We start from the raw sequence: 90,390 nt of genomic DNA, 5'->3' as shown, positions 1-90,390 counted from the left end.
TCGGGCACAAGGAGAAGATATGAGTGGGAAGCGGTACACAGAGGAATTCAAGATCGCAGCGGTCAAGCAGGTGGCGCAGGGCGGTCACCCGGCGAGCGAAGTTGCGGCTCGGCTCGGGGTAAGCATCCATAGCCTGTACGCCTGGAGGAAGCGCTATGGCGTGCCCGAGGCCGAGCGCAAGGCCGTCGATGCCCAGTCCGACGAGATGCGGCGCCTGAAGGCCGAACTCAAGCGCGTCACGGAGGAGCGTGACATATTGAAAAAGGCCGCGGCCAACTTCTGTTGTTAACCAGGTGGCCAAGGCCAAGGCTGCAGAGATCGAGGAGCAGCAGGGCTACACGCCAGGGAAGAAGGCCATGAAGGAACTGAGGGAGCGGGTGGCGGACGAGCTCCTGCCGCGCGCCTTCAGCATCAACAGCGTCGTCCACACCTGGATCGACCCGGTCAACGGCTGGATGGTGGTGGATGCGGCCAGCCCCACGAAAGCCGACGACGTGATCAAGATGCTCCTGAAGGCCGTGGACCGCATGCCGCTCGAGTCGCTGCGCGTGCAGCGCTCGCCAGTGGCCGTGATGACTGGCTGGCTGGAAGCGGACGAAGCCCCGCATGGCTTCACGATTGACCAGGACACCGAGCTGCGCGCCACCGGCGAGAGCCGCGCGGCCGTGCGCTACGTGAAGCACACGCTGGAGCCGGACGATATCCGCCGCCATATCGCCGCCGGCAAGCAATGCACGCGCCTGGCCATGACCTGGCGCGACAAGATCAGCTTCGTCCTGACCGAGGCCCTGGCCCTGAAGTCGATCAAGCCACTCGACGTAATGAAGGAAGGCGAGAGCGCTGCGCGCGATGGCCTGGAACGCTTCGACAGCGAGATGATGATGATGACCGCCGAGATGGCCCAGCTACTGGCCGATCTGGTAGAGGAGCTGGGCGGCGAAGCGAAAGCCTGATCCCAGGCGTACTGGGTGGTCACGGCGCTGGTTCGACATCGCCGCCCTCACCCGCAGCACCAACGGCGTATTGTTGCCAGAGGGAACTTTTCTTTAGTATCCTGAAGAACAGGACCGAGGGATGCTTGAGATCGTGGCGCGAGCCGAGCAACCTCGCCAGCTCGCCCAGGCCGCAGCACATCGCAGGACCTCCAAGACCTCCCTCGCGCCAGCCGAAGCAATCATATGAGCCAGATCGACACCGCAGTCACCCTCTCCCGCCGCCTCGAATCCCTGCTTGAAACGAAGTACCTGGCCACCGGGAAAGGGCTCCATGAAAAAGTATCCAGCGTCGAGGACAAGCTGCCCCTGCAGCTCGTGAAGAGCCTGCGCTACATCGCCACGATGCGAAACTCGATCGTCCACGAAGAGGGCTTTGTGATCGACGACCTGAAGGGCTTTTCCGAGCAGGGGGACGCCGCGCTGAGACAGCTGGGCGGAAAACCGATCAACAGCGCCGGGCTGCGTCGGCGAATCACTGGATGGTTGACCGACATGGTGAATGCCACGATGCTCTTCGGTGGTACCCTCAGCGGCGCGATTCTAGGCTACAAATGGATGGGAGACACCGACGGGATCGCGATCGGATACTTTATCGGCCTGTTCGCTGTGGGTGCCCTTCACCGCTTCTGGCAAAAGGCCCTGATGTTCCTGGCAGTGTACGCGGCGATCGTCTACCTCCCGAAAATCATCGACAAGCTCGCCATCACCTGACCGAGTGCGCTGGCGACGTGGCCAGGCTCCCGGCCACTTCCGCTTGCCAGTTTCCGCTATGCTGCCTTCGTGGACCAGGCCATCACCGGCGCCACGTCATCATCGTCGTACAGCGGCTCCCACCACTCCATGAATTCGGGGAAGGTATCATGCCCCAGCGCCAGGACACGCTCCGCCCATCCGCGCGGTAGGAGTGCGTGAGGCAGAAACAGGTCGACCACGATGGGCTTTCCGACCTCCATTGGCTGCTCGACCAGGACGCCGTCGCGCGTAATCAGCAGTACAGGATCTTCCTCCTGGTTGATGTAATACGGCGTGATCACCTGCACGCGGGTGGCTTCATCGTAATCGGCGTTATCGTCGATATGCAGATTCAGCCACGCGGACGCAACCAGATCCTGTGGTGAATCCGGTCCGATCCGGCAATCCCCTACCGGAACCATATCGGCGTGCAGCAGGGGCTGCCATCGGCCGTCCAGAAGAACTTCGATCGTTGGTGCTTTGCCACTCGTGCTCATTTACTTTCACTCCTGAGGAAAACATTGGCGGCGTGCCGCCGCCCTACTCTATTGCTAGTCCTGCGCTCGCGAGCGCCTGGCGCTAAGGTACGCCGCCTGGCGGATCCCGACATCAGCGCTAGGCGCCTGCGCCGCAGCAGTCAGGAACCGGCTCACGTGGTCCATGAAAGCCTCAAGGGTATAGCACACGGCCGTGTAGTAGCCAGAGGCCTGCAGCACCTCCAACCAGTCGTCCTGCTGCTCCGTGGTCTTGTTCGAGCCGACCTTGAGCTCTATGGCAAGGCCAGACCACCCGTTGTACGGCAGCGGCAGCAGGATGTCCAGCACACCCGGCTTCACGCCCATAGCCTTGAGCTTGCCGGCGGCGCCACGCGGCCGCTTGCCCCCGTTCGGTACGTGGATGATCCACTCCAGGATCGGATGGGACGGGCGCATCAGCTCGATCCATTCGAAGCAGCTGATCTGCAGGTCGTCCTCGCTGATCTTCGGCGGCCCCGCCGGGCGGGCCTTGGGCGCCTTTGCCGGCCGCGCTGGCGCCGCAGGCGGAGCGTCGACTGCCGCTGGCGCTGGTACCGGTGTTGGTGCGATCATCCGCGCCCCCGCCGGCGCCGGGCCGCCGATGCTCGTGGCCACACCTCGGGTGCGCGCCACTAGCTGCTCGAAGTCGGCCTCACCGAAACGAAGTCCGCCGCGGCTCATACCGCCGCCTTCAGGGCGTAGGCCGCCCGCACCAGTTTCGCGTGGAGCCGGGCCTGATCGTCCGTCATCAGGGACGAGACGACATCATCCGGCAACGCCTCATCGCAGACCAGATAGCCGATGTTGAGCGCGGGCGCGCCGCCGTCGACCACCCAGGTCACGCCGGCCGCGTCGGTGCCACGGCCACTCCTGGCAAACTCGAACCAGCCTTCTGCGAAGAAGAATGGCGTGCTGGGCAGCCGCAGTGGCGTTGAAAACGCGTGCAGCTGCCAGAAGCAGGGGTCGTAGAGGTCATCACCGATGCGGACGGCCCAGTGCATGGGGTACTGCCCCTGGATTGCTCGCTCGTCGCCGCGCCATCCGATATGCGCGAACCGCGTGCCGTGCTCCATATAAGCCAGTAGCTCTACACGGATGGCCTGTACGTCCTCGCCCGGATAAATCGCACGAAGCGCGGCAGCTGCAACCTTCGCCGCTCGGTGACAGGTGCCGCGCCAGGCATTGTCGCGCCCGAAGAGCGACGACATGTGCGCATCGAGCGCGGCGTCGAAGGAAGCTAGGGTTTCAATTTTCATAAAGGATGGGAGATCGCTGCGAGACCTTGTTGCGTATCGTTACCATGTTATAGCACAGCAGTCATTTCTCACAACCAACTGCGCGCGAGAAGGCCAAGGCGCTCAACCTTGAAAAGATCGTCCGAGACGGTCTAAATCAGGCGCCAGAGCAGCGGTGGGATGCGCCTTTACTTTCCACCGCGGAAGTCGTCGCTGCCGATGTAACAGGCAGTTAATGCCACAATTTTGTTGTCCAGCAAAGGGTCGAACACGATCGCGCACACTTACAAGCGCTTATAATTCAATTTTTTCGGGGACATATTTTTGAGCGACAATAATAATTCAGTGCGCCGCGTCGATGTGGCTATCGGGATCTTCTATATTCTGATGTTGGCGCCTATCTACTTTGGCATTCGCGACAGGCTTGATATTACTGATTTAAAGAACTATTTTGCTAACTGCTCTGCTGTCATCGCTGCGCTTTATGGTGGGCGCGGCGTGTTCATGAGCGAAAAGGATAATGACAAACCTGACTCCCCACAACTCTCATTTATTTATTCGTTCTTTTTCCTAGCGGTCTACGTCCTCGTCAACATTTCCCTTCTTTTTGGGAAGAAGTATTCTGATTTTGGAGACGACGTCTTTTTCTGGGCGACGTTTACAATTGGCTTTGCCTTCATTTTCATCTCTTTTCAATGTTTGTTAAACGATGGAAAGTCGGCTATTGCGCGTGCCATTCTTATTCCAGCTGCAAGTGCGTTACTTGTAATTGCGGCCGTTTCTCATTTCTCAGGAAAGCCCTGGCTCTCGGATTTGATTATTCAAGCGTTCTAAGAAGGCCGGAAAATGCATTCAGGTGCCTCGCACGTAGCCGACGGCATCTCACTGCATTTTCTGGAATCACAAAGCGGCGTCTCGCCAGCCCGATCGCGCACCGACGCTATCTGGGAGCGGCGCCCGACTCCCCTTCCTCTCCGAATCCCGCGACGACCTCCGAAAAATAGCTTGTGAGGTCGCCGGCGCTGCGCTTGCCCCAGAGCGCGACTTCCTCAACCAGCAGCTCCTGCTCGTCCTGGGTGCTGGACTCCCACTCGGCATGGTCAATACCGTGGAACTCGAGCAGATCCGCGAGCTGCACGCCTACCGTTTCCTTGCGCCCCGACTCCCGGCTTTCAAGCACGACCACGAAGTCGGGCTCACCAGATGCGCCCGGCACCTGGTCATGCGGGCGCGCCACGCTCTGTCCACGCACGACTACCGACGGGACGTTCGATTCGACCAGCTCCGCGGTGTAGGGCGTCATGTCACCCTTCGTGCGCCGCATCGACAGCGCACGCTCCAGCACAAGGCTTACTCGCTCTTCTGGCGTGGCCTCGCGCCACTGTTGTTCGTCGAGATCGTGGAAGGTGAGCACATGGCGGAGTGTGCTGGTTACTTCCCGCGCCTCGCCACTGGGCGAGACGAGGCGCACGCGAAGCTGCGGAGCTGGATCAGGCTGCGCGGCAAGCGCCTTGGCATAGTCCGCCCAGTCTTCATAACCGTTCTCGGCCGCAAGCTGCTTCAGCGCCGCCGTATGCGTCGCGGCGTGGCCGGTGCGCTTGCGCGTCTTGGCCACGTCCTTGGCCTTCCTGAGAAGCTTCTCACCCATTGTGCTTACCGGGGAGCCGGCGCGCTGTCGGAGTCGTCGGCGTCGTCAGGCTCCTCATGGGCAGCCAGTTCCTGGTCCGGGCTTGCGGCCATGCCTGGCACCGAGTTGGCCGCCATCCGGCGCATAAACGCCAGGTCGACCCGCATGCAATTCGACAGGCTGTTGATGTCAGCCGTATCCTTGTGAAACGCCACCTGTACCTTGCCCAGGGCATCATGGTCTGCCTGCTCAGCGGCATAGACGTCTTCGTTGGTCTGCGCCGAGTCCCAGGCTGCGGCGCGCGCCGCAGCGGTGGAATCGAATTCGATCAGTGCAGCGGCAGTGTGACCAAAGGTGCGCGGTTTAATTTGGGACATCGAGCTCTCCAGATATGTAGTTGCGGCGATTATCTGGAAACCCACGGGGCGTGGTTGCAACCCCAACCTGTTGGCGCCGGCCGGGAACTCGACCTTCATTTAATGCAATTTTTTTGCACCCAGTGCTCGGTAGCTCTACAATGACTGGATGCATGTCCAGTCCCTTGAAGCCTCCCCTGCTCACCTCTCCCGCCAGCCGCGCCGAATCGTGCTGCGCGTCCGAGAAGTCATGGCCAGCCGCTCGATTCGATCAGCCGCGGCACTGCGCCGGCTGCTGCTGGATGCCGGGGTGGAAATATCTGACGCGCAGCTACTGCGCATCATCGACAACAAGAGCTCCAGGGTGAACATGGACGTCGTCAGCGGCATGCTGAACGTCCTGGGCTGCACCGTGCACGAACTCATCGGCGAAGCGCCGGCACCAGACGAAGCAATAGGAGAAACGAATGCGTGACGGTGAACTTGTACTGCTGGAGCCTTCGTCAAGTGCGGTGGCCCTGGCACCTGGCGTGACGATCGACGACCTCAAGGCCATCGTCGCCTGGGTAGCCTCCAAGCGCAATTCCGAGCACACGCGGCGCGCGTTCGGCTTCGAGGCGCGGCGCTGGCTGGCCTGGCTGATGTGGTGCAAGGCAGGGCAGCCATTCACCCGATGGCTGGATAAGGCGAGCTCCCTCGACGCCGCGGCCTACGCCCAGTTCCTGGCCGGGCCAAAGGACCACGCAATTCCGCAAGCCGTGCTCAAGCGCGCGGGCCTGGAGAGGCCACCCTTCAGGGCAACGCCGCTGGCCAGCGCCAGTGTCGACCGGGCGATCAGTGCACTCAAGGCGATGTACGCCGACCTCATCGAGATGACACTGGAGGACGGCTACACGATCGAGCGTAACCCCTTCAATCGCTTCAAGGTCTCCTCGGTGATGAGCAAGGCCTCCCCGCGCAAGAAGGCGCTGACGGCCAAGGAGCGCGGCTATGTCGATGAGGCGCTGGACGAACTCAAGCGCGAGGGGCAGATCCTTGAGTATCACCAGCAAAAATGGGTGTGGACCGCACTGCTTTGGGCCGCCCTGCGCCGGCACGAGCTGGCAGCTGCCGTCGCCGGCGACGTCCACCAGGACAACGACGAGGACGGCGAGCCGACCTGGATGATCGAAATCGTCGGTAAAGGCGGCACCGTCAATACCGTGCCCTTGGCCGATCAATTCATGGATGGGATGCGCGAGTATCGCCTGGCCAGAGGACTGCCCGCACTTCCCACTGGTGACAAGGACCGGACCCCGCTGGTCCTGCCGGTGCGCGGCCCGATGCGCAATGTCCACCCCGAGACCATCAATCGCGCGATCAAGAAGCTGCTCACGCGCGCCGCCCAGATCGCTGAGGCGTCCGATAACCCGGCCGCGGTTAGCCGCCTCAACAGCTTTGCCTCGCACTGCGCCCGACATACCCAAGTCACGATGATCGTCGACGCCACGGGCGACATCACGCTCGGGCAGGAGATCGCGCGCCACGGCTCCATCACCACCACCCGCCGATATAAGGCCAAGTCGGTCTCTCGCCTCAAGCAGGCGCTGGTCGACGTCGGCTCGAAGTAAAACACCCCGACGCCGGGCGCAACCACGCCCGGCGCACTCCGGCACCATGATCGCCTGTCCACCAGTGCGATCGCCATGTACCTCGACCAGTTTCTATCCCCTTCTCCCGTCCACATCGGGCGCCACCACGATCTAGATCTCTACGCCGAAGGCCAAGGCTTTGCCCTGGCGCGGGTGCGCGACATGCTCGCAGGCGACATCGAGCGCTATACCGACTTGTGCGGCCGCACGGTGGGCCAGATCATGCCGCTACTGGACTGGAGAATTCACCAAGCCCCTTACTGCGTGACCGCATGCCGTGGTGACCAGGTCGTCGCAGCTGCCTGGGCCGGTACCGTCCGGAGCAAGCAGACGGGCGGCCTGGGCTGCAACATCTCCTACGGGGTGCGTCCCGAGGCCAGCGGAAAGGGCCTGGCCACGATTCTCAGCGCCCTGGCCTACCAGCAGTGCGTCGCCGGCGCCCCGGATCTGGAATTCGTCAACGTCCAGACCGAGGCGCACAACCTCGGCGCGCGGGCGATCGCATCCCGCCTGGCGCTGCTGCGCGCGCCTGTGTTCGATCGCGAGACCGCGTGCCGCGCGCCACGCCTGTACGTCACCTACCGCGCCCATCGAGAAGCCGTAAAGGCGCGATGCGAGGAGATCCTTGCGGCCGCCGGTGTCGTGGTGCACTGGCCCGAGGGTCGAGGGCCGACGCGCTCTTCCAGGTCGCTGGTGCAACCACGCATCGAGCTCCCGCCTAGTATCACCGCATTGTTTCAACTACCCGAAGGATCGAGAATGACCAACTCCCCTGCTCGCAGCGCAGCGGCGACTACGGCGCCGGCACCCGCGGCCATGCCCCGCACAGACCACCAGGTTCTTCGCGACGCACTGACCGGGCCCCACGGGCTCCTGCCTGGGATCGCGCTGGTTGAGCACCAGCTGGAAATCGCGAAGAAGGCAACGCCAAACGACGCCCCGTTTCCCCTCACGCCGGCCCAGGCCAACATCCATCACCAGGCGTCGTTCGCCGCCTACACGCACAGCCTGGAAATGGTATCGAGCGGGTACATCCGCGACATGCTGAGCGAATTCGGCCCGGCGCCGGCCGCGGGCGCGAGCCGGGATGCGCAGGATCGCGCGATCGCCGATCTCCTGTTCGGTCAGTGCGGTGTCGTCAGCGGCCTGGGCATCATCGAAAAGTACCTTGCGCAGGCCACGCGCGCCGATCACCTCGACTCGCCCTTCGGGATGGATGCGGAAGACGCCGTGATCTGGCATCGCGCACAGGCCAGCGCCTACCAGTACGTACTCGAGATGCTGTGCGCCGACCGGATCCGCCAGCTCGCGCCGCAGTTCACCCATCTGCTGGCGCCGCCGCCGGCCGAGACCTCCCCGTCCGACGATGACCCGGCGCCGGCGCCCGGCATGTAGGCGCTACCAACCTTGTTATCACCACGACCACACACGACAATGACCAACGCAACAAACCCGCCGACCCACTTCATCATCGCCGTCGACGCAGCAGGCCCCGATCTCGACACCTCCACCATGCGCGCCGGCTTCGAGCAAGCAATCGAAATTGGCCGCAACGAGGGCATGCTCACGCCGATTGATGACGAAACGACCCTCATCAAGTCGATTGCCGTCACCCACGCAGCCTCGCCGGCCGACGCCGTATGGCAGCTGCTGTCGCCGTCCCTGGCCGACTCACTTGAGGCACGTCGGGCGGTGGACCTGGCCGTCTCCACTGTGCTGCGCCAGCATGCGCGTGAACGCGTGTCGTTTCTGTCCGAGGACGAGCGCCAGTATCTGATCAATGGCATGGTCGGCGCGCGCCAGTCATGGGAGAAAAGTGGCGACGACACCTGGATCGCCGACGTGGTGCACTACGGTTACGACGGCTACGCTGCTGAGCCGGACGTCGGCCTGATCGAGGCGGCACTCTGCGACAATCCGATCTTCGCTCACCTCGCTGACGCCGCCGAACGCCTCGCTGTTCTCCGAGTACTAGCTACGCCAGACGTGGTCGACATGGTGTGCTCTGACGAACGGGGGAACCCGGTCCGCGACTTCGACGAGTACGATCGCAAGATCTGGGATGCGGTCGCACCCTTCACCGTCCACGGAGCGAAGATCCCGCCAGAGCAAGTGGCCGAGGCGATGCAGCTTTACGACCAGATCCGGAGTCTCTTTGTGGCGCGCCTGCAGATCGCTGATGCTCCGGAAGACGAGGCCGGCGACGACGCACCTCGAGCCTGATCAACGGCGGCGCCGGCGGCCCGGCGCGCAGTGGCGCTGGCCGGCGCCACTGCAACCACGCCATCGCACCAATGCGTACTGCCCTATAATCGCTTCATTCCAAACGCCACAACCGCCAAAGCCATGTTCTCCATCCCCGAAACCCCTCCTAACATCACCTGCGTCGACTTCGCGGTCGTGCGCGCCGGCGCGCAGCGCACCCCTGGTGCAGCTCCGGAGACAAAGCGGTTCCTCTACGACCCGGAGGAGAACATCACTGGCCTCTCGCTGAATGACCCTGGTTCCGACTTCAACCAGTACCTGCACACCCTCACCCAGGACAAGGACGTATCCGCGGCCAGCGTCTCGATCTCGTTCGATCACGGCGTGCGGCCGGTGCTGGTCGTGCCGATCAAAGGCGCTTGCCCTGACCTGAACAACATCGGCGACCTGGTCGGGATGGTGGCCGGCATGATGCATGACAGCGGCGAATTCCCGCATGCGACCGCCGAAAACGATGCGATCTACCACTTGGCGGTGCTCACCGGCCGCGCCGTCGCCCCGGCTGACTCGCCAGCGCCACGACCGTAAAACAGTAGCGGGCGCAGCTCGCGCTCACCAATAGAAAACGGGCCGAAGGAGCAATCCTTGGCCCGTTTTCTATTCGGGGGACGGTAGCAGGTCCGGCCTAAGCAAACCGCGCGCTGAGCACGTGCTCCCGCACGCCGTCGATTCGCGATGGATCAACGTCGACCAGTAGCAGTCCTTCGTGGTGCGTGCGAATGCGCTCCAGGACAGTCACGCTGCACGGGTACTCGTTTGACCCGAGCACTTCGACTGCGCCGTCGGCACCGGTGATCTCGACGGCGCCAGCCGCTGTCACAACGGTGCGCTTGATCGGCAGCCGGCCTTGACGGTGCTCCAGCACGATAAACGGGCTTCTCCCGCCGTTGTTGTACTCGAAATAATCGACCGGGGTTTTGTTCTGATTTGTGGACATGGGGCAATAGTTCCTCTGGACAACCTAATGATATATCATTAGACTCTTGTTCTGCAACTTAGCTATAAAACGAAACAACACCAAAGCACGGCTCTTCATGCAGCGAGACCAACTACACGACATCGTCCGACGCCTCGATCGCATGACCGACGCGCAGATCGCTGCGCTCACGCTGCCGAAAGAGGGGCTGAAGATAAAGACGCCGCTGGTCATCGCCGACCGGTACGAAGGGGCGACGAAGCTCCCACCTGGCCCACCCAACGGGCTTCACGTTCGCGCGGACGGCTCCTACGAAATCACGCGCGTCGCCATTGTCCGGGTTCAGCCGGACGAGTATCGCCTACTGGCCAAGGAAATGCTCAAGCGCGCCACGGTGCGCAGCCTCGCCATTGGTGCTGCATGTGGCTTGGCTGTCGCAGTCGGCGCGATTGTGGCGATGCAGCTGACACGCAACGAGCCCGATACCGCTGCCGTCGCTGTGTCGGCACCATGCCTGGTCTCGAGCACCACCGAGAGTTCGGTGCTCTGCCGCCTCGGGCAGCAAGCAGTGCCAGTCGCTGTCGGCGCCCTTTTCCCGGACGGTCAGTATCGACTCGATGCCGTGGACCCCATGCGCCGTAGCTTTACCGCAACCCGAATTACTGATCGCCAGACCATCTTGTTCCAGGCCGATCTCAATCTGTTCCCACCCAACCAGGAGTAAAACCGCAATGACCACCTCGTCCGACCTGAGCCTCGGCGCCATGCCGTCCCTCGACACGCCGCACCTGCACAAGAACCCGCCGGCGGCGCCAGCCTTCGTCCAACCGAGCGCGGGCCAGCCGAATCTTAGCGAAACGATGAACGAATCGTCCCTGAGCGAATACGTGGCCAACGGCGCCACTGCCGAGGCCCTGTGCGAGACCCTGGATATCAGCATGGCAATCGGCACCGAGGACGTCATCGAAGGCACGATCCGCATCGGCGGCAACAAGAGCCTGGTCATCCGAGGGAAAGTCATGGGCAACGTCGAGTGCGCTGGCCGCGTGCTCGTGATGCAAGGTGGTGTCGTACAGGGCAATATCCATGCCGCCTCGCTCTGGAATGAGGGCGATATCGGCGTGCAGGGCCACCCTACCACCGTCAACGTTGGCGACTTGCACCTGGGCGTCGGCTCCAAGGTCATCGGCGACTGCATCTATGACACGTTCAGCGTCGCTACCCCGAACCGTGGCGTGCGCGGCCAAATGATCCCGCGCTCGGAAGCGGACCATGCGTAACATGCGCGCCATGCCGGCCCCGTCGCGCGCTGCAATCAATATTGCAGCCTTGACCATGTTGGCGTCGTTCTCGGCTTGCTCGCACGGAAGCGAGCCTCGGATGGTGCCCTACGGCGGCGTCTTGAAGTCGCCCCTCACCGCGATCGCTGCCGGCGCCAATACTGCGCAGCTGCCGGTCGTGGTCGCCGATACCCAGGCGCCCGTCCAGCTCGCGATGGCAGTGCCGGCTGCGGCAATGCATGTGGCCAGCACCACGGCACCGGCTCCGGCGCGCATCATGCTCGCGTCGGCCCAGGTACGCCCAGAAGCCGTGGCCGCGCCAGCGCCCGCGCCCGCGCAAATGGTCAATGCACCGGATATCGCTGCTGCTCAACCTGGTGCTCCAGCACAGATTCAGGCGGCCGTTCTCATGCCGGTGGCCACGCAAACCCAACCGCCGCAAGCCACCTTCGTTGCGCCGAACCTGCAGCAGCAGGGTAGTTCAAGTTGGCCCGCCTATTTCGGCGCCGGCGTTGCAGGACTGTCCTTGATCGCACTGGTGCTTCTGCGCCGCCGTGACCGCGTCGCTACCCAGCAGCGCATGGCCCCCGAGAGCTCCAGCAGCCGAGAGGCCGAGCGCGCGCGCGACATTGAGCAGGAACAGGCCGCCGAGCGAGAGCGCGACATCGAGCGCGAAGTGACCGCACGTTTGGATCGCCAGCGCGAGGCGGAGGCTGCGGCTGCGCGCGCCGCCGCGGACGAGATCGCCGCACGGGAAGAGTTCGATCGCACGCTAACCCAAGCTTCTGTCGCGGCGGCCAACGAACAGGCCAGGTCCAACCTGCCGCCACACATCGATGAAGCGCATCGTTTGTTCGACATGCTTCACCAAGCCGAGCGCGACGTTGAGCCTTTCCTGCGGCTGCTCGACGAAGCGGCGCCGCGCGATTCCACAACACTCGCGTCCCGCGCAATCGTTGCAGCGTGGCACAATGCGATGCTCAGCACCAGGAACAGGTTGTCCGAAGTGCTGGTGCAGCATAATGCCGCGGTGGAAATGCGCGTGGTCGAACCTGCGAAGGATCTGCAAAACGCATTGAGCCGTCTGATCGACCATGCTGCGCGAATGAGTGCCCTAATGGTCAACCAGAAGCAGGAGGAGTCTGCAATCCTGCACTACTCACGCCAGTTGCCCGGTGCTCTTGTACAGCTCTTTTGGCGCGCACAGACCAGCTGCTACACGTCCTCGCTCCCGCAGCTCCCGCTAGTTCCGGACGCCCCCGTCCCATTCCTAGCAGCGTCCTCGCCATTGGATGCTTCGCCGCCAGTCGAGGAACAACATTCTGCGCGCAAGCCAACGTACACGCCCCCCCCATCGGCCGCGGCCGCCGCGATTCCAGCTCGCGCAGGCGTGACGCGTGACAAAGCACTCCAAAAAGCCATTCGTGGCGGTAGTAACAATGCCGGCAGTCGCTAAAAAGCCCTCGCCCGGCAGTTCCCCGCCGCTGCCGGGCGGGACTACCGTGGCCGCGGTGGACGAGCTCATCAGCACACCGGCTGCCGCCGCGCTGATGGGCTTGTCCGAGGCCACCCTGCGCAACTATTCCTGGTTGAATTCCCTGTCGGCCGAGGAGCGGGCTGAGCGACACCTGCAGGAGCCGCCAGCCGGCCTGCCAGTGGCCAAGCGCAGGAGCGGGCGCCTTATGTGGCCGCTTTCCGCGGTCACGATGTTCGCAGAACAGAAATCCAAGCTGCCCGAGTAATGGCTCAAGTAGATCTCTACTGGGCTGAAAAAGCGCTGGGCGAGCGCTACGTACCCGAAGACCGTCGCTGGATGCACACCCGCTACCGTGCCGCCCTGTTACTCGGCGGCGTCGCCAGTGCGCTTACGGCCGGCGCCGTGCTGGGCGCGATCGCGTACCGCCAGAGCACGGCCCCGCCACGCGTCGCCCTCGCCTCGTATCAGACCGAAGCACTTTCCCACCGGCCCGTGCCCGCGCCACTGGTCCCAGCAAGCGACGTGCCGGCGCCAGCACCACGCCCAGCGCCAGTGAAGGCGGTGGAACCGCCACCGCCGACCAGCTCGCCCGTGCCGACTGCCCTGGCGGCCGCGGTACCAGCGCCCAAGCAGAAGCTGGCGCCGCGCGCCGCTGAACCTTCCCCGGCACCTCGCGCGCCGGCATCGGCCGTCAAGGTGCAGGAACCGCCCAAGCCCGTAAAGGTCCCGGAGCCGTCGAAGCCTGTAAAGGCGCAGCCAGCTGCAGCTCTGCCGCCGGCGCCGCAAGAGAACACCAGGTCGAAGCCGCAAGAGCCCGTGAGCGCACCGCAGCCTGCGGAGCAGGTGCACGCCCAAGTAGGCCTGAGCAAGGCCGCGGGAAGCAAGCCGACCGACATCGCGAGCGGCGAGAAGCTGGGAATTCGGGAGATCCTCCCGGATGGGATCGTGATGCAGAACGGCCGCAGGATCAAAAACGGCACCTCGTTGCCCAACGGTGAGCTCCTGATGGGTACCGATGCGGCAAAAGGCATGGCAGAGACAGATCGGCGCGTGCTGGTCCTGACACCTTAGACTGCGCTGGCGCTGCCTGTCAGCGCCAGTTGCGCACGTACGGCTTCACCCTCCATACCTGGCCATCAAGGGACGATGCTGTCGCAACCACCACGCGGCCGGCGCTGCGCTTTACCAACATGCTGCCGCTGCTCTGCTCATACCTGAAGCCGATCCGCTTCAACTCGGCGGTTGAGAAGCGCTGCCGTGGCGAAGCGTAGATCTTGTCAGCCCGCGCCACCTGGACGGCTCTCCTGCCCTGCTACAGCCCTCGGATTACGCAGCATGCGCGGGTGCTTGGTCTCGAGCACGTGCTCCACCTCGAGAAGACGCGCCCTGGGCGGGATCGCTGGATGCTCGGCCGAAGGCGCGGTGCTCGTGCGGAAGTCCCCCATAAGACCGCGCAGCACGGAAAAGCTAAGCCCTGTCTCCTCGTGGAGGTTGATCAGGAGCGACGACGATACAGGGATGATCCTCTTGCGTATCTTACAGATCTGGGGAGGCTGTACACCAAGGCGCTCCGCCAGGTGGCTGTCGTGCTGCACGCCCATGATGCGGCGCAGCGTGTCGATCAGGTTGGCGGGATCATAATGTGGGTTGTTATCCATGCTCTCTTGAACGGTTTTTGCTACGGAACTGCGCCGCCACGATCGGACTATCGGAAGGCCTCGAACATGCCGTCCTCTTCTTCGTCGTCTTGTTCCTCTTCAGCGATGAAATTTTCCAGCGCGGCGGGATCATTGCAAAGAAAGATCGGGCCAGTCGCGCTGGCCAAGGCTTGCGTGAGGTGGAGAATGCTCACGCTCCGGGTCTCGACGTGCCCTTCTTGATGGCGGCCGCGATCGGCGAACCAGAAGGACGACTGGGTTACCACAAGCTCGGGACACTCCCCGCGCATGGAATCCTCGACGCCGACCGGCCCCCACATGTCAGGGGCATACGACAAGCGTACTTCGTTGAGTTGCTCCTTCTGGCACAGCGCATGCAAGCGCTTAATCTGCGCCATGAAGATGTCGCCGGCCGTGATTTTCGCGTAGGTTGGCTCGATTTCGAGCGAACCGCTCACTGTCGAATAAGCATCCAGGTACACTGCCTGTTCGGCTTTCTGCTGGTTCATTGTCACTCCCTTAAAACTGTCGACGCCCACCTGGGCAAGGAATGATTCAATCACGCCGGCCGAAACGTGGTTGCTCGGCGCGATGCCAAGTAAGCGCGGGCGTAGTGCCCGCGCCGGCTTAGCGTGTCGACGTTGCGCGCTTGTGCTGCGCCGCCAGCTCGGGCATGAAGTCCTTGTTGAGCGAAGCCTGGTAGACCGCGCCGAGCAACGCGTTTGCCTTCTCGGTGGCCAACAGGTTCTTCGACAGGAGGCTGGCCATTTGCGCCGAGATCAGGAGTTGCTCGCGCTGCAGCGTCACTTCGTCGGCGGCCCCGATCTCTTTCAGCCACTCGGGGTTTTCGTAGCGGCGCGCCGAGTCGATGTATTGCAGGTGGTGAAGCGAAACGCCTTTCGACTCCCACTCGGGCGCCGCTTTTGGCAGGTGCTGGGCCAGGTACCGAGATGCCGCGCCGCCGCCTTCCTTCATGGCTTTGAGGATCGGGATCGTAGCCGCATACGGCGTGCGGTTGCTCGTCCACTCCTCGACTGGCCGCATAGCCAGGTCAACGCGCGCCTGGAAGCTGTCGCGCAGCGCCAGGTAGCGACGACCTTCATCGGTCTGCGCCTCGATCTCGGTCAGGTCACGCAGTTGCACGGGGACCGAGATATTGCGTACATAGGCGGCCGCGGCCGCGAGTTGCTTCTCGTTGAAGGTCAGCGAGACCTTGCCCTGGTTGGCTGCGCTTTGGGCACCGTCGAAGATGGTCGAGGCGCGAATGTCTGCATCGGGCAAGCCGCTAGACACCTTAGGCGTCGAACCAGCCCAGGTACAGGCCTTTGCACGAACCGATCCACTTGCATAGGCTTCGCATGCGCCGCGCTGCGCCATGACTGCCTGCACTTCAGGTGGCGGCGCCGCCACCTCGTTGCGGGCGATGTCGACCGCCTTGTCCAAGGAAGGCGACCCAGTCTTGGGACGGAAGCTGGAACTCATACCGCGCGGCCCGAAAGCAGCGCCGTTTGCCCCACGGAAGCCTGGATTGATCTGATCGAAGTTGGGGTCAGCCAGGCCACGAGACGCATTCGCGCACGGATCAAGTGGCATCCTGGTGCGGCGCTCGAGCTCGACCGTTTGTCTGCTGCGCTCGATATCGACGTTGCGCTCAACCACGTTCTGGCTCGACTCGGCGACCTGGTTGGCAACCTTGGCCGAGTTTGCAGACAGCAGGTTTTCGATGCGCATCAAGGACTGCATGATGGTACCGAAACCGCTCGTCACGGCAGCGGTCGTGCCGTTCACTGCGGCGGTTGTCGCATTGATGAGCGGCGCGAGTACCGCAGAATCGCCCATGGCGAAGGTTGGAGTAGCGCTTACGGCCGCGAGCACCGCTGCGGCCAAGAGAGTTTTCTTAAATCGCATTGCAGACCTTACGGCAAGAGGAAGTTCTTGAGCTTGTCCCACGCATCGGCCACGTATCCGGTGGCGGATTTTGCGACGGAAGGCTCGCTCGACATGCTCGTGGACGGCTGAATCCCTCCTGAGCCTGCCCATGGGCTCGTGTTGAGCCCAGTACCGTCGAGGGCGCTGTTCACGCCGTTGAGCGCCTTCTGGCGGACATCGTTCATTTTCTGGGCCAGCTGCTGGGAGAGCTTCTGGCATGCCTGGTTCGCGAGCTTGGTGATCATGGACGCGGCACCAGGCGTCAATCCGAACGAAGTCATGTCCAGACCGGACAGCTGGTCCAGGCAGCTCGTCTTCACGGTCTGGGACGCCTGCTGGACGGAGTCGAGCACGGACGTCGACCGGTCCATCTCGATCTGGCGTACCTGCTGCTGGATCGCCTGCATGTCAGTGCGGAACTCGTTGCACGTGCCGGCTGCACCTACAGACGTACTATAGGCATAAAACAGAACAACGGTAGGTAAAAAAAAGCGGCGTTTCATTTCAAGCCTTCAAAGGGAATGCATAAGTGTCGCATGGAAACATTTCTCGCGCTACTGCCCATTCCCGGTACCCGGCTGAGGCTCGTCCGTCTCGGTTGGCGCTGCTACGCCATCGAAGCCGGCGACCTGGACGAGATCCGACAGCGTCTCAACAGTGATGCTTCTCGCCTTGAGAAGCACGTCCGGGAGCGTGTTCTTCGCACGCGCAAAACGGCGCTCGAATTCTTCTTGCGAGACGCTCTGCCCGGCGCGGAACCAGTCCATCACTCGTTGGGTGCTCGCCACATACTCGGCGCGGTAGATCTCTGATGCATGACGGACCCACACCTGCATGATGGCAGTGCGCTGGTCGTTCGACAGCGAGGGTGAGAAAGTCGTGTCGACCAGGAATGCATTCATCGCTTCTGCGAAGTCAGATTGCATGGACGCGACAATAGCCGTCTTCTTCTGCCCGTAGGTGAAAGACAGCCCTTTCGGATTCTTCAGCCTGTCGTCCACGACACCTTCGTAGAAGCGCAACGTGGCCTGGTGCATCGCCACCTGCAGGCGGGTCTGCATCGTCTCGGGCGAATCGACCTTCAGGTAGCCAATCTTGCCCATCATGAGACCGGCCGTACGCTCCTGGCTCTTGAGGAACTCGGCGTCGGAATAGACCGAGGCCACCGTGCGGACGAACTCGTCGACGCGCGCCTGCTGGTTGTCAGGATTCGATTTTTCCCAGATGGTGCCGACGATGTGCGACAGCATGGAGTTGAGCTCAACACGATCGTATGCGCGCGCCTCCGGGCTTACGCCGAGGCCGTCCGACATCACCTTGGCCAGGGCGTCGGTCGAGGCAACCATGAAGTTGAGCGCTTCCTTGCGCTCTTCCATACTGGCGTTGGTGCCGGGGCGCTGGATGATCCCCAGCATCAAGGGGCTCATGTGGTTCAGGTACCGGATCGAGACGTTCGCGTCCTTCCAGGCTGCCGAGAATCGGTCCTTGGAGTCGTCGGCCGCAGATCGGAAGTGCTGTTCGAGCACCTGCTTGACGAGGGCTTGAGCCTTGTTGGCGCCGGCCGGCGCCGCGGTTACGCTGTCAGCGGCTGCTGGAGCGGCTGGTACAGTGGCCATTGCTTCAGTTCCTTATCCTCTGCCTGTTTCAGGCTGCTGCGCTCTTCACGGGACATAGCGCGGAAGTAATTGAAAACCGGGGTGATGTCGATGATTCCAGGGATGCCCATGCCCAGGACATCACGCGCAGCTTCGCACAGCGCGGCCAGGCGCAGGCTGTCTTCCAGGATGCCGGTCGCCGGCACGGCGGCCATGAAGCACTCGCCGAACATGCCGGCACGATCAGGGAGGTACGAGAAGCCACAGTTGATCTCGGGCGTGGTCAGCGTGCGCATCAGTTTGCGCTCGGCCATGCGTCCCAGCAAGGGCATGAAGCCCTGGGCCGAGAATACCTCGTCGGCGTAGATGATCCCGCCATCGAGCCAGTACGTGGTGCGCTGGTCTTCGGGGAGGTCGTCTCGCTCGGCGGTTGCGAGCATAGCTTCCATCAGGTTCAAATCAGTTCTCCTTGTAGCCGCCGATATCAGCGAAAAATTCGTGCGGTGAGATGGGTTTCGAGCTTCACGCAGCCCGGTAGTCGGCGCTGTAGGTCACGCCGTCTTCGTCAGCCTCGTCCCAGCTGGCGAGCGACGAGCTGCTCGTCGCTGACTGCATGCCCATCGCCCGCATGAAGCGATCCAGGCTTCCGCCGGTGCGGGCCGCAGAACGCGACAGGTAAGCGCAAGCCGTTTTCAGCTCGCTTGGACGCTCCAGCAGGGCCGTCTGCAGGGCAGGAATAACCGAGGGTGAAGCGTCCACGATCTGCAGCCATGCTTCGATGTTGCGAGGGTCTTTTACCCAGGCGAGCGTTTCGTCGTAATACTCACAGTCCGGCTCGACCAGGTCACTGGCCGCATGGCCGATCATCTCGATGAACAGCAGCCCACGGCCGCGCTCGGAGAAGCCGTCGATCGGACCAGTCTCAACCAGCTCGGCGGGCACATCCTTGTCAAAATCGACCACGATTTTTGGCATGTTGTCCCCTTATTGGCCAGAAGCCTGAAGCGCCGGCCCGGCGACCATCTTGCGCAGCGAGCGCATGATGTCTTCCAGCACCTGGTCGTATCGCTCAGGCGCCATCCCGAGACGCTGGCATGTTGCCTCGCGTGTCTCGTCGGTGAGGTACCGCGCCTTGTAGATGGCGCGCTGCTCATCCGGCAACTGGTCGTAGGCGCGCACGACAACCGACACACCTTGACTCTGGAGACTCATGTGGGGCTCCAGTTACGACGGACGGCCTGGCGCCATCTCGCTCGAATCGTCTTCTTCCTGGGCGTCGGTTTCGCTCTGCTCCATCGCCATGCGCTGCTTGACTTGCGAGCGCAGCTGATTGATCTCGGACAGCGATCCGACCGCGACCTTTTCCGACACTGGCATCTTCTTTTCCAGGACGCTCTTGAGCGCCGCAACCGTCAGCGGCAGCGCTGCGGAGCAGTGTTCGCGGTCGAGCTGCTTGAGCGTGTTGGTGATCACGACCGGGCTACAGCCAATCCCCTGACCGCTCAAACCGATTGCGCGACGGGCGCCATTCAGCGTTCTCATTATTTGCTCCGATCTCATGTGGTTGTCCTTCGAATATGTACGGCTTTACCGCTCTTTAATTTTGACGGACCCGCGCTGGCGTGGTTGCAACTCGACCACTTGCCTTGCGCTTTTTTGCGTCCGCAACCACAGCGGCGACGAACTTACGGATTACGACCAGGAAGTTTTCGGCCGTGACCTCGCCTCGCTCGATGCGCCTGCATAACATTTCCCACTTCGCCGTCAGGCCTACGCTTTTGAGCTCGGCCGGCAAAGCGGCTTCCAGTTTTCTACCGGCTTCGGTCAGCACGACTACCGTCGTCGGGCGGCCGCCCACGGTGCGCGTGTCGCGAGCCAGCGACTTGTTCCGGATGAGGTCGATGATACCCTCACTGCGCGTGCGCGCGGTCCCAATGCCGTTGGTCGCCTCCAGCACGGCCGCGTCTGCCGGGCTCGCCGCGTGGCGCGCGGCCAGCAGCATGTCTTCGAGCAGGCCGGCCTCGGTGTAGCTGGGCGGCGGCTCGCTCTGCGTCACTTCGACGCGTGCGGAGACGGCGCCGACGATGGCGCCAATTCGGACCGCGGAGATATTCAGCTTGCTCATCCAGCCTCCGCCTCGGTGTCTTCGTCCAGCTCGACTTCCACCGGCGGGGCTTGGGGCGCCTCATCGTCCTCGACATCCATCTCCGGCTCCTGGGCATCGGCTTCTGTCCAGCCGTAGCGCACCACCTGCGTCGAATCGGCGGCGAACACATCGTCCCCGAAGGCCACCTCGACCGTCGTGACGTCGTATTCGAAGTCCGGATAGAACTGGGCGGCGAAGCGGTGGGTGATCATCTCGAACACCTCGCGCTCGGTTGCGTTCAGATCCCGGCCGGATGCGGGAAGGGTCCCCAAGGGAACAATCGCATGGTGCTCGTTCTCGCCGATCTTGGAGTCGTCCACCGACCCAGGGCGCGCGCTGGCGTTCGCCCCGCGCATCACCTTACCGAACATGGGCGACAAGCCGGCCATGATCTGGCGCGCTTCGAGCAGCATGGTCTCCGGGATGTAGGGGCAGTCGGTACCGATATAGGAGATCAGGCGGTGCTTCAGGTATAGGTTGTGCATCGCCTCGGTGACATCTTCCATCGGCACGCCCAGGCGCCGGCTCGCCTCCATCTCCAGCGTCGTCTTCGTGAACGGCATCGGGGGCGCCTTGCGCTTGCGGCGCACGGCCGCCTTCTGGTACCGGCCTTGCAAGCCACCATTGACTCGGTCAACGATGGACCGCGCGAGCTCTTCGCTCGTAATCCGCCCACGCTCGTCGAAGCCCTCGGTATTTTCGCAGCCTGGCCGCGCCTTCCACTTGAGCTCGGTTCCGTCCTGGAGGGTGATCACCGGGGTATAGAAGTGTGTCGGAACGAACTGCTCTATTTCACGTTGGCGCTTTGCCACCATCCACAGGATCGGGCCTTTCAAGCGGCCGACAGCGACACTGCGGTCGTGCAGCAGAGACTGGTATGCCCGCGATCCGTTGAAACCCACAAGCCAGTCGCCCTCCTGGCGCGCGCGCGCAGCCTCACCGGAGAACTGCCAGCGCGGCAGGCCGTTGGGGGTGAGCTCAGCGAAAGCCTTCTCCAGGGCCTTGGGATGCATGTCGGTGACCGCGGCGCGCAGAACATTCGATGCGGCCGGGTCGATCCCGAGCTGACGGAACAGCTCGTCCATCACGAGCTGCCCTTCCCTGCCCTTGTCGCCGGCGTTGATGATGACGTCGGCCGCCTTCACTTCGCGCTCGATGACGGCATAAAGTGGATCCGGGACCGCAGCGCCATCGCGCATGACTACCGTTCCATCCTCTTTCCGGGCAGACCGGGGCGAACGCTTGTGTACCGAGGGGATCACCGGCAGGTAGGTGAAAGGATCTTCCCGCGCCAGCTCTGGCGCAAGGTATTGATCGATCGGTGCCATGTCGATCAGGTGGCCGTTGGTGTAGCCGACAAAATCGCCGTTGGGAAGCCGGTACCCGCACTCCTCACGCCTGGACCGGCCGCCTTGCTGCTGCGCCAGATAGGATGCAATCTCCTTCGCTACCGCAGCTTTTTCGGCCAGGATCACGGTCCGAGGCATTCTAGAGGTCCCAATTTTGTTTCATAAGATAGCTATGGTACAAGAATCGATGGGGAATTGAAAGTTGGCAAGATGTCCCAGGCATCATCAGTGGTTGCGCAAAAGAAACATATCCACCACGAATTTTAATTGGCGTCAGGGTCATAGGAGCCTATCACAGGTGATCGATCGATCATATTTTGTGTAGATCGATTCTTTACTGACCGTAAAGTGATAGATCACTCATATTTTTCTATTTCCACCGATGCTGGTGCTAGAATGTGATTGAGCGCTCACATTGAGGTAACCATGGATAGCACTGATTATGAGAAGGTCACGTCGACAGTCGAACTCGGAAAAATCGCGCGTGCAGCGCGCAAAAAACAGGGACTAACCCAGCTCGACGTAGCCGGACTGGCTGGGAAAAGCAACAGATTCCTCATCGACCTCGAACGGGGAAAAGAGACCTTGCAGATGCAGTCGGTGATCGACGTGCTGTCGCTGCTAGGCTTGGAGCTCATCATCAGGGAGAAATCGTGAGTTCATCACAAATATCCGCCAAGCGCATCCCCGAAGCCCTCTGGGTGTATGGCCCAGACGGGCTGGTTGGTACGCTCCACAATACCGACCCGCTGTCGTTCAGCTACAGCCAAACGTGGCTGACCACGCCTGGCGCCAAGCCTATTGTGCCGGGTTTGCCGTTGACGCCCGAGCAGGTCGAGACGCCTGCGGTTGCCGCCTTCTTCGAGAATCTTCTCCCTGAAGGGGACCAGCGCAAGGTCATCAGCATTCGAGAGAAGGTTTCAACGGTTTTCGGCCTGCTCTCCCGCGTCGGGGGGGAGAGCGCCGGCGCGTTCGTCCTGGTTCCGGAAGGCGAAACCCTGCAGTCTCCCATCTACCAGCACCTCACGTGGGACCAGGTCGACCTGCTGGTCCACGCCGACGGAGCCCAGTCGACTGAACGGGAGGAGATCGAGCGCGAGGCCGCAGCTTTACCCACGCCTCGCATGTCCCTGTCTGGCGCGCAGTTCAAGCTACTCCTGTACGTCGACGAAGAGGGCAAGCCCGCACGGCCCATGGGCAACGCGCCCTCGACCCACATCCTCAAGCCGGATATCCAGCGCAGCGACATCAAGGTGTTTGCATCGGCCGTAAACGAGACGATCATCATGCTCGCGGCCGTCAAATGCGGCCTCCGAACCGCGAAGGTGGCGTACCAGCCGAACACTCGCGCGTGTCTCGTCGAGCGATACGACCGGGAACGGCAGCCTGACGGCTCCCTGAAACGCATCTGGCAGGCAGATTTCTGCCAAATGCTCGAGAAGCCTTCAGACGTGAAATACGAGGCCGAAGGCGGCCCGACGTTCAAGGACTGCTATGACCTACTTGAGATCTCGGCCCGCCCGGCGGTGGACCGCTTGCAGCTGCTGCGCTGGCTCTTCTTCAACCTGTGCGCCGGAAATGACGACTCTCACGCGAAGAATTTGTCGATTATCGCTACGCCTGGTGGCCTGCGACTGGCGCCGTTCTACGACCTGATGTGTACGCGGGTCTATCCCGGCCTGGCTGCAAAGTTTGCCTTTGAGATCGGCGGTGAGACGGAGCCCGGCAAGATCACTCAAGCCCATATCCATGATCTCGCCGGCAGCCTCGGCGTGGCGCCGAAGTACATGGTGAACCTTGCGCTCGACATGGCTCGCCAGGTGCCGGCGGCAGCATCGGCCGTCGTCGAGCAGCTGCGCCCTGTGCTGAACCCGCAAGAAAAGGTCATGGCTGAGCGCCTTGTGCAGCGGATCTCGTCGATCTCAACGCGCCTCGGAAAGCGAATTACCGAAGGGCCAGAGCAGAGCGACGAGATCCTGCAAGAGGAGGAGCCTGGCCAGGCCCCTAGTCCGTAAGCGATATCAGGCGGCGCGCTGCTCGCTCGCGTCATCCTCGCCGCCATCGGGCTCGACTTCATCTTCGCCCGCGTCCTGACCATCGACCTCGTCGTCATCGCCTCCATCCAGGTGCATGCGCTGCATCTGGCGACGCATCATCTTGTCCTCGTGCGCGGCCTCGCGCAGGGCGCGCGACTGCTCACGGGTACGTTGGGTGACAGCCATGGCCAGCAGACGCATTTCCGGCGAGGTCGAGTAGAACTGGCGGGTCTCGGTTGCGCTCATCACGTGGCGAGTAAACACTGCCAGCTTTTCGCGGATCTTGTCGTCGCTGTCGCGGTTGCCGTCAGCATCGGTGAAGCGCAAGATCATCCGGACCGTGGCCGCCCCCTGCTTGCCGCGCTCGATCTTGACCATCTCGTAGCCGAGTTCCGTGTTGATGGCCGTAGCCAGGGCTGACTGCTCCTCGCGGTCCAGGCAGGTCTTGCGAATGCGCGCGCCAATACCGGCGAGGAGGTGCTCGCCCTGCTGGCCACGAGCGGTGCGGCGCTGATCCATTTCGTCTTCGCTCAAGCCTTCCTGCAGGTCCTGCTGCCAGGTGGTACGCGTCGGCAGCCAGTAGAGCGACACATCGGCGTTCTTCGAATCGGCGTTCGAATGCAGTGCACGGCTTTCCAGGCTCGAACGCATGAATTCCTGCCAGTAGTGGGCGTTTTTCGCCGGCGGACGATTCAGGCCCGACCAGGTCGAGCAGAAGAGCGTGGTAACGCCCTCAGGTCCCAGCTCCACCGGCACGGTCGAGTAGATCGATTCCTTCGTCATGTACGGACGGATGTTGATCACGCGGCGAGGGGCTTCCGCCGGCATCTGCAGCACCGCGCCGGCGCCGATCCTGTGCTTGGCCGCGATCGAGGCCGCACGGAACAGGTTGCCACACAGGACGTAGCGCTTCGAGACGTGGTCGCGCTCGAGGTAAGCATTGAACTCGTCCGGCACCTCGCGGCTGAGCAGACCGTCGTCGATACGCTCCGCGCCCGGCAACCACAGGTCCGAGCCGGTGAACTGCTTCTTGTACAGGTCGGCCAGGGTAAAGCGCTGCGGGGCCGTCCAGCCGGCCATCTGGACCGTGACCACCCAGCGCGCCAGGTTGGTCTCACGGCCGCGCGGCGGCAGCGTCAGCGAAGTCACGGCGCCCTTCAGCACCTTCTCTTCGCCAATACCGAAGTGGCGCTCGCGCACAATGACGTGCTGACCAGGCATGAAATGCTGCAGGTGCTGCAGCAGCCAATTGCGGCGGCGCTCGATCACCTGTGTCGGGGTGATCAGCTGGTTCCCGTGTTCATCCTGGGCCCGGCCCGGCTCAACGGTTTGATCGGCGCCCTGGCGCGCTGCGTCGGACGAACGCATCATTACCAGCATGGCGTCGAACATCTTCTCGACGCGGGTGCGCAGGCCAGAAGGCACCATGCGGATGGCGCCGGTCATCGGGCCCATCACGTCCTTGCCCGCGGAACGGTAGATCGCCGGGGTTTCCAGGTCAGGCACGAAGTCTGGCGTGCCGCCGGCTGCGCGCGCGCGCTGCGATTCGAAGAACATCCGGTGCGTGTTCTGCTCGATCTCCGCCAGCGTGTCGTCCCACTTGCGGGCCGCCACACGATACTTGGTCGTGACCGTTTGCAGCTCGACGGCCTCGTCGAAGACGGAATCGACGTCGCCCTGCTCGTTCAGGCGCGCCGGCAACAGGTCCTCCGAGCCGGTGATCGCCGCGGCGTCGAAGCTGGCCATGTCGAGCACGTTGGTGCGCAGCGGGTTGATCCCCTGCTCGTTCAGTTCCGCGACCACCTCGTTGAAGTTGTACGTGATCTCCTGGTACACGGTGCGCGATTCCTTGTCCGGCAGCAGATCCAGGCGCGAAACGGTGCGTTTGGCCAGGCCATGCATGGACGCATTGACCTCGGTACCGTCCGGGTGGATAGCCGCCGGCATAAAGGAGCGGAACTCGATACCCAGGCGGGTTGCGATCGCCGGATTGGCCTGCAGGAAGTCACGCACGGATGCGTCGCCCACGCTGTTGAACAGGTCTGGCAGCTCGTGGAGCTCGAAGCGGCTGGAACGGTTACTGGTGGCCGAGGCGTACAGCTTACGCAGGTGGCCATAGTGCACCATCATGATCCGTGCCTCGGACTGCAGGCCCGACGCGAGCATTTCCACTTCTGGCGGAACAACCTGGCCGCGACGATCCGCGCGGCCGATCGCCTGCACGTAGTCGACGATATCGCCGAACACCTGGCAGAACATTTCCGTGCGCTGGCGCTGGTCGGTAAAGTCTTCCGAGGCGTGCAGGCTCATGCCGGTCGACATCGCCTTGTTGCCCACCAGTGCGTCGTAGTCGCCGAAGTTGAAGCCGCGCTCGATGTTGCTAATCTTCGACTCCTGGGCCGTGCGCGAGGCGACGGTCCAATGGTCATGGCTCATTTCGATGACCTTATATTTACGGCCAGTGGCCTCGCCGACAGTGAAGCCGGCATTGCGGATCGCGTTGCAGATCGTGTCGATCGGGGAGCAGTACAGATCGTCGGGCAGCTGGTCGATCATTTCGTCCAGGGTATTCAGGCCTTCCTTGATCGCCTCACGTTCGTCCTCGGACGCCATGAACTGCGAGTCCAGCACGCTGCCTTCAATGCGATTGCCCTCAGCGTCGACGTGGGTCATGCGCACGACCGTGTCGTACATGGCGCGCAAGGTCAGCTTCAGGGTCTGCGGTCGGATCGTGTAGGTGCCGTCCTCGTTCTTCACGGTATCCGGGTCATCCAGCGCTTCCTTGATGCGCTGCTCAAAGGTCTGCTCCAGGAAGATGATCGGCTTCTTGCCTTCGCGGATCTTCTCGACCGCCCGCTCACCGGCAAAGCGGGCTTGCAGCGCCACGTTGAGCGTGCGTTGGGTCGTGAACAGCAGGCTGCCGAAGCTGGTGGTCTGGGTCTTGACTCCGTCGATCATGCGCTTGATGCGGCGCATCTCGGTCTGCAGGCGGCGCAGCGCGTCGCCGTCTTCTCCCAGCATGCCGATGTCGGTCGAGAGCTTGGCAGTCTGCTCGGCCGTCAGGCCCAAGTCTTCGATTCGCAGGTCCAGCAGGTTCGCCAGGCCGCCTTCGGCCGGCATGCCGCCGTCGAGCAGCGCCTGCGCCTCGTCCACGGCGATCGCCTCGGCGTCGATCACGTGCGCCGCATGGCCGGCGGCCAGGAACTCCTCGTTCTCGGACTCCGCCCGGCCTGCGACACCTTCGTCGTTCGCCATCTGACGGGCATACGTGTTGGCGACCAGCTCCGCGGCCTGGCGCGCGGCTTCGTCAATCGCCTCGTCGTTGCCTCCGTCGGCTTCCTCTTCCGGAGCGGTGGCATCCTGCGCAGTGCGCGCGCGCAGCGCCAGGATCGCTTCTCGGGAAGAGTTGTTGGCGCGGTCGAGGGTGGCCTGGATGAAGCGCTGCGCGGTGTCGAGCTTCTGGATTTGGCCACGGGTCAGGCGACGGCCGACCTGGTCGGTGACGCCGCACAGACGCTGCAGGCCCTGCAGGATGATCGCCACCTGGTCGGAGATCTTCTCGTTGTCGGCCAGGCGCGCGTCGTCCACGGTCATCATGATGTCGAGCTGGGAGGCATCGCGCTCGCGACGGATGAACAGGCCGTCCTCGGCCAGCATCGCGGTGAACACTTCCTGGATGCTCTCGCCGCCGGCCTGCATCGCTTCGGAGACCATGGACGTGTCGATCGAGGATGGCAGCATGCGGCTGTAGAAGCTCATTTGGCGCGCGTCCTTGAGCCAGGTTGCCGAGGAATACACGACGGCCTTGGCGGCATTGGCCACCGAGGTGCACACAGATCCCAGCTGCGAAGTGTCGCCCGCGGCAATGTGCGATTCGTCGAAGATCACGATGCAATTCGGCGCGATCGACTTGATCCACTCGGCCTTGTCGGAATCCTCGCCCTTGCTGAACTGCGAGTAGGTGCAGAACACCAGGTTCGGGTTGTCGAACCCTTCCAGGCCGAACTGGAAGTTTTCGGCGAACTTCTTGCGCGTCACGCCGGTTGCGATCTTGTCGAGGTTTTCCGAGAACTGGTCAACCACCTGTGCGCCGTGGTTCAGCACCATGGGGCGCAGCTGCGTGTGCAGGCCGGTCTTCTTCAGGTCACGATAGAAGTCCGAGAACAGGCTGTCCTGTTTCGTCACGAAGATCACGGACAGGCCACGCTGCCAGGCGTAGGAGACGGAAGTGGCAATGGTCGCGCCCTTGCCGGCGCCGGTCTGGTCGCCCAGCACGAAGCCCTTGTCGCGGTCGAGGGCACTCACCATCAGCGCGGCCGCGTCGACCTGCTCCGGGGCCAGGTAGGCAAACTGCTCGTCCGTGAACCCGATCGCATTGCGCACGTACTCGTCGATGTTGCCGCTGCGGTCCTGGAGGTTTTGCAGCGCCTTGTAGCTCGGGCCGGCCAGGTTGCGCGGGATCATGAGCTGGACGTCGCCATTGCGCGAGAAGGATTCGTATGGCAGCTGGTAGCTGTTCTCGGCGTTCTCATTGGCCCGCAGGGCAGCTTCTTCCTCGGCGGTCATCTTGCGGCCGGCAGACTCGTGCACACGGACCAAGACGTCGTTCGTGTAGGTGCGCAGGGCATCCCAGTCGTACATGGTCTCCTGGCGGCGCGGCACCCAGTCCTCGCCGCGCAGCTCGCGCTCCTTCGCGCTGAACTTGCGGCCGACCGTGACCATCATGAGACCGGACTGGAGATTCATCTTCCGGCGCATCACCGGCGACAAGAGGCCAATACCCAGGACATCGTAGTCGGTCTGCAGGCCGCGCAGGAAAGCGTTCACGCGCTCTTTCTCGGCCTGGCGGTCGACATCGACGGCGCTCGAATACTCTGGGAAGGTCAGGATGGTCAAGCCATTCTGGTGCCGGCGCGCCATGGCGCCACGCACGTCTTCGAGCGTCTCGGCCGTCACGTCGTCGCGGCTGATCATGGACAGGCGGTGCGGCGGCACCGATTCAGTGAAGGCGCGCTCGACGACAGTCACCGAGTCCGGGACAAAGCTGCGCAGGCGCCCATCGGCCGATTCTGGCGTCGCCGGGTCAGTCAGGGCGACGTAGTTACGGCCCAGGAGCGACGCGACGGCACCGTCGTTCAGTTGCGGGATGTAGATCGGAACCGAGCCTTCACCGCCGAAGGCGCGCACCAGCTCTTGGGCTGCGATGGCGGCCGGCAGCGGGATAGCACCAGCATCTTTCTGGGGACCGGCATAGGGTGGCGAATTCTCGTATAGCAGCTGGGCTTCGCGGTACGCCGCGTCGCCGGCGAGCTCGTGGCGCTCGAGGACACGCTTTGCCATCTCCGCTTCGATGGTCTGGGCAACCTCCTCCACCTTGCGGCGATCCAGCGAGGCGCCGCGGCCGTACAGGACGTCGACGAAGCGGTTGACGTCGGCGACATCAGCGTGCGAGCCGGCCATGAGGCCCGCGATGAAGCCGCGCACGCAGCTTACCAGGTTGGAATCGTCCGCACGCAGCATGAATGCCGCCGGCAGCGCGCCCTCTTCGACTCGCTGGCCCTCGGCATCGACCACGAAACGCTCCCCTTCAGGGCGCTCGAAGACGCGTTGGCCCATCAGGTTCATACCGATCGGCGCTGCCACACGCAGTGCGGCCGTGATCGCAATTTCTTGCGCCGACAGCGTGGGGCCGCCTTGCAGGCGCAGGCGCACGTCCTGCGCGCTTGGGACCTGGATCTGGCGGGCCAGCGGGAAGACCGTGCGGAAGTCGGACAGCATCGGCGTCTTGGTCGGCGAGAACGGACGGATCAGGAACGGCTTGCCAGTTTTGACCTTCTTGAAGCCCAGGGGCTCGCGCTGGCACGCTTCCCACTCAGGGGAGCCAATCGGCACACCGGCGATGATGAGCAGGCTCTCTTTGAACCCCTCTTCCTTGATGAACCGCAGTGTTACCCCTTCCTTACCGAGATCGAACCAAGTCGGCATATTTACTCCTGTATGTGAATTCTGCAATGTGCAACTGACCGATAGCTCTACGGTAAAGGAACGGTGCAGGCGTGGTTGCGCTTCTTGCCCACAAAACGAAAAAAGCCCCGCACATGGCGTAATGCCAGTCAATTAAGGCATTGACCTGTCGGTGGCTTGAACTAAAACGGATTCACGTACAACGTGAATCCGTTTTTTATTATGGCTCTCCAACTTGATATGGACTATGCGGCTGAGCTGGTACCGCATGAGTTCGAGCGTTTCGCCAGCCTGATAGATCCAGAGTGGATCGACGAAGCTCTGCAGCAAACCGGCACGGCTTCAATTCGACGACGGCGACTACCAGCCGAGCGGATGGTGTGGCTTGTGATTGGATTGGCGCTGTTTCGTGACGAACCGATCTGGCACATCGTCCAGCAACTCGATCTTGCTGAGGGGCCAGCCTCAGGTTCACCGGTCCCCAGTGCTGCCGTTGCAGGGCGTGAGCGTTTGGGCGAAGCGCCATTGGCATGGCTGTTCGATCGACTGGCCAGATCTTGGGCAAACGCATCGTTGCCCATCGAAGCACTTTTTCATGGCTTGCGCAGTTATGCGGTCGATGGCGTGGTGTGGTCCATACCAGACACGCCGGCAAACTGCAGTGAATTCGGACGATCATCCAGTTCGCATGGCGACGGGGTCTGGCCACAGGTCCGGGCAGTGTGCCTGATGGACACATACACACACCTGGTCCGCGGCGCTCGTTTCGGCGACTATCGTACTGGTGAACTCAGCTTTGCCAAGCCACTCATGCACGAAGTGCCTGATGATTCTTTAACGATCTTTGACCGTGCCTATTTTTCAGCAGCGTTTCTCCTTGATTGGCAGCAGTGTGGCCAACAACGGCATTGGCTCATGCGTGCAAAAACTCCGTTACGATACGAAGTTGTACATGAGTTTGCTCCTGGAGACTACCTGGTACGCATGCCCATCTCACCTCAGGCCTGCAAGCAGCGTCCAGACTTGCCGACGCATTGGGAGGCGCGCCTCATCAAGTGCACGATAGGTGGACAACCGCGACAATTTCTAACCTCCCTGTGCGACGCTCATCGCTTTCCGGCCAGGGAAATCGCTGCACATTACATGCAGCGCTGGGAGATCGAACTCGGCTTTAGGGAGATAAAGCAAGGCATGTTGAAGAATACTCATGTCCTGCGAAGCAAGCGGCCTGAACTGGTAAGGCAGGAGGTATGGGGAATGCTCATCGCCTATAACTTGCTCCGGTATGAAATCGCGCAGATGGCCGACGAGTTGCAAGTGCCGCCACAACGGTTGAGCTTCCAATGGCTGGCACTAGCCATCACGACTGCACTCTATCACTGGCCTTTGCAAACGCCAGGTACCTTACCCAGACGCTTGGCTTGGCTACGACTACAGGCCAACTCCTATCTCTTGCCCGAGCGCCGAGCGAGATCCTATCCTCGGGTCGTTAAGCCTACCAGAAAAAAATATCCAACAAAAAATGCCAGTCAGCTTAACTGACTGGCATTACGCACATGGCGAGGCTTTGTACAGACGACCGCTCTCGCGGCCGAGTTCGCTTACGGGTTGTTGCCGAAAGCGTTTGCGTCGGCGGCACCGCCGTCTTCTTCGCCCAGGATGTCGGCCACGTTCAGCGAGGTATCCTCGTCGAGCCTTGCGGCCGGTGCCGGCTGAGCCTGCGGCGCCACCGGTGCCGGCTGGGCGCCGGAAGCAGCCTTCACTTTCGCGTCCACTGCGCGCGCCAGTTCGAGGGTGAACTCGTGTTGCGCGGAGAAGTCGTTGACGGTGCTGATCACTTTACCGGCCGGGTTCGTCACTTCGATCTTCTCGACGCGCGGAATCTGCACTTCGCCTTCGCCGTACTTGTTGGCCAGCTTCTGCTCGCCCTGGTAGCCGACCAGACGCACTTCGTCTTTCTGGCGGATGACTTCGTTGCCCTCCTTGTCTTTGCCCTTGCTACCGGCCGGGAAGACGTAGCTCTTCAGGGTGATCGGCTGGGTCAGGTCAGCGGCGTTGATGGCGCCCAGGACCTGGAGTGCGCTGCTGCCCATGCTGAACTTGACGACGGCGTCCTTGCCGTCCGGGCTGCGCAGCGACACCAGGATCTTGTTCTCAAAGACGCCCTGCTGTTGGTAGACTTCTTCTTCCTTGACGATCACGCGACGCACGAACGCCGAGATCATGTCCGGGTATTCTTCTTTGTAGACCTTACGGCCAGTGGTGGTCAGGTGCTCGCGGTAGCTGCCTTCGGCATTTTGCTCGCGGTGATCGATGGTGAACAGGCCGGTCTTGCCGTTGTAGTTGACCCAGGTGGTGTTGCCGTTGCTGTTGCCGTTGATGCGACCGAACATGATGATTCCCTTTGTAGAAATTGGCCCAGGACTGGTGGGCAGCGTCTGGGCCGATGACGATGCCATATCGCTTAAACTTTTTGCTGCTTAACCGCTTCAGCAAACCGCTGTGCGATCGCTGATGAGCCCATCATAAAAATTTCGGTCAGGCGTGGTTGCAAAAAGTGCTTGCGCTCCCCGGAACCTCTCGGTCAAGCGGCGACGGCGGCTGCCGGATGTGGGACGAGCATCATGCGGCCGTCGGCTACAACACGCACGCGATGGCGCACTGCGCGTGCGGTTTCGGCGCTGAACATGTTCACGTAGCCCAGGCACGGATAAAATCCGACCGCAATGGCCATCAGCACCACCCAAAGGATGCCAGCGGCAGATAGCGTCACGTGCGCAATTGCGCTCGCCATCCCGGTCATCGCTTGCAGGTCGCTCACGGCCGTGCGAATCGCCTCTGGATTGACCACGGCGGCAAGCGCTGCCCAGAAGAGTGCAACCGGCACGACCCAAGCCAGCATCTGCGCCGCCCGGATTGCGGTGCTCAGGAGGTTGAGAGCCTGGCTACGGTAGACATGCCAGTCTTCGAGCACGCCCTTCTCCAGCTCGGCCAGGCCGGCATCGGACAGGGTGCCAACATGGACCCGCTCGATGACCACATCCCACTCGACGAGCGCGGGGTTATCGATCCGGGCCTGTAGCGCGGCGCGCTGGCGCCGGCGCTCCACCGATACGCCCACCCCCAGGACCGCGCCCAGCACCAGGCCCACAGGACCGAGCGCCACCGCGCCTACACAAGCGGCCACGCCACCGAGCAAGGCGCCTACTGCTACATCGCCGCGGCTCACGGGCGTCATCGTCTTTTTCATGCTTCAGTTCTCCGGTAGTGAAAAGCCCATTTCGGAGCGGTGATCCGGGACCTGCCTGTTTTTTGTCATTCCCGATGGAAACCGCATGGGCACTGGCTTTGGACGAAAAAAAGGCCCTAGTTATCCACTTTTTTGTGCATAACATCGGGCTCCTATCAGGCGGCCTGCAGCGCGCGCGCCGATTCGTGGTAGCGCTCGGCAATTTCCCTGGCGATGATCGACGTAATGGTCGTGGACCTGTCGCCCACCCGGTCGGTACCCATGATCCGGCTGCGCTGCTCGATGTACGATGCAGCCGACCCCTTGGGGAATTCACGGGCAAGGCACTGGAGAGCTTCGCGCTCGCCGATCAGCAGCTCGAGCTCATTACGCAGTGGTCCGTCGGTATCGTCGGTGGTGTAGCACCAGGTCTCGATCGGACCGACCTCGTTATCAAAGACCGCCGTCACCATGCCATCGCGCAGACGGAACCACGACCAGATACGGCCCACTCGATCCAGACCGTTTCGCAGAATGTCCAGGTCGGTATTCGACAGGCCCAGTGCATCCTTCGCAAACACGTTCTGCTTTTCCGACTGCTGCCCGGTGACCATAAGGGTCGTCGTGCCGTCGAGGATCGCGCTCGGGAGGTCGGTGACGTACTGGGTCACGAAGTTCAGGTAGACCTTGAACTTACGGGTCTCGCGCGTTTCCTTCTCATTCAGGTTGACCAGGCCCTTCACTGAATTGACGTTGTGCCATTCTTCGTACGTGAGCACCTTCGGCGTCTGCTGGATTTCGCGGACACGGCGCATCTGGTAGTCCTTGTACGCGGGTCGAACCAAGGTTGCCATCTCATCGACGTCCAGGAAGAAGTTGCGCGCACCGAGGTGGCGTGCGTACAGATACATCATCCCTGCGAACTCCCGGCCGCTGGCCGAAGAGCCGCCGAGAACATTTTGCAGGTCGGCCACCATGATGCGGGCGTTGTCGACATTGACGCGCGTGACGCCGGCGAGGACCGCATACTCTGAGGTCGCATTCATCAAGGCGCGAGATGCACGATCGACCATGAGCTCATCGTTAATCTTCGCGGTGCCGTAGACGGAGCGAATACGATCGCTCTGCAGCACCTTGGTCATATCCTCCATGCGGGGCACGGCGAAGCGTTGAGCGATGCGGGCTGCCTCGATGCGGCCAGCTGCAAACAGGGCATCTACGGCCATGTAGACAGTCGGCGGCTTCGCATGGTCGATCTCAAAACCGATCTCCTCGAGCTGGCGACTGATGTCTTCGCTATAGGCCGACTGCCAGATCCTGGCGTCGGTCGAATCAGGCCCGAACATCCGATAAGCCTCTGCGATCATCGCCTTGATGAATGCACTGGCCTCCTCGCCCAAACTCTTGAAGATCACCTCGTAGACCGCGACCTGGAAGTCCAACTCCATGCCCGTCGGCCCCTTGCAGCCCAGCTGCAGATCGTGCGGATTGACGCAGTACTCGGCATCGTTCAGCACCTTGAAATACACCAGCTGGTCGTGCAACGCTGGCGGGAGGACCGTGCGCAGGTGCCGCAGGAAGCCCTTGCCCGAGTAGCCAACGTCGATTAGCAGTGCGTATGGCAACTGCTGGGCGCCGGGCGTGAGCGAGAGGCTGTACATCATCCGGTTGATCAGGAAGGACTTGCCGGAACCCGAGGGTGCGCACCAGCCCGAGACGAAGGACGCGTGCTTCCTCGATCCGATCTGCACCGGGTAGATCACGCCGTCACTGGTCTTGAATTGAAGCTGTCCGAACTCCCATGGCGAGGCCGGGCGCATCAGCGGCGACATGTACACCGCATCGGAAAGCGGCGCTGGCACCACTGGCGCCACGCTTGCGGTGGTGTATTCCGGGATGCTGGAGAGGCGTGCAACGTCTGGCTCACCGGTCTCGGGCGAGGCCTGCATACCGCCCCAGCTCTTGACAGCGAGGTCGAGCTCTTGAAGTGCGCTCTCGGCCTTCTCTTTCGACCGGTCCCAGGTGGCGAACGACACGCGCAGGCCGATGATCGGGTCTGTCGCAGCACTACGTTCGTGATGGTCTCGCAGTTCCTTGTATGCGTCGCGGATCTGCCGGTTGGTCGCATTGAAGGGCGCCAGGAACGCATTGAGCAACTGGTTGAGCTTGTTGTACTCGAGCCCCTTCGGCAAGATCTCGTACGAGATGCTCATCGGGATGCCGACGGCACGAACCTTTTGCATCAGCGCCGCGAAGATGGTTTGGGATGGAAGCTTGCGAGGCGAGACAGGCCCAACCTCCATCACCGCGGTGCCGTACCAGGTGTGCCCGATACTGGCGGTCTCGTAGTTATCGATATGGCCGATCACTTTCCGGGTGAGCACCTGCATTCCCAGCGCCAGTGGCGCCGGCGAGCCGTTGTCTGCCGTCGCGGAGTAGATCGAGCCCTCCTGCCCGAGAAGCCGCGCTGTCCAGCCTGGCTGGAAGGGGATCTCGCGATCGCCGAAGCGGCGCACCCTTTCGAAGGCCTCACGCACGGCCATCAGCTGCATCGACAGGCCAATGGCGCGGCTGTTGAAGTCGCTCAAGAGGTTCTTGACCAGGCCTTCGTGGCGCTGCAGGATCGCAGGACTGCGGCTGAGCAGCACCTGGCCGAACGGCGACGTCATCGCCATAGGCAGGTTCTCTATGCCCTTCCCAGTCTCCATGATCTTCTTGATCATTTCCTGGTACTGCTCCGTCGCGCGCTTGAGCTCATCCCGACGGAGAGCCTTCATGTGCGTGCGCACGGTGAGGAGCGTCATCTCTTCAGCTGCACCACTCGCCAGCCGAGACGCCAGGTCACGCCGATACGACTCGGCGTCGCCACCCAGACGCTTGGCCGTGGCCAACATCGGCGCGATCTTCTGCTCGAATACCTGCGCGGCGGTGTTGGGGTCGTGCAGGAAGTAGAGGCCGAACGAGTACGAGCTCCCGCTTCCGCCGGCCATATACGCTGCGACGTTCGCCGAGACCAGCTCAGCCATGCGCGCCGCGTCAGCCTCGCGGATGTTCGTGCGCGCACCTCGTACCAGCAGGAACGACACGAGCGTTCCGTCTGCCATCTCCAGCGAATACGGCTCAGGGAAAGGGCCTTCGTCGCTGGCGACAGCTCCACCGTGCGTGCTCTGCGGCAGGTGGCTGTCCTGCAGCAGCTCGCTGATGAATGCCCCCTGATCCAGACGCTGGGACGGTACCACGGCGCCACGCCACTGGCAGTGCACCATGGCGCTACCGCCGCCCAGGTTATCGTGCGCCGACTCGGCGAGGGAAAGCAGGATGTTTGTCATATTGCTACTCGTGTAAGGGATGGATGCGCGCCGCCTACGGCGCGCGTGCCGGGCTCTGCTGCTGGGCAACCAGGTCTTGCTCGGCCCGGCGATCGTCTGCAATCTGCTTGAGACCTGGCAGCACATCCGGCTGACGCAGGACCTCGACGATTTTGGGATCACGCTTCGCGGCCGTGGTGATGATCTCCATCAGGCGCTGGATCCGCTGGACCGGGGTCAAATGGAAGATGGCATCCATCTCCGCGGTCAGCTCAAGCGGCAACCGCCAGACAATCTGGCTGATCGCCCGATCGAGGGGATCAATGGGAATGATCGGGGCTAACATAGCCAAACTCCTGTAGAAGCGCATTCCAGCGCGGCATCGTGAAGTCGTTCGCAATCGCGGCCTGCTCCAGCTCGACCAGCTTTTCGCGATCGACGTTGACCATGACCGAGCCGTTTCCGTACCCGGAGACTTGGAACCCGGCCTGCTGCATGCGTAGAGCGGCTTCGAAACAAATTGCTCGGTCGTGCGCGCGTAACCACGTGGCATGTACGTCGTATTCCTGGTCGTTGGTCACACGCGAGTACTTCGCCGCCATCAGCGCTTGGCAGTGGACATAAGACACGAGTCCGGTAGCCGGCAGAGCCTTGATTAGACGATCCTGGGTAAGGCCCGACGGCAGTTGGCAGCCCGAAGGCAGCGGCAGACACGTCAACGACACCAGGTACGACTTCACGTGGACTCGGGCGTAGCGGCTCACCCAGCGATACTCGACGTCCGTCATCCAGCTGCGCTTGGAGCGCTGCCGCGATGCGCCGAAGCCGTAGGCGATCAGACCCGCCAGCTCAGCTGGCACGCCGTCGAGCTCCACGACACACTCGATCAAGGTCGGCGGGAAGGTGCCGGCCATGACCGCATCGTGGTCGAAGCCAACGTCGGACAGCGCATGAGACCATCCCGAATCGGGGACCGGATTACTCAACAGCCATTCAGCGTATGGCATGCGGTTAAAGCGCAGGCGCACGCGAACGCAGTTATCCATGAAGGGCGTGTATTTCGACGACCAGCTCTGGTATGCGGACGAGAGCTTGCGCAGCAGCATATCCTTGGACGGTGATGTCGGAGGCAGGGCCTTGCTGATCGTGGCCACTAGGGTGTCGTCCTGGAGGTTGCGGGTCGGGTCATCCAGCTTGTAGACCTCGACGGCCATTCGCACGGCATGCTGGACATAGACCACCAGGGCTTTGCCGCCTTCGAGCGCATGGTGCCCGTCGATCCGGATGCCGAAGTCGGTGGCGATCTCGGACAGTTTCAGGCCCAAGTAGCCCGTGCGCCGCACATGGTGCATCTGTGCGCCGCCGAGCTTGCGGAAGTCCTGGAAGTCGCCCGATGAGATCCACAGGACGTCATTCGGCAGGTCGTACAGGCCACGCACACGAAACGGCTCGCGGTGCGGGAGGAACGCCCACCCTTCCGCGAGCGTGTTGCGGTTATCGTGAAGGACGATACCAACCATGAGCTTCTCGGCCACCTCGCGAGGTGACGGCTTCGGTTCCGCCTGCGCCGCCTTGCGGTGCGTTACATTCAGCTCAAACATCAGATCCCTGTGCTTCCGTGCTTCATTAATTCTTATCTAGCGGCCGTGCGTCGAGTGAAGATCGACGGCCAAGAGGACATCGGCAGCGACGCGAATTCGTCAGCGAACTTCTTCGCTTGCTTCGCGATCACACCGAGCCCAAAAACAACCCGCAGCCCCTTCATCGGCTCCGCGCGGCCCGCGTACACTGGCTCGCTCACCTCTTTCAGCGCGATTGCAAAGTGCGAGGCCTTGGACGACCCCCACACAGACTCGATGTAGTGGGAGTACTCGAGCAAGCTGGCGTGGAGCATTCGCGCATCGGCCTTCGCCTCTTCGGATGCATCCGAAGAGGCCAGCACGTGGCCGATGGTGCGCATCAAGTGCGAGAGGTCAGACTGCTGCAGGTCCGGCAGGTACGCCAAGTGCGACGCACCCCCGGCGAGCTCGGATTCGTCTGCACGAACCAGACGGCTGGCGAGCTCGCCGATATGGTTGACCGGATGGCAAAACACACATTGCGGCGAGAAGTTCTCATCCGCGTTGTTGGCGTGATTGCAGTCCTTGTGGTGCACCTCCAGGCCGCTCCCCGACTTCACTCCGCATGCTTGGCATGTGTACGACGCGCGCTGCAGCACCGAAGGACGTTTCGCACGGTAGGCGGCGTCCGCCACCTCCGCTTGCGGATCGTGATCCCGGAAAGTGTTTCGGCTGACGCCTGGTACGAGTTCCGACATCTTGCTTACTGCAGGTTGACGGAAGAGTTGGAGGTGGTCGAGGTACCCACGAAGGTCTGCGTCATGGTGTCGGTGGTGCCGGTGAGCGCGACCATGAGGGCGCCGGCGATGAATTTGATGCCGATGCTGCCCCAGCTGGTGTCCTCGCCGGCGCGGCCTTTCGACTTCTTGAGCATTTCCATACCGGCCCAACCGATCGCAACGAGGCCGGCCAGGAAGAAGCCGTAAATTGCCAGATCCTTGATCACTGGCAGGTTGCTGGTGATTGTGCGCAGGCGCTCGAACAGGGTATCGGCACGCGCCGGCGCCGCAACCATCATGCCGATCGCGAAGACCGGGACCGCAACTTTCAGGAAGTGTTTCGAGAGTTTCATTTGGGATTTCCCTTAATTAGAGTGGTTTTTAACTACATATCCGGTGTATAGCCGAATTCTTTCTGCGTGGTTGCAACTAGATCATTGGGCCAACGAAACGCCAGAGGTTCACGCCGAACGCGCCTGCGATGATGAACACCGCTGCGGTCCATCCTGGATCCTCGACCTGGGTCTGCCCACCGTCGCCCAGCTTGACGATGAGGCGCGTGCCTTTGATGATGGCCAGCACACCCAGGGTTGCCATCCACGCCAGGACGCACTGGAGGATCATCTTCGGGACACTGTCCCCACCGCCCGGCATAACCGACATCGAGTTCGTCAGTGGCATCGCCTCGCCGGTCCAGGTCAGGACCTGCATGTTGATGTACGCATTGGCATTGATGAAGAAGGTCCCGACCAGGAACCTGGCCGACACAGACCCCCACCCATACGTGCGGCGAGCGTCGTTCCACCTGGTCATGCGGTGCGCCGCGCTCCCGACCAGAAACCAGCCCAGCGCCAGCGAGCAAACAGCGATCGCCAGCTCCTTGACGACAGCCGCCCCTTCATGAAACGAGGCCAGCAGCGTATTGAGGTCCATGTCGGTTGCTCCTTGCGATTACTGGTAGCGAACGCCGTTGACCTCAACAACCGGATTACCGGCTGCGTCGACCGCAATGTTCTGGACGGTGCCCAGCCCTGGCAGCGATTCACCACGCGACACGCGGTGCTTCATCCCGCCAAAGTCGACGAGTGCGCTGGTCACGCCATGGCGGGTGGACATACCGATCACGCGGACGCTGTCATCGGACAGGATCACGGGTTTCTTCGGTTCCGGCGCCACTTGGGCCACGACCTTCAATTTCTCGTGCTGTACCGGTGCCGGCGTCACCGCGGCCGCGCGTCGCGCAGCTGCCTTCGCCCGCGCACGCTCTTGTGCTTCAGCGCGCTCATAGCGAGCCAGGCGACGTTCGAGCATCGCAACGCGAGCTGCCAGATCCGCCTCAGTACGGGTCGGTGTCGCCGCCTTCGCCGAAGGCTCGGGCTTGGCTTTGGCCAGAACAATCTGTTCGGACGGCGATGCCGGTGTCGAGGCCTTGGTCGGGACCGGGGCCGGCGCAGGAGCGGCAGCAGCTTGCGGCTGTGCCAAAGCCATCTGGACTGGCTGTGCGCCATTTGGGGAAGGCGCTACGGTCGTACCGGCTGCCGCGGCGACGGCAGCCGCAGCGTGAGTGGAGGCGGCCGCAGCCGGCGACGGAGCAGGACCCACGGCAGCTTCAGGTGCCGTGGCTGGTGCCGGTGCACCTGCCGGCGCGCCGCCCATCACCGTCGCCGCTTCATCGGGAGTTGCGCCCATCATCGAACTGCCCGCGGTTGCCATCGCCGCTGTCGGCTGCGGGTACACCTCGACTTTCGGCGCTGTCGCATCGGCGATCACGACGAGACCGAGCAGTGCAGCGAACACGCCACCGATGCCGTATGCCACCTTCCGCTTGGTAGAGAGCTTCTTTTTTTCCTTCTTCACTTTGCCGATTTTCACATTCGCGGCCGCCGGTGCAGGCCCTGGCGCGCTCGGCGCTGCGGCGCCAGCGGTACCGAGCGGGTCCATCTGGTCACCCAGGTTCGGCTCAGCAAGGTTCGGCGGGTAGAGGCGATCGTCAGACATACTAGGGTTCCTTATTTACTTGTTATTACGTGCACGGCCGGCGAGATTGGACTGATAAACCGACTCTTCGAAGACGATGCCGATCTGAGTACCCGATGCGAGGGTGACGTGGCCGTCCTGCGGCCCGGTCGCCAGCGCACGCGAGACCTGGTTCGCGCCCGACGAGTACATGGCGTTGCGGGCCTGCTCTGCCGACGGCGTAGGCGTTTGCTGGCCGCCGGTGACGATGCCAGCGCCACCAGCTCCAGGGATCGGGATCGCGATGACAGTAGTTCCCACCTGTGCTCGCGCGCCGGCGTAGGCTTTCACGCCCTCGGCCAGGACTGGGAAAACATAGCGCTGCATGTAGCGGCCGTCGTATTCACCCTTGACCACGTCCCCGGCGACTTCCCCGTCCATCCCGTAGGCGACGACCTTGAACGTGCGGCCGTTGAAGGATGCGGTGTTGAAGTCAGCCTGGAAGCCCTGGGTACCGATTCGGCGCGCGGCGCCAGTGAGCACTGCGCCGGCCAGTGGCCCGCTCTGGATGCGCGCACGCAACTTGCCTGGCGTATCCGAGTCGGTGGCGCTGATCATCTCCGCGGCGTATGGCTGTTCGTAGGCCTTGATCACCATGACGTCATCGCTGTCGTGCTGGGCGCCGCCATTACCCTGCTCCTGGGCGCCCCGCGCGCCGTTGCCGTTGCCAGAAGTCTTGCTCGGCTCGCGCACATAGGTCGACAGGACACGCTGGCCGCTACCGCCACCGACGCCCCACGCATCCATGATTCGGTTCATCTGCTTTTCGAGTGCTTCGACCTTTGCTTGATCGGTCGACGCCGCCGCCTGCGTAGGCGCCGAATTTGGAGAGACCGGCGGCTGCTGTGGCTGTTGATCCAGTCGCACTTCACCTGGCTGCTGCTGGATCGAAGGGGTTGACACGGTGCTCACCGGAGGTGTGTTACCGATCGCGCTCTGGCCGCCACTGAGCGCCGCGGCGATCCGCGCATTTTCCTGTTTGCGCAACTCCTCACGGTCGGCCTCGCTCAGCATCGTGCCTGGGATGGCCTCCGCCGGCGCTTCGACGACGTTCGAAGGCTTCTTTTCCTCAGCACTCTCACCGCCGGAGAACAGGACGATCAGCAACGAAAACGCGGTAACGACTACCCCGCCGACGATCATCATGTTGCGTTTGCCCTTGGGGTCCCAGCGTGGCTTGCTCGGTTTTGGCTCAGCACCTGCGCCGCCAATCGCATCATTCGAGACCGGTGCGGCGCCCGGTGCCGTGGTGTCGTTCGAATCCATGATTTCCTTCTTCAGTTACGATTTAGTGCGGCTTGCGACTGGCGGGATGTACGGCAGCTCGAGCACAGCGTTGACTTCACGACCATCGACACCCATGCGAACCAGGGACGTGTACGGCATTTTGTAGACGGCAGTACCGTCGACGGCGGCCTGGCGGCTAAACCAGCCAGGGCTGAAAATCGTGTGTGGCGTGCGCATGTAGAGATGGCCACGCCACATCCAGGCCAGAGTCGATGCGACCTGGTTGACTTTTACCTCCACGGCACCTTCCGGCGGGATGCCCATCAGGAAGCCCTGCATTTCGCCAACCTGGGTGCCGCCATCGGCCTCAAGGCGATCACCCGGCAGGACGGTCTTCGCCGCAGTCAGCACGGGAACGACAGCCTGGATGACGCTATCGACCGTCTTGCTGGTGCTGCCAACGCGCACTTGGAGGAGGATGGGATTAGGGACACCAGCCAAGCGGATCATCATGTTGCCCTGGCCGCTGATTGCTTTCGCCGATACTTCAACTGTCGATGAACCACGTTCCTTCACCTCATCGGTCGCGAGCACGCCGATATCGAATGCGTAGGAGAAGCTCTTCACGCCGTCGACAATCAGCGGCGAGCCGGAGCGGTCAACGAAGGTGATCAGCGCTCCGTGGTTGAGCGCAACTTCAACCGTCTGCGGGCGAGAGTTCGGCTCGAAGCTAATCTGCATGATCCTGCTGCCCCGAACCGTGTACGGTCCGCCCGGCGTCTCAGCCATCGCACGCGCAGTCTCCACCATCGACTCGCCGAATTCACGGATCTCCTGCGGGGTCATGGGTGAGACGCGATTGCTCGCTTCGGCTGCATAGTCGGTGGCCGGCAACTTAGGATCTGGCAAAGGGCCTCCGACGACACGGCGACCGCTACCCTGGGCGCCAGCTCGCGGGCCGGCGCCGGATGGACCGATGTCTCCCGACGGGCCACTCGCAACTTGACTGCGCTTGGGAGGGTCGAGCCGCTGCCAGTTCTCCTGTGCTGCTTCTCGGGTAGGAAAATTTTCGACGACGGCTGCGCGCGACGGCGCAGGCTGGGCCGTGGCGGCACCTTGTACGTTTTGTGCGCATACAACAGAACAAGCACAGGCCGACAAAGCCACGACGGATGCTTTTAAGTTCATTGGGGGGACCTTCAGAGAAAACTACGGCCGGCAACGAGATTGATGCTCTGGCGGAAAGCGAAGATGGAGAACAGGTACTGGCGCACGAAGCCGTTAGGCGCTTTACGCAAAGCGTCGATCAGCTCCTGGCGAGGGCAGACGTAGGGGTCGATGTCCTCGATCCAATCGGCGTACTCCGGGTGCTCGAGCAGGACGCGCTCATGCTCGACCTGGCACAGCTCAATAACCTTAACCTCGTCCGCCCCTGCCATGGAATCCAGTTCCGCTTGGCTCAACACCGTGGTTGTAATATTCATCCGTAAAACTTCCTCTTCTGCAAGACTGGTCGGCTTAGGGCTGCCAGGGGACCAGGACGACATTTTGAAGGCGAATCCCTTCGATGTGCGAATCGTATGACACCCTCACGATGTCTGATTGGAATGCGTAAGACACTGGCCGCGACGTCGTGTTTGCCTTCCCGCCACGATACCCGATATCGATGACACCTTGAACATGAAAGACGTTGCGCGCGGAGGCTCCAGTGCCGGCCACACTTCGCGCATTGATGAAGGGCTGGATGACGAAGCTTCCGGCCAGGTTGGCGTTGCTATCCTTCATCTTCTTCAGGAACGGCTCGAGGACCTGGCGGACCGATTCGGTGCCGCCGCCAGTGAAGCACTCACCGATCGAGCGCTCCACAGTGCTTTGAAAGTTGTGGAAGGCGTGATTGAACAGCCCGTTGATGCAGTCGCCAGCCATGCGGGTGATTCGCGCGTCAGGCGGATCGTTCTTCGTAAGCGAAAGCACTGGGTAGAAGCGGCCCGCAGGGTCGAGAGCCACGCGCTCGCGCTCTGGCTTGCTGGTCATTCCCATGATGCCCACAATGAGACCGAGAGTACCGGCGACGAAACCCAGTGCCGCCCCGCCGACGAGCTTGGTATTCAGCTCACGCAGGCGCGTCACCTCTTTATGCAGATCGATTCCGAACAGATCCGCAGCATTTTGCTGGCTCGACATTATTGCTTGGCTCCTGGCGTATTGGTGACCATCTTGGTTACGACCAGAGGGTATTCGCGGCCGTTGGAATCCATGCCAACAAGACCGGGATCTGGGCGACTGAAAACTGCGACACCAACAGCAAGGGCGCCCAGTACAAACCAGACGCCCGCGAACACCACTACTTTGGCCAGAGCAGCGTTCAGGGACCGCTGCTTGAGGTAGGTTTCGTAATCGCTCTCGACCACCTGCTCGACACTGCTCTGCTCTACTGCTGGCACTGCAACTCCCTGATAGAAATCGACGTTTTATTGTCTTCAGGCAAGATCATTTCATAAAGCTTATCTATGGTCAACGTCAGGGCATTAGGTGTCAGGACCTACCTAACGCCTGCAGAATAGGCGTAATCCACGTTTCTATCTTCATGAATGCATTTTTGTGCCATACTAATAGAACGTAACAACACAAAAAAATTTTATGAATGAGAACAGCTTTGTTGCAGTCGGGCGAATCGAGCGCATCACCAGCACTCCGCGCAGCCTCACCTTGCTCATCGGCGGCGCCGGCCCAGTCAAATCTTTGGTCTCCGTTCAACTTCGCGATGCGGGCCTGATCAAACTGGTCTCCACCCCTGGAACTGGCTTCGCCACCGGCGACATCGTCAGCGTGGGAGGCCGCCTGGAGTATGACTGTGAGACTGGCCAGAACGTCGCTGTCGCCGCGCCCGACCGCGTCTCGCGCATCGTGCGCGCTGGCGCTGGCGCTGGACTGGCGTCTGCTGCGCCCGCTAGCAGCGGCGCATCCTTCTTCGGGCACAGGACCAGGCAAGCACCTTCAGGGCATCCGGTCGACCCGGCGAGCATTCCGCCAATGCCGGACAACTTCCCTGAATACCTCACCGGCTCGCCTTTGCAGCTGGAAGACGTTCCGAGCTAAGCGCAGCATGACCGCTACCGATTCATCTCGACCAGACAACATTGAAGGGTGTCTACTCGACCATCAACCCGATTGCGCTCGCAAGACCTCTCCGGCGACTGGCTTCAACAAGCGCGAGTTTGCCAAGCTCGTCGCCGCGCGCTTCGGCGTCACCCTCGAGGAAGGCGTTCTGTTCTTCGACGAGATCGGGCAGCGCATGGGAGAGAGCCTGGCTGGAGGCGAAACCGTGTTCTTGTTCGGACAGGGCACCCTGAAGGTGGTCAAGAGCCGGAGCGCCAATGAGGACGTCCGAATCCGCTTCCGGCCAACTACTCGCACCGAGCGCGCAGCGACCGTCACCATCGAAGGCATGCCAGGAATCGCGACCGGGGTAATCACGGATGCCATCCCGATCAAAAGTGTGTCGGCCGGTGCGCGCGCTATCCAGGTGGGCCGCGCGTGCACGGCTCAGGGTCCTGACGGGCGGCTGGTGCTTTACATCGACGACCGCGGTCGTTTCCGCGGCCTTCTCTTGACTGAGAACGCGGCACCAGTCGAAACCATCATGGACACGAAGAAGGCAGCCAAGGAATGGCTGCGCGATGCCTTCACGATGACCGCCGGGTGCAGCCAGGCCGGGACTGGCCTTTAGTCGCCCGATCGTTCAACGCGGCGCTTCGGGCTCGACGTCGAAATCGTCGAGAGGTGGCGCCGGCACACTTACGGTGATCTGCTCGATCGGCTCGAACCCGGCTCCGACCAAATCCTCGGAATACCCGCATAGTCACCAGCACTCACGACGGCAGCCTGCACGGCCGCGCGCACATCCAGCTCGCTCATCCCGGCCGGCGCGCCCAGCGTTACCATCGAATTCGGATCACCATTATCGAGGTGCACGACAGTCGTTGCATGTACATCGCGCTCGGCCACCCTTTCACCCTGCGCCACCAGGTCAGCGAACGCCTGGCAGAATAGTAGCGGGTGATTCGTCAGCGCTTCGCGCACGGTCGGCGCGCCGCCCAGGGCGGCCGCCTGGGACATCTTCTCCAGCACCTTCTGGAGGTCATACGAGTGAACTTCCTGGCCACCCACGGCCCGCGCCGCCACGCGCTTCCACCTCCACTCTTGCACGCCACCGCCATCGACCGCCGCGCGTAACGCTTCGCCGACCGCGTCCAGTGCGATCTGGCTCACTACCGCGGTGCCGTCACCAGCCGTGCTCGGCCGGGCCGAAGCGCGCAGCGCAGCAAATGCGTCGACGAGGCCCGTGGTGACTGGCAGTGCTGCCGATGCTTCCCGCGGCTTGGCCGGCGCCGCCGCGAGTACCTGCGACTCGGTCAAGACGTTGCTAAGGCCATCGAGCACGGCGTCCAGCGGGTGGCCTTGCTGGCGCAACCGCGCGACATCGTGTGCACGCTTCACGATTTCCTGGATCTGCTCTTGCGAGAGTTCGACGAAGGACGTACGTATCTCGCCCTGACTGCCGAACCGGTTCACTTCGATGCGCATGTGTCGCTCCTGTCAGTTGAATGCGTATTCCGGGGTCTCGAGCTTTTCGGCATGCTCACTGCCGTCATCCTGGCGGTCCTCACGCCGGTTCACGGCGTTGACCAGGTCATCTTCGGATTCAGCCTGGCTGGCCACGAAGCCTTCCTTGTGCGCGCGGACGATCTTGGCGAGGAAGTCGGTAGGCGAGACGCCGCTACCGCGGATCCAGCTGCAGACCGACTTGACGAGCTCCTGGGCCTTCGGGAACACCTTCGACAAGATCCTGCTGGCGCCGGCCTTGGCCTCGACGCTCATTGCTAGGCTCTCGACACGGGACAGCGGCATTTTTCCTTTGCGCCACAGCGCATACGCGTGGGCAGCCGCTTCTTCCCAGTTGCCCATGGCCTGCTTGGCGGCCTTGAACTCGCCATGCGACAGCAACAGGCGCACGGTACGCACCAGCAGCGGTGATCCATACGCGAACTGCCTTTCCACGTCTTCACGCTCTCGCGCACTGAAATGGTGGTTCAGCACCAGGTGGAAGCCTTCATGATCCAAGGCGGCGACCGGGTCTTCTGCGTTGAAGGCAATCCGGGCGGTGTGGCCGACGAGCTCGGCTGCGGGACGATGCTCTTCGTAGGCCGACATCAGCTCGCGAACGACCGAGACACGCATGCGCACGTCTTCGCCCAGGGTCGCGTCCGCACGCAGCTGCAGCGCCTTCTCCAGCTGGGCCGCGCGCACCGGGTCGAAACTGGCTTGCTCGACGACGCGCGCATAGGAATACACCGGCGCGCCCGCGGTGAACTTCTCCCGCATCTCGGCCGTTACCGGCATCACGGCCAGGCGACGTGGCTCGCCCTTGAGGACGAAGTCGGCCAGGTGAAGCTCGGACTTGAACGGCTTGGCCAGCTTCTTGCCCAGGCTCGGCACGATCTTCATGTAGTACTCGTTGAGCCCCTCGGCGCCGAAGCGACCACCGTTGGCCATGTCCTTGCCGTTGATCCAGGTCATCTGCCCGCATTCCTGCTCGACGGCCAGGAGCATTGCCCGGCGCAGCAGGAACGCGGTCCAGTGCTCGGTCTCAGTCACCAGGGGCGCGCGCTTGTAAGCGCCTTTCCATTCGTAGGCTCGGCCCTTCTGCGCCCAGTCACTCTGCAGTTCGTGCACGAAGAGTGTGCGCACGCCTTCCATCATCTTCACTGACCAGCGCATGTGCGCGAAGTCCGCGCGCGCGTCCGGGCACATGCTCTGCAGGTGCGACGAAAAGTGCGTCTGAAGCGTGATGCCCTGCGCCACGTCGTCCTGCTGCCTGATGAGGTCATTGCGCCGCGCGTCGAGTCGGAACACTGCGTCCGGATCTTCGCCTAGCTTGTCAAAGTCGAAATTCAGGGCGGCGATGCGGTCGTCCAGATCGGCGATTCGGTCGGCCAGGTCCTCGTCGACAGTAGGGAAATAGAACAGGCTTTCGTTGTAGTCCTCGCCATCCTCGGCAAAGGAATATCCTCGGTAGTGGACATCTGCACCAGTGAGCCGCGCTTCTTTGATCGACGGCAGCGCATAGGACGCCACCTCCGCCAGCTCCTCACGAGTGACCTGGCGCTTGCCCTGGTCAGCGAGCCATGCGGCAATGCCGGAGTCCTCGATCTCGGACTGCTTGATACCCTTCTGGGAGAAACCGTTGATCACGTGGATCCACTGTGCGGCCTGCAGCTTGGCCTGCTTGTAGGCTGCGATTTCCTGAGGCAGGCGCCAGGAGAACAAGGGATAAGCCCCGCCCGTGAGTTGAAAGACCTTCTTTGCCATGTTGCTGTCACCGAGGTTGTATCTGATGCTCGGCATAGTGTCACAAGCGGCTCAGCACTTCAGTGCAACCACGCCTGTCGGCACCAGCACCGCACCAGGCATCGCACCAGCATCGCAGGCGCGAAGTCGTGCACCCCAGTGGCGTGGTTGCAGAGACAAGCCCGGCCTGCCACCGTAATGTAGAGGCTTGCCGACGCAATCGCGATCGCGCTGACCTCAGCAGAACTGCTGCCGAAGGTCCGAAAATGCCGATATACTGTGTTTTTATACAGTTACGACTAAAAATACACGGGTGCGATGTAAAAAATTGCGCTATTGGCGATTTTCCGGCAAATTCGCCATCGCTAAAATGTGTTTTCTAGAGCGTGCCTTACGGAAATTCCTATGACCCAGCCCTCCCCTTTCCTCAGCAGAACCCAGCTTCTTCGTTCGAAACAGGTCCTCAATAGCGCGAATGTGTCGAAGGCGTTGTCGATTACCGAGCGCTCTGCGGCGAACCTCCTGCAGCGTTGGGCGAACGAAGGCCTGGTGCATCGCACTGCACCAGGGTGCTACATGAGTGCGTCCGCCGAGGGCGATAAGGAAAGGCTGATCCTCGAGAGTCTGGCCAAGAGCGTAGGGAGGAACATCCTGCTGGTCGGCGCCTCGTCGCTGCGGCGGGTGGGCTGGTGCGATACCGAGACCCTCCATGTCGCCGTGCCCCTGCGGCCCTCGCGCACCATGCCGCGGGTGCGCGACACCGTCATCTATCCAGTGGGCGCCAAGGTCTGGCTGCAGCTGTCGAAAAATGCGGTCTCGATGGATCTGGACAAACCTCCTCTCCTGCACCCTTTGAGCCAGATGCTCTGGTGGATGAGCGAGAGCTGCCCGGTCGAGATGCCGGCGCCAACACGAATGAACTGGGGTGCCATTGCCGCGGAAAAGCAGGTGCAAGAGGCAATGTACAGGCACTGGTCAGAGGACCTGGAGCCTGACTTCGACGTCAAGCAGCTGTACGAGATGCTACATATCGATCGGCTGACCGGCAGGACAGCGGGCCGGGCCGAACCACCCGATCATATGGACTTGGGCGAGGACGATCCAGCCCGCTTCACGGCCTGACGAGAAGGCGTGAAAACTCCCTGGTACAGCGCGGCTGATCTCGCTACGGGACATCCGCTTTAGAAAGCATTCAGATAGCAGATCCAGCCCGCGCCAGCTGAGCCAGCTGTGCCGGCCCAAGGCTGGACTTCAACCCGATCTCGACGATCGCGCCCGTCGCTCTTTCCAGCTCGCTGGTGGCCTGGTGGACCGCCAGTACGGCCGCGGGCTCCTGATCGATGAAAATGCGCAGCTTGCCCTCCTCCACCAACAGCATGCCGGGACCGAGTTTATTCGAGTCTAGTATTCTCCGCACCGCTTCTGCATTTAAACTGACCACAGTAGTCACTTTATACTCCTATATTCGGCCGACACGAGGTCGACCCCAGTTATTTCGAACTCTTCTTTATTGCGGCCCCGGTCAAGTAAGGCCTGCAGCCAAAGCGGCGGCTTACCACGACCGGACCATGTTTCGCTCCCGTCTGGGGACCGATACTTCGGTTTTACCTGAGACCGCCTGTCTGCTGCGGTCCGTTCACTTTCCTGGACTGCGCCATGCGCGGCTTGTGCTGTCACAGTCCGCACAAAGCCTAGCTCGGCCGCGCTCAGGCCATAAATCTTGATCTTCTCGCGGACATCGGCGATCGCCTTGGCGCGGTGCTGCGCGCGCAGCTGGTCGACGCGCTGCTTGGCGCGCTCGAGCTCCTCCATCGCGCTCAAAAGCTCCTTGTGTTCCGGTGCTTCGTCTTCGATTCCGTCTGACACAATCCCTCCGGTTATACTTCAGAATACTGAGTATATTAATGCATGAACTAAACTTAACGTCCAACCGGAAATAATATTTATACCGCGTTCTATCGCATGAGCTGCGGACTTTCGACCTCGGTGGACTCATCGTGCTCAGCGGCATACATGGCGCATGCAACGAGCGCCTCAGCCGCGCTGGGAAACGAGGCCTCCGATACCAGGCCATCTTGGCCGGCCCAGCGATACGCGATGAAGCCCGGCTGCCGAACTACTCCATACCCGAGCGCGCCCAGCTCCTGGGCGATCGGCGCCAGCAGCCCATTGGCCTCGCAGCAGTCCAGCCACGCGTCTCGATCCGATGGGAATGTCAGTTCAGACTGCCGCATGCCGGCGCCGGTGCCGGACGCCATCCAGAAGTAGCTGTCAGCCTCATCCCCGTTTTCGACCGCGTCCCAGACATATACGCGAAATCCAGCAGCCTTCGCGAGCTGCCGGAGCACGTCGCTCGGGCCGATGTTGACATCATCCATTGGCGATCGCCGCTACCTGGATGGATGGCGCCGGTGCTGGCGCTGGTTCACGAGGCCCCAGGACGTCAGCAGCGATCTGGGCCACACCCGGCTTCGAACGCGACTGGTAGCGAAGCGTACGGATGCCCGCCGCGCTCATGTATCCGTCGCGGATTGCATCACGGCTCGCCACGTGCGTCCGGTCATCCAGTTCGATCACCAGCACCAACGCCCACTGGGCGTCGAAGATGGCATAGTCGACGACCTTCTGCGAGATCCGGCGGAAGTCGATCAGGCGCAGCTTCGCATCTGGCGAGGTCGGCTCGATCAGTGCATGCATGGCCACCTGGGGACACACGTGCATGCTAGGCAGCGCACGCGCGATGCGGCCGTAGAACTCCATCTCGTTCGGGGTCATGACCGCGCGCCGGCGGTACCGTTGCTGTGCCGCCTGACGTGGCACGAGGACGAACCAGATAGCCGCTGCAGCGGCGGCCACGATAAAAAATGCAGTGAGAAGCTTCATCTGTGTGGTCAAAGAAAGTGCAGTGGAATGCCGTGAGCGCATATCCCAGCACTCCACGGCATGCAGGCGGTATGTCAGTCGAAGAACAGCTCGACCTTGTGATCGCGGGTGAGCTTGTAGCCGGCCGAGAATCCCTTCCCCGTGCGCGTGCTCAGGAAGCCACCACACACAGGCGTCTTCTTCTTCTCGATGAGATAGTCCGCCTCCACGTCGATCATGCTGCGGCCAGAAATCGTCCGGTTGAAATAGAAGTCGCCCTTCTCACACGCGAATTTCGCCTCCAGTGCCCGCATGGTTCCCTTGCATTTTGGGCACACCTGCTTCAGCGCCGGCGCGGCCGCCAGGACTGCAGGATCGGCTTCCTCGCGCGGCGGGAACTCGAACTCGACCTTCCACTCGTTCGTAAGCTTGAGCATTGCCGAGAACGGCTTGTTCGACTTGGTGCTGACGAATCCGTCCAGCTTGTCGGTGAGACGCTTTTCCAGCAGCTGGGCGACCTCGCCCGGCGCCAAGGAGCGTGACAGCAGCTGCCGGCGGACCTCGAGGCCACACTGGCGCTCGCAGGCATAGGACGAAATTCCACCCTTCACAGCGCCGCCACACTTGGGGCACGGGACAGCCAGGGTGACAGCGTCGACGGCAGGCGCCTTACCGCGGATCGCATCGAGCATGTCACGGGTAGCCTGCTCGATCTCGTGCATGAACGCGGTGCGCTCATACTTGCCTTCGCTCATGAGCTGAAGCTTGTATTCCCACTCGCCAGTCATCGCCGGCGACGTGAGCGCGCCGACGCCGATCTGCCGCAGGAACGAGATCAAGTTGATCCCTTTTTCGGTCGGCACCAGGTTGTTCTTGTCGCGGACCAGGTACGGCTCTTTGGTCTTCCCGCCGGCGCCGGCTGTGCTCAGCAGGCCCTCGATCGTCGCCGCACGGGTCGCCGGGGTACCCAGGCCGCGCCCGGCCATGGCTTCGCTCAGCTCGCTATCGTCCACCAGGCGGCCGGCATGCTCCATCGCAGACAGGAGCATCGCCTCGGTCATGCGCTTCGGCGGCTTCGTCTTCAGGCCTTTGAGCTCGACGGTTTTGGTGACCACTCGCTCGCTTGGCGACACCGGTGGCAGTGCAGGCGTCTTGTCGTCGTTGTCGATCAGCGCGCCGTACACAGCCTTCCAGCCTTCGAGCTGCATGACGCGACCGCTGGAGCGGAACTGCTCGCCTGCCACCGTGGTGATGCGTACCGTCTCCAGATACTCGGCCGCCGGGTAGAACGCCGCAATGAACCGGCGGGTGATCATGTCGTAGATCGCTTCCTCGGCCTCGGTCAGGCCTTGCGGCTTCAGCCCAGTCGGGATGATCGCGAAGTGGTCGGAAATCTTGGCATTGTCGAAGATGCGCTTGGTCGGGCGAACCCACTCGCTGCGCAGCGCGCGCTGGGCGTGCGCCTCGTACTTGGTACCGCTCATGTCTGCGAGGATCTGCTTGGCCGGCTCGACGTAGTCTTCAGGTAGGGCGGTGGCGTCGGTACGAGGGTAGGTGGTTACCTTGTGGCGCTCGTACAAGGACTGAGCAATCTTGAGCGTGTCCGCAGCCGACAGCTTGAACTTCTTGTTCGCCTCGCGCTGCAGGGTAGTCAGGTCGAACAGGCGCGGCGCGGCCTCGGTCGACGGCTTGGTCTCATCCCGCACCGACGATGGCGCAGCCCCGCGGCATTTTGCCTGGATCGCTTCGGCGTCCTCGCGCTTGGTGATCCGGTACTTGCTTCCCTCCCCCTCTTCGCCCGCGCCCGCAGTGGGGTTGGCGTTGTACCAGCGGCCGGTATAGTCGCCGGCGGCCGCGCCGAACGTCCCGTGCACTTCGAAGTAGTCCACTGGCTTGAAGTTGCGGATCTTCTCTTCCAGGTCGACCAGGATGGCCAGGGTCGGGGTCTGCACGCGGCCGGTTGGCGTGGACTGATATGCGCCCCGGATGATCTGGTGCAGGATCGAGACGCCGCGCGAGCCATTGATCCCCACGAGCCAGTCGGCCTCGGAGCGGCACCGGGCGGCATCAGCCAGGCGGTCGTACTGAGCAGCTGGCGCCATGTTGGCGAAGGCCTCGCGAATCGCATCGCTGGTCATCGATTTGAGCCACATCCGCTTACAGGCCTTGCGGCAGCCGGCGGCCTCGTAGATCAGGCGGAAGATCAGCTCGCCTTCGCGGCCGGCGTCACAGGCGTTGACCACCGCGGTCACATCCGGGCGGCTCATCAGCCGTTGCAGCATCTTGAAGCGGGCGAGCGCGCGCGGATCGTCGATCGGGCGCACTTCGAACTGCTCGGGGATCACGGGCAGGGTTTCCAGGGACTTGCCGCTCTTGTCTGCGCCTGGCGCGATGACGGTGGCCAGGTGGCCGGCGGCGGCCGAGATAACGACGTCGGCGCGCTCGAAGCCGTCCGCGGTCTTGGTGCAGTTGCCGATGGCGTTCGCGATATCCGCGGCCACGGATGGTTTCTCAGCAATGATAAGGGTCTTGGTCATGGGGTGCCTCTTGAAGAAAGCGCCGCCGGTGGGTGGGATGGTGGCGGCATGACGAGCGTCGGTGAAGACGATTTCATTTGTCAGCCCGCTGTGCAGGTGACAAATGAAATCGGGCTGCAGGATGGGCGCAGGGCGCGCCCATGCTCTATCAGCGCATGCCTGGCTGTTCCTGGTCCTCGTCCGGGTCGCCACCCAGGTCATCGGTAATACCCGGATCGAGACCGACGTCCTGCGGCGTCAGCATGCCCTCGATGCCGAGCAGGTTCATGATGTTGGCGTGAGCAGCCGGGATAGGTTCGGCAGCCGCCACTGGCTCGCCCATTTGCGGCTGGACTTCGCGTACCGGATGGGTGGCCAGCAACAGCTCGCGGGTGCGCAACGCGTCGTACACTTCGAAGGTCACGCTGTTCGAAGCCTTCGGCTCAGATTCGAACTGCATGGTGTCTTGCGGGATGCGGCCCGAACGAACGGCTTCTGGATCGCGAGTCAGGAAGACCACGTTCTCTTCAGTGGTGCGGACCACCTTTTTCTCCACGACCTGGATGCCTGCGGCCTGCAGTTCGTCGGCGATGCGACGCAGATCCGAGCCCGCGGCATCGCCGAGCATGGCCTGCATGACGCCGCGCTGGACGGTACCGTCCGGGCCAGTGGCGCGCTGGCGCGCCACATCCGACACCTGGCGCAGGTACTGCAGGCCCATGATCGCCTTCTCGTGCTCGTGGTCGACCGAGACGCGCTCGATAACGACCGACTCCGACAGTGTCATCGGCCCAATCTCGCGGAACAGCGCCGGAATCCGCGCGTCCGGAACCAGCACGGTGCGGCCGTCCTGGCGATCGATTTTGCCGAACATGCCATCGGCGAGCAGGACGATCGCCGGGCCCAGCGCAGCCGCTTGCGGGTAGCTGGCGCCACGGGCGCTGACGAGACGGACGAAGTCGCCAGGCATGCTGTGCGAGGCGGATACTGGCTGGGAACGATGAATGGTCATGACAATCCTTATCGAGGTGGTTATTGGCGATATGCCATGTCGCTACGATAGGATTTCTGGACAGGCGTGGTTACAAAACGCGAGGCCGACGCGGCTTTTTTTACCGGTCGGCCTTTCGTTCCCTCCGGTCCAGGGCGGGCTTAGCCGGCGGGCGCCATAGCTGGAGAGTCGTCCGTGTCCTCCTCCGGACGTTCGAGCTCGATCAGCGCGATGCCATTACGAGCTGGAACAGGCGAGTACTCACGCAGTCGCTGTCCACCTGCGCCCTCCTCCCACACTTCATCTGGCCACGCGCCCGCGGTCTGGGACAGCCTCTTCTCAGCCTCGAGCAGGCTATTGAAGCGCTCGAGCGCAGCGCCGTACCGGAACACGATGTCAGCAGCATCAGTCCAGCCATGGCGGCCGAGATACACGCCTGCGCGCGCCGGTTTTTGAGAGATCATGGCGTCGTGCTCGCGCCACGGGCGTGCGAGACGGTTCACCTCGTCGACGATCTCTTGAGGCACCCTGCCATCGTTGCAGCACACCAGCCCGACACTGTTGAGAACCTCGCGTCGATAGCTTGCCGGATCTCCGCGCCAGACCTGGCCCGCGTAGTCTGCGTAGTCCTGCTCGTAGAACTCACGCTTCATGTGGCGATAGGTCACTCGCTTACCGGCAAGCGGCCCCGCCAGCACGACGTAGGCGGCCTGGCCCCTTTCGTTCGACTGGAACTTCAGAATTGACGACTCGTTATTACTGGAGTCTCTGGCGTCGGCGTCAGGGAGCGTACGGTCAGCGCCAGCTACCTCGAGGACGCGCTGTTCGGCACGAAGCATCGCCATGGCTCGAACCAGGGCCGCGTGCTCGACTCCGATCGCAAAGTGGATCTGGTCCCGATAGAAGACCTTGTACTCGACCTCCATCGCGGTCTCACCATTACCCGCATGGATGGCGCCGTCGTAGCCGGCCTCGGCAAACCAGTTGACGATCTCATCGTCGTCAAAAACTGGGTATGCGTCGAGATAGAGCTCGGACATAAGCTCTGGGTTTCGAGCGATCAAGTCGGCAACCGAGGTGAACTTTGGCTCGAAATTGTCGACCCAGTTGCATGTGTGCTCGATATGGTCGGCCAGACGCAGCGCGATGGTCTTTGCCTTCGCATCGCCCAGGCGCGCCGCAATAGTGCTGATGTCGATGAACGGATCATCGCGGTCCACAACCACTGGATTCTCGATCGACAAGTAGGCCGCAAGCACGCGCGGTGCTACGGGCTTGTCGTCTGGATTATTTGGTTCTGATGCATACGTACTCGCGGCCGTGGCATTGCTGAACGAGATGGCTCGCGTGCGGCTATGAATCAAGTCATTCGATTCGCCGTGTTCGCCGCGGTAGACGACGATCGGAAGACCGTCCTTGCCCACGGCAACGCTCGTGGAGAGCTGTCGAGCGAGGTTTTGATAGTGCTGACGGGAGGAGATATTCGGCATCGGTCATTGCTCACTGAAGAAAACCGCAGTCTGCCGAGAGACCGATGCCGTGGTTGCAAATGGTGTGGCCGGCGACGCCCGCCAGCAACGGTCAGATGGGAGTGTCGGCGTGCGCTAGGACCTCGCCCTCACTGTCGTTCCACACTTCCTCGCCGGACGCGTCGTAAACCGAGTTGACGTGGACGTCGTCGGCCTTCAAGGCATTGCCCTCATTGATCGTGAAGTAGGCGCCACCTTCATCGCGCGCTACTGCTAAGGCTTGCTCCTGGGCCTGGGTTACGTCCGCAGCCCGCACCTGGATTAAGCGGTGTGCGGTCGTGTCCATGGTGACTAGGACCTCGAACTCATGGTCGCCGTCGCCATACACCTGTTCTTTCGCAGCCACGACCGCCTGCTCCTGGCGTGCGGAAAGGGCCACCGATTCGAGTGCAGCCAAGGCATGCGAGTGCATTTCGTTCAGCGTGAAGGACAACGCTGCCCATTCAGTCGGCCAGGTACCCGACGGAGAACTGCTGTTAGTACCGCAGATGTTGACCGCTTCGCTCAGCGGTTGGTGCAGTTGCAAGACGCCGTTCAGGAAGGCCTGCGCTCGCTGAGCAGTACGGCGCGCGCTATCGGGCTCGATGGCCGGACGCGACTCAACCGCGGCATTGTACAAAGCGCTGATGCTGCGCATGGTGTCGCCGATCACCATGTCGAGTTGGAGGCGTACCGCCTCCCAACGATAGGGCGCTGAGGCCTCACCTGCTGAAGCGGTGGTTACGGCAGCCTCACGCAAAGCCTTACGCAGCAGCTCCTGGTGACTGATCAGACTGGTGGCGCATGCCAAGGCAAGGTCAGCTGGGCGGGTTGATACTGGTGATGGAGTACTGCTCATTGTGAAGTCCTCATTTATGCTGCGCGTGGCGCGGCCTCGGTCTCATGCTCAGGCTCGGCCGGTGCTGGCGCGCGTGCTGGCGCCGCCTTCTCGGCGGCTTTCGGAAAAAGGTGTTGGGTACCAGGCTGCTGCTGGAACCATTCGATCAGTTCGGGAGTTGGCCCCACAGCCTTCATTGCCCTGGTCAACGTGACGTAGGCGAGGTTGGCCTCCTGGGGATCGATACGTTCGGGCGTGAGCCACTTCGTACCGTCGGAACGGTCCTTAAACGAGAAGAAGTCGTTGATCATCCGGACGACGGGCCACTCGAGGCCCTTGGCCTTGTGCGCGGTGGTCAAGACGAAGGGCGCGCCCTCGCTGCTGCGCAGCTGCTCGCGCTTGAGCGTTTCGATGATGTTGGGGATCTCGTCGCGGTACTGCTGCACCAGGCGGAAGACGGAGCCGGCATCTGCGTCGCCGGTAACCTCGACGTAATCCTCGAGCTCGCCCCAGCTCCTCATCAGCTTGAGCACAGGGTCTTGGAAGTTCGAGCTGCTCTCGCCCTTATAAAGGCGATATGCCTCCATGATCGGCGCAACGCGATAATCCTCGAAGCCTTTCACCCAGTGCATCTTGTGCCCCTTCGAATGGAGCTCGAACCCCTTGCCGATCAGCCCGGCCACGGTGCGCGCCAAATAAGCCTGCTGGTCACCCGGCACAATGCGGCCGCCGGCGCCCAGGCCGCGCAGCGGAACCTTCTCGCCCTTCCAGTGCTGCAGGAATGTGGACGCCAGCAGCCCGATGTTTGTAGGGAAGCGGAACGAGGCGGACAAGATATGCGTTTCGTCGACGTTCAGTGTCGACATCGCATCGACCGCGCCGCGGAAGCCATAGATCGACTGGTGAGGATCGCCAATATAGAGGCGCGAGCAATGGTTCTGCTGCTCGACCAGGTACGACATCAGCGGATTCGCATCCTGGCACTCGTCGAACAGGATGAAGTCATAGTTCAGCACCGGGTCGGAATTGATCCACTGCTTAATATAGACGTCTGGTACCGCCTTCGCCTCCTGGTCGTCGAGATCCGTCAGGCGTTTCCAGAACGTGCCGGCGTTGTCCATGATGGTGCCGGCGGCCGCCCGCACGATCGGGAAGTCGCGCTCGTCCGGCAGGTGCTTGTCCGAGATCTGCTTGTCGGCACTGCACATGTACTGCCGGATCGTCTCGTTCACAGCCTTCGCGACCGGCCAGTTCACGCCCAGCAGGTTCGCCGTGATCCCGGTGCGCAGGGAACCGTTGGAAGTGAGTTTGCACGCCGCGTCGAGCTTGGAGCCGAACCCTGCCCATGCGAGGCTGTGCCCGGTACGGGCTTCGGTATTCACGCTGAGGGTGCGCAGCCGGGCACTGGCCTCCAGCTGGGTCGGCTTACCGAATGCCAGGTACAGGCCGCGGGCTTTCGGGCGGGCAGCTGCGTATGCCATGGCCAGCTTCGTCTTGCCAGAGCCGGCGCGGGCGACAACCTTGATGTTCTTCGCTTGAGAGAGAACTACCCCGCCCTGCTCGCGCGTCAGGGTGGAGAACTGGGGGATCTTGCTAATCGAGTGGGTCTGTTTCATAACTGCCTTTCCAGGATGGCTTCATCCGCAATTCTGGAAGGCTTTCACATGCGTGGTTGCAAGCGGTCTATTCGTCGCGGCCGTCGGCGCTGTCCATAGGTCCAACATGTGCCTTGAAGCGCTCGCGCTCCAGCGAGCCCGCGAGCTGCTGCACGACGTCCCGGCGCTGCGCGGTGGTGGGCGGCCCTTGGGGCGCCTGGTGCTCGGGCAGCGGCCCATGCGCTTCTCGGTACCTGCGCAGCTGGCGCTCGGTGTCGATCGTAGATCTCAGCCACGTAACATCGCCGGCCAAGGTGCCCAGCATCTTGACGACACGCTCGTCGATCTCACCACTGGAGAAAGAACCAGGCAGCATGGCCATCGTGGACTCGACAGTAGCCTCGACAATCTGGCGAATGGCTGTCTCGCTCAACGCTGTCGCTGCTGGAGAGGCGCCGTCCCGTTCTGCATGAGCCGCCTTCTCGCTGGCGGCCCGCTCGAAACGCGCGCGCGCGGTAGCTCGGGCCACTGCGACCGCAGTCTGCTTGGAGCCGCGCCCGGCCAAGCTGAGGAGGAGGGTCGATGTCGGTGGCAAGCCGGCCTGATCGAGAACCAGGGCGAACGCCTCGATCTGGTCGGCAGCAGACTGGAGATGCTCGACTTGGTCGAGCTGCGCGGCGACACCTGCGGCTTCGGGCTCGGTCAGCCACGGGAATGATGTGAGGAGAGCGGGTATGTACGTGGACATCAATAAACCATATGGTCGCCAAACGATACCGTATGGTACAGAAGAATGGCAGAGTGCGTGGAACAGCTCTCGGGGCCGTGAAACAATCGCTTTTTCACGGCCTTTTTCCGTCCAAAAACAGATCTATGTTATTGAAAACTAAGGGGTTCGTTCGCTCGGCGATCGGATTCCCATTGTTTCACGCTCAATAGTCCTCTGCCTCGACCTGGTTGTCGTCCGCAGCCAAGGTGGCGAGCAATGCCGGGTTCTGCTCAAACACAGCGGCCTTGGCCAACACATCGTGGCCTGGGACTGCTACTGGGATGCCGGCGCTGCGCACCTTCCGTGGGCCGGCGTAAGAGTTCGCCCGATGCTTCCCGGTGTACCAGTTCTGGCTCACATATGGCGAGTGCCCCATCATGGCCGCGGCAACGAAGGTGCCATAGGCGGCCGCGACGTTCGCACGCGCCTGGTGCCGGAGCGAGTACAGCGTGATCCGGATCGGGTCCTTTCCCTGAACCGGCGCCGGCCACAGCTCGCGGCATGCGCGGCCCATGGCGCGTGAGCACCGGCGCGAGTAATTACGGACGGCCTCGTGCGCGTCGGATTTCGTGGTGATCACCGACTGGATCTCCTCGAAGTGCTGACGGACATGGATCTGGTAGACGCCCGGTTCCACCACGATGGTCCGCTCCCAGTCCGGCTCGCCGGCCTTGCGCTTGGCGGTGTCGACGACCACTGCCAGCCAGCCGGCCTCGGACTCGCCGCGAGGAACCTCGGACGACGTCGCCGGCCGAATCACTGCATTGACCCATTCAGTCGGGCGCAGCCCGGTGGAGATCGTGGCCATGGCGAAGGACTGGGCGCGGCGCGCCCACTGGTTGCGCTCAGAGTATGCCGTTGCCAGGTGCGTGATGACCTTATCGAACTGCTTAGCCGGGATGGACTTGTCGCGCGCAGGCCTCTTGGCGCGCGGGCGGCCCGCGCCATACGGCTTGGATGACACAACGACGAGCGCGGCCAGCGCGCGGATCAGCGTGGGCTGCGGCTGGCCCAAGCTCTCGCACTGCAGTGCGCGCTGATTCATTGTGTGAAGGAAGCCCGCTCGATAAAGACGCCACGTGGCCGCACTTATACTCGCGGAGTGGAGGAATAATCGGCGGATTATATCCACTGGGTTGAGTATATCGTCGGCCTGCATCTCGTTCGAATACTTGATCTCAAGAATTCGTGAGTTCGTCTCATACGTGGCGACGGAGCGGACGTTGGGCGCCCCCATCGAGGCGGCGGCGCGCGCCTGGCGCCACTCGGCGACGATCTGCTCGGCCGCGTCCTGCGGCATATTCTCCAGGAGCGTCTCGGCATCAATGTTTTTGAGAGCCAGGGCGGTTGGGGTGCCACCTTGCGCGGTCGGCCGTGGCTGTGAGAATCCCGAGGATTGTGGTGCGGTTGCTTGCTGCATTGGCGGTATATTTTTGTTCGGTCGGGGACCGTAGACGTGGGGAAAACAGGGTCGAACAAGGGCCACGGGGCGTCGAATTGCCGTGCGTCAACAGTATAATGGTTTTTTATACGCCAGCGCCTCTGTCCTGCCATTAGGTGCCGGGTCGAGACCCCCCTTTGACCCGTCACCTAACCAGCAGGAACGCGCTAGATACTGAATATCACGGCGTTATAACCAACAGGCCGCTCCAGCCTGCCGAGAGCCAGCAGTCAGCACAATCAGTCGGCCGTACTTGGCACTGGAAACCCGGCCTCAGGGCACACTTCGCCCCACGAACTGGAAGCTGAACTTTGCACCTGGCGAACTCGGGGCGGAGCACTTCAAAAGCGTTCGGTTCGTACGTGAATCAGCAGTGTTGCACAGGTGCGAATCTTCATGTTTGCAACCACGTCTACCTAACTGACAATCACGCCAGAATGATAGGTCGGCGATACCTGACACCGTTGGTACCTAAGTCGTTGATTCTATTTGTTAGGTTGGATTTCTTGATGGTTGGCGGGCCGCGGTTAGGTAGCATCGGAGACCTAACCACGTTTTCGCATCATTTTTTCGCCCATCTAACACCCGAACTTACGGCCGCAGACCGCGATGGCCGCGTGCCGGCTGAGATCTCCCGCAGCCAGCACAAGCCCTCGCAGCGCCTTTGCCATAAACAGCTGTTGTCCGCGCTTTTTGCAGATGTTGAGGCAACATACGGGCACCCTGCCCCGCTTCTATCACAGCGGCAATTAGCCCAAAAAATCTATTGGCGATGCGGATATAACCGCGAGTATAAATCGCCTGAGATATACCCAATCGCGAGGATCGCCCCCCACCGCTTGCTCGATTTGGAAATCGACATGCCGGGAGTGCATTTTTTAGCCTCCCAAGTGCATCGCACGCACTTTAAAGGCATCCCAGGCATCTTTCCGAACGCACTTTAAGTGCCGTAGCGGCCTTCCGCTGTACTTCAATGCACTAAAAATGCACTCAAGGGCCAAAAAAGGCGTGGTTGCAAGGGGTTTCATCTTGACAACTACACCAGTTCCTGTAGAGTGTCGTCACGTAGTAATGAAACGTAACAAGCGGCGATTTCGCCATAGTGCAACGACGGAGATCAAATGAAGCATTCACTCATCGCTATCGGCCAAGACGACGGCCACGACACCATCAAAACCTGCTTCGGCTACGACGCCACTGAGAAGAAATTCCAGTACGGCTATCACAAGTCCAAGGCCACCCCCGGCGTCAATCAGGTCATGTCGGTCGGCAACCAGCACAGCTCGGCTTATAAGACCGATGGCGAGAGCTGGACCGTTGCTAACGGCCAGGCGCTGATCAAGACCATGGACACGCGGATGGTCGACTATCCACTCTCGAGCCTGAATCGAGTGCTGGTCAATCACGCGTTGGCTGATGTTGGCCTTGGTGGCCAGCAGCTCTTCCTGGTGACTGGCTTACCAGTGGACCAGTACTACAAAGACAGCGCGCCAAATGTGGCGCTGATTGAGAAGAAGATGGACAGCTTGGCTAAGCCTGTGGAACGCATTGGCGCCGGCGCGCCGCTGGCCACCATCGCCCGCCAGAAAGTCGTCAGCGAAGGGATCGCTGCTTTCTACGACGCCCTCCTCAACCCCGACGGTACCTACAACGAAAGCGTGAGCCAGATCATTACGCGCCGTCCCGTGGCGGTCGTGGACCTCGGTGGCAAGACCCTGGACATCGCTGTCGTCATCGAGAATGTCCGCGGTGTTTATGGCGAGCGCAGTGGCACCGAGAACGTAGGTGTTCTCACCCTGCTGACCAAAATCACGGCTCGCATCAAGTCGCAGTTCAATCTGAGCAATGACCCGCCGCCGAGCTACGTTGAAGAAGCCCTGCGCACCAAAAAGTATGAGCTCTTCGGCGAAGATCATGACGTGTCCGAGATCATCGAGAATTCGTGCCGTGAGTATCTGGCTGAGGTGAAGAACTTTTTCGTTGCGAAAGTCGGCGATGGTTCTGACCTGGGCGCAGTCATCTTCGTTGGCGGCGGCGCCGCACTCATCCGCTCGGCCCTGGGTGATGAGGCCTTCAGCGAGGTCTATAAGGGCAAGCGCATGATCTCAGACGATCCTGAGTTCGCAAATTCCAGGGGCATGTGGAAGTTCGCCAACTTCATTGTGAAGCCAGAAGATCGCGTCGTCGACATCGCAGATGCAACCGAAGAGTCCGTGAAACCCAAGAAGGTTGCAGCGTAACGCTGGAGTGAACCAATGGCTCTGTTCAACTTCCGCCTGTTCTTGCGCCCTACCCCGATCGGCAAGGCCATTATCGAACGGCTTACTGCCGAGGGCACGGATCGCCAAGCCGACGCTCGACGCTGGGTCGAGTTAGGTTACGCGCTGGAGCAGGCTGGTTTCCGCTTGGACGGGACGACGGTCTATCATGCCGGCCGCGTGTTCGCAACTAACCAAGTGCAAGCAGGCGCGGCGCCAGCCGCTCCTGTTGCTTCGGATAGCTCTCTGGCGGCGTCCGCGCCTGCAGAACCAGCCCCGTCGAGTGACCGGCCGCGTCATACGACGGCGCCTACCAGTCAGGCCGCTGAGCACGCTGCTGCTCAACCTGGCAAGGTCCCAGCACCGCAGCCGAGCGTGCCACCGGCACCACCGCCCACCACCAGCTCTCAGCGTCCCGACGGCGAGCTGACGTCGAACCTTCGCGGCCTTTCCCTGTAAAGGTCTATCCCATCAGGCCACTACGAAGCTCCGGTCCTGATGGGAACACACTTTCTCCCTCGTAGAGCACTCACCTGTTGCAATCGGCTGAGCTTCTATCCTGCCTGCGCTGGCAGCTTTTTTCTAAGTGATTGATTTCAAAATAATCCCAACTTGGGATTGAACCATCTTGCCCCATAGCCCGCTTAAATTCCGGGTATAGGTCATCAGCCCTGCCCCGCCGATTGCTAAGTTGGTCGCGAGCTCGCGGACGCCATGCTGCCGAGTCGGCTGGCCATGGCCCGGTATGCATGGCAGTGCAGATGGGCGCTCTCCTGTCTCGCATCCGCAGGACAGGGCCGCAGCCCCTCTTCTGACCACTCCCTGCTTGGGACGCACTCCTGTCCCCATGCCCCACCGCGGCACCGGAGTGGGGCGTCAACTCGCGATCGTTCAGCGCCACACTCACATGCGTGTGGGCCGTCTGCAAAGCCCAAGGCACTATCCTGGCACACGAGTCTAAGCTGCCCGCGGATCGCTAACGCCCTCGGCACGGCATGCCCAAGCGCCCTACGCCAAGCCGGCCTCGAGCTCAAATGCGCTATGCGCGTCGAGAAGCGCGCGGACTGGCGCGGGGAGGGGTCGGGCCAATAGACGGGGAGACGAGGGCTCGCGAAGACGAACCTATACAGCGACGCTCGCTAGTAGACCGAGCGGCCACCGTTTTTATACTTAGCGATGCGCACTTCCCTACGCTTTTTTCTAAGTGCTTGATTCTAAAGTAATCCCAAGTTGGGATTGGCCAGCACTATGCCCAATCAACGCGCGCACAGGATCGGCCAGCCGTTTTCGCCCCGCCATTTTTGTTCGAGGTAGTTACGCAGCAGCTTATTTCCCGCACTACCCGGCAGGTGCTCCTCAAAAGGCCGGTAATGGAAGATCCAGAAATACTCAGCAGCGGGCTGGTACTGTGCCAACGACAGGCACCCAGTTCCCTTGCTTCCTCGGGTATGCTCGCGGGCGCGAGCTTTTAGATCCCCATGCTCGCCCATGTAGACGATGTATGAAGCGCCTAGCTCTAGCGGAACGATCGCAGCGCCCTGTGCGATGAGATACTGGGCATCAGCCGCTCGATTCGCGATCTGGTAGTGCAGGCCCTCTTCCAGAGGCAGCGGAAAGCGCAACAGGGCGTCCAATGGCGCATCAGTCTCAATGGCGTACCAGCCTGGCACAGCTGGAATCTGGCGGCGCCACGAAGCGTCGGCGAAGTCCATTTCGACGTGATGGAAGTCGTTAATATTGAGGCCTGGTACGGTCATAAGGTCGTCCGAAATATGGTCAGCGGTTGCTGCGGCAGTCGTCTGCTCGCAGGGCTCGCAACTATACTGGCTAGTGCCCCGTATCACCACTCCTCGCCGTCGTCCTCCCAATCCACTTCCCGCGGCGCCACCAGTCGCACCTTCTCGTCGAGGAAAGCGCGTGCGAACCGCAGGTTGACCGGCATGGAACCCGTCGCTGACTCGACCACCGCGAGCTGGCCTGGCCCATCTGCTGCCCGGAAGACGCCCAGGACAGTTCCATCGTCGGCGATAACCTGGTGCCCGTCGTACCGATGGTCAAGGGCCTCCAGCTTGCGCTTCGCCAGGTCATCCATCGCCGCAGACTGCTGCTGCTCTCGCGACTGGCGCGCGACCCATGCGAAGTCCACATTCTTCCGCAGGAGACAAGCTAGGTAGGCCACTACCTCACGGCCCCGTAGGGCGGCGATGTTGCCCTTGACCACCTGGACGACATCACCCAACCGCTTTCCAGCCTTCTTGGCCATGGCCATCAGCCAGCACACGGCTGTGCGCTTCACTCCCTGGTCGAGTAGGGGCAGCAACTCCACTGGCAGCCTGGTTTCGCGGTCGATGTCGTGCTTTTTCTCGGAACTCTGGTCGCCGGTTGTTTTCTGAATAGACTGCTTTTTGTTGGTAGGTTCCTTCTTTATATGGCCGTGTGTCGTTTTGGCAGACGGACCGTTGTGGATAACGCTATTGAGGCCGAGCAGCACCAGTGCTTTATCGGTCAGGTAGATTGGAGACAGGTAGAACTTGCCGTCGAGGTGCTTGCGCAGCTGGCCGCGCGTGATGTAGCCCTTATCTTCAAGCAGCTTGAGGCCGCGGTAGACCGGCGACATGGAATTCATGAGCGCCTCGGCCCGGAGAGTGTCGCGCCTGGGGAAGATTTCGCTCTTGAGAGAACGTGCGCGCACGAACGTGAGCACGCCGAAAAGCACCCGGCGCGCGGTCTGGTTCAGATCCAGGCAGGTAAGGGGATTGAAGACCTCAGCTCGCGCATTGATCAAGGGAAGTGGAAGAGGGCGGGCGAGCGCAACCGCGCGCCCAGCCATCAGCTGGTATAGCGACATAAAAACTCCTTTTCTTAGAGAAAAAGAGTCCCCGAGACTTGACAACGGCGGTCTCCGCGCTACACTGATGGCTTGAACTTAGCTGATACCGATTGGCGTCGGTGTGTAGCGAATCTGTGGGAGACAGTCGTTAGTCTTTCTCAAAGCAAGGCCCAGGTTTGGCGACCTGGGCTTTTGTCTTTTCGGGACTCGTGTGTCCGTTTAGTGCTTATCTCATGGCGTTATCCTAGTAAGTAGGGCAGGGGCCTTTAGGCCGACTGCTTAACGATTTCAGCCTTCAAAAACTCTTCGAACTTGGCCGCCCACTCGTCGGGCGATACAGTCGGGTCACTGAACTTCACGGTCACCTGGTCACCACGCACCGTAAGCTGCGCGAAATGCTTTTTCCCATTCTTGACGATCACTGGCTCTCTCGCCGCCGGCCGCGCCGTGGGAGACGTACGACCGGAAGCGAAAGCTACCGCTTTCTCTTCGGTGAAGCGCTCGGCTTTTGACAGTTCCGACGAGCTGCTATTCGAACTGGATTCCGCCAACTTTTTCACCGCTTCGACCACCAGTTCGCTGCGGCCGGCTTTCGCAGCCCTCGCAAGTTTCTCCGCTGCCGACGAACCAAGAACGAATGGATTTTGCTCAAGCACTGTGAGCGCTTCCGCAGGCAGGCCGTCGAACTGCATCAGGCGCGAAATCGTCGACGTGCTCAAGCCTGATTCTGCAGCCAGATCTTTCTGCTCGAGGCCAGCTTCCGCCAGGCGCGCCTTCAGGCCCTGATACTTCTTGAAGTCCGGGAGACTTGGCGCCAGCAGGTTGGCATAGAAGGCAAGCACTTCGACGCTATCGCGGGGGACGTCTCGCACCACGGCGAGGATCTTCGTGCGGCCAAGCTCCTCGTATAGGTCCACGCGGTTATAGCCAGAGAAGAGTTCGAACCCTTCTGGCGTCTCCGGCAGAACCACGACCGGATGGATCAACGGATTCGCATCAAGGTTCGCTTTCAGCTCGGCACGTTCCGTTGGCGATAACGGCCGTTGGCGGCCTGGCACGCGAATGATGCGGGAGATATCCAGCTCCATCGCATTGCCGCCTTTTTCAAGCTCAGCAATCTTGGCCAACGCATCCAAGTACTTGCCCTGTAGCGCCATTAACTGGCCCGGAGCAGTGCGCGCCGGGCGCTCTACTGCTGGCGTCCCCAACCCCATCGGCAGGTCATCGCCGAGGTCAATCAAGGCAGCCTTAGCGACCTGATCTTTGCTAGTCGACATCGTTTTCTCTCCCTCTACTGCGCTTCAACTTCTTCGGTATCCCACAACCGGCAAGTGCGGTCATCAGTCATGTCGACCAGCTTGTCGTAGGGGTCGCGAATTCGACGATATGCCTCTGCACTGCCGTCGTAATTCGGCATGTCGTAGATGGTCTTGAACTCGGTGCTGGTGGTACGCGCGAGCTCAGTTTCCGGGATCTCGATCGGCGACACGTAGGAACCGTAGGTCTTCCTGATCCACTCGTTCACGAGCTGGGCTGAGGTCTTGTTCGGCATGCGCGAGATGAGGATCTCGATCGAGTCGAACGACTTCATCTCGCCGTCGCGGCCGAAGCTCCTCATGCCATTGACCAGGTCGGAGAACAGTGACCAGAACTGCACCATCGACGAGTAAGACAAGACGTCCGGCACGATCGGCACCAACATGGAGTCGGCAGCAAAAATAGAGTTGATGGTGAGGTACGACAGCGTTGGCGCCGTGTCGAGGATGATGTAGTCGTAGTCGTCGCGCAGAGGCTCAAGGGCATTGCGCAGAACCTGCCAGAATTGGAAGGAAGCGTCACCCTGGTGCACCTGGGCCGGCAGCAGGAACTCTGCGTTGAACAGGTCCGACGAAGCAGGGATCAAATCCAGGTTGTCCCAATAGGTTTTCATCGGGGCATAGCGCAGGTCTGCCTGGGATTGATCGATTACCGGCAGAACCGTCTGGTCCACGTCGATCTCGGCGTTAGGATTGATACCGAAGAGGGTGGTGGTGGAGCCTTGTGGATCCAGGTCGATGATCAGCACTCGCCGGCCCCTGCGAAGGGTCAGGCCTTGGGCCAAATTCATGGCGGTCGACGTTTTCGTTACGCCGCCCTTGAAGTTGCCGACCGTGATGATCCTGCCTTTCTTGCCTTTTCCGCGCTTCTTCGGCTTCACCGTCGCTTCGACCCACTGCATTGTCTCGGCCAGGGTAAACCTGCGCATTTTGCCCTTCGACTCTTGCGTCCCCTGGGGCAGCTTCCCAGCCTTGAGCAAGGTGTTCATCTTTGTCTTATCGATACCACAAAGTGCCTGAACCTTGTTGCTGGGGAAGACGGGAGCCTCTTTGCGAGGGTGGGGCTGCAGCATCGAATCTCTGATCCGATGGAGCATCTTGGCCGAGCGGTCGGCCACATTGATCAGATCGTCAGGGGTGACGCGCTGTGGTACTGGAGAGATGCCTAGTTCCATTCGAGCTCCGAAGAATTTTGTCTTGACCAGGTCGCCCTAGTGGCAAGTAAACAACATTCCTCGGAGCATACTACCGATTTTAGTAAAACTCAACAAAACGGTAGTTTTTTTCTTGATGCGTCATGCAGCGAAGGGGAGGTTATATTCGGTCGGCAGTCCATGCTTCACCGCGAGCTGCTTACGGACCCAGGTCATGAACGGTACACGCTCCGTTGCGATCTTGAACGTGCCGGTGGCCGGATCATAGCTGGTCGCTCGACCGGCGCCTTCACCGGCAACATACGTGGCCGCAAATTCCTTCATCTCCGAATCGGACAGGCTCTTGACCAGGTCACGCAACTTATCGCCGCGGGCCAGTTTCTCGGCCTCGGCTTTTTCTCGAGCTGCTGCCTCGGCAGCTTCCGCTGCACGCTTAGCATTTGCCTCTTCTTCCAGCTGCTTATCGAAGGTGCTCGTCGAGAGGTCGATCGTGGTGTCTTCGATCAGTTTGCGCACATAGCCGCCAGTTTTCTTGATCTGGCCTCCACGCGCTTTCTGCTCGGTGATGTCCAGCGCTGCTACAGCACGCTGCTCGTCGGTGAGGATCCAGGCAATCGCGAGCTTCTCGCCGATACCATGGCTGCGAAGACGTTTGAACGTGTCGCCCTGCTTCACCTCTTCGATGACGTTCTCGTTCTGGTTGAAGATCGTCGCCTGCTCTTTTTCTTCGACGACGAATCGGATGCGGGCAACCTTGCGGCCCACGCGCTCGTATTCGGCCGTGAGTTTGATGTCGGACACCTCGTTCACCTCTTTCACAGCCTTTTTGATGACCAGGTCAGAGAGCCGGCGGAAATCGTCGTACGTCGGCGTGCTGGCCCCCATCAGCTTCCGGAAAATCGCGAGGGACATCCATCCGGTGGAGCCGATACGGCGATAACGCACGCAGTTCTCGTAGAGGGTGAGGGCATATCCGGACCTGAACTGGCGCTGAATGCCGACGTTGATGATCGCGTACACATCCGGATCGCCCAGCTCCTCGGCCAGACGCGTCGCGTATTCGTATTCACAGTAGCCGTTCACCAGATCCGCAGATGCCAGAAGGGCTGTTGCCGTCCAGCGCTGGGTCTTCTTGCCAGGCTGAGCAGCGGCATCCTCCATCAGGTTGAACTCGACAGGGGTCGTCACGATCCGAAGCAGGGCTTTCTTGAGATGCACCGTGTCGTCACCTTCAGCCCACCCGAGCATCGCCATGAGCCATTTCGTTGGCAGGCGATGTTGCCGCACCGTAGCCAAGTTATCGTAGGCATTCAGCAGCAGGATGTTCACGAGCTTGCGCTCCACCAGGCCGAGTTCGCCCGACGTGTGGATTGCTGCAACATGCTTTTTCACCTCCTGCTTGCCGCCGATGACTTCACCACGGCGGGTTGCTAGGTGGGGAGTGGCGAGAGCAAGGGAGACAGTATCGTCGGGAACTACATTCGTTTCTTGCGCGTCTACTTTTGCTTCACGGGCTTCATTGCTTTGTTTCGTCTTGCCAGGCATTGCTACTCCAAATTCGACAACATGCGGAAATACTAGCAGGCAACGTCATACTCTCGCAATTGGCTCTATGGCATTTCACCAACAATCGAAGGCAAGTCGCAGCGCTTCCGACCGAGTCAAGAGACCGTTACCACCGCAGCCGGCATCGTACCGCCACCTCCCAGATGCTGTAGTTGCAACCACGCCTGCAAAAATAGGGCAGATCACCCCGAAAACTATGGCATTTACCAAGTGCCAAAAGGCCTTCAGTGCATTTTCACCCCGAAAACTATGGCTTTGAGCGCCCAATTTGCAACCACGCCCCGAAAACTATGGCAATAGCCGCTCTTTTATTGCAATTCTAGAAATCTCTTCCCGTTCCGCGGACGCACTGGACCAATCTCCAGATCGGCCAAGCGCCGTCCTCGATCACCATGCGCACCGATACGCACAACTCAACGCTGACTTGTCAAGGCTATAAAACACATTGATTGTTACATTTTGTGAGATTTCGCAAACACTTGCGTTGTCATTCAATTAAAGATAGCAATTGATCAGCTTTTTTCTTAACGGCAAGAAACTGTTGTGATCCAGCAACTAAGACATCGCCGTCTTCGGCTTTTGAGCACCCCGAAAACTATGGCATTAGAAAAAAAGGGGTCGAAAGCGCCCCGAAAACTATGACATATCGCCCCGGAAACTATGGCGATACCCCGAACTCTATGACGTATCACCCCGAAATCTAGGGCACTTCACCCCGAATACTATGGCAATACCCTTCTGAAACCCGCATGGATAGTGGCTTTCAGCCCTTAAAGGTTTACTAAAGGTTGTTGGTTGTAAAGTAAACAACAACAAGCAGCCTTCGGCCGCTTGTCGTCGTTGTTGCTTTTTGAAGAGGAACTTCAACCCCGAAAACCCAACACCCCGGTATGCACGCTCCCCTGGCCTCTCGTTGTGATGGGTCCCACGCCTGAAGACGTCGATACTGAGCATTTCCAAGATGTCATCACCATTGCCTCGGTGCATCCTTTTTCTTGCACTGGAGAACGCGAGGCTGTAATCTATCGGCTTGATTCGTTTTATGGTTACAGGACAGAACAAATGATGCGCACCACCCCTCTGATGGGCCGTTCAATGATCGCTACTGTGGTCGCTGCTCTGCTCACGGCTTGTGCGTCGTCGAAGCCAGTTGAAGCCCCAGATGACACCCCTGGTGTGCGCATGTCGATCCTGGAAGCTGCCGTGCGCGCTGACGCGAAGAAGGCCGAAATGGCAGAGGCGACAACGCCAGCGAGCCTTGCCGGCAACACGATGACGGTCATCTGGGAAGGTGACGCTTCGGAGATCCTGAAGCGCATCGCTGCCGCCCAAGGCCTCGCTTTCAAGCACACTGGTCCGCAGCCTCGGCTGGCCCTGCCAGTGTTCATCAAGCTGCGCGGCGCGACGCTGACGCAAGCACTCACCGCAATTGCCGAGCAGTGCGGCGGCCGCGCCGACGTGGTGCTGAACGACACCTCCATCGAGCTGCGCTCGAAGCTGTATTGATATGGCCGGAGTATTTACCCGCAGCGTCATCGGCGCAGGTGTGATTGTCGCGGCGTTCATGCCGCTCGCATACGCAGATGCCGCGGCCCCGCAGTCCACGCTCGACAAGGTGCTGTCCGCCACGTCGCAGCTGTCCTCCATCCCTTCCGGGATTTCCGAGGTTCGCGCCGCTGCACTCAAGCAGCTCGGCATCGGCCTGGGCATGCGCGCTGGCCTGGCCGATGAAAGCCGCGTGATCATCGCTGAGATCGAGAAGGAGAAGACTGTTCTCGACACCAAATTCAACTTCGGCTCGCTGACGTTCCCGACGGGCGCATTGCCGCCGGTGATCGAGGAAGCCAAGGATGTCATCGCGATTACCGAGTATTCCATGCGCGTCCAGGGTCGCGTGTACCGCATCGTCTCTCCGGCCACCTTTGGCCAGAACAACTGGCGCAACTACCTCTACCTGGGCCTGACTGACAGCGACGACCAGATTGTCGGCGACGCGCAGCGCAGCATCCTGCCCAAAGACGACGCCGAGAAGAAGTACTGGGAATCGGTCGTGCGTTCAGCATACGCGGAAGGCCGCAAGCAATCGCGCAAGATTTTCGAACTGAACCTGGCACGCTTGGAGCGTGACTTCAACGGCATGCGCCTGTTCTACGCACTGTACGGCCGCGGCCTGGTCAGCGCGCCGAAGTTTGCAGCTGCAACCGACACCGTTAGCCGCCCTGATCCGAACACCATCGTCATCGGCGACTCGGTCTTCCGCATCTCGTCGCAGCCGACGTTCAACGGCAATTCCGCCGACTGGAAGACCACGAAGTGATCGCCAATACCGTTGAGGGCCTGACGCCCTTCGTCCTGCCGGCCGGGTTCGGTGAACGCGAGGCGCACATGCTGATCACGTCCGCACTCGACCAGGGCTGCTCGGACGTGAAGATCCAAAGTAACGATTACGTCACCGTGTACTGGCGCCGCAGCTGGTACCCGCTGACGACCCGCGTGCTCGAAGACACCGAGGCGAAGAAGATCCTGCAGATCCTGTGCGGTCCAGCAGCGATTCCAAAGCTCGGTAAAGGCGAAGAAGTGGACGAAGATCCTGACTTCTTCCGACCAGGTGCCGACCGTGTCCTGATCCGTCTGCGTCTGCATGCCATTGCAGCTCGCGTCGGCGGCGAGAAAAACGGCGTCTCGATTACGATCCGAACGATTCCCGAGAACCTTCCTGAGTTGTCGAAAATGAGCCTGCCAGATGGCGTGGCTGACGACCTCCAGGTCGACAAAGGCCTCATCCTGATCAACGGCCCTACCGGCTCTGGTAAGACGACGCTCATCGCGGCCGTGCTGCACGAACGCACGAAGGAAGTGCCGGCACCAAGCATCCAGACATTCGAAGAGCCGATCGAGATCAGCTACGGCAAGGCCGGGCTCGGCCGTGGGCCGCTCGTGGCGCAGGCGGCGATCGGGAAGCACCTGCTGAGCTGGGGCCGCGCGGCTCCGTCGGCGATGCGATCCAAGCCTGACATCCTCTTGATGGGCGAGGTCCGCGACCAGGAGACGGCTGACAAGACGGTCGAAATGGCGATCACCGGCCACTCGGTGCTGGCCACGATCCACGCCGACACGCCCAACGAGACGATGTTCCGCCTGGTCGAGATGTTCCCTGTCGAGGTCCGCTCGGCAGCGGCGTCGAAGATTCTCGGCGCCCTCCGGATGATCTGCTCCCGCCAGATCGTGAAGCTTGCCAGCGGCCGTGTCGTCCCGCTGACCTCCTGGATCACGTTCGATTCGGAGATCAAGGACGCCTTGCAGAGCGAAGAGTGGCCGTATCCGAAATGGGCACGCTTCGTGCGCAACTACCTGATCGAACACGGTCAGGACTTTGCGACCCAGTGTGTTCCCTACATCCGTGGCGGCGAGATGAGCCTGAAGCAGTTCCGCGAGATCACCCAAATGGGCCGTGCAGAGGCGCAGGCGTACTTTGAAAAGGCAGGAGCGTAATGGATTGGCGCAACGCAGGTTACCGAACCAAGATCGGGAGCATCGACGGCTCCGTCATCTTCCCACTTTTGCTCTCGGCCATCGTCTTTCACTACGTGACGATCGGCTGCCTCGTGCTGTACGCCGGCATGAGCCTTTACATGTCCTACCGCGGCCGGTCCATGCAATGGCTCTGGCGCCGCGCGCGCTACTGGGTGCGAGGTGGAGTGATCCTAGCGCGCACTCCGCGGTACTGGCGCTACGTACGAACCGGGAAATATTGAAAAGTAAACCACATGAAAATGAATAAGATCGCCGTTGCAGTAGCTCTCTGGTTCGCCGCGAGCGCCTCGCACGCCAGCTTCGTCGACAACCGTCAGACGGATGCCGTCATTGAAGTGAATTTCAAGTCGATCGCCGTTGAAGACCTGGTGGCCGAGATCGTGCCGCTAGGCTTCCAGGCGAACTACTCGCGCGCCGAGCTGCGCAAGAAGGCACTGAGGGTCAGCGGGCAGGGCACTTGGCAGCAGCTGCTGAACCAGGCAACGGCATCGACCGACGTTATCGTCACCGTCGATCTGCCGGGGCAGCGTATCCACATCGCAGACCGCGTGCGCACCGGCTCCTCGGCGGTGCCAGTCGCAGGTAGCGCGCAGAAGGCGGCGGCGCCGGCAGCACCAGTGGTCTCGGCAGACAAGCTCAAGCGCGACTGGGTTCTGCGCGCCAACGCGCACAACACTCTCGAAGAAGCGCTCGAAGAATTCGCAGCTCGCGTCGACTTCGAGCTGGTGTACGAGGCTCGCGAATTTTCGCTGAACTTGAGGCGTGACATCACCATTGCACGCAACGCCGACTTCTGGGAAGCCCTGCGCGTGATCGGTGAGACCTACCGCAAGAGCGATGGCGCCTTCCAGGTCCTGCCGACCGAATTCAAACAAATCGTGATCCTGCCAATGGGTCAGAACACTGTCGCTACCCAATAAGCCATGAACCGTACCCTCATTTCCATCGCAGTAATCGCTTCGCTCGCCGGCTGCGCGAGCACCCCGGTAATGGAGTCGGTGGCCGAGGCACATCGCGACGTAGAAGCCCAGGTCTCTGCTGCGCATGCGGCTGCTGACCGTACCTATGCGCCAATCATTCTGCCGGCCCAGAAGGTGCCCTATCTTCCTCAGCAATCCGTTGCTCGTGGCTCCTTCAAAGCGGCACTGCCTCCAGTGTTGCGCTCAACCGCGCCGCAGCACCACGCATCGAACATGCACATGACGGTGCAAGACTTCGCTCGCTTGCTGACCGAGGAATATAGGCTGCCAGTGAAAGTCGAGACCGGCATTCAGCCAGGCGCCCCGGTGGCGCCTGCCGCGCCGGCCGCAGGCGGCCAGGGCGCTGCTGCTCAACCTGCAGCAGCCCAGGCATCGGCTTCCCCGCCGCCTGCAGAACCGCGCGTCGATCTCTCGACCCTGCCACCTATGCCGCTGCGCGAGCTGATCAGCACCGTCACCCGCCTGCTGGGTACCGACTGGGACTGGCAAGACGACACGCTCCTGATTCAGCCGACCTTCACCCGCACCTACGGCGTCTCGATCGCGCAGCACTCGACCAAGCGCAAGTCCGATATTGGCAAGAAAGGCAACTCGACTGCGGGCGTGTCGGGCGGCGCCGGCGGCGGCGTGTCGGGCAACTTCAGCAACGAGATCACCTCGAGCGCCGAGATCGACATGGATGGCTGGAAGGACCTCGAAGCCGCCCTCAAGCAGATCGCTGGCGACAAGAAGGTAGTCGTCGGTAAATCATTCAACTCGGTGACGGTCGACTGCTCGAAGGCCTGCCACCGTACTGTGAAGCAGTTCGTCGACAACATCAACCATATCTCGACCGCACAGGTCCTGTTCAAGGTCCAGGAGATCACTGTCGCATCGAGCAATACCGGCGAGTCGGGCGTCGACTGGGATATGGTGTACCGCACCGTGCTCGACAGCCGGAAGTTCCGCTTCCAGATCGCCACGCCGGCATCACTCGTCGGCAGCGCGGCCGGCATGGTGCAGAACATTCTTCTGCCGCTCGATGGCGTCACACCGAAGAACTGGGACGGTAGCAACGTGCTCTATCGCGCGATCTCGACCGCAAGCAAGTTCGTGGACGTCAAGCCTTACATGGCAGTCGTGGCGAACAACGAGAACGTGACCCTGACCAGTATCGAGCAGCAAAGCTATACCCAGTCCTACACGGTCGTCCCTTCGACCGTCCTTGGCGGCGCACCGGCCTACGTGGGCAACCCAGGCTACGCGACCTTCGGCCAGATCCTGTCGGTTCGCCCGACGATCATGCCTGACGGGAGCATCCGCGTCTCGTTCGCACTGGACGACACTAGCGGCAAGATTAATAAGGGCGTGGGCGAGGGTGTCATCGACGCCGTGCTGACCAATGGCGCGAACGTGAATACGACCATGATCGTCAAGCCAGGCTCCACCATGATCCTGTCGGCGATGAAGCGCTCGACCAAGCGTACGAACAACCAGGGCCTGCTCGAAGGTCAGCGCCTGGGCTCAGAGGTCGCCAGCGAAGACACGACGGAAACCGTCATCCTGGTGACCCCGTACATCGCTAACGTCGGAGCACATTGATGGTTCTCGTCGCTAGGAAGCTGGCATTCGGCATGGAGTGGTGCACTTCCACAAGTGACACTCGCGACGAGATGGCGAACGAGGCCAAGCGCCTCAAGGCCAACGTCTATACCGAGGTCATCGGTGAAGTCGGCCGCATGTACGGTTTCGCCGAAGTGAAGAAGTGGCGCAAGGTCCGCTCGGCCGCCGCTGCGGTTGCCGACTCGCTGTCGGACGGCGGCATCTTCATCCACCGGATCAATGACGACGACCAGCACTGCCTGATTGCGATCGACATCGAGCGCCGCATGCCAGTTCTCGGCATGGACCGGGTCGGCACGCGCAACGAAGTGATCTCGGCGGCGCTGGCCTTCATCAAAAAGCAACCAGAATATGCGAGTAAGGTATTCGGTGATCTGCACGTGGAGGAGATCAAGGGCGCGCAGGCGCTGACCCTGGATCGCATCGCTGCAGATGCTGTCATCTCGGCCGAGCTGAAGCCAGTACGGCAGACGGACAGCAGGATCGTCCTGGGCCTCATGTGTGTGGTGGCCGCGACTGCCGTTCTGTTCTCCGACGACATCAGCGAGATGATGGCGCCGGCACCTGCCGCACCTGTTGTGCCGCCGGCGGAGCTGTACAGGAATCAGGTCGCTGCGGCCGTGACCGAGATATCGACGGCGAACCAGTTCCCATCGAGCGTCATGGGCGGCTTCATTCCGTTCCTGGCATCGGTACCTGGTCAGGCAGCCGGTTGGCACATCGAGAGTCTGAAGTGTGTGTCTACCGACTGCACGGCCGTCTGGAAGCGCCAGACTGGTGCGACGTCCGAAGGCTTCCTGCGCGCCCTGAACGTGCCAGCCAACGACCCATCCGTCACCTTCTACGACGTCGACTACGCGAAACGAACGCTCTCTTTCGAAAAGGTCGGTGAGGGCAAAAAGCTGATCTTGGCACCGAACTCGACTTTCTCCGAGATCGTCGGCTCCTGGCTGCAGTCACTCTCGGATCGCCAGCTTGAACGCCCGACCCTGGACGCGCTCAAGCCCCTCGTGCCCGAGAACGGAGTCCAGGTCGCACCTGGGGAACGCCCTCAGTTCGCCACGTACCAGTTCACTGTGCCGTTCCAAGAGACCGACCTGAAGGCGGTGGCCAACCTGCCAGACATGATGACGATCGAGCAGATCGAACTGTCGCGCGGCGCCAGCGTTGAATCGAAACCTTATATCAAATTTATCGGCAAATACTATGCGCTTTAACGCTATCGTCCTCGCGCTTGGTCTAGTGGCGGCAACGACCACCACCTTCGCTCAGACCACCTCGAACATGCCAGCAGGCGCCACCCCGGCCACTCCGCCCGTCGCCCAACGCGCCGCGGCTGCGGCCCCGGCTCCTGCCGCACCAGGCGTGGTCAGCTTGTCGGACATGGCTCGCGAAACCCCGCCGGTACCGGTGGCATCCATTTCGACGACGTCAGCACCCGAAGTCCCCGCGATCACGAGCGTTGATGGCACCGGCGCGAGTATCAATGCTGCTCGCGACCGTATGCGTTCGGCAGGTCGTGAGGCGAGCAAGGCTCCCACCATTTCGCTCACCCGCATCTCGCGCTCGGGCGACGACGTGTCTGCCGTCCTGTGGGTCCAGGGGATGCAGCGTAGGGTGCGAACTGGCGACCCGGTGCTGACCTATATCGTCGGCGAGATTCGCCAGGATGGCGTCTGTGTGTATCCAGCGAAGGGCAAGGTCAAGGACCACTGCAAGAACATGCTCACCTTCATCAAGGGGATCTGAGCCCGATGCTCAATATCATCACCAGCTTCCTTGGGCGGATGTCGAAGGCGCGCGAGGCCAATGCCGAGGCGTCGCGTGACTACCCATATCTGCTGACCGGCCAGGGTAAAGGGGCAACGATTGTTCTGCGTCCGGATCTTCTCGCTAATATTGTCGCGCTGGCCGAAGCGCCGAAGACGGCTAGTATCTCGGTCACGGACAGCTTCAAAAACAGCCCGGAGCTCGCAACCGTGCAAGCCCGCCTGGAGCGCGATGGTTGGACCGTCGAGACCAATACGGCGCCGGCGACCGAGATCCGCAGCCGGTATGGCAAAAGTTCCGACGCCGGCGCGAAGGACGAGAAGCGCATCGAGTCCGAAAACACGGCGCTATTCGACCACCTGCTGCACAACGCGATCAAGGCGCGCGCCGACGAGATCCATTACCACGTGCGTGAGAAGACCTGCGGGATTACGCATCTGATCGACGGGCGCATCTATCAGGCCGACTCGGTGAAGGCCCAGATCGGTATCGAGCTGCTGTCGAACGCGTTCACCAACCTGGCGGACCAGGACTCGTACGAGCATTTGAACAACGAATTTGCGCACGCTTCGCGCGATCAAAGCTGCACGATCATGCGCACCATCGACGGTGGGCGTTACCGGTTGCGCTATGCATCGGTACCAGAGGCCGATGGCGGCTTCGACGTCACCATGCGTATTCTGCCTCAGGCCTCGAAAGGCCAAGTTCCGTCGCTTGAGAAGCTGGGCTTTACGCCTTCGTTTATCCGCATGATTCGCGCGGCCACCGAACGACGCCGCGGTGCCATCTATGTTTGCGGCCCTGTCGGTGGCGGCAAGACGACGCTGCTGTACGCGCTGCTGTATCGCGCGAAGGAGCAGCGCGACCGCTACGTCGTGACTGTCGAAGATCCACCTGAGTATGAGCAGTACGGGATCACCCGTATTCCGGTCGAAAAGATCGGCTACGAGAACCTCGAGAAAAAGCTGCTGCGTATGGGCGTGCACTGGGCCATGGTGGGCGAGGTGCGTGAGAAGAAGATGGGTCGCATGGTCAAGGTGCTCAGTTCCACTGGCCAGAAGGTGCTGACCACAACACACGTGCTGTCCGTGAACCAGATCATCGACCGTCTGACTGGCGAAGAGATTGGCATTCCTCGCCAGAGCCTGTGCGACACCAACATGATCGCTGGCCTGGCCTATACCTGCCTGGTGCCGAAGCTGTGCCCACATTGCTCTGTGCCGGCGGCCACGCCTGGTGCGGTCTCCGAGCGCGTCGTCGAGCAGCTGCAGCGCCTGGAGATTCCACTGGAGTCGGTCCGCACGGCGAACAATAATGGCTGCTCGCACTGCAAAGGTGGACGCCTGGGCCGCCAGCCGGTGGTCGAGCTGGTGATCCCGGACGAGGAATACATGCGCCTCATGCGCGCCGGCCTCGACGGCGATGCCAAAGATTACTGGCTCGGCAGCTGCATTTCCCACGTAACCGACGAAGACGTTACCGGCAAACCGATGATGGCCACGGCGCTGTACTGGGTCTCGCAGGGCACGATGGACGTGGCCGACCTGGAACGCGAGATCGACACGCTGGAAAGCTACACGCCTCGCGTCACCCGCGCGACTTTGCAAGAGCGGGGCGTGTGATGAAGTCGATTTCCCTTCTCTTGGCAACGCGCACGTTCCGTGCTCGCAGGGCCGCGATTTATCAAAAGATGGCTTTCGGCCTGCGCCGGGGCGGTACGCCGTCGGGCGAGCTCAAAGCCATGTACGCGAACTCCGTGCGCCGCAAGAGCAGTCTGGCGCCGGTCTATGGCCACTGGTACGAAAGCCTGCGTGGCCACGCGGCCGGCCGACTGGCGCGCGCGATGCAGGGCACCATTCCGGATACGGAATATGGTTTGCTGCGCATTGCCGAAGACAACCAGGCGCTCGCACATGGCTTCGAGTTTTTGGCGGTGTCGGTCATGCGTGTGAACGAGATGCGTCGTTCGTTCATCGACGCCATCCGTTCGGTGGCCATCCCTGTGACGATCCTGGCCGGACTGATCATCGGTATCGACATGTACTTCTTCCCTCTAGTGGAAGACACGCTGCCGCGCCGCGAGTGGCCGGTCATCACGCGTCTGGTCGCTGTGGTGGCAGAGCAGCTGGGCAACATTCTGACCGGCCTGGTTCTTGCGATGCCCGTGCTGATCGCTGCCTGGACCTGGTCGCTGTCGCGCCTGACCGGCCCGGCGCGCAAGGCGTTGGAGCGGCTGCCGTTGCTCTATACCAAATATCGCGATTTCCAGTGCGTGATCTTCCAGGTCAACCTGGCGTTCCTGCGCGAGGCGAACGTCTCGCCGCGAGCTGCGCTCGAGAAAATCGAGAGCATCTCCACGCCGTATATGCGTTCGCACGTGCGGGCGATGCTCGGCATGCTCAACAAGGAAGCGTCGAATTTCGGTGATGTCCTGGTCTCGACTGGCCTGTTCAAGCCAGACCTGGCCGACCTGATCAGTGACTACGCGCGCTGGTCTGATTGGCAAACGCAGATGAGGTCGATCGCTGAGGCCTCGATGGACATCGTCACCGACGAGGTGAAGCGGTTTGGCCCACTGGTTCAGCAAGTGCTTCAGGTGGTAATTGGCCTAATCATTTTCATCATTATGGCCGCCTCGGCTGCCGCAATGATCAAGACGATGGGCAAGGGTATTTAAGCAGTTCTTTTCTAACAAAACGAGGAAACACAAAACATGAAACAAGCAATCGCCACTGGCACCAATGCAGCTCGCCGTCAGCGGGCCTTCACCCGCGTCAACCAGATCAAGCAGGCCGGCGTCACGCTCACGGAGATGCTCGTCTCGGTCGTGGTCATGGTTGCGGTAGTCGGCTTCGTCTACTTTATGAAATCCCAGGTCTACGGCCCGCTTCTGGGCTGGATGGAGGCGTCGACCGTCTCGACGCACATCAGTAAGATCGAGAACGTGTATGCCGGCGCGGCCAATTACACCGGCCTGACCACGGCAAGTATGGCTACCCCTTCCATCGTGCAGAACAAATATCTGCCAGGCGGCGGCGTGATCAACAACCGATTCAACGGCACTGTCACCCTGGGCATCGTCACCATCAACTCGCCGAACGACGCGATGACCTATACCGACGGCAATGTTCGCAGCGACTCTTGCACGACCCTGGTCAACCAGCTGTCCGATGACGCTGATCGAATCACCGTGGCCGGCACCATCGTTAAGCCGCTGAACGGCGTCGTCAACCCTGGCACGCTGAAGACCCAGTGCGACAGCGCGAACAACGTGTCGATCATGTTCGAGCGGATGAAACGAGCCTAAGGCGATGATGCGGCAAAGGCAGTCTGGTGGCTCGTTGATCGAGACGTTGGTGGCAGTCACCCTCGGGATCGCGTTTATGAGCGGGACCATGTTTTCGTTCAACCACTATCGGCTGATGAACAAGGCGGCGCGCGAGGGGGAGATCCTCGCCGAGGCCGCCTTGGCCCTTGACGCCTATTTGAAGATGCACGGCCTGTCGATCGTGAAGAATGGGAATGCACCAGGCTTTCCCCTTCCGCTACAGCCGACTGCCGAGCAGCTCAAGGCCGCAGATTTCCTGCCCCGATACACGCCACTGAGGACGCCTTTCGATGGCAGCCTGCAGTTCACGATCCGTAAAGGCGCGCGCAACGATCTGTTTGGCCTGGTGTGCGACACCCAAGCGATCACGCATGCTGGCGATCCCTCGCCACAGCTCGCGGGCGCGGTCGTCATGGCGGCCGGCGGCGCCGGGCTGCGCACCAGCATCGCGACTCCAGGCGTGCTCAATGGCCCGGCCCACACCGGCGTCGCAAGTCCGATTGTCGGCCCGTCAATAGTGTGCGCCTGGGCTTATCTTGCGAGTCCGATCTGACATGCGTTTTCGAAATCTACGCCGTGAAAAAGGCGATGCGCTCGTCGCGGCGATCATCGCGGCTTTCCTCTTCCATGTCGCTGCGTATGCCGCGATGGATTGGGCGCGAACTGTTCGTGAGAGCCGTTATTACGCGACCGAGGCCATAGGATTGCTTCACATGCAGCGGGCGCTGACGCAGTACGCGATGGCCAACAAAGCGGCGTTCCGGCGTGGTGACGAGATCATGTACGTGAACAACCAGCTCGCGCCGACTCTCGACGAACTGCGTTCGCTTGGCTTCCTCAGCGCCGGTGGCCCCGAGGTCACAGCGCCCTGGGGGAAGACGTTCGCCACGACCTTGACCGTCAAGCCCACTGGAGCGATCGAGGGGGCCGTGTATTTGACGGGCAGCATCGTGGATAAGTCGGGCAATCCAGATCGTGAGCGCGCCTGCGGCATCGCGAAAGCGCTGGGCCGCATCGGTATATGCGCGCCGCCAACAAACCCAGCCGTGCTGGGAAATTTGTACACCCAGATCCCGAATCCGAGCAGCGCTCCCGGTGCAGTTGGCGCGCTAGTCTCGGTCGCCCCGTAGCAGCACCTAAGTGTTTACAACAACAACAGGAATCGTATGAAAGAAGACAGCAATCGTTTGAACTTCGCGAGCCGGCGCCGCCATGAGGGAGGCTGGAACATGATGGCCACGCTTATCGGCGGCGCCGTGGTCAGTGTGTTGGCTATCGGCGGCTCGGTGCTCTACAACAACTACCAGGAAGACCTGGTCGCGCAGGGGCGGGGCAAGCAGATCGGGTCCGGGCTGGACCAGCTGGATGCGTATGCGCGGAAGTATCAGACTGCGCTAACGTCGGGTTCCAGCGTGGCAGGCGTCGCGAATCCGATGGCACCGACGATCGCCGAGCTGAAGGCGTTAGGCTTCGCGGCAGGATCGTTTGACGATTCTGCGCAGCCTGGCGGCAAGCTGCTCTTCGAGATCAAGAAGGAGCCGATCGGATGCGCCGCGGCGAAGTGCGTTCTGCATTTGACGGCGGTGACCAGCGGTAGTGTGAAGTCAGCCGGGGAGGTCGATCAACAGCTCGCGGGCCTGATCGCCGGATATGTCCCGAATGGGGCCGGCTGGACAAATGCTCTGAACGACCCTCTGAATCTTGTCAAGAAGGGCGTCACGCTGCCGAACCCGCGCGGCAGTGTTCCAGCAGTCGTCGCTGCAAAAGCATGGCTCGGGAACAGCCAGGCGAGCCAAACGGTACCTCCACCTTCATATTCGTATCGCAATACTAGCTGTACTGGCGGCAAAGTTGGCCATAGAGAGCAGGAGCGCGTGACCACCACCGACAAATGGGGTAACACCACAACTGGCTCGTGGGTAACGGTCGGTAATTACTGCACGACGCCGCCGCCGCCAGACCCGCCGCCAGCACCAACACCGGCGCCGGAGCCATCCAGGCCAGCAGACGCCATTTGCTGGGTCGATACGTGGCCGAATACCTACACCTGCCCAGCTGGTACCGTGGGTAGTCACTACTCGACGACGTATCGCACCTGCCCTGGTGGTCCGTACGCTCCTGACTATACGTATGAAGGTCCGCACACCATCGACTGTCACGCTCCTGGCGCGTCGACGCCTGCGCCGACACCTGCTCCTGATCCGAAGCCTGATCCGACGCCTGCGCCTGTTGTGACCTGCACCGAAGCTAGCTGGCCGAACACCTACACCTGCCCAGCAGGCACCTCGGGCAGCTGGTACTCGACGAGCTATCAAACGTGTCCAAACGGTGCGTATGGAGCGCCTTACTCGTATGAAGGCCCCCAGACAAATACTTGTAAGGCTGACCCACCCAAAGAGGACCCTAAGGAAACCATCATTATTCCTAAGCCGGACGAAAGCCCAACGGTTTGTGGTTACGAGGAAGTGGAGGAAGCTTGGGCCTGCAGAGCAGGAATGACCTCGACTCGCATTCATGCCAACGGCTACCAAGTCTGCTACAAGGGCGGGACAGAAGTCTCTCGGACAGCAACAGGTGGTAGATTGCTCCTCGGAACGGCATATTGTGACCGGATCACGGGTCAACTTTTGAACACCGAATACTACTAAGTCGCGACGAAACGGCGAACTGCGTCTGTAAAAAGCAGTTCGCCGTTTCGGTTTTTTTTTTGCGTGCAGAGGACGTTTACCGTTCTGTTCGTGTGATTACATGTGAACACTTTCCTGTTGACAACTCCGGTTTATGTAGTTATGATGTAATCACATTGAGGTGATGTTGAGCGCAATCTGATTTCGCGGCGTTTCATTCACATTGCAGAGGTCGGCGTGCTTTCAGTATGCATTCGACGAAGCTCAAGCTGAAAGACTGTCCAAGCGGAGATCGGCGCTGGAAACGCGCTGCTGAGGAGGAAACATGCAAATGAATCGAAAACTGAATTCGGCAGCGGTCACGGCGGCGCTGCTTGTTCTGGCTGGTTGCGGTGGCCAAGTCGAGCACGAAGAGGCGCACATGGCCTCTTCATCCCCGCGGATCGTGGCGGCCCAGGGCACCTCGGTCTTAAATCAAGTCGGCGCTGGCACCTTGCTTGTAGAGCCGGTCGTATCGCGCCAGCTTGGACCGAATGGTGTGTTCAGCGGTTCGATGAGCAAAGCGTCTGCACAGGTCGTTGGTGGAGCGGAAGCAATGGGAGTAGTTGCACCGATCGATACGTATGATCGAGAAGCGGTGCGCAAGCTGTTCACAAAGGCTTACATGAAGCCGCCAGTGCCGATGGAATGGACGGGCAACTTCACCTCGGGCAACGCCGGCTCCGTCAGTATTGCATATCAACTTTCGACAGTTGAACGCATCAACTGGTACCGTGCGATGGCCGGCGTGCCGGCCACTACGACCCTCTCTAACGCATCGAGCTCGAAAGCCCAGCAAGCGGCCTTTATGATGACCGTAAACGGCACGTTATCCCATAATCCGCCGGCGGACTGGAAGTTCTATACGTCCGAGGGCGCGGAGGCTGCGGCGTCTTCCAATCTCGCTCAGGGATACAACGGCCCGGAGGCGATTGATATTTACATGAAAGATCCGGGCGCCAGCAATTATGGTGTCGGCCACCGTCGCTTCGTTCTTTTCCCTGGTATGAAGACTTTTGGCGTTGGCGACGTTCCGAACATGGACTGGAATGGCAGCTTCCGCTGGGGTACGAATGTACTGTGGATTCTCGATGCTGACTTCTGGGGTGTTCCCCGCCAGGTGCGTGATGACTTTGTCGCGTGGCCCACCCGAGGTTACGTCCCCTATCAAACGGTCTACTCGCGCTGGTCGTTCGCATATCCGAACGCTGATTTTGCCAATGCCCGTGTCACAGTGACTCTCAATGGTAACCCTCTAAACCTCACCGTCGAGCCTCTGAAAAACGGCAATGGCTACGACAACGCGATTGTTTGGCAGGTTCCTGGTATCGATCCGTCGGGCGCGCATCCGAAACCTGATGCCGACATGAAGTACGAGGTGACCGTCTCGAACGTGATGATCGATGAGCAGCCGCGCAGCTTTACCTACCCAGTGGTGGTGTTCGACGTAGGTCCAGTCCTGCGCGGTGTGCACTCGGACTATATGGTCTCCTACAACAACAACGTGCTGACCCTGTCCGACAGGACTGGACGCGATGGAGTGCAGACCGTCAAGAACCCTACCCGAGTCGATTTCACGGATGCCTCGCTGGCTTTCGACATCGAGGGCAACGCCGGCAAAGCATATCGACTCTACCGCGCAGCGTTCGATCGCCGGCCGGACGTGAAAGGCCTGGGCTTCTGGATCGGCGTGATGGATCAAGGCATGAAGATCCATTCCGTGGCGCGTGAGTTTGCTCAGTCGGCCGAGTTCGCTACCCTCTACGGCCGTGCGCCGACCCATGAGCAGATCCTGCGGGCGCTGTATCGCAACGTGCTGCACCGTGAGCCGGATGAAGCTGGCAAGGCTTACTGGGCACGTGTTCTGGCCTCTGGCGGCACGCTGGAGCAGCTGCTGGTCGAGTTTAGTGAGAGCGCCGAGAACAAAGGGCAGGTAGCAGGGGAAGTCCACTCGGGCATCCTGTACGAGCAATACGGTTCTAAGTGACCTCGCAATATCCAGCAGCTGGGCGGCGCGCCCAGCCGAGCAGATAGCCAAGGGCCGGCCGCGGCGGTTTCGGAGAAGATCCCGACACGGCCCCGGCCGGCGAAATCTTTTTGTAACGAGGGTAAGGTAGGTATTGTATGGACCTCCCAGCACTGATCCAACAGTGCACGCCAGCGCACGTTTCGCAGCAGACGATGCAGGCGGTCATGCGCGTAGAGAGCAGCTTCAACCCGTATGCGATCGGCTACAAGATCGTTCGACGAAGCGATCGCCGCGTGTTCAAGCTCGATGCGCAGCCACGTAGCCGCGCTCAAGCGATCGCCTGGGCCAAGTGGTTCTTGGAGAACGATTTTGTGTTCGACGCAGGTCCGGTCCAGGTCAACTCAAGCAACTTCCGTCGATATGGCCTGACCGCCGAGACCGTTTTCGACCCGTGCAATAACATCCGCGTCGGCGGGCTCATTCTCTCCGACTGCTATACCCGCGCGCTGCCGAAGTATCGCGCTCCCCAGGTGGCGCTGCGCGCCGCGCTGTCGTGCTACCAGTCGGGGAATTTCTCGACCGGCTTCCGCACTGGCTACGTGCAGAAGGTTGTGTCGGCGGCGGTTCGGCCACCAGGTTGAAGATGTTGAGCGCAACATCAAGACGAGGGCGAGCATCTATTCGGCTCGCCCTTGCGCTTTTACAGGCCCGGCACCGGCGAGTCGTCCTGTACTTCTTCCAGTGTGGGATCTTGTTCCCAGCAGTCTGCGATACGCATGTTTCCCTCGTCCTGGGAGAGGGTGACGAAGCCTGCTTCGCCCAGGTACTCCTCGATCCGCTCACCGAGCTTCATCCCGTCGTCATCCACGAAGCCCAGCTCGATCCGCGCCTGGGCCGCGTTGGCTCGCGCGCTTACCTCATTGACGGCCGCTAGTGCCTCGTGGGCAAGCATGCTGCTCGGTGCAATCACGTGCTTATCCCAGTTCGGCCCGTCCTGCGGTGGCAGCAGCACGACCTGAGTGCGCCGATGGTCCTCCATCCCGTACCTGAGCACCGTCTGCGCGGCGTCTAGCTCAAAGGCCAACTCGTTTTCCGCTTTACCTTCAGCGACAGCGTCGGCAAGCACTTTGAGCACGGCCGCGTGTGAAACGCGCACCAGAAGGGCGCTTTTACCTGGGCCCCACGCGACGTCGTACGCGTCATCAGTGGCGGTGTCATGCAGGTAGTAGTCGGCCACGCTGTGCTCACCGTCGAGATGGCCCATAGCGGAGGCCAGTTCAGCTTCTCGCAGATGATCTTCCAGCTCGGCGCGAGCTGCGCCGAGTGTCGGGTGCGTGGACGGCGAGCCGTCCTGAGCGCCGGAATTTTGGCTACCGCCGTTAGCCAGGCGGACCATGATTGCAATTCGGGACATGTCGTCTCCAGGAGTCGTCAAAGCGGGAATTATTGGCGGCCTGGGTGCCCGTGGTTGCACCTAATTCTTGTTACACGTTACGTCGCATTGTCATAATAGGTAGCAGGGGTGCTCTGCGGACGATCTCGCCCGCGCACCATCCCGGCTCGCCGGCGGCGCGGCCGTGCGTAACGATATAGAAAATGAAGTGATGATCCAGAAACCATTTGCCGCCTACCGTCGCGTTGTCGCCATTGAGATAGCGAACCTGCTTAGCTTACGTCGTTCGATGAAGCGCCTGCGCGGCGAATTGGCGGCCGGCTGCTCTCCTACGGAGATGCTGCGAACGCCACGCGGCGACATTCCGCGCCACATGCTGCTGCGCTATGCCGAGGTGTCGTTCGGGATCGGGGTGGGACGGGTTTGCGCAGCCAGGCGCGTGCTGTTTCGACTGGCTGCAGGGGAGGGGCGAGGGAAGGACGGAGATGTGGGCGCTAATGCAAATGCGACCAGGTCCGTCGACTGACAATGTCCCGGAGGGTGCCCTCGCTGATGTTGAGCTCCTTGGCTTTTGCGGTCCACGGGGGTGTTTCTTTCCTGGCGCGCAGATCGGCGGCCCACTCGCGGATTGCGCGGACGTCATTCTCACCCAGCTGCGCGCGGCCGTGCTTCTCGCCGCGCCGGGCCTTCTTCGGGAAGGCCAGATGTTGATTCGCCTGGTCCTCGGGCTCTTCTACAGGGTTCGAGCCGCCGACCTTTTTGTGCGTGACCTTGTACCCGGAATCGCCGTCGAGCGTGTAGACGCGGGCATTGAGTTCGCTGTCGACGAAGTAGACCTGGACCGCGGCATCGCCAAATAGCTGCCCCCACATGCTTCGGAAGCGTTGTTCGTCCCTGGGCGGCGCGCCGCCGGCAATGTCTTGGGCGATCGCCTGTTCGTTGCTCATGGTGCCCCCGCCACCGTAGGCATGGCCGTCGCCTGGGCGCCGGGCGAGAGCAGCTCGCGGATTCCGTTCGCGGCCGACCGCTCACTCGTGCGCAGGCGCTGGCAAAAACGCGCCCATGCCTCGATCCCTTCTGGAGCAGCGGGGCCGAAAAGGCGCATGTGGTGGGCGATCTGGAAGAGGGCGAGCGCGGCGCCGCCGAAGGCTGCGCATTCGGTCCAGAACCTGGTGCTGGCGAGCACCTGGCGGCACTCCTCCTTGTACCGCTCGAGCACTTCCGAGAACGCGCCAAGAATTTCAGCGCGCATCGACGTTGATACCGCCGTTGTAATTGGCTGGGCCTGATCGGGCACTAGCCGGGCCAGCATGTTGCTGCCCACCCTGAAGAACTGGCAGGCGACGCGCTGCCGAACCCCGTCTATGAGGTAGTCGATGAAGCCGAAGCTGGAATTCTGGATAGTCATGGATCAGCTGGATATAGGTGCGGGAAACTCACAATCGAGCACCTGGTCTTCGTCTGAGGTCGGTGGGGGAAGTGCTGCGGCAGCATGCATTGCCTGGGCCAACCCCTCGAGCTCGGGGTCTTGCGTCACGCGATGCACCTGGGTGGCGATTTCGGAGGCAAACATCGGCGTTTTGGCTGCAAGTCGATCCGCGTCTCGCTTCAGCCCGGTCAGGGTATGTGCCAACCAGTCAGTGAGGGCGCTATCGCCCGGCACGAGGGTGGCGCCAGCCGACAGCGCGTCGACGTCGAACATGGCATCGCGCTGCCGGAACTGGCTCAGGAACGCCTTCGTGCTCATGTAGGCAGCGAGGTGGCCCGGCGATATTTCGGAAGTTACCCGTCCCGATCCGCCCAGCTGCAGGTCAACGAGCGTCAACAGCGCCGCCGGCGAAACCTGCTTTGACGTGTTGTTTTGTAGCGACTGCGCGGCGTATCTCAAGGCAGCGTCCTGCATGTACAGCAGGCATTCCCGGTCGAACCCTCGCGCGGCCATAGCTACGAGCGGGCGACACACCAGGTCGTCGCCAGCAGGGGCATTTAGCTTTGAAAAATGGAGGGCTGCGGTCATGGGAGAGGGGCGAAACGCCAAATTGCCATCGGGCAATTCTTGTATTCTGTCACGTATTATCGCTACAATGTAGCACAAATGTTGTTCCTAGAAAATATCGTGAGCCTTTCGGCAACGCCCTGACAGCCTCCTCAATGATCCCAAATTCCCTGCCAGCGGCAGCCGCAGGCCCAGTTCGGCCCGACCCCGTCATGAACGTGGTCAACTCCATGACAGAGGCTCACGTGCTGGCGCTGCTTGCGAGCCGCCAGTTCGAGGTGATCTATCAAGCACCATATCGAGGCACGGACGAAGAGGTCCATAACATCCTGAATTTTTGCGATGCCCTCGTGCAGTCCATCGCCGTGGCGAAGGTGAACGACAGGTTGAGTTTGGCCGTCAGTGTGATCGACGCCTGCCTGATCGATAACCTGCACGCGCAGGAGGTGCGCACGCTCATCAAGACGATCGTGAAGAAGGACATAGGCCTGTTGCACCACATGCCCTGCACGAAGGCGATGTTGGCCCGAGTGCTGCGTGCGGTGTCGCTGTCGAACCTGCTGGCGCCGGAGAAAATCCGGCGCATCGCTCAAGACGTCCAGCAATATCAGCGCCAGTTCGGCGGAGGTGACGAATGAAAATCCGCGAAACCGCGCGTAAATTCGGCAAGGGCGTGTTGTGGGCCGTCTTCCCGGTCCAGGCCTGGCGCAACTTGGTGAGCACCAAGGACTCGATCAAACGCATCGCCCACATGGCGCGCCGCGGGAGAACATTGCGGCCGGAAGACATGAACGAGGCCCAGCTCAAGAAGCACGAGGTGGAGCAGATCGGTCGCGAGATGGTGCTCGATCTCGAAGAGCACGAGCGATTCGAGTTCATGGCCGAGCAACTCAAGTTCTCCGACGCCGACATCGAGCAGAAGATGCGCGCGATGGTCAAGGCGCATGCTATCAGGCTTTGCCTGCTCATCTTTACGGTGATCATTACCATTGGCCTGACGTTCAAGTTCGGCCTTCGACCATTCGTCTACGGTAGCGCGGCCACCCTCTACCTGACGGCGAGCTGCATCAAAACGGTTTGCCTTTACACCCAGCTTCAGGAGCGCGCGCTGTGGAGCCTGCGCCAGCTGATCGCACGGCCCGGCATGTGGATCTGGCGTCGCGCCTTCTGGTTTCTGGACTGACCTATGGTGGTGATCGAGAACATGCCGCCGCCGCCGGCGCGGCCGGCCCTGGTCGCAGTCGCACCGGCCGGGGCTGGCCATCCAGATGTCCTGGCCGAGAGCTTCGCGTTGCGGGCGATAGCGAACATGGGCTCGCAGTACGAAGTCTCC

At 61.4% G+C, this 90,390-nt stretch carries 94 protein-coding genes and 1 pseudogene (1 of these 95 only partly in view); 41 read left to right on the top strand and 54 right to left on the bottom strand.

Annotated features, from left to right (window positions below; genetic code table 11):
* Nucleotides 1-19: 19 nt before the first annotated feature.
* The 3 genes and pseudogenes from YWC_RS0116560 to YWC_RS31660 all read left to right on the top strand — a co-directional run.
* A pseudogene (locus YWC_RS0116560) lies at nt 20-283 on the top strand (transposase); the annotation flags it as partial.
* A 10-nt stretch (nt 284-293) separates the two neighbouring features.
* Nucleotides 294-953, top strand: a complete 660-nt coding sequence (locus YWC_RS29775) for a recombination-associated protein RdgC (protein ID WP_051306516.1) — start codon at nt 294-296, stop codon at nt 951-953.
* A gap of 225 nt (nt 954-1,178) precedes the next feature.
* Nucleotides 1,179-1,706 carry a hypothetical protein gene (locus YWC_RS31660; RefSeq protein WP_051306515.1) on the top strand — a complete coding sequence of 176 codons (528 nt, stop codon included), beginning with the start codon at nt 1,179-1,181 and terminating at the stop codon, nt 1,704-1,706.
* Nucleotides 1,707-1,762: 56 nt separating this feature from the next.
* Here the strand turns inward: YWC_RS31660 and YWC_RS0116540 are convergent, their stop codons facing one another.
* From YWC_RS0116540 to YWC_RS0116530, 3 genes are read right to left on the bottom strand one after another with little or no spacing between them, the layout of a single operon-like run.
* Nucleotides 1,763-2,224 carry a hypothetical protein gene (locus YWC_RS0116540; RefSeq protein WP_027866380.1) on the bottom strand — a complete coding sequence of 154 codons (462 nt, stop codon included), beginning with the start codon at nt 2,222-2,224 and terminating at the stop codon, nt 1,763-1,765.
* A 54-nt stretch (nt 2,225-2,278) separates the two neighbouring features.
* Nucleotides 2,279-2,923 carry a VRR-NUC domain-containing protein gene (locus tag YWC_RS31655; RefSeq protein ID WP_084416468.1) on the bottom strand — a complete coding sequence of 215 codons (645 nt, stop codon included), beginning with the start codon at nt 2,921-2,923 and terminating at the stop codon, nt 2,279-2,281.
* The gene (locus YWC_RS0116530; protein WP_027866379.1) at nt 2,920-3,498 is read right to left on the bottom strand and encodes a hypothetical protein; all 579 of its coding nucleotides are present in this window, start codon (nt 3,496-3,498) and stop codon (nt 2,920-2,922) included. The genes YWC_RS31655 and YWC_RS0116530 overlap by 4 nt, the downstream gene beginning before the upstream one ends.
* Before the next feature lie 303 nt (nt 3,499-3,801).
* Here YWC_RS0116530 and YWC_RS0116525 point away from each other — a divergent pair, with 303 nt between their 5' ends.
* Complete coding sequence (locus YWC_RS0116525; RefSeq protein WP_156923762.1) at nt 3,802-4,311, top strand: hypothetical protein; 510 nt, start codon at nt 3,802-3,804, stop codon at nt 4,309-4,311.
* A gap of 106 nt (nt 4,312-4,417) precedes the next feature.
* On the opposite strand, the gene YWC_RS0116520 is transcribed toward YWC_RS0116525, so the two are convergent.
* Nucleotides 4,418-5,125: a hypothetical protein gene (locus tag YWC_RS0116520; protein ID WP_027866377.1), complete on the bottom strand. Its 708-nt coding sequence runs from the start codon at nt 5,123-5,125 to the stop codon at nt 4,418-4,420.
* A 5-nt stretch (nt 5,126-5,130) separates the two neighbouring features.
* Entirely contained in the window at nt 5,131-5,481 is a 351-nt protein-coding gene (locus YWC_RS0116515) for a hypothetical protein (protein WP_156923760.1), read from the bottom strand.
* Nucleotides 5,482-5,629: 148 nt separating this feature from the next.
* Between YWC_RS0116515 and YWC_RS29760 the strand changes: the two genes are divergently transcribed.
* From YWC_RS29760 to YWC_RS0116490, 5 genes are all read left to right on the top strand, one after another.
* A complete protein-coding gene (locus YWC_RS29760; RefSeq protein WP_036214703.1) occupies nt 5,630-5,935 on the top strand; it encodes a helix-turn-helix domain-containing protein in 306 nt (101 codons plus the stop codon).
* Nucleotides 5,928-7,070 carry a tyrosine-type recombinase/integrase gene (locus YWC_RS0116505; protein WP_027866374.1) on the top strand — a complete coding sequence of 381 codons (1,143 nt, stop codon included), beginning with the start codon at nt 5,928-5,930 and terminating at the stop codon, nt 7,068-7,070. The genes YWC_RS29760 and YWC_RS0116505 overlap by 8 nt, the downstream gene beginning before the upstream one ends.
* Nucleotides 7,071-7,145: 75 nt before the next feature.
* Nucleotides 7,146-8,486, top strand: coding sequence for a GNAT family N-acetyltransferase (locus tag YWC_RS0116500; protein WP_027866373.1), 1,341 nt, complete (start codon nt 7,146-7,148; stop codon nt 8,484-8,486).
* A gap of 39 nt (nt 8,487-8,525) precedes the next feature.
* Nucleotides 8,526-9,314 (top strand): hypothetical protein, encoded by a 789-nt coding sequence (locus YWC_RS0116495; protein ID WP_027866372.1) that lies wholly within the window; start codon nt 8,526-8,528, stop codon nt 9,312-9,314.
* A 123-nt stretch (nt 9,315-9,437) separates the two neighbouring features.
* Complete coding sequence (locus tag YWC_RS0116490) at nt 9,438-9,884, top strand: hypothetical protein (protein ID WP_027866371.1); 447 nt, start codon at nt 9,438-9,440, stop codon at nt 9,882-9,884.
* A gap of 97 nt (nt 9,885-9,981) precedes the next feature.
* Here YWC_RS0116490 and YWC_RS0116485 read toward each other — a convergent pair whose 3' ends face one another.
* Nucleotides 9,982-10,293: a hypothetical protein gene (locus tag YWC_RS0116485; protein ID WP_027866370.1), complete on the bottom strand. Its 312-nt coding sequence runs from the start codon at nt 10,291-10,293 to the stop codon at nt 9,982-9,984.
* A 97-nt stretch (nt 10,294-10,390) separates the two neighbouring features.
* On the opposite strand from YWC_RS0116485, the gene YWC_RS0116480 reads away from it, so the two are divergent.
* From YWC_RS0116480 to YWC_RS31650, 5 genes are read left to right on the top strand one after another with little or no spacing between them, the layout of a single operon-like run.
* The gene (locus YWC_RS0116480) at nt 10,391-10,996 is read left to right on the top strand and encodes a hypothetical protein (RefSeq protein ID WP_027866369.1); all 606 of its coding nucleotides are present in this window, start codon (nt 10,391-10,393) and stop codon (nt 10,994-10,996) included.
* 7 nt (nt 10,997-11,003) lie between these two features.
* On the top strand, nt 11,004-11,552 hold the full coding sequence (locus tag YWC_RS0116475) for a bactofilin family protein (protein ID WP_027866368.1): 549 nt from the start codon (nt 11,004-11,006) through the stop codon (nt 11,550-11,552).
* Nucleotides 11,545-13,008, top strand: coding sequence for a hypothetical protein (locus YWC_RS0116470; RefSeq protein ID WP_027866367.1), 1,464 nt, complete (start codon nt 11,545-11,547; stop codon nt 13,006-13,008). Before YWC_RS0116475 ends, YWC_RS0116470 begins: the two co-directional genes overlap by 8 nt.
* Nucleotides 12,992-13,294: a hypothetical protein gene (locus YWC_RS0116465; protein WP_027866366.1), complete on the top strand. Its 303-nt coding sequence runs from the start codon at nt 12,992-12,994 to the stop codon at nt 13,292-13,294. The genes YWC_RS0116470 and YWC_RS0116465 overlap by 17 nt, the downstream gene beginning before the upstream one ends.
* The gene (locus tag YWC_RS31650; RefSeq protein ID WP_027866365.1) at nt 13,294-14,100 is read left to right on the top strand and encodes a hypothetical protein; all 807 of its coding nucleotides are present in this window, start codon (nt 13,294-13,296) and stop codon (nt 14,098-14,100) included. The genes YWC_RS0116465 and YWC_RS31650 overlap by 1 nt, the downstream gene beginning before the upstream one ends.
* 206 nt (nt 14,101-14,306) lie before the next feature.
* On the opposite strand, the gene YWC_RS33570 is transcribed toward YWC_RS31650, so the two are convergent.
* The 11 genes from YWC_RS33570 to YWC_RS34050 all read right to left on the bottom strand — a co-directional run bounded on the left by YWC_RS33570 (nt 14,307) and on the right by YWC_RS34050 (nt 21,832).
* Entirely contained in the window at nt 14,307-14,687 is a 381-nt protein-coding gene (locus YWC_RS33570; RefSeq protein ID WP_211238979.1) for a hypothetical protein, read from the bottom strand.
* A gap of 47 nt (nt 14,688-14,734) precedes the next feature.
* Nucleotides 14,735-15,196 (bottom strand): hypothetical protein, encoded by a 462-nt coding sequence (locus YWC_RS0116445; RefSeq protein ID WP_156923758.1) that lies wholly within the window; start codon nt 15,194-15,196, stop codon nt 14,735-14,737.
* Between the two features lie 118 nt (nt 15,197-15,314).
* Nucleotides 15,315-16,574, bottom strand: a complete 1,260-nt coding sequence (locus YWC_RS0116440; RefSeq protein WP_156923756.1) for a conjugal transfer protein TraW family protein — start codon at nt 16,572-16,574, stop codon at nt 15,315-15,317.
* A 29-nt stretch (nt 16,575-16,603) separates the two neighbouring features.
* Nucleotides 16,604-17,119 (bottom strand): hypothetical protein, encoded by a 516-nt coding sequence (locus YWC_RS0116435; protein WP_027866361.1) that lies wholly within the window; start codon nt 17,117-17,119, stop codon nt 16,604-16,606.
* Between the two features lie 51 nt (nt 17,120-17,170).
* The gene (locus YWC_RS0116430) at nt 17,171-18,232 is read right to left on the bottom strand and encodes a hypothetical protein (RefSeq protein WP_027866360.1); all 1,062 of its coding nucleotides are present in this window, start codon (nt 18,230-18,232) and stop codon (nt 17,171-17,173) included.
* Entirely contained in the window at nt 18,190-18,669 is a 480-nt protein-coding gene (locus tag YWC_RS0116425; RefSeq protein WP_027866359.1) for a hypothetical protein, read from the bottom strand. The genes YWC_RS0116430 and YWC_RS0116425 overlap by 43 nt, the downstream gene beginning before the upstream one ends.
* A gap of 64 nt (nt 18,670-18,733) precedes the next feature.
* Nucleotides 18,734-19,186 carry a hypothetical protein gene (locus YWC_RS0116420; RefSeq protein WP_027866358.1) on the bottom strand — a complete coding sequence of 151 codons (453 nt, stop codon included), beginning with the start codon at nt 19,184-19,186 and terminating at the stop codon, nt 18,734-18,736.
* A 9-nt stretch (nt 19,187-19,195) separates the two neighbouring features.
* A complete protein-coding gene (locus YWC_RS0116415) occupies nt 19,196-19,423 on the bottom strand; it encodes an RNA polymerase sigma factor sigma-70 region 4 domain-containing protein (RefSeq protein WP_027866357.1) in 228 nt (75 codons plus the stop codon).
* Between the two features lie 12 nt (nt 19,424-19,435).
* Nucleotides 19,436-19,684: a hypothetical protein gene (locus YWC_RS0116410; protein ID WP_027866356.1), complete on the bottom strand. Its 249-nt coding sequence runs from the start codon at nt 19,682-19,684 to the stop codon at nt 19,436-19,438.
* 124 nt (nt 19,685-19,808) lie between these two features.
* The gene (locus YWC_RS34055) at nt 19,809-20,336 is read right to left on the bottom strand and encodes a DNA topoisomerase (protein ID WP_027866355.1); all 528 of its coding nucleotides are present in this window, start codon (nt 20,334-20,336) and stop codon (nt 19,809-19,811) included.
* The gene (locus tag YWC_RS34050; RefSeq protein ID WP_027866354.1) at nt 20,333-21,832 is read right to left on the bottom strand and encodes a DNA topoisomerase; all 1,500 of its coding nucleotides are present in this window, start codon (nt 21,830-21,832) and stop codon (nt 20,333-20,335) included. Before YWC_RS34050 ends, YWC_RS34055 begins: the two co-directional genes overlap by 4 nt.
* A 300-nt stretch (nt 21,833-22,132) precedes the next feature.
* Here YWC_RS34050 and YWC_RS0116395 point away from each other — a divergent pair, with 300 nt between their 5' ends.
* Together YWC_RS0116395 and YWC_RS29745 are read left to right on the top strand one after the other, a co-directional pair.
* Nucleotides 22,133-22,363 (top strand): helix-turn-helix domain-containing protein, encoded by a 231-nt coding sequence (locus YWC_RS0116395; protein ID WP_027866353.1) that lies wholly within the window; start codon nt 22,133-22,135, stop codon nt 22,361-22,363.
* Entirely contained in the window at nt 22,360-23,721 is a 1,362-nt protein-coding gene (locus YWC_RS29745; protein WP_051306513.1) for a type II toxin-antitoxin system HipA family toxin, read from the top strand. Before YWC_RS0116395 ends, YWC_RS29745 begins: the two co-directional genes overlap by 4 nt.
* Nucleotides 23,722-23,727: 6 nt before the next feature.
* On the opposite strand, the gene YWC_RS0116385 is transcribed toward YWC_RS29745, so the two are convergent.
* Complete coding sequence (locus tag YWC_RS0116385; RefSeq protein WP_027866352.1) at nt 23,728-29,727, bottom strand: strawberry notch-like NTP hydrolase domain-containing protein; 6,000 nt, start codon at nt 29,725-29,727, stop codon at nt 23,728-23,730.
* A gap of 183 nt (nt 29,728-29,910) precedes the next feature.
* Here YWC_RS0116385 and YWC_RS32140 point away from each other — a divergent pair, with 183 nt between their 5' ends.
* Nucleotides 29,911-31,248 carry an IS4 family transposase gene (locus YWC_RS32140; protein ID WP_211238978.1) on the top strand — a complete coding sequence of 446 codons (1,338 nt, stop codon included), beginning with the start codon at nt 29,911-29,913 and terminating at the stop codon, nt 31,246-31,248.
* 59 nt (nt 31,249-31,307) lie between these two features.
* Here YWC_RS32140 and YWC_RS0116370 read toward each other — a convergent pair whose 3' ends face one another.
* The 14 genes from YWC_RS0116370 to YWC_RS32880 all read right to left on the bottom strand — a co-directional run bounded on the left by YWC_RS0116370 (nt 31,308) and on the right by YWC_RS32880 (nt 44,268).
* Entirely contained in the window at nt 31,308-32,099 is a 792-nt protein-coding gene (locus YWC_RS0116370; protein ID WP_027866350.1) for a hypothetical protein, read from the bottom strand.
* 191 nt (nt 32,100-32,290) lie between these two features.
* Nucleotides 32,291-32,956, bottom strand: coding sequence for a hypothetical protein (locus YWC_RS0116365; protein WP_036214689.1), 666 nt, complete (start codon nt 32,954-32,956; stop codon nt 32,291-32,293).
* Between the two features lie 155 nt (nt 32,957-33,111).
* On the bottom strand, nt 33,112-36,264 hold the full coding sequence (locus YWC_RS0116360) for a putative type IV secretion/conjugal transfer ATPase (RefSeq protein WP_027866348.1): 3,153 nt from the start codon (nt 36,262-36,264) through the stop codon (nt 33,112-33,114).
* 34 nt (nt 36,265-36,298) lie between these two features.
* On the bottom strand, nt 36,299-36,589 hold the full coding sequence (locus YWC_RS0116355) for a hypothetical protein (RefSeq protein ID WP_156923754.1): 291 nt from the start codon (nt 36,587-36,589) through the stop codon (nt 36,299-36,301).
* Nucleotides 36,564-37,844, bottom strand: a complete 1,281-nt coding sequence (locus tag YWC_RS0116350; RefSeq protein WP_027866346.1) for a hypothetical protein — start codon at nt 37,842-37,844, stop codon at nt 36,564-36,566. The genes YWC_RS0116355 and YWC_RS0116350 overlap by 26 nt, the downstream gene beginning before the upstream one ends.
* Before the next feature lie 32 nt (nt 37,845-37,876).
* Nucleotides 37,877-38,560, bottom strand: coding sequence for an HNH endonuclease (locus YWC_RS0116345; RefSeq protein ID WP_156923753.1), 684 nt, complete (start codon nt 38,558-38,560; stop codon nt 37,877-37,879).
* Between the two features lie 5 nt (nt 38,561-38,565).
* Nucleotides 38,566-38,934, bottom strand: a complete 369-nt coding sequence (locus YWC_RS0116340; RefSeq protein ID WP_027866344.1) for a hypothetical protein — start codon at nt 38,932-38,934, stop codon at nt 38,566-38,568.
* 76 nt (nt 38,935-39,010) lie between these two features.
* Nucleotides 39,011-39,514, bottom strand: a complete 504-nt coding sequence (locus YWC_RS0116335) for a hypothetical protein (protein ID WP_027866343.1) — start codon at nt 39,512-39,514, stop codon at nt 39,011-39,013.
* 18 nt (nt 39,515-39,532) lie between these two features.
* A complete protein-coding gene (locus tag YWC_RS0116330; protein WP_027866342.1) occupies nt 39,533-40,579 on the bottom strand; it encodes a hypothetical protein in 1,047 nt (348 codons plus the stop codon).
* 15 nt (nt 40,580-40,594) lie between these two features.
* Nucleotides 40,595-41,863, bottom strand: coding sequence for a DotG/IcmE/VirB10 family type IV secretion system protein (locus YWC_RS0116325; protein ID WP_027866341.1), 1,269 nt, complete (start codon nt 41,861-41,863; stop codon nt 40,595-40,597).
* 15 nt (nt 41,864-41,878) lie between these two features.
* Nucleotides 41,879-42,718: a DotH/IcmK family type IV secretion protein gene (locus YWC_RS0116320; RefSeq protein WP_169728127.1), complete on the bottom strand. Its 840-nt coding sequence runs from the start codon at nt 42,716-42,718 to the stop codon at nt 41,879-41,881.
* A 305-nt stretch (nt 42,719-43,023) separates the two neighbouring features.
* On the bottom strand, nt 43,024-43,308 hold the full coding sequence (locus YWC_RS0116315) for a hypothetical protein (protein ID WP_027866339.1): 285 nt from the start codon (nt 43,306-43,308) through the stop codon (nt 43,024-43,026).
* 34 nt (nt 43,309-43,342) lie between these two features.
* Nucleotides 43,343-44,008 carry a hypothetical protein gene (locus YWC_RS0116310; protein WP_027866338.1) on the bottom strand — a complete coding sequence of 222 codons (666 nt, stop codon included), beginning with the start codon at nt 44,006-44,008 and terminating at the stop codon, nt 43,343-43,345.
* A complete protein-coding gene (locus YWC_RS32880; RefSeq protein WP_156923751.1) occupies nt 44,008-44,268 on the bottom strand; it encodes a hypothetical protein in 261 nt (86 codons plus the stop codon). The genes YWC_RS0116310 and YWC_RS32880 overlap by 1 nt, the downstream gene beginning before the upstream one ends.
* A gap of 196 nt (nt 44,269-44,464) precedes the next feature.
* Here YWC_RS32880 and YWC_RS0116300 point away from each other — a divergent pair, with 196 nt between their 5' ends.
* Together YWC_RS0116300 and YWC_RS0116295 are read left to right on the top strand one after the other, a co-directional pair.
* Nucleotides 44,465-44,923, top strand: a complete 459-nt coding sequence (locus YWC_RS0116300) for a hypothetical protein (protein ID WP_027866336.1) — start codon at nt 44,465-44,467, stop codon at nt 44,921-44,923.
* A gap of 7 nt (nt 44,924-44,930) precedes the next feature.
* Nucleotides 44,931-45,554, top strand: coding sequence for an HU family DNA-binding protein (locus YWC_RS0116295; RefSeq protein WP_027866335.1), 624 nt, complete (start codon nt 44,931-44,933; stop codon nt 45,552-45,554).
* Between the two features lie 68 nt (nt 45,555-45,622).
* Here the strand turns inward: YWC_RS0116295 and YWC_RS0116290 are convergent, their stop codons facing one another.
* Nucleotides 45,623-46,411 carry a hypothetical protein gene (locus tag YWC_RS0116290; RefSeq protein ID WP_027866334.1) on the bottom strand — a complete coding sequence of 263 codons (789 nt, stop codon included), beginning with the start codon at nt 46,409-46,411 and terminating at the stop codon, nt 45,623-45,625.
* Between the two features lie 12 nt (nt 46,412-46,423).
* Complete coding sequence (locus YWC_RS0116285; RefSeq protein WP_156923749.1) at nt 46,424-48,196, bottom strand: hypothetical protein; 1,773 nt, start codon at nt 48,194-48,196, stop codon at nt 46,424-46,426.
* Between the two features lie 384 nt (nt 48,197-48,580).
* Here YWC_RS0116285 and YWC_RS0116280 point away from each other — a divergent pair, with 384 nt between their 5' ends.
* The gene (locus YWC_RS0116280; RefSeq protein ID WP_027866332.1) at nt 48,581-49,297 is read left to right on the top strand and encodes a hypothetical protein; all 717 of its coding nucleotides are present in this window, start codon (nt 48,581-48,583) and stop codon (nt 49,295-49,297) included.
* A 70-nt stretch (nt 49,298-49,367) separates the two neighbouring features.
* Here YWC_RS0116280 and YWC_RS0116275 read toward each other — a convergent pair whose 3' ends face one another.
* The 11 genes from YWC_RS0116275 to YWC_RS0116225 form a co-directional block, all read right to left on the bottom strand.
* Entirely contained in the window at nt 49,368-49,625 is a 258-nt protein-coding gene (locus tag YWC_RS0116275; RefSeq protein ID WP_156923747.1) for a hypothetical protein, read from the bottom strand.
* Complete coding sequence (locus YWC_RS29740; RefSeq protein WP_051306512.1) at nt 49,622-50,041, bottom strand: H-NS histone family protein; 420 nt, start codon at nt 50,039-50,041, stop codon at nt 49,622-49,624. Before YWC_RS29740 ends, YWC_RS0116275 begins: the two co-directional genes overlap by 4 nt.
* 89 nt (nt 50,042-50,130) lie before the next feature.
* Complete coding sequence (locus YWC_RS0116265) at nt 50,131-50,553, bottom strand: hypothetical protein (protein WP_027866330.1); 423 nt, start codon at nt 50,551-50,553, stop codon at nt 50,131-50,133.
* A complete protein-coding gene (locus tag YWC_RS0116260) occupies nt 50,546-51,058 on the bottom strand; it encodes a DUF2726 domain-containing protein (RefSeq protein WP_027866329.1) in 513 nt (170 codons plus the stop codon). The genes YWC_RS0116265 and YWC_RS0116260 overlap by 8 nt, the downstream gene beginning before the upstream one ends.
* Nucleotides 51,059-51,132: 74 nt before the next feature.
* On the bottom strand, nt 51,133-53,574 hold the full coding sequence (locus YWC_RS0116255; RefSeq protein ID WP_027866328.1) for a DNA topoisomerase: 2,442 nt from the start codon (nt 53,572-53,574) through the stop codon (nt 51,133-51,135).
* 148 nt (nt 53,575-53,722) lie between these two features.
* Complete coding sequence (locus tag YWC_RS0116250; protein WP_156923745.1) at nt 53,723-54,565, bottom strand: hypothetical protein; 843 nt, start codon at nt 54,563-54,565, stop codon at nt 53,723-53,725.
* Nucleotides 54,566-54,705: 140 nt separating this feature from the next.
* Entirely contained in the window at nt 54,706-56,034 is a 1,329-nt protein-coding gene (locus YWC_RS31645; protein ID WP_051306511.1) for a hypothetical protein, read from the bottom strand.
* 91 nt (nt 56,035-56,125) lie between these two features.
* Nucleotides 56,126-56,911, bottom strand: coding sequence for a hypothetical protein (locus tag YWC_RS0116240; RefSeq protein ID WP_156923743.1), 786 nt, complete (start codon nt 56,909-56,911; stop codon nt 56,126-56,128).
* Nucleotides 56,912-56,925: 14 nt separating this feature from the next.
* Nucleotides 56,926-58,506, bottom strand: coding sequence for a UvrD-helicase domain-containing protein (locus tag YWC_RS0116235; protein WP_027866325.1), 1,581 nt, complete (start codon nt 58,504-58,506; stop codon nt 56,926-56,928).
* A 67-nt stretch (nt 58,507-58,573) separates the two neighbouring features.
* Nucleotides 58,574-59,236 (bottom strand): hypothetical protein, encoded by a 663-nt coding sequence (locus tag YWC_RS0116230; RefSeq protein ID WP_169728126.1) that lies wholly within the window; start codon nt 59,234-59,236, stop codon nt 58,574-58,576.
* 181 nt (nt 59,237-59,417) lie between these two features.
* Nucleotides 59,418-60,674, bottom strand: coding sequence for a hypothetical protein (locus tag YWC_RS0116225; protein WP_156923741.1), 1,257 nt, complete (start codon nt 60,672-60,674; stop codon nt 59,418-59,420).
* A 1,142-nt stretch (nt 60,675-61,816) separates the two neighbouring features.
* Between YWC_RS0116225 and parM the strand changes: the two genes are divergently transcribed.
* Nucleotides 61,817-62,935 carry a ParM/StbA family protein gene (gene parM / locus YWC_RS0116220; protein WP_027866322.1) on the top strand — a complete coding sequence of 373 codons (1,119 nt, stop codon included), beginning with the start codon at nt 61,817-61,819 and terminating at the stop codon, nt 62,933-62,935.
* A gap of 1,274 nt (nt 62,936-64,209) precedes the next feature.
* Here parM and YWC_RS0116215 read toward each other — a convergent pair.
* The 5 genes from YWC_RS0116215 to YWC_RS29725 form a co-directional block, all read right to left on the bottom strand.
* Nucleotides 64,210-64,710 (bottom strand): hypothetical protein, encoded by a 501-nt coding sequence (locus YWC_RS0116215; RefSeq protein ID WP_036214674.1) that lies wholly within the window; start codon nt 64,708-64,710, stop codon nt 64,210-64,212.
* 83 nt (nt 64,711-64,793) lie between these two features.
* The gene (locus YWC_RS0116210; RefSeq protein WP_027866320.1) at nt 64,794-65,801 is read right to left on the bottom strand and encodes a hypothetical protein; all 1,008 of its coding nucleotides are present in this window, start codon (nt 65,799-65,801) and stop codon (nt 64,794-64,796) included.
* A gap of 248 nt (nt 65,802-66,049) precedes the next feature.
* Nucleotides 66,050-67,060: a ParB/RepB/Spo0J family partition protein gene (locus YWC_RS29730; protein WP_051306510.1), complete on the bottom strand. Its 1,011-nt coding sequence runs from the start codon at nt 67,058-67,060 to the stop codon at nt 66,050-66,052.
* A 14-nt stretch (nt 67,061-67,074) separates the two neighbouring features.
* On the bottom strand, nt 67,075-68,274 hold the full coding sequence (locus YWC_RS0116200; protein ID WP_027866319.1) for a ParA family protein: 1,200 nt from the start codon (nt 68,272-68,274) through the stop codon (nt 67,075-67,077).
* Between the two features lie 120 nt (nt 68,275-68,394).
* Complete coding sequence (locus tag YWC_RS29725) at nt 68,395-69,798, bottom strand: replication initiation protein (protein WP_084416461.1); 1,404 nt, start codon at nt 69,796-69,798, stop codon at nt 68,395-68,397.
* Nucleotides 69,799-70,881: 1,083 nt separating this feature from the next.
* On the opposite strand from YWC_RS29725, the gene YWC_RS32135 reads away from it, so the two are divergent.
* From YWC_RS32135 to YWC_RS29710, 16 genes are all read left to right on the top strand, one after another.
* The gene (locus YWC_RS32135) at nt 70,882-71,325 is read left to right on the top strand and encodes a DotD/TraH family lipoprotein (protein WP_169728125.1); all 444 of its coding nucleotides are present in this window, start codon (nt 70,882-70,884) and stop codon (nt 71,323-71,325) included.
* Between the two features lies 1 nt (nt 71,326).
* Nucleotides 71,327-72,136 carry a type IV secretory system conjugative DNA transfer family protein gene (locus tag YWC_RS0116185; RefSeq protein WP_027866317.1) on the top strand — a complete coding sequence of 270 codons (810 nt, stop codon included), beginning with the start codon at nt 71,327-71,329 and terminating at the stop codon, nt 72,134-72,136.
* A complete protein-coding gene (locus tag YWC_RS0116180; RefSeq protein WP_027866316.1) occupies nt 72,133-73,311 on the top strand; it encodes an ATPase, T2SS/T4P/T4SS family in 1,179 nt (392 codons plus the stop codon). The genes YWC_RS0116185 and YWC_RS0116180 overlap by 4 nt, the downstream gene beginning before the upstream one ends.
* A complete protein-coding gene (locus YWC_RS0116175; protein WP_027866315.1) occupies nt 73,311-73,574 on the top strand; it encodes a hypothetical protein in 264 nt (87 codons plus the stop codon). The genes YWC_RS0116180 and YWC_RS0116175 overlap by 1 nt, the downstream gene beginning before the upstream one ends.
* A 12-nt stretch (nt 73,575-73,586) precedes the next feature.
* Nucleotides 73,587-74,273 carry a hypothetical protein gene (locus tag YWC_RS0116170; protein WP_027866314.1) on the top strand — a complete coding sequence of 229 codons (687 nt, stop codon included), beginning with the start codon at nt 73,587-73,589 and terminating at the stop codon, nt 74,271-74,273.
* Between the two features lie 330 nt (nt 74,274-74,603).
* The gene (locus YWC_RS0116165; protein ID WP_169728124.1) at nt 74,604-75,914 is read left to right on the top strand and encodes a hypothetical protein; all 1,311 of its coding nucleotides are present in this window, start codon (nt 74,604-74,606) and stop codon (nt 75,912-75,914) included.
* Nucleotides 75,914-77,152, top strand: a complete 1,239-nt coding sequence (locus tag YWC_RS0116160) for a type IV pilus inner membrane component PilO (protein ID WP_156923736.1) — start codon at nt 75,914-75,916, stop codon at nt 77,150-77,152. The genes YWC_RS0116165 and YWC_RS0116160 overlap by 1 nt, the downstream gene beginning before the upstream one ends.
* A 286-nt stretch (nt 77,153-77,438) precedes the next feature.
* Complete coding sequence (locus YWC_RS29715) at nt 77,439-77,684, top strand: hypothetical protein (protein WP_036214668.1); 246 nt, start codon at nt 77,439-77,441, stop codon at nt 77,682-77,684.
* A gap of 5 nt (nt 77,685-77,689) precedes the next feature.
* Nucleotides 77,690-79,327 carry an ATPase, T2SS/T4P/T4SS family gene (locus tag YWC_RS0116150; RefSeq protein WP_027866310.1) on the top strand — a complete coding sequence of 546 codons (1,638 nt, stop codon included), beginning with the start codon at nt 77,690-77,692 and terminating at the stop codon, nt 79,325-79,327.
* The gene (locus YWC_RS0116145; protein ID WP_156923734.1) at nt 79,327-80,382 is read left to right on the top strand and encodes a hypothetical protein; all 1,056 of its coding nucleotides are present in this window, start codon (nt 79,327-79,329) and stop codon (nt 80,380-80,382) included. Before YWC_RS0116150 ends, YWC_RS0116145 begins: the two co-directional genes overlap by 1 nt.
* Before the next feature lie 36 nt (nt 80,383-80,418).
* On the top strand, nt 80,419-81,012 hold the full coding sequence (locus YWC_RS0116140) for a type 4 pilus major pilin (RefSeq protein WP_027866308.1): 594 nt from the start codon (nt 80,419-80,421) through the stop codon (nt 81,010-81,012).
* A 49-nt stretch (nt 81,013-81,061) separates the two neighbouring features.
* The gene (locus YWC_RS0116135) at nt 81,062-81,586 is read left to right on the top strand and encodes a hypothetical protein (RefSeq protein WP_156923732.1); all 525 of its coding nucleotides are present in this window, start codon (nt 81,062-81,064) and stop codon (nt 81,584-81,586) included.
* Between the two features lies 1 nt (nt 81,587).
* Complete coding sequence (locus tag YWC_RS0116130) at nt 81,588-82,163, top strand: hypothetical protein (protein WP_027866306.1); 576 nt, start codon at nt 81,588-81,590, stop codon at nt 82,161-82,163.
* 36 nt (nt 82,164-82,199) lie between these two features.
* Nucleotides 82,200-83,681, top strand: a complete 1,482-nt coding sequence (locus YWC_RS32875) for a hypothetical protein (protein WP_156923730.1) — start codon at nt 82,200-82,202, stop codon at nt 83,679-83,681.
* Nucleotides 83,682-83,991: 310 nt separating this feature from the next.
* A complete protein-coding gene (locus tag YWC_RS0116120) occupies nt 83,992-85,686 on the top strand; it encodes a DUF4214 domain-containing protein (protein ID WP_036214665.1) in 1,695 nt (564 codons plus the stop codon).
* A gap of 137 nt (nt 85,687-85,823) precedes the next feature.
* Nucleotides 85,824-86,309: a lytic transglycosylase domain-containing protein gene (locus tag YWC_RS29710; protein WP_051306508.1), complete on the top strand. Its 486-nt coding sequence runs from the start codon at nt 85,824-85,826 to the stop codon at nt 86,307-86,309.
* A gap of 59 nt (nt 86,310-86,368) precedes the next feature.
* Here the strand turns inward: YWC_RS29710 and YWC_RS0116110 are convergent, their stop codons facing one another.
* Entirely contained in the window at nt 86,369-87,082 is a 714-nt protein-coding gene (locus YWC_RS0116110) for a hypothetical protein (RefSeq protein WP_027866303.1), read from the bottom strand.
* Between the two features lie 163 nt (nt 87,083-87,245).
* Here YWC_RS0116110 and YWC_RS32870 point away from each other — a divergent pair, with 163 nt between their 5' ends.
* Nucleotides 87,246-87,587, top strand: coding sequence for a hypothetical protein (locus YWC_RS32870; protein ID WP_156923728.1), 342 nt, complete (start codon nt 87,246-87,248; stop codon nt 87,585-87,587).
* On the opposite strand, the gene YWC_RS0116105 is transcribed toward YWC_RS32870, so the two are convergent.
* Genes YWC_RS0116105 through YWC_RS0116095 form a run of 3 tightly spaced genes read right to left on the bottom strand, consistent with a single transcriptional unit; the run spans nt 87,556 to nt 89,078 of the window.
* Nucleotides 87,556-88,008, bottom strand: a complete 453-nt coding sequence (locus YWC_RS0116105; protein WP_027866302.1) for a hypothetical protein — start codon at nt 88,006-88,008, stop codon at nt 87,556-87,558. The genes YWC_RS32870 and YWC_RS0116105 overlap by 32 nt on opposite strands.
* On the bottom strand, nt 88,005-88,469 hold the full coding sequence (locus YWC_RS0116100; protein ID WP_027866301.1) for a hypothetical protein: 465 nt from the start codon (nt 88,467-88,469) through the stop codon (nt 88,005-88,007). The genes YWC_RS0116105 and YWC_RS0116100 overlap by 4 nt, the downstream gene beginning before the upstream one ends.
* Before the next feature lie 3 nt (nt 88,470-88,472).
* Nucleotides 88,473-89,078, bottom strand: a complete 606-nt coding sequence (locus tag YWC_RS0116095) for a hypothetical protein (RefSeq protein WP_036214662.1) — start codon at nt 89,076-89,078, stop codon at nt 88,473-88,475.
* 191 nt (nt 89,079-89,269) lie between these two features.
* Between YWC_RS0116095 and YWC_RS0116090 the strand changes: the two genes are divergently transcribed.
* The 3 genes in view from YWC_RS0116090 to YWC_RS29705 are tightly spaced (at most 3 nt apart) and all read left to right on the top strand, a layout consistent with a single transcriptional unit that may run on beyond the window.
* A complete protein-coding gene (locus YWC_RS0116090) occupies nt 89,270-89,695 on the top strand; it encodes a hypothetical protein (RefSeq protein ID WP_027866299.1) in 426 nt (141 codons plus the stop codon).
* The gene (locus YWC_RS0116085) at nt 89,692-90,240 is read left to right on the top strand and encodes a hypothetical protein (protein WP_027866298.1); all 549 of its coding nucleotides are present in this window, start codon (nt 89,692-89,694) and stop codon (nt 90,238-90,240) included. Before YWC_RS0116090 ends, YWC_RS0116085 begins: the two co-directional genes overlap by 4 nt.
* Nucleotides 90,241-90,243: 3 nt before the next feature.
* A protein-coding gene (locus YWC_RS29705) for a lytic transglycosylase domain-containing protein (RefSeq protein ID WP_051306507.1) crosses the window boundary here: on the top strand, nt 90,244-90,390 show its 5' end (the start). 408 nt of this gene lie beyond the right edge of the window; the window shows 147 of its 555 coding nt (coding positions 1-147); the start codon lies at nt 90,244-90,246; its stop codon lies off the right edge, out of view.

Source organism: Massilia alkalitolerans DSM 17462, from assembly GCF_000427785.1.
Classification (GTDB): Bacteria; Pseudomonadota; Gammaproteobacteria; order Burkholderiales; family Burkholderiaceae_D; genus Telluria; species Telluria alkalitolerans.
This window is presented reverse-complemented; position numbering and strand designations above follow the sequence as displayed.

Excerpts from the sequence above, each read along its gene's own strand:
- YWC_RS0116395 (WP_027866353.1), top strand. The coding sequence starts at position 22,133 with ATGGATAGCACTGATTATGAGAAGGTCACGTCGACAGTCGAACTCGGA.
- YWC_RS0116495 (WP_027866372.1), top strand. The coding sequence starts at position 8,526 with ATGACCAACGCAACAAACCCGCCGACCCACTTCATCATCGCCGTCGAC.
- YWC_RS0116475 (WP_027866368.1), top strand. The coding sequence starts at position 11,004 with ATGACCACCTCGTCCGACCTGAGCCTCGGCGCCATGCCGTCCCTCGAC.
- YWC_RS0116360 (WP_027866348.1), bottom strand. The coding sequence starts at position 36,264 with ATGACAAACATCCTGCTTTCCCTCGCCGAGTCGGCGCACGATAACCTG.
- YWC_RS0116420 (WP_027866358.1), bottom strand. The coding sequence starts at position 19,186 with ATGCCAAAAATCGTGGTCGATTTTGACAAGGATGTGCCCGCCGAGCTG.
- YWC_RS0116175 (WP_027866315.1), top strand. The coding sequence starts at position 73,311 with ATGGATTGGCGCAACGCAGGTTACCGAACCAAGATCGGGAGCATCGAC.
- YWC_RS29710 (WP_051306508.1), top strand. The coding sequence starts at position 85,824 with ATGGACCTCCCAGCACTGATCCAACAGTGCACGCCAGCGCACGTTTCG.
- YWC_RS0116520 (WP_027866377.1), bottom strand. The coding sequence starts at position 5,125 with ATGGGTGAGAAGCTTCTCAGGAAGGCCAAGGACGTGGCCAAGACGCGC.
- YWC_RS0116470 (WP_027866367.1), top strand. The coding sequence starts at position 11,545 with ATGCGTAACATGCGCGCCATGCCGGCCCCGTCGCGCGCTGCAATCAAT.
- YWC_RS0116260 (WP_027866329.1), bottom strand. The coding sequence starts at position 51,058 with ATGAAGCTTCTCACTGCATTTTTTATCGTGGCCGCCGCTGCAGCGGCT.
- YWC_RS0116315 (WP_027866339.1), bottom strand. The coding sequence starts at position 43,308 with ATGAATATTACAACCACGGTGTTGAGCCAAGCGGAACTGGATTCCATG.
- YWC_RS0116340 (WP_027866344.1), bottom strand. The coding sequence starts at position 38,934 with ATGAAACTCTCGAAACACTTCCTGAAAGTTGCGGTCCCGGTCTTCGCG.
- YWC_RS0116215 (WP_036214674.1), bottom strand. The coding sequence starts at position 64,710 with ATGACCGTACCAGGCCTCAATATTAACGACTTCCATCACGTCGAAATG.
- YWC_RS31650 (WP_027866365.1), top strand. The coding sequence starts at position 13,294 with ATGGCTCAAGTAGATCTCTACTGGGCTGAAAAAGCGCTGGGCGAGCGC.
- YWC_RS0116540 (WP_027866380.1), bottom strand. The coding sequence starts at position 2,224 with ATGAGCACGAGTGGCAAAGCACCAACGATCGAAGTTCTTCTGGACGGC.
- YWC_RS29730 (WP_051306510.1), bottom strand. The coding sequence starts at position 67,060 with ATGTCGACTAGCAAAGATCAGGTCGCTAAGGCTGCCTTGATTGACCTC.
- YWC_RS0116300 (WP_027866336.1), top strand. The coding sequence starts at position 44,465 with ATGAATGAGAACAGCTTTGTTGCAGTCGGGCGAATCGAGCGCATCACC.
- YWC_RS34055 (WP_027866355.1), bottom strand. The coding sequence starts at position 20,336 with ATGAGCAAGCTGAATATCTCCGCGGTCCGAATTGGCGCCATCGTCGGC.
- YWC_RS32875 (WP_156923730.1), top strand. The coding sequence starts at position 82,200 with ATGAAAGAAGACAGCAATCGTTTGAACTTCGCGAGCCGGCGCCGCCAT.
- YWC_RS0116225 (WP_156923741.1), bottom strand. The coding sequence starts at position 60,674 with ATGCAGCAAGCAACCGCACCACAATCCTCGGGATTCTCACAGCCACGG.
- YWC_RS0116350 (WP_027866346.1), bottom strand. The coding sequence starts at position 37,844 with ATGTTTGAGCTGAATGTAACGCACCGCAAGGCGGCGCAGGCGGAACCG.
- YWC_RS0116345 (WP_156923753.1), bottom strand. The coding sequence starts at position 38,560 with ATGTCGGAACTCGTACCAGGCGTCAGCCGAAACACTTTCCGGGATCAC.
- YWC_RS0116140 (WP_027866308.1), top strand. The coding sequence starts at position 80,419 with ATGAAACAAGCAATCGCCACTGGCACCAATGCAGCTCGCCGTCAGCGG.
- YWC_RS0116330 (WP_027866342.1), bottom strand. The coding sequence starts at position 40,579 with ATGTCTGACGATCGCCTCTACCCGCCGAACCTTGCTGAGCCGAACCTG.
- parM (WP_027866322.1), top strand. The coding sequence starts at position 61,817 with ATGAAGCATTCACTCATCGCTATCGGCCAAGACGACGGCCACGACACC.
- YWC_RS0116160 (WP_156923736.1), top strand. The coding sequence starts at position 75,914 with ATGGTTCTCGTCGCTAGGAAGCTGGCATTCGGCATGGAGTGGTGCACT.
- YWC_RS29715 (WP_036214668.1), top strand. The coding sequence starts at position 77,439 with ATGCGTTCGGCAGGTCGTGAGGCGAGCAAGGCTCCCACCATTTCGCTC.
- YWC_RS0116515 (WP_156923760.1), bottom strand. The coding sequence starts at position 5,481 with ATGTCCCAAATTAAACCGCGCACCTTTGGTCACACTGCCGCTGCACTG.
- YWC_RS0116185 (WP_027866317.1), top strand. The coding sequence starts at position 71,327 with ATGGCCGGAGTATTTACCCGCAGCGTCATCGGCGCAGGTGTGATTGTC.
- YWC_RS0116235 (WP_027866325.1), bottom strand. The coding sequence starts at position 58,506 with ATGAAACAGACCCACTCGATTAGCAAGATCCCCCAGTTCTCCACCCTG.
- YWC_RS31660 (WP_051306515.1), top strand. The coding sequence starts at position 1,179 with ATGAGCCAGATCGACACCGCAGTCACCCTCTCCCGCCGCCTCGAATCC.
- YWC_RS0116355 (WP_156923754.1), bottom strand. The coding sequence starts at position 36,589 with ATGTTAGCCCCGATCATTCCCATTGATCCCCTCGATCGGGCGATCAGC.
- YWC_RS0116255 (WP_027866328.1), bottom strand. The coding sequence starts at position 53,574 with ATGACCAAGACCCTTATCATTGCTGAGAAACCATCCGTGGCCGCGGAT.
- YWC_RS33570 (WP_211238979.1), bottom strand. The coding sequence starts at position 14,687 with ATGGATAACAACCCACATTATGATCCCGCCAACCTGATCGACACGCTG.
- YWC_RS0116485 (WP_027866370.1), bottom strand. The coding sequence starts at position 10,293 with ATGTCCACAAATCAGAACAAAACCCCGGTCGATTATTTCGAGTACAAC.
- YWC_RS0116200 (WP_027866319.1), bottom strand. The coding sequence starts at position 68,274 with ATGGAACTAGGCATCTCTCCAGTACCACAGCGCGTCACCCCTGACGAT.
- YWC_RS0116145 (WP_156923734.1), top strand. The coding sequence starts at position 79,327 with ATGAAGTCGATTTCCCTTCTCTTGGCAACGCGCACGTTCCGTGCTCGC.
- YWC_RS0116530 (WP_027866379.1), bottom strand. The coding sequence starts at position 3,498 with ATGAAAATTGAAACCCTAGCTTCCTTCGACGCCGCGCTCGATGCGCAC.
- YWC_RS0116095 (WP_036214662.1), bottom strand. The coding sequence starts at position 89,078 with ATGACCGCAGCCCTCCATTTTTCAAAGCTAAATGCCCCTGCTGGCGAC.
- YWC_RS0116265 (WP_027866330.1), bottom strand. The coding sequence starts at position 50,553 with ATGGATGATGTCAACATCGGCCCGAGCGACGTGCTCCGGCAGCTCGCG.
- YWC_RS32135 (WP_169728125.1), top strand. The coding sequence starts at position 70,882 with ATGATGCGCACCACCCCTCTGATGGGCCGTTCAATGATCGCTACTGTG.
- YWC_RS29760 (WP_036214703.1), top strand. The coding sequence starts at position 5,630 with ATGCATGTCCAGTCCCTTGAAGCCTCCCCTGCTCACCTCTCCCGCCAG.
- YWC_RS0116500 (WP_027866373.1), top strand. The coding sequence starts at position 7,146 with ATGTACCTCGACCAGTTTCTATCCCCTTCTCCCGTCCACATCGGGCGC.
- YWC_RS0116335 (WP_027866343.1), bottom strand. The coding sequence starts at position 39,514 with ATGGACCTCAATACGCTGCTGGCCTCGTTTCATGAAGGGGCGGCTGTC.
- YWC_RS0116290 (WP_027866334.1), bottom strand. The coding sequence starts at position 46,411 with ATGCGCATCGAAGTGAACCGGTTCGGCAGTCAGGGCGAGATACGTACG.
- YWC_RS0116120 (WP_036214665.1), top strand. The coding sequence starts at position 83,992 with ATGAATCGAAAACTGAATTCGGCAGCGGTCACGGCGGCGCTGCTTGTT.
- YWC_RS0116465 (WP_027866366.1), top strand. The coding sequence starts at position 12,992 with ATGCCGGCAGTCGCTAAAAAGCCCTCGCCCGGCAGTTCCCCGCCGCTG.
- YWC_RS0116370 (WP_027866350.1), bottom strand. The coding sequence starts at position 32,099 with ATGTTCGGTCGCATCAACGGCAACAGCAACGGCAACACCACCTGGGTC.
- YWC_RS0116240 (WP_156923743.1), bottom strand. The coding sequence starts at position 56,911 with ATGAGCAGTACTCCATCACCAGTATCAACCCGCCCAGCTGACCTTGCC.
- YWC_RS0116090 (WP_027866299.1), top strand. The coding sequence starts at position 89,270 with ATGAACGTGGTCAACTCCATGACAGAGGCTCACGTGCTGGCGCTGCTT.
- YWC_RS0116415 (WP_027866357.1), bottom strand. The coding sequence starts at position 19,423 with ATGAGTCTCCAGAGTCAAGGTGTGTCGGTTGTCGTGCGCGCCTACGAC.
- YWC_RS0116490 (WP_027866371.1), top strand. The coding sequence starts at position 9,438 with ATGTTCTCCATCCCCGAAACCCCTCCTAACATCACCTGCGTCGACTTC.
- YWC_RS0116325 (WP_027866341.1), bottom strand. The coding sequence starts at position 41,863 with ATGGATTCGAACGACACCACGGCACCGGGCGCCGCACCGGTCTCGAAT.
- YWC_RS0116170 (WP_027866314.1), top strand. The coding sequence starts at position 73,587 with ATGAAAATGAATAAGATCGCCGTTGCAGTAGCTCTCTGGTTCGCCGCG.
- YWC_RS0116110 (WP_027866303.1), bottom strand. The coding sequence starts at position 87,082 with ATGTCCCGAATTGCAATCATGGTCCGCCTGGCTAACGGCGGTAGCCAA.
- YWC_RS0116445 (WP_156923758.1), bottom strand. The coding sequence starts at position 15,196 with ATGAACCAGCAGAAAGCCGAACAGGCAGTGTACCTGGATGCTTATTCG.
- YWC_RS0116365 (WP_036214689.1), bottom strand. The coding sequence starts at position 32,956 with ATGAAAAAGACGATGACGCCCGTGAGCCGCGGCGATGTAGCAGTAGGC.
- YWC_RS0116130 (WP_027866306.1), top strand. The coding sequence starts at position 81,588 with ATGCGTTTTCGAAATCTACGCCGTGAAAAAGGCGATGCGCTCGTCGCG.
- YWC_RS0116385 (WP_027866352.1), bottom strand. The coding sequence starts at position 29,727 with ATGCCGACTTGGTTCGATCTCGGTAAGGAAGGGGTAACACTGCGGTTC.
- YWC_RS0116210 (WP_027866320.1), bottom strand. The coding sequence starts at position 65,801 with ATGTCGCTATACCAGCTGATGGCTGGGCGCGCGGTTGCGCTCGCCCGC.
- YWC_RS31655 (WP_084416468.1), bottom strand. The coding sequence starts at position 2,923 with ATGAGCCGCGGCGGACTTCGTTTCGGTGAGGCCGACTTCGAGCAGCTA.
- YWC_RS0116250 (WP_156923745.1), bottom strand. The coding sequence starts at position 54,565 with ATGACCATTCATCGTTCCCAGCCAGTATCCGCCTCGCACAGCATGCCT.
- YWC_RS0116480 (WP_027866369.1), top strand. The coding sequence starts at position 10,391 with ATGCAGCGAGACCAACTACACGACATCGTCCGACGCCTCGATCGCATG.
- YWC_RS0116285 (WP_156923749.1), bottom strand. The coding sequence starts at position 48,196 with ATGGCAAAGAAGGTCTTTCAACTCACGGGCGGGGCTTATCCCTTGTTC.
- YWC_RS0116085 (WP_027866298.1), top strand. The coding sequence starts at position 89,692 with ATGAAAATCCGCGAAACCGCGCGTAAATTCGGCAAGGGCGTGTTGTGG.
- YWC_RS0116100 (WP_027866301.1), bottom strand. The coding sequence starts at position 88,469 with ATGACTATCCAGAATTCCAGCTTCGGCTTCATCGACTACCTCATAGAC.
- YWC_RS0116435 (WP_027866361.1), bottom strand. The coding sequence starts at position 17,119 with ATGAAACGCCGCTTTTTTTTACCTACCGTTGTTCTGTTTTATGCCTAT.
- YWC_RS29725 (WP_084416461.1), bottom strand. The coding sequence starts at position 69,798 with ATGCCTGGCAAGACGAAACAAAGCAATGAAGCCCGTGAAGCAAAAGTA.
- YWC_RS0116505 (WP_027866374.1), top strand. The coding sequence starts at position 5,928 with ATGCGTGACGGTGAACTTGTACTGCTGGAGCCTTCGTCAAGTGCGGTG.
- YWC_RS0116280 (WP_027866332.1), top strand. The coding sequence starts at position 48,581 with ATGACCCAGCCCTCCCCTTTCCTCAGCAGAACCCAGCTTCTTCGTTCG.
- YWC_RS0116150 (WP_027866310.1), top strand. The coding sequence starts at position 77,690 with ATGCTCAATATCATCACCAGCTTCCTTGGGCGGATGTCGAAGGCGCGC.
- YWC_RS0116105 (WP_027866302.1), bottom strand. The coding sequence starts at position 88,008 with ATGAGCAACGAACAGGCGATCGCCCAAGACATTGCCGGCGGCGCGCCG.
- YWC_RS31645 (WP_051306511.1), bottom strand. The coding sequence starts at position 56,034 with ATGCCGAATATCTCCTCCCGTCAGCACTATCAAAACCTCGCTCGACAG.
- YWC_RS0116430 (WP_027866360.1), bottom strand. The coding sequence starts at position 18,232 with ATGGCCACTGTACCAGCCGCTCCAGCAGCCGCTGACAGCGTAACCGCG.
- YWC_RS0116295 (WP_027866335.1), top strand. The coding sequence starts at position 44,931 with ATGACCGCTACCGATTCATCTCGACCAGACAACATTGAAGGGTGTCTA.
- YWC_RS0116310 (WP_027866338.1), bottom strand. The coding sequence starts at position 44,008 with ATGTCGAGCCAGCAAAATGCTGCGGATCTGTTCGGAATCGATCTGCAT.